General features: G+C 52.2%; 105 protein-coding genes and 1 tRNA gene (2 of these 106 only partly in view). 79 read left to right on the top strand and 27 right to left on the bottom strand.

Annotation, left to right across the window (positions count from 1 at the left end; translation table 11 throughout):
* The 11 genes from sdhA to NFU03_RS07070 all read left to right on the top strand — a co-directional run.
* On the top strand, positions 1 to 310 hold the 3' portion of the coding sequence (sdhA, locus tag NFU03_RS07120) for a succinate dehydrogenase flavoprotein subunit (RefSeq protein ID WP_251637379.1). 1,439 nt of this gene lie to the left of the window's left edge; only the last 310 of its 1,749 coding nucleotides appear in the window; its start codon lies beyond the left edge, outside the window; the stop codon is at positions 308 to 310.
* A gap of 42 nt (positions 311 to 352) precedes the next feature.
* Positions 353 to 1,162 carry a succinate dehydrogenase iron-sulfur subunit gene (gene sdhB / locus NFU03_RS07115; protein WP_251637474.1) on the top strand — a complete coding sequence of 270 codons (810 nt, stop codon included), beginning with the start codon at positions 353 to 355 and terminating at the stop codon, positions 1,160 to 1,162.
* Between the two features lie 458 nt (positions 1,163 to 1,620).
* Positions 1,621 to 2,076, top strand: coding sequence for an acyl-CoA thioesterase (locus NFU03_RS07110; RefSeq protein ID WP_251637377.1), 456 nt, complete (start codon positions 1,621 to 1,623; stop codon positions 2,074 to 2,076).
* Positions 2,077 to 2,140: 64 nt separating this feature from the next.
* Entirely contained in the window at positions 2,141 to 2,362 is a 222-nt protein-coding gene (locus NFU03_RS07105; protein WP_251637473.1) for a helix-turn-helix domain-containing protein, read from the top strand.
* Between the two features lie 146 nt (positions 2,363 to 2,508).
* Positions 2,509 to 2,964 carry a MarR family winged helix-turn-helix transcriptional regulator gene (locus NFU03_RS07100; RefSeq protein WP_251637375.1) on the top strand — a complete coding sequence of 152 codons (456 nt, stop codon included), beginning with the start codon at positions 2,509 to 2,511 and terminating at the stop codon, positions 2,962 to 2,964.
* A complete protein-coding gene (gene murI, locus NFU03_RS07095) occupies positions 2,961 to 3,782 on the top strand; it encodes a glutamate racemase (protein ID WP_251637372.1) in 822 nt (273 codons plus the stop codon). The genes NFU03_RS07100 and murI overlap by 4 nt, the downstream gene beginning before the upstream one ends.
* Positions 3,783 to 3,876: 94 nt before the next feature.
* The gene (rph, locus tag NFU03_RS07090; protein WP_251637370.1) at positions 3,877 to 4,635 is read left to right on the top strand and encodes a ribonuclease PH; all 759 of its coding nucleotides are present in this window, start codon (positions 3,877 to 3,879) and stop codon (positions 4,633 to 4,635) included.
* Positions 4,632 to 5,246 carry an XTP/dITP diphosphatase gene (locus NFU03_RS07085; RefSeq protein ID WP_251637368.1) on the top strand — a complete coding sequence of 205 codons (615 nt, stop codon included), beginning with the start codon at positions 4,632 to 4,634 and terminating at the stop codon, positions 5,244 to 5,246. The genes rph and NFU03_RS07085 overlap by 4 nt, the downstream gene beginning before the upstream one ends.
* The gene (locus NFU03_RS07080) at positions 5,243 to 5,749 is read left to right on the top strand and encodes a metallophosphoesterase (RefSeq protein WP_251637367.1); all 507 of its coding nucleotides are present in this window, start codon (positions 5,243 to 5,245) and stop codon (positions 5,747 to 5,749) included. Before NFU03_RS07085 ends, NFU03_RS07080 begins: the two co-directional genes overlap by 4 nt.
* A 75-nt stretch (positions 5,750 to 5,824) precedes the next feature.
* Positions 5,825 to 5,898, top strand: a tRNA-Arg gene (locus NFU03_RS07075).
* A 351-nt stretch (positions 5,899 to 6,249) separates the two neighbouring features.
* Positions 6,250 to 6,852 carry a PBECR4 domain-containing protein gene (locus tag NFU03_RS07070; protein ID WP_251637365.1) on the top strand — a complete coding sequence of 201 codons (603 nt, stop codon included), beginning with the start codon at positions 6,250 to 6,252 and terminating at the stop codon, positions 6,850 to 6,852.
* Positions 6,853 to 7,014: 162 nt separating this feature from the next.
* On the opposite strand, the gene NFU03_RS07065 is transcribed toward NFU03_RS07070, so the two are convergent.
* The 3 genes from NFU03_RS07065 to NFU03_RS07055 all read right to left on the bottom strand — a co-directional run bounded on the left by NFU03_RS07065 (position 7,015) and on the right by NFU03_RS07055 (position 11,489).
* Complete coding sequence (locus tag NFU03_RS07065; protein WP_251637363.1) at positions 7,015 to 7,947, bottom strand: glycine betaine ABC transporter substrate-binding protein; 933 nt, start codon at positions 7,945 to 7,947, stop codon at positions 7,015 to 7,017.
* An 87-nt stretch (positions 7,948 to 8,034) separates the two neighbouring features.
* A complete protein-coding gene (locus tag NFU03_RS07060) occupies positions 8,035 to 10,542 on the bottom strand; it encodes an MMPL family transporter (protein WP_285835429.1) in 2,508 nt (835 codons plus the stop codon).
* A 62-nt stretch (positions 10,543 to 10,604) separates the two neighbouring features.
* Entirely contained in the window at positions 10,605 to 11,489 is an 885-nt protein-coding gene (locus NFU03_RS07055; RefSeq protein WP_251637361.1) for a TetR/AcrR family transcriptional regulator, read from the bottom strand.
* A 250-nt stretch (positions 11,490 to 11,739) separates the two neighbouring features.
* Between NFU03_RS07055 and NFU03_RS07050 the strand changes: the two genes are divergently transcribed.
* Complete coding sequence (locus tag NFU03_RS07050) at positions 11,740 to 12,078, top strand: four-helix bundle copper-binding protein (RefSeq protein WP_251637358.1); 339 nt, start codon at positions 11,740 to 11,742, stop codon at positions 12,076 to 12,078.
* A gap of 173 nt (positions 12,079 to 12,251) precedes the next feature.
* On the opposite strand, the gene NFU03_RS07045 is transcribed toward NFU03_RS07050, so the two are convergent.
* Positions 12,252 to 12,680, bottom strand: a complete 429-nt coding sequence (locus NFU03_RS07045; RefSeq protein WP_251637356.1) for a hypothetical protein — start codon at positions 12,678 to 12,680, stop codon at positions 12,252 to 12,254.
* 259 nt (positions 12,681 to 12,939) lie between these two features.
* Between NFU03_RS07045 and NFU03_RS07040 the strand changes: the two genes are divergently transcribed.
* The 5 genes from NFU03_RS07040 to NFU03_RS07020 all read left to right on the top strand — a co-directional run bounded on the left by NFU03_RS07040 (position 12,940) and on the right by NFU03_RS07020 (position 18,830).
* Positions 12,940 to 14,865, top strand: a complete 1,926-nt coding sequence (locus NFU03_RS07040) for a DUF2075 domain-containing protein (protein ID WP_251637354.1) — start codon at positions 12,940 to 12,942, stop codon at positions 14,863 to 14,865.
* 815 nt (positions 14,866 to 15,680) lie between these two features.
* The gene (locus tag NFU03_RS07035) at positions 15,681 to 16,907 is read left to right on the top strand and encodes a GIY-YIG nuclease family protein (protein WP_251637352.1); all 1,227 of its coding nucleotides are present in this window, start codon (positions 15,681 to 15,683) and stop codon (positions 16,905 to 16,907) included.
* A 428-nt stretch (positions 16,908 to 17,335) separates the two neighbouring features.
* A complete protein-coding gene (locus tag NFU03_RS07030) occupies positions 17,336 to 18,046 on the top strand; it encodes a hypothetical protein (RefSeq protein ID WP_251637350.1) in 711 nt (236 codons plus the stop codon).
* A 57-nt stretch (positions 18,047 to 18,103) separates the two neighbouring features.
* Complete coding sequence (locus tag NFU03_RS07025; protein WP_251637349.1) at positions 18,104 to 18,319, top strand: hypothetical protein; 216 nt, start codon at positions 18,104 to 18,106, stop codon at positions 18,317 to 18,319.
* Between the two features lie 40 nt (positions 18,320 to 18,359).
* On the top strand, positions 18,360 to 18,830 hold the full coding sequence (locus NFU03_RS07020; protein WP_251637347.1) for an AIM24 family protein: 471 nt from the start codon (positions 18,360 to 18,362) through the stop codon (positions 18,828 to 18,830).
* 263 nt (positions 18,831 to 19,093) lie between these two features.
* Here the strand turns inward: NFU03_RS07020 and NFU03_RS07015 are convergent, their stop codons facing one another.
* Together NFU03_RS07015 and NFU03_RS07010 are read right to left on the bottom strand one after the other, a co-directional pair.
* Positions 19,094 to 19,726, bottom strand: coding sequence for a BA5345 family protein (locus tag NFU03_RS07015; protein WP_251637345.1), 633 nt, complete (start codon positions 19,724 to 19,726; stop codon positions 19,094 to 19,096).
* Between the two features lie 407 nt (positions 19,727 to 20,133).
* Positions 20,134 to 20,985 (bottom strand): DegV family protein, encoded by an 852-nt coding sequence (locus tag NFU03_RS07010; protein WP_251637343.1) that lies wholly within the window; start codon positions 20,983 to 20,985, stop codon positions 20,134 to 20,136.
* Positions 20,986 to 21,315: 330 nt separating this feature from the next.
* Between NFU03_RS07010 and NFU03_RS07005 the strand changes: the two genes are divergently transcribed.
* Both NFU03_RS07005 and NFU03_RS07000 read left to right on the top strand, forming a co-directional pair.
* Positions 21,316 to 21,939, top strand: a complete 624-nt coding sequence (locus NFU03_RS07005) for an AIM24 family protein (protein ID WP_285835428.1) — start codon at positions 21,316 to 21,318, stop codon at positions 21,937 to 21,939.
* Between the two features lie 299 nt (positions 21,940 to 22,238).
* Complete coding sequence (locus NFU03_RS07000; RefSeq protein WP_251637339.1) at positions 22,239 to 24,293, top strand: transglycosylase domain-containing protein; 2,055 nt, start codon at positions 22,239 to 22,241, stop codon at positions 24,291 to 24,293.
* A 104-nt stretch (positions 24,294 to 24,397) separates the two neighbouring features.
* Here the strand turns inward: NFU03_RS07000 and NFU03_RS06995 are convergent, their stop codons facing one another.
* Positions 24,398 to 25,246 (bottom strand): aldo/keto reductase, encoded by an 849-nt coding sequence (locus NFU03_RS06995; RefSeq protein ID WP_251637338.1) that lies wholly within the window; start codon positions 25,244 to 25,246, stop codon positions 24,398 to 24,400.
* A 198-nt stretch (positions 25,247 to 25,444) separates the two neighbouring features.
* Here NFU03_RS06995 and NFU03_RS06990 point away from each other — a divergent pair, with 198 nt between their 5' ends.
* Positions 25,445 to 26,251, top strand: coding sequence for an aldo/keto reductase family protein (locus NFU03_RS06990; protein ID WP_251637337.1), 807 nt, complete (start codon positions 25,445 to 25,447; stop codon positions 26,249 to 26,251).
* 106 nt (positions 26,252 to 26,357) lie between these two features.
* Here the strand turns inward: NFU03_RS06990 and NFU03_RS06985 are convergent, their stop codons facing one another.
* Together NFU03_RS06985 and NFU03_RS06980 are read right to left on the bottom strand one after the other, a co-directional pair.
* The gene (locus tag NFU03_RS06985; RefSeq protein ID WP_251637336.1) at positions 26,358 to 26,786 is read right to left on the bottom strand and encodes a HEAT repeat domain-containing protein; all 429 of its coding nucleotides are present in this window, start codon (positions 26,784 to 26,786) and stop codon (positions 26,358 to 26,360) included.
* A gap of 134 nt (positions 26,787 to 26,920) precedes the next feature.
* Positions 26,921 to 27,703, bottom strand: coding sequence for an arylamine N-acetyltransferase family protein (locus tag NFU03_RS06980; RefSeq protein ID WP_251637335.1), 783 nt, complete (start codon positions 27,701 to 27,703; stop codon positions 26,921 to 26,923).
* Between the two features lie 324 nt (positions 27,704 to 28,027).
* Here NFU03_RS06980 and NFU03_RS06975 point away from each other — a divergent pair, with 324 nt between their 5' ends.
* Both NFU03_RS06975 and NFU03_RS06970 read left to right on the top strand, forming a co-directional pair.
* Positions 28,028 to 29,605 carry an S-layer homology domain-containing protein gene (locus NFU03_RS06975; protein ID WP_251637334.1) on the top strand — a complete coding sequence of 526 codons (1,578 nt, stop codon included), beginning with the start codon at positions 28,028 to 28,030 and terminating at the stop codon, positions 29,603 to 29,605.
* A 254-nt stretch (positions 29,606 to 29,859) separates the two neighbouring features.
* Positions 29,860 to 30,792 carry an NADP-dependent oxidoreductase gene (locus tag NFU03_RS06970; protein ID WP_251637333.1) on the top strand — a complete coding sequence of 311 codons (933 nt, stop codon included), beginning with the start codon at positions 29,860 to 29,862 and terminating at the stop codon, positions 30,790 to 30,792.
* 57 nt (positions 30,793 to 30,849) lie between these two features.
* Here the strand turns inward: NFU03_RS06970 and NFU03_RS06965 are convergent, their stop codons facing one another.
* Positions 30,850 to 31,401 (bottom strand): ECF transporter S component, encoded by a 552-nt coding sequence (locus NFU03_RS06965; protein ID WP_251637332.1) that lies wholly within the window; start codon positions 31,399 to 31,401, stop codon positions 30,850 to 30,852.
* Between the two features lie 203 nt (positions 31,402 to 31,604).
* On the opposite strand from NFU03_RS06965, the gene NFU03_RS06960 reads away from it, so the two are divergent.
* The 6 genes from NFU03_RS06960 to NFU03_RS06935 all read left to right on the top strand — a co-directional run bounded on the left by NFU03_RS06960 (position 31,605) and on the right by NFU03_RS06935 (position 36,332).
* The gene (locus NFU03_RS06960; RefSeq protein WP_251637330.1) at positions 31,605 to 32,450 is read left to right on the top strand and encodes a pyridoxamine kinase; all 846 of its coding nucleotides are present in this window, start codon (positions 31,605 to 31,607) and stop codon (positions 32,448 to 32,450) included.
* Between the two features lie 168 nt (positions 32,451 to 32,618).
* Positions 32,619 to 33,665 carry a hypothetical protein gene (locus NFU03_RS06955; RefSeq protein ID WP_251637329.1) on the top strand — a complete coding sequence of 349 codons (1,047 nt, stop codon included), beginning with the start codon at positions 32,619 to 32,621 and terminating at the stop codon, positions 33,663 to 33,665.
* A gap of 266 nt (positions 33,666 to 33,931) precedes the next feature.
* Positions 33,932 to 34,462, top strand: a complete 531-nt coding sequence (locus NFU03_RS06950) for a DUF6933 domain-containing protein (RefSeq protein ID WP_251637327.1) — start codon at positions 33,932 to 33,934, stop codon at positions 34,460 to 34,462.
* Positions 34,463 to 34,570: 108 nt separating this feature from the next.
* Entirely contained in the window at positions 34,571 to 35,179 is a 609-nt protein-coding gene (locus tag NFU03_RS06945) for a CPBP family intramembrane glutamic endopeptidase (protein WP_251637325.1), read from the top strand.
* Between the two features lie 42 nt (positions 35,180 to 35,221).
* Positions 35,222 to 35,731 carry a DUF2628 domain-containing protein gene (locus tag NFU03_RS06940; protein WP_251637323.1) on the top strand — a complete coding sequence of 170 codons (510 nt, stop codon included), beginning with the start codon at positions 35,222 to 35,224 and terminating at the stop codon, positions 35,729 to 35,731.
* 109 nt (positions 35,732 to 35,840) lie between these two features.
* Positions 35,841 to 36,332 carry a DinB family protein gene (locus NFU03_RS06935; RefSeq protein WP_251637321.1) on the top strand — a complete coding sequence of 164 codons (492 nt, stop codon included), beginning with the start codon at positions 35,841 to 35,843 and terminating at the stop codon, positions 36,330 to 36,332.
* Positions 36,333 to 36,479: 147 nt separating this feature from the next.
* Here NFU03_RS06935 and NFU03_RS06930 read toward each other — a convergent pair whose 3' ends face one another.
* From NFU03_RS06930 to NFU03_RS06920, 3 genes are all read right to left on the bottom strand, one after another.
* Positions 36,480 to 37,115, bottom strand: a complete 636-nt coding sequence (locus tag NFU03_RS06930) for a 2OG-Fe(II) oxygenase (RefSeq protein ID WP_251637318.1) — start codon at positions 37,113 to 37,115, stop codon at positions 36,480 to 36,482.
* A gap of 276 nt (positions 37,116 to 37,391) precedes the next feature.
* Positions 37,392 to 39,326, bottom strand: coding sequence for an alkaline phosphatase family protein (locus tag NFU03_RS06925; RefSeq protein WP_251637316.1), 1,935 nt, complete (start codon positions 39,324 to 39,326; stop codon positions 37,392 to 37,394).
* A gap of 164 nt (positions 39,327 to 39,490) precedes the next feature.
* The gene (locus NFU03_RS06920; RefSeq protein WP_251637314.1) at positions 39,491 to 40,441 is read right to left on the bottom strand and encodes a hypothetical protein; all 951 of its coding nucleotides are present in this window, start codon (positions 40,439 to 40,441) and stop codon (positions 39,491 to 39,493) included.
* Between the two features lie 169 nt (positions 40,442 to 40,610).
* On the opposite strand from NFU03_RS06920, the gene NFU03_RS06915 reads away from it, so the two are divergent.
* The 5 genes from NFU03_RS06915 (at position 40,611) to abc-f (ending at position 45,669) form a co-directional block, all read left to right on the top strand.
* A complete protein-coding gene (locus NFU03_RS06915) occupies positions 40,611 to 41,789 on the top strand; it encodes a DUF3221 domain-containing protein (RefSeq protein WP_251637312.1) in 1,179 nt (392 codons plus the stop codon).
* Positions 41,790 to 41,998: 209 nt separating this feature from the next.
* Positions 41,999 to 43,240, top strand: coding sequence for a serine/threonine transporter SstT (gene sstT, locus NFU03_RS06910; protein ID WP_251637310.1), 1,242 nt, complete (start codon positions 41,999 to 42,001; stop codon positions 43,238 to 43,240).
* 175 nt (positions 43,241 to 43,415) lie between these two features.
* Complete coding sequence (locus NFU03_RS06905; protein WP_251637308.1) at positions 43,416 to 43,718, top strand: hypothetical protein; 303 nt, start codon at positions 43,416 to 43,418, stop codon at positions 43,716 to 43,718.
* 112 nt (positions 43,719 to 43,830) lie between these two features.
* Positions 43,831 to 43,971, top strand: coding sequence for an RAxF-45 family protein (locus NFU03_RS06900; protein ID WP_251637306.1), 141 nt, complete (start codon positions 43,831 to 43,833; stop codon positions 43,969 to 43,971).
* Between the two features lie 87 nt (positions 43,972 to 44,058).
* On the top strand, positions 44,059 to 45,669 hold the full coding sequence (gene abc-f, locus NFU03_RS06895) for a ribosomal protection-like ABC-F family protein (protein WP_251637305.1): 1,611 nt from the start codon (positions 44,059 to 44,061) through the stop codon (positions 45,667 to 45,669).
* An 86-nt stretch (positions 45,670 to 45,755) separates the two neighbouring features.
* Here the strand turns inward: abc-f and NFU03_RS06890 are convergent, their stop codons facing one another.
* Both NFU03_RS06890 and NFU03_RS06885 read right to left on the bottom strand, forming a co-directional pair.
* Positions 45,756 to 46,505 carry a DUF4309 domain-containing protein gene (locus tag NFU03_RS06890; protein ID WP_251637303.1) on the bottom strand — a complete coding sequence of 250 codons (750 nt, stop codon included), beginning with the start codon at positions 46,503 to 46,505 and terminating at the stop codon, positions 45,756 to 45,758.
* 173 nt (positions 46,506 to 46,678) lie between these two features.
* Entirely contained in the window at positions 46,679 to 46,975 is a 297-nt protein-coding gene (locus NFU03_RS06885; RefSeq protein ID WP_251637301.1) for a hypothetical protein, read from the bottom strand.
* A gap of 150 nt (positions 46,976 to 47,125) precedes the next feature.
* On the opposite strand from NFU03_RS06885, the gene NFU03_RS06880 reads away from it, so the two are divergent.
* The 3 genes from NFU03_RS06880 (at position 47,126) to NFU03_RS06870 (ending at position 50,260) form a co-directional block, all read left to right on the top strand.
* The gene (locus tag NFU03_RS06880) at positions 47,126 to 48,517 is read left to right on the top strand and encodes a TldD/PmbA family protein (protein WP_251637299.1); all 1,392 of its coding nucleotides are present in this window, start codon (positions 47,126 to 47,128) and stop codon (positions 48,515 to 48,517) included.
* A complete protein-coding gene (locus NFU03_RS06875) occupies positions 48,517 to 49,860 on the top strand; it encodes a TldD/PmbA family protein (protein WP_251637297.1) in 1,344 nt (447 codons plus the stop codon). Before NFU03_RS06880 ends, NFU03_RS06875 begins: the two co-directional genes overlap by 1 nt.
* A gap of 115 nt (positions 49,861 to 49,975) precedes the next feature.
* The gene (locus tag NFU03_RS06870; RefSeq protein ID WP_398289970.1) at positions 49,976 to 50,260 is read left to right on the top strand and encodes a YqhV family protein; all 285 of its coding nucleotides are present in this window, start codon (positions 49,976 to 49,978) and stop codon (positions 50,258 to 50,260) included.
* A gap of 94 nt (positions 50,261 to 50,354) precedes the next feature.
* On the opposite strand, the gene NFU03_RS06865 is transcribed toward NFU03_RS06870, so the two are convergent.
* A complete protein-coding gene (locus tag NFU03_RS06865; protein WP_251637292.1) occupies positions 50,355 to 51,710 on the bottom strand; it encodes an MFS transporter in 1,356 nt (451 codons plus the stop codon).
* The gene (locus NFU03_RS06860) at positions 51,707 to 52,336 is read right to left on the bottom strand and encodes a LysE family translocator (RefSeq protein ID WP_251637290.1); all 630 of its coding nucleotides are present in this window, start codon (positions 52,334 to 52,336) and stop codon (positions 51,707 to 51,709) included. The genes NFU03_RS06865 and NFU03_RS06860 overlap by 4 nt, the downstream gene beginning before the upstream one ends.
* Positions 52,337 to 52,565: 229 nt before the next feature.
* Between NFU03_RS06860 and NFU03_RS06855 the strand changes: the two genes are divergently transcribed.
* The gene (locus NFU03_RS06855; protein ID WP_251637288.1) at positions 52,566 to 54,005 is read left to right on the top strand and encodes a SulP family inorganic anion transporter; all 1,440 of its coding nucleotides are present in this window, start codon (positions 52,566 to 52,568) and stop codon (positions 54,003 to 54,005) included.
* Between the two features lie 55 nt (positions 54,006 to 54,060).
* The gene (locus NFU03_RS06850; protein ID WP_285835427.1) at positions 54,061 to 55,341 is read left to right on the top strand and encodes an arsenic transporter; all 1,281 of its coding nucleotides are present in this window, start codon (positions 54,061 to 54,063) and stop codon (positions 55,339 to 55,341) included.
* Between the two features lie 57 nt (positions 55,342 to 55,398).
* On the opposite strand, the gene NFU03_RS06845 is transcribed toward NFU03_RS06850, so the two are convergent.
* The 3 genes from NFU03_RS06845 to NFU03_RS06835 all read right to left on the bottom strand — a co-directional run bounded on the left by NFU03_RS06845 (position 55,399) and on the right by NFU03_RS06835 (position 58,188).
* Positions 55,399 to 56,454 (bottom strand): M42 family metallopeptidase, encoded by a 1,056-nt coding sequence (locus NFU03_RS06845; RefSeq protein ID WP_251637286.1) that lies wholly within the window; start codon positions 56,452 to 56,454, stop codon positions 55,399 to 55,401.
* Positions 56,455 to 57,124: 670 nt separating this feature from the next.
* Positions 57,125 to 57,814: an LrgB family protein gene (locus NFU03_RS06840; RefSeq protein WP_251637284.1), complete on the bottom strand. Its 690-nt coding sequence runs from the start codon at positions 57,812 to 57,814 to the stop codon at positions 57,125 to 57,127.
* On the bottom strand, positions 57,805 to 58,188 hold the full coding sequence (locus NFU03_RS06835; RefSeq protein WP_251637282.1) for a CidA/LrgA family protein: 384 nt from the start codon (positions 58,186 to 58,188) through the stop codon (positions 57,805 to 57,807). Before NFU03_RS06835 ends, NFU03_RS06840 begins: the two co-directional genes overlap by 10 nt.
* Before the next feature lie 305 nt (positions 58,189 to 58,493).
* Between NFU03_RS06835 and NFU03_RS06830 the strand changes: the two genes are divergently transcribed.
* The gene (locus tag NFU03_RS06830) at positions 58,494 to 60,617 is read left to right on the top strand and encodes an ATP-dependent Clp protease ATP-binding subunit (RefSeq protein ID WP_251637280.1); all 2,124 of its coding nucleotides are present in this window, start codon (positions 58,494 to 58,496) and stop codon (positions 60,615 to 60,617) included.
* Between the two features lie 60 nt (positions 60,618 to 60,677).
* On the opposite strand, the gene NFU03_RS06825 is transcribed toward NFU03_RS06830, so the two are convergent.
* Positions 60,678 to 62,048 carry an MDR family MFS transporter gene (locus tag NFU03_RS06825; protein ID WP_251637278.1) on the bottom strand — a complete coding sequence of 457 codons (1,371 nt, stop codon included), beginning with the start codon at positions 62,046 to 62,048 and terminating at the stop codon, positions 60,678 to 60,680.
* Positions 62,049 to 62,238: 190 nt separating this feature from the next.
* On the opposite strand from NFU03_RS06825, the gene NFU03_RS06820 reads away from it, so the two are divergent.
* The 6 genes from NFU03_RS06820 to thrS all read left to right on the top strand — a co-directional run bounded on the left by NFU03_RS06820 (position 62,239) and on the right by thrS (position 71,693).
* Complete coding sequence (locus tag NFU03_RS06820; RefSeq protein WP_251637276.1) at positions 62,239 to 63,156, top strand: DMT family transporter; 918 nt, start codon at positions 62,239 to 62,241, stop codon at positions 63,154 to 63,156.
* Positions 63,157 to 63,355: 199 nt separating this feature from the next.
* Complete coding sequence (locus NFU03_RS06815) at positions 63,356 to 64,234, top strand: response regulator transcription factor (RefSeq protein WP_251637274.1); 879 nt, start codon at positions 63,356 to 63,358, stop codon at positions 64,232 to 64,234.
* A complete protein-coding gene (locus tag NFU03_RS06810; protein WP_251637272.1) occupies positions 64,231 to 65,277 on the top strand; it encodes a HEAT repeat domain-containing protein in 1,047 nt (348 codons plus the stop codon). Before NFU03_RS06815 ends, NFU03_RS06810 begins: the two co-directional genes overlap by 4 nt.
* Positions 65,274 to 66,698, top strand: a complete 1,425-nt coding sequence (locus tag NFU03_RS06805) for a glycosyltransferase family 2 protein (RefSeq protein ID WP_251637270.1) — start codon at positions 65,274 to 65,276, stop codon at positions 66,696 to 66,698. Before NFU03_RS06810 ends, NFU03_RS06805 begins: the two co-directional genes overlap by 4 nt.
* Positions 66,695 to 69,880, top strand: a complete 3,186-nt coding sequence (locus tag NFU03_RS06800; protein WP_251637268.1) for a hypothetical protein — start codon at positions 66,695 to 66,697, stop codon at positions 69,878 to 69,880. Before NFU03_RS06805 ends, NFU03_RS06800 begins: the two co-directional genes overlap by 4 nt.
* A gap of 613 nt (positions 69,881 to 70,493) precedes the next feature.
* Positions 70,494 to 71,693, top strand: a complete 1,200-nt coding sequence (thrS, locus tag NFU03_RS06795; protein ID WP_251637267.1) for a threonine--tRNA ligase — start codon at positions 70,494 to 70,496, stop codon at positions 71,691 to 71,693.
* 59 nt (positions 71,694 to 71,752) lie between these two features.
* Here the strand turns inward: thrS and NFU03_RS06790 are convergent, their stop codons facing one another.
* A complete protein-coding gene (locus tag NFU03_RS06790) occupies positions 71,753 to 73,813 on the bottom strand; it encodes a S9 family peptidase (protein ID WP_251637266.1) in 2,061 nt (686 codons plus the stop codon).
* Positions 73,814 to 74,004: 191 nt separating this feature from the next.
* On the opposite strand from NFU03_RS06790, the gene NFU03_RS06785 reads away from it, so the two are divergent.
* The 3 genes from NFU03_RS06785 to NFU03_RS06775 all read left to right on the top strand — a co-directional run bounded on the left by NFU03_RS06785 (position 74,005) and on the right by NFU03_RS06775 (position 76,391).
* Complete coding sequence (locus NFU03_RS06785) at positions 74,005 to 74,502, top strand: RNA polymerase sigma factor SigV (RefSeq protein ID WP_251637265.1); 498 nt, start codon at positions 74,005 to 74,007, stop codon at positions 74,500 to 74,502.
* Positions 74,499 to 75,371 carry an anti-sigma-V factor RsiV gene (gene rsiV / locus NFU03_RS06780; protein ID WP_251637264.1) on the top strand — a complete coding sequence of 291 codons (873 nt, stop codon included), beginning with the start codon at positions 74,499 to 74,501 and terminating at the stop codon, positions 75,369 to 75,371. Before NFU03_RS06785 ends, rsiV begins: the two co-directional genes overlap by 4 nt.
* Positions 75,372 to 75,449: 78 nt before the next feature.
* Positions 75,450 to 76,391, top strand: a complete 942-nt coding sequence (locus tag NFU03_RS06775) for a polysaccharide deacetylase family protein (protein WP_251637263.1) — start codon at positions 75,450 to 75,452, stop codon at positions 76,389 to 76,391.
* A 143-nt stretch (positions 76,392 to 76,534) separates the two neighbouring features.
* Here NFU03_RS06775 and NFU03_RS06770 read toward each other — a convergent pair whose 3' ends face one another.
* The gene (locus tag NFU03_RS06770) at positions 76,535 to 77,848 is read right to left on the bottom strand and encodes a short-chain fatty acid transporter (protein ID WP_251637262.1); all 1,314 of its coding nucleotides are present in this window, start codon (positions 77,846 to 77,848) and stop codon (positions 76,535 to 76,537) included.
* A gap of 250 nt (positions 77,849 to 78,098) precedes the next feature.
* Here NFU03_RS06770 and NFU03_RS06765 point away from each other — a divergent pair, with 250 nt between their 5' ends.
* The 22 genes from NFU03_RS06765 (at position 78,099) to NFU03_RS06660 (ending at position 99,975) form a co-directional block, all read left to right on the top strand.
* Entirely contained in the window at positions 78,099 to 79,589 is a 1,491-nt protein-coding gene (locus NFU03_RS06765; RefSeq protein ID WP_251637261.1) for a peptide MFS transporter, read from the top strand.
* 166 nt (positions 79,590 to 79,755) lie between these two features.
* Complete coding sequence (locus tag NFU03_RS06760; protein ID WP_251637258.1) at positions 79,756 to 80,205, top strand: DUF1284 domain-containing protein; 450 nt, start codon at positions 79,756 to 79,758, stop codon at positions 80,203 to 80,205.
* Between the two features lie 172 nt (positions 80,206 to 80,377).
* Positions 80,378 to 81,595 carry an LL-diaminopimelate aminotransferase gene (locus NFU03_RS06755; RefSeq protein ID WP_251637256.1) on the top strand — a complete coding sequence of 406 codons (1,218 nt, stop codon included), beginning with the start codon at positions 80,378 to 80,380 and terminating at the stop codon, positions 81,593 to 81,595.
* A gap of 93 nt (positions 81,596 to 81,688) precedes the next feature.
* Positions 81,689 to 82,666: an ornithine cyclodeaminase family protein gene (locus NFU03_RS06750; RefSeq protein ID WP_251637470.1), complete on the top strand. Its 978-nt coding sequence runs from the start codon at positions 81,689 to 81,691 to the stop codon at positions 82,664 to 82,666.
* Positions 82,667 to 82,709: 43 nt separating this feature from the next.
* Positions 82,710 to 83,870, top strand: coding sequence for an NAD(P)/FAD-dependent oxidoreductase (locus tag NFU03_RS06745; RefSeq protein WP_285835426.1), 1,161 nt, complete (start codon positions 82,710 to 82,712; stop codon positions 83,868 to 83,870).
* Positions 83,871 to 83,918: 48 nt separating this feature from the next.
* Positions 83,919 to 85,403: a sodium/proline symporter gene (locus NFU03_RS06740; RefSeq protein WP_251637254.1), complete on the top strand. Its 1,485-nt coding sequence runs from the start codon at positions 83,919 to 83,921 to the stop codon at positions 85,401 to 85,403.
* A 15-nt stretch (positions 85,404 to 85,418) separates the two neighbouring features.
* Positions 85,419 to 86,243 (top strand): transporter substrate-binding domain-containing protein, encoded by an 825-nt coding sequence (locus NFU03_RS06735; protein ID WP_251637252.1) that lies wholly within the window; start codon positions 85,419 to 85,421, stop codon positions 86,241 to 86,243.
* 65 nt (positions 86,244 to 86,308) lie between these two features.
* Positions 86,309 to 87,484, top strand: a complete 1,176-nt coding sequence (locus tag NFU03_RS06730; RefSeq protein ID WP_309296260.1) for a saccharopine dehydrogenase family protein — start codon at positions 86,309 to 86,311, stop codon at positions 87,482 to 87,484.
* Between the two features lie 59 nt (positions 87,485 to 87,543).
* Positions 87,544 to 88,200 (top strand): amino acid ABC transporter permease, encoded by a 657-nt coding sequence (locus tag NFU03_RS06725; RefSeq protein ID WP_251637248.1) that lies wholly within the window; start codon positions 87,544 to 87,546, stop codon positions 88,198 to 88,200.
* A 36-nt stretch (positions 88,201 to 88,236) separates the two neighbouring features.
* A complete protein-coding gene (locus tag NFU03_RS06720) occupies positions 88,237 to 88,986 on the top strand; it encodes an amino acid ABC transporter ATP-binding protein (protein ID WP_285835425.1) in 750 nt (249 codons plus the stop codon).
* Positions 88,987 to 89,030: 44 nt separating this feature from the next.
* Complete coding sequence (locus NFU03_RS06715) at positions 89,031 to 89,717, top strand: CoA transferase subunit A (RefSeq protein WP_251637246.1); 687 nt, start codon at positions 89,031 to 89,033, stop codon at positions 89,715 to 89,717.
* The gene (locus NFU03_RS06710; RefSeq protein ID WP_251637245.1) at positions 89,704 to 90,372 is read left to right on the top strand and encodes a 3-oxoacid CoA-transferase subunit B; all 669 of its coding nucleotides are present in this window, start codon (positions 89,704 to 89,706) and stop codon (positions 90,370 to 90,372) included. Before NFU03_RS06715 ends, NFU03_RS06710 begins: the two co-directional genes overlap by 14 nt.
* The gene (locus NFU03_RS06705; RefSeq protein WP_251637243.1) at positions 90,369 to 91,214 is read left to right on the top strand and encodes a 3-hydroxyacyl-CoA dehydrogenase; all 846 of its coding nucleotides are present in this window, start codon (positions 90,369 to 90,371) and stop codon (positions 91,212 to 91,214) included. Before NFU03_RS06710 ends, NFU03_RS06705 begins: the two co-directional genes overlap by 4 nt.
* Complete coding sequence (locus NFU03_RS06700; RefSeq protein WP_309296258.1) at positions 91,201 to 92,007, top strand: enoyl-CoA hydratase/isomerase family protein; 807 nt, start codon at positions 91,201 to 91,203, stop codon at positions 92,005 to 92,007. The genes NFU03_RS06705 and NFU03_RS06700 overlap by 14 nt, the downstream gene beginning before the upstream one ends.
* 14 nt (positions 92,008 to 92,021) lie before the next feature.
* Entirely contained in the window at positions 92,022 to 93,182 is a 1,161-nt protein-coding gene (locus NFU03_RS06695; RefSeq protein ID WP_251637241.1) for an acyl-CoA dehydrogenase family protein, read from the top strand.
* A 3-nt stretch (positions 93,183 to 93,185) separates the two neighbouring features.
* Entirely contained in the window at positions 93,186 to 94,373 is a 1,188-nt protein-coding gene (locus NFU03_RS06690; protein ID WP_251637239.1) for a thiolase family protein, read from the top strand.
* Positions 94,374 to 94,408: 35 nt separating this feature from the next.
* Complete coding sequence (locus NFU03_RS06685; protein WP_251637237.1) at positions 94,409 to 95,413, top strand: NAD(P)-dependent oxidoreductase; 1,005 nt, start codon at positions 94,409 to 94,411, stop codon at positions 95,411 to 95,413.
* On the top strand, positions 95,413 to 96,501 hold the full coding sequence (locus tag NFU03_RS06680; RefSeq protein ID WP_251637235.1) for a tartrate dehydrogenase: 1,089 nt from the start codon (positions 95,413 to 95,415) through the stop codon (positions 96,499 to 96,501). Before NFU03_RS06685 ends, NFU03_RS06680 begins: the two co-directional genes overlap by 1 nt.
* Before the next feature lie 514 nt (positions 96,502 to 97,015).
* Positions 97,016 to 98,029, top strand: a complete 1,014-nt coding sequence (locus tag NFU03_RS06675) for an LLM class flavin-dependent oxidoreductase (protein ID WP_251637233.1) — start codon at positions 97,016 to 97,018, stop codon at positions 98,027 to 98,029.
* Positions 98,030 to 98,201: 172 nt separating this feature from the next.
* On the top strand, positions 98,202 to 98,702 hold the full coding sequence (locus NFU03_RS06670) for a DUF2243 domain-containing protein (RefSeq protein ID WP_251637231.1): 501 nt from the start codon (positions 98,202 to 98,204) through the stop codon (positions 98,700 to 98,702).
* Positions 98,689 to 99,495 (top strand): cytochrome c oxidase assembly protein, encoded by an 807-nt coding sequence (locus NFU03_RS06665; RefSeq protein ID WP_251637229.1) that lies wholly within the window; start codon positions 98,689 to 98,691, stop codon positions 99,493 to 99,495. The genes NFU03_RS06670 and NFU03_RS06665 overlap by 14 nt, the downstream gene beginning before the upstream one ends.
* Before the next feature lie 102 nt (positions 99,496 to 99,597).
* Positions 99,598 to 99,975, top strand: coding sequence for a DUF5412 family protein (locus NFU03_RS06660; protein WP_251637227.1), 378 nt, complete (start codon positions 99,598 to 99,600; stop codon positions 99,973 to 99,975).
* 54 nt (positions 99,976 to 100,029) lie between these two features.
* On the opposite strand, the gene NFU03_RS06655 is transcribed toward NFU03_RS06660, so the two are convergent.
* Complete coding sequence (locus tag NFU03_RS06655; protein WP_251637225.1) at positions 100,030 to 102,051, bottom strand: penicillin-binding transpeptidase domain-containing protein; 2,022 nt, start codon at positions 102,049 to 102,051, stop codon at positions 100,030 to 100,032.
* Between the two features lie 192 nt (positions 102,052 to 102,243).
* On the opposite strand from NFU03_RS06655, the gene NFU03_RS06650 reads away from it, so the two are divergent.
* On the top strand, positions 102,244 to 103,416 hold the full coding sequence (locus NFU03_RS06650; protein ID WP_251637223.1) for a MalY/PatB family protein: 1,173 nt from the start codon (positions 102,244 to 102,246) through the stop codon (positions 103,414 to 103,416).
* Between the two features lie 77 nt (positions 103,417 to 103,493).
* On the opposite strand, the gene NFU03_RS06645 is transcribed toward NFU03_RS06650, so the two are convergent.
* From NFU03_RS06645 to NFU03_RS06635, 3 genes are read right to left on the bottom strand one after another with little or no spacing between them, the layout of a single operon-like run.
* The gene (locus NFU03_RS06645; protein ID WP_251637221.1) at positions 103,494 to 104,615 is read right to left on the bottom strand and encodes a glycosyltransferase family 2 protein; all 1,122 of its coding nucleotides are present in this window, start codon (positions 104,613 to 104,615) and stop codon (positions 103,494 to 103,496) included.
* A gap of 18 nt (positions 104,616 to 104,633) precedes the next feature.
* Entirely contained in the window at positions 104,634 to 106,178 is a 1,545-nt protein-coding gene (locus tag NFU03_RS06640) for a phytoene desaturase family protein (RefSeq protein WP_285835424.1), read from the bottom strand.
* Positions 106,175 to 107,668: a phytoene desaturase family protein gene (locus NFU03_RS06635; RefSeq protein ID WP_251637219.1), complete on the bottom strand. Its 1,494-nt coding sequence runs from the start codon at positions 107,666 to 107,668 to the stop codon at positions 106,175 to 106,177. The genes NFU03_RS06640 and NFU03_RS06635 overlap by 4 nt, the downstream gene beginning before the upstream one ends.
* Positions 107,669 to 107,901: 233 nt before the next feature.
* Here NFU03_RS06635 and NFU03_RS06630 point away from each other — a divergent pair, with 233 nt between their 5' ends.
* From NFU03_RS06630 to clpX, 8 genes are all read left to right on the top strand, one after another.
* The gene (locus NFU03_RS06630; RefSeq protein ID WP_251637217.1) at positions 107,902 to 108,417 is read left to right on the top strand and encodes a hypothetical protein; all 516 of its coding nucleotides are present in this window, start codon (positions 107,902 to 107,904) and stop codon (positions 108,415 to 108,417) included.
* Between the two features lie 138 nt (positions 108,418 to 108,555).
* Complete coding sequence (locus NFU03_RS06625) at positions 108,556 to 109,230, top strand: copper homeostasis protein CutC (protein WP_251637215.1); 675 nt, start codon at positions 108,556 to 108,558, stop codon at positions 109,228 to 109,230.
* A 226-nt stretch (positions 109,231 to 109,456) separates the two neighbouring features.
* Positions 109,457 to 110,773: a globin-coupled sensor protein gene (locus NFU03_RS06620; RefSeq protein WP_251637214.1), complete on the top strand. Its 1,317-nt coding sequence runs from the start codon at positions 109,457 to 109,459 to the stop codon at positions 110,771 to 110,773.
* A 34-nt stretch (positions 110,774 to 110,807) separates the two neighbouring features.
* A complete protein-coding gene (locus NFU03_RS06615; RefSeq protein ID WP_251637212.1) occupies positions 110,808 to 111,263 on the top strand; it encodes a GNAT family N-acetyltransferase in 456 nt (151 codons plus the stop codon).
* Between the two features lie 54 nt (positions 111,264 to 111,317).
* Entirely contained in the window at positions 111,318 to 111,854 is a 537-nt protein-coding gene (locus NFU03_RS06610; protein ID WP_251637210.1) for a hypothetical protein, read from the top strand.
* A gap of 72 nt (positions 111,855 to 111,926) precedes the next feature.
* Complete coding sequence (locus NFU03_RS06605; RefSeq protein ID WP_251637208.1) at positions 111,927 to 112,904, top strand: tetratricopeptide repeat protein; 978 nt, start codon at positions 111,927 to 111,929, stop codon at positions 112,902 to 112,904.
* A 103-nt stretch (positions 112,905 to 113,007) separates the two neighbouring features.
* A complete protein-coding gene (gene tig / locus NFU03_RS06600) occupies positions 113,008 to 114,300 on the top strand; it encodes a trigger factor (protein WP_251637206.1) in 1,293 nt (430 codons plus the stop codon).
* A 201-nt stretch (positions 114,301 to 114,501) separates the two neighbouring features.
* Positions 114,502 to 115,343, top strand: the 5' portion of a protein-coding gene (gene clpX, locus NFU03_RS06595) for an ATP-dependent protease ATP-binding subunit ClpX (RefSeq protein ID WP_251637204.1). The gene runs 424 nt beyond the window's last position; 842 of the gene's 1,266 nt are visible here — the first part of the coding sequence; the start codon lies at positions 114,502 to 114,504; its stop codon lies off the right edge, out of view.

Below are 115,343 nucleotides of genomic sequence, written 5' to 3'. Positions count from 1 at the left end.
GGAGCTTCTCGAGCGCTGGGAAAATATCGATATGACCGATACGCAGCAATGGTCGAATCAAGGCGCAACATTCACGCGCCAGCTGAAGAACATGCTATACTTGGCACGTGTCATCACACTTGGCGCACTGCAGCGGAATGAAAGCCGCGGCGCGCACTACAAGCCGGACTTCCCGGAACGTGACGACGAAAACTTCCTCAAAACAACGATCGCTGAGTTTGACGGCAAGTCCGCTCCGATCCTGTCCTATGAAGAAGTCGATGTATCGCTGATCCCGCCTCGTAAGCGCGATTACACTTCCGCGCACTAAGCCGGAAGTGCAGCAACACGAATATTCCGCATCGAAAGGAGACTGACGGAAGTGAGTGAACAACAAACTGCTGTTGCAGAACCGACAGCACCCGGTAAAACGATCCTTTTCGAAATCCAGCGGCAGGATACACCTGAATCCGCGCCGTACATGGAGTCTTTCGAAATTCCCTATAAGGCTAACATGAACGTCATTTCCGCCCTGATGGAAATCCGGCGGAACCCGGTCAATGCAAAAGGCGAAAAAACAACACCGGTCAACTGGGACATGAACTGTCTCGAGGAAGTATGCGGCGCCTGCTCGATGGTCATCAACGGCCGTCCGCGCCAGTCATGTACTGCCCTCGTCGATCAGCTTACCCAGCCGATCAAACTCGAGCCGATGCGCACATTCCCGGTCGTCCGCGACTTGCTCGTCGACCGTGAAGGCATGTTCGACTCCCTGAAGAAGATCAAAGCCTGGATTCCGATCGATGGAACGTATGACCTCGGCGAGGGTCCGCGCATGCCGGAACGCAAACGCCAATGGGCTTACGAACTGTCGAAATGTATGACGTGCGGTGTCTGCCTCGAAGCCTGCCCGAACGTCAACGACTCCACTAACTTCATGGGACCATTCGCGATCTCGCAAGTCCGCCTGTTCAACACGCACCCAACCGGAGCGAAGAACAAAGACGAGCGTCTCGCAGCCCTCATGACAGACGGAGGCCTCGCCGAGTGCGGGAACTCCCAGAACTGTGTCGTCGCCTGCCCGAAAGGCATCCCGTTGACAACGTCCATTGCGGCCATGAACCGCGCGACCACTGTCCAGATGTTCAAAAACTTCTTCGGAAGCGACCATATGGTAGACTAATTTCAACTCCGCCCCCGGAACCCAGCCTGCGCTGGCTTCCCGGGGTTTTTTGTTTGGGTTCTCAGCGTGAAGGGCGGGGGAGTGCTCATAAAATGGTGGGAAGCGCTCATAAACGTGGAGAATCGCTCATAAATCGGGAAAAGCGCTCATAAATTGCTAAAAACGCTCATAAAACTGGAAAAGCGCTCATAAATCGCGTAAACCGCTCATAAATCTCAAAAACCGCTCATAAAACGTGTAAACCGCTCATAAATCTCAAAAAACGCTCATAACACTCGTCCACATCCTCTCCCAATCCGCGCCACAACCCATAATCCACCAACTCCCCATGCCGCGCAGTATGAACTTCACCATCCCGAACGCACTAAAGCCCAACACTTCCCCTTCTTATTTTCAGATAACTTTGATACAATAGGAGAATGAACGTTCATTCACTAATTGGACTGGGGGAGAATAGCATGAAACAGACGTATATTGAGAACTTCGAAGAGTGGGAGAAAGGGTTCCGGTTTTCCGTGCCGGTGCGCGTCCGGTTTTCTGAGACGGATATGTATGGGCACCTGAACAACACGGTGACGTTCACCTACTTCGAGCAGGCGCGCATCGATTACTTGAAAGAGATTGGGCTGATGAACGACTGGCTCGACCCGGACGGCGAATGCATCCCGGTCGTCGCTGATTTGCAGTGCGACTACGTCAAGCAGGTCTTCTTCAACGAAACCGTCAATATATATGTTAAGGCCAACTCGATCGGCACGAGTTCGGTCGACATCCACTACATGGCGAAGAACGAAAAAGGCGACCTTGTTTTTACCGGCCGCGGAGCGATGGTTCAGATATCGAAGAAGACAGGCTCCGGCGTCGCTTGGACCGATCACGAAAAAGAGCTGTTCTGCGCGAAAACCCGGAGCTGAGCCGGCACAGCTTCCTCCGAGTCGGAATACTGTAAAGGGAAACCGATAGGAGGGGCGCGTCTTGATGGAGGAATTTAGCAGCCGTTCTGTGCTGACAGGCAGGGAACGCGAGATTTTTACATTGCTCATTGCCGATAATACAACGAAAGAGATAGCCGGCGAATTAGGCATAAGTGAAAAAACCGTACGCAACCATATCTCGAACACAATCCAGAAGCTCGGGGTTTCCGGCCGGGCTCAGGCAATGATCGAGCTCATACGGCTCGGCGAACTGAGCATCGACTGAGCAGGAGTTGTAAGGGCCATCCGACTGCAGACTTGTCTGCAGTCCTTTTTAAAGACAGCAAACACCGCACGTGCATATAACTATTGCTTTTTCACGCAGTTAAGAGGAAAATAATAAATAAATTCATTGATATGGAGCTGGTACCGATGACCGAAAAAGTCACAGGAAAGCTTGAAGAAATCCATCACATGGAGAAGGACTTGCGCTACGTCGCCGCCATCATCAAGCAGCAGGGGCGCAAAATCCTCAGCAACTATACAATCACACCGCCGCAGTTCATCGCCCTGCAGTGGCTCTTCGAGCATGGCGATATGACGATCGGCGACCTGTCGAACAAGATGTACCTGGCTTTCAGCACGACGACCGATCTCGTCGACCGGATGGAAAAGAACGAACTCGTCAAGCGGGTCCGTGACGAAAAGGACCGCCGTGTCGTGCGCATCCACTTGCTGAAAGAAGGCGAGCGGGTCATCCAGGAAGTGATCGACAAACGCCGCAATTACCTGGAAGACGTCGTCCGCGACTTCAGCGAGGACGAGCTCTCGACATTCACCAAGCTGCTGGCCAAACTCCACATAGAAATGAGCACAGAGACCAAATGACCGACAAAGCCGACTTACCCATCGGCATCATCGATTCAGGAGTGGGCGGGCTGACCGTCATGAAAGAACTCCTGGACCGGATGCCGGACGAACCATTCACCTACATAGGGGACGACGCGCGCTGCCCGTACGGCAGCCGCCCGCCCGAAGAAGTCATCACCTTCACAACAGAAATGCTCGAGGCGCTCGATTCGTTCGGCGTCAAGCTCGCAGTCATCGCCTGCAACACGGCAACTGCGTTCGCCCTCGAGCATGTCCGTCCGCTTTTCGATTTCCCGGTCATCGGCGTCATCGAACCCGGGGCGCGGACAGCCATCGCCAAATCCGAAATGAAACAGATCGTCGTTCTCGGCACGAGCGGCACCGTCAAGAGCGGGGCGTACAGTCGGGCAATCGCCGATCTCGCTGCGGAAGCGGACGTCACAGCGCTCGCCTGCCCGACATTTGTACCGATCGTCGAACGCGGCGTCTATAAGACACCGGAGGCGGATGAAACCGTCAGACAGGCGCTCCTGCCTCTCGCCGGCGCGTCCTTCGACGCCGTCATCCTCGGCTGCACACACTTCCCGCTGCTTGCGCCGTTCATTTCAAAGCATCTGCCGCCGGGCACGGAGCTGATCACCTCGGGATCGGCGACCGCCGACACCGTCACCGGACTGCTCGCGAGCAAAGGTGCACTGCGGCCTGCCGGATTAACGCCAGATATCCGCTTCTACACGACAGGCGACCCGCAACACTTCCGGCATATCACCGAAGACTGGCTCGAACTGCCGTTTGCGCACGTCGAGCAGCTCAACCTGCCTTATACAGCTGAATGAACGCAAAAGACCCGGCGCACCATCTGCCGGGTTTTTGCGTGCGTCCGATTGGTTATGATAAGATGGGTGGATGAAAAGAAAGAGGGAATGCACTTTGAGACATGATGGAAGAGAACAAAATACACTGCGCCAGGTGCGCATTGAAACCGACTACTTACTGCATCCGGAAGGCTCGGTGCTCATCACGGTCGGCAATACGAAAGTGATCTGTACTGCGTCCGTGGAGGAGCGTGTGCCGCCATTCTTGCGGGGATCCGGCAAAGGCTGGGTGACCGCTGAGTACTCCATGCTGCCGCGCGCAACCGGCCAGCGGACACAGCGGGAAGCGTCCCGGGGCAAGATCGGCGGCCGCACGATGGAAATCCAGCGGCTCATCGGACGGGCACTGCGCTCCGTCATCGACTTGGAAGCTCTCGGTGAGCGTACGATCTGGATCGACTGCGACGTCATCCAGGCGGACGGCGGCACACGCACCGCATCGATTACGGGCGCATTCGTCGCGATGGCGCTTGCAGCTGACGGCATCGCGGAAAGCAAGAAGCTCGCGAAATTCCCGATCCGCCAGTACCTCGCCGCGACAAGCGTCGGCAAATCGGAAGAGGGCGAGCTGATCCTCGATCTCGATTACGTTGAAGACTCTGCCGCTGCAGTCGACATGAACGTCGTCATGACGAGCGCAGGGGAATTCGTGGAATTACAGGGGACTGGTGAGGAATCGACTTTCACGCGGGCGGAGATGAACGGCCTGCTCGACCTCGCAGAAGCCGGCATCCACGATCTGATCAGCCTGCAGAAAGACGCACTCGGCGCAATCTGCAGCAAAATCGACTCAAACGAGGAGGCAGCCAAATGAAAGAAGTACTGATTGCGACCAATAATAAAGGGAAAGTACGGGACTTCGAAGAACTGTTCAAGCCGCACGGCATCCGCGTCCGTTCACTGCAGGACCTGGACGAGCCGATCGACGTCGAGGAGACAGGCATGACGTTCGAAGAGAATGCGATCCTGAAAGCGGAAGAAACCGCAAAGCTTTTGAACACGTGGGTGATCTCCGATGACAGCGGCCTTGAGATCGATGCACTGAACGGCGAACCAGGCGTCTATTCAGCCCGCTATGCAGGCGAACAGAAGGACGACGAGGCAAACATCGACAAAGTGTTCGAAGGTCTTACAGGCGTCCCGGAAGTCTCACGTCAGGCACGCTTCCGCTGTGTCCTCGCGATCGCCGGACCGAACATGGAAACGAAGACGTTCTCCGGCAGCTGCGAAGGCACCATCCTGTTCGAACGCCGCGGCAGTAACGGCTTTGGATACGACCCGATCTTCTACGTGCCTGCCGCCCGCAAATCGATGGGCGAACTGACACCGGCCCAAAAAGCCGAGTACTCCCACCGCGGGGAAGCGATGCGCAAATTCGAAGAGGATCTTCCGAATCTGGTCGGGGAAGCGGGCGGTCGCCAGTGAAACTGATCGTCCTGAGCGACTCGCACGGCGACACGGACACAATTGACGCAATCCGCCGCCGGGAGACCGGGGCAGACGCCATCTTCCACTGCGGCGACAGTGAGCTGTCAGTCAGTGATGAACACTTGGCAGGCATCCGGATTGTCCAGGGCAATTGCGACTGGGGTGCCGCATTCGACGAGCGCGTCCTCACCGACGTCAATGAGACGCGTATCCTCATGGTCCACGGCCACCAGCACGGCGTCAAGCAGTCCCTTATGCAGCTGAAATATGCAGCAGAAGAGACCGGCGCAAACATAGTTTTGTTCGGCCATTCCCACCTGTACGGCGCCGAACTCCAGGATAGCGTAATGTACGTCAATCCGGGCAGCACGAAACTGCCGAGGGGCGGCCACCGCGCAGCAACGTACGCGGTCATCGAAACCGGCGAGTCGATCACTGTCACATTCCTGGACCCGCTCACCGGCAGCCACATTGAGGACGCCAACTTCACAATCCGCTAATTCGCTATTGACTTAGCGAAGCGCATTGCCTATAATAAAACCTGTCGTTCCAATCAGTCATGACTGGACGCAGTTGTCTCAGTAGCTCAGCTGGATAGAGCAACGCCCTTCTAAGGCGTCGGTCGGGGGTTCGAATCCCTCCTGGGACGTAACGGAATACTGCGACTAACCGGATCAGCGCGCCAAAGGCCGATCCGGTTAGTTTTTCTCGTAATTTTGTTGTATATATGATGCCCGAATGGAATAGTCTAATGGACATCAGGATGCTCTTATGATATCCTGATGGTAGTAATAAGGTGATGATTAGGCACCGAAAACTTGATACGCATTCCGGACTTCGGGCGCCGGACGTTGGCAGGCAACAGAAAAACCTGATACACATTCCAGACTTCGGGCGCTGGACGTTGGCAAGCAACAGAAAAGCCTAATCATGTTTCGGATGAGAAGAGAGGTATACATTGCCTCTCTTCTTTTTTATGATAGAAGGTGAACCGTCTGTGATGAGCAATAACAACCTATTAAAGAAATTGCAAAACGGTTTGCGGGAATACGACAAAATTGTTGATAAACACATAGTTTATGTTTACCTAGTGGATGGAAAGTATAGAGAATTACATTTCAAGCCCGCGAAGTCCAATTTCATGCATCTTTGTGGTATTGAATATAGAGACAAGAAAAATGGCGAAAAGATGAATGCCATCCAGTTTTATAAGGCCTTGCAAAAGAACAAAATCTCTCCTAACGGAATTACTAAGAAATCATTTACAGATCAGAAGTTGCAAATAATAAATTGTATTTCAGATTTGACAAATTGCACTGTACGTATTTTAGATGGACAAGTAACATTCTTACATCTTTCCTTTGACAAAGCTATTAGAAGTAAAAAGCAGATATTTTGTTTGTCTTTAATTAGAAAACAGGGAACCTCATACGTACCCAATTCATTACTGAACTTACGATCCGATAAGTCACATGCAATAGGAAAAGGTCATCCTGTACATAGAATATTTCTACTGGATCATTCAACTAATAACGCTAAAACAATTTGTCAAACATCGGAGTTTGATGTGCTGAAGTACAATAATTACCCACAAACTGATTGAAATGCAAAACTAATTTATAGTCTTCCTAAAATCAACTTAGTGTTCGAATCCCTCCTGCGACGTTACAGCAGCATAACAACAGCAAAAACCGGATCCGCCCACTCGGCAGATCCGGTTTTTGCTGTCTATATGACGGGAAAAGGGGAGCGCCCCCAAACCCGTTTACTCCTTCGCCACGCCTTCCTGCCACTTGTCGACTTTGTTGGAATGGCTTTTCATATACGCATCGAGGACGGTCTGTTTGTCTTTGCCTTCGACAAATATCTGTTTCGACAGCGAGGCTTCCTCCGAGGCGCTCCAGTCATCGCCGATCGCGGTCACGATCTTGTAGGCCGCCGGGTGTTCGTCTTTGAACTTCTTATTGAACACGAGGTTGATATGCTCCTCGCCGCTGCTGAACACCTCTTCCGGATCCTTCAGCAGTTTCAGTTTCATCTCACTGACTGCCCAGTGCGGGGTCCAGCCGATGATGACGATCGGCGTCTGGCTCTTGAGGGCCTCCTGCAGGGCGGCGAGCATGTCGCGCTCCGACCCGTCCTTCAGTGTCCACGTCCCGAGTTTGTACGTATTGTCTTCAATCGCCGTATCGGTCTTCTCCATGATGCCGCATCGCGGATCGATGCCGGTGATCGTCCGGTTCAGCGATTTCGCCAGCTCCGGGTCCTTTTCAAGGTCGGCGATCGAATTGACGTCTGTCATGTATTCCGGAACGGCGAGGGAGACGGACGCCTGATCGATCAGGTTCGTTTTCGTGTAGACGTCTAGATTCCCGCCGTATTCACTCAAGTACTCCTTATCCGTCTCGGGATACCAGCCGGACGCATGGAACGTATCCGTATCCTCCGAAGCATTCGCATAGACAGTCCCGGCCGCTTCGAGCGGCGTCAGTGTCACGTCATAGCCTGCATCCTTCAGCACTTCCGCCATGACGAACGAACGGATGGCGGAGCCGGAGTCATTGTACGGGATGTTCAGTTCCTTCCCGCCGAGCTGCAGCTCCTCATCGCCTGCAATGCCGCTGCTGCATGCTGTCAGCGTCAGACCGGCTGCAAGAGCCGCCGCGATGCCGGCACGCTTTCCAATACTCTTTCCCATATCTGTTTGTGCCTCCTTGCCTCTATTGGACTGCAGGCCGCCCGGTGTTTATCCGGCACGGCTGCAGTGAAAGTCTGTTTCGGGCGATCAGTGCCTGTCTGTGTCCCTGTCCGCCATCTCCGCAAGTACATCGCGGATATCCTGCAGCAGGCCGGTCTGTTCACCGAGCAGGGCTGCGAGCAGCTGGTCCCTTTCCGGAACGGTGGAATCCATACGGACAGCTTCGTCCTCCTCCGTCACATACGGACTGTACGCACGGTAGATCTCAGGGGCATGCGTCTTCGCGTAGAGCAGCAGCGCTTCGAACAGTACCGGACGTTCCGGTTCCGTCCGCAGCAGTTCTTCATAGAGCTGCTGGGTTCCGCCATCGAATGCACCTTCCGCCGTGACTGCAAAGGCCGGGGCGGCAGGGGCTTCGGAAAGCGGGGCATCCATAGGCTGCGGCGTCCGTTCGTCTTGCAGGGCGTGCCCTTCGATGTCCACTTTAGGCAGCAGGCGGTCGAGCCATTTCGGCATGTACCACGACATAGGACCGAAAAGTTTCGTCAATGCCGGTATCAGTGTAAGCCGGACGATGAACGCATCGAACAGGACACCGAACGCAAGCGCGATGCCGAGGGACTTGATCATCACGTCGTCCTGGAACACGAATGCCATGAAGACGCTGAACATGATCAGTGCCGCCGCAATGATGACGGAGCCGCTCTCCTTCAGTCCGATCTGGATGGACCGGACATTGTCCTTCGTCCGGCTGTACTCCTCGTACACCCGGGACATGAGGAAGATCTCATAGTCGATCGCAAGCCCGAACAGCAGGCCGATGACGATGACCGGCAGGAACGCGAGCAGCGGTCCGGTCGTTCCGACACCGAACAGGCTGCCGAGGAACCCTTCCTGCATGACGAGTGTCGTGAAGCCGAGTGTCGCGGTCAGCGACAGCACGAAGCCGAGCACCGCCTTCAGCGGGATCAGGATCGAACGGAATACGATCATCAGCAGCACGAACGCGAGCACGATGATAATGCCTGCGAATACAGGGATCGCATCGTTGAGTTTCTTCGACATGTCGATGTTGATGACGCTCTGGCCGGAGATTTCCGTCTCGAAATCGTATTTGTCTTTCGCCTTCGCATCATAGTCCCGCAGGTCATGCACGAGCGTTTGGGTCGACTGCGCATTCGGCCCTTCCTTCGGCAGGATGCTCAGCAGCGCATAAGTCTGTGATTCGTTCAGCTGCGCAGGAGTGACGATGTCGACATTGCTGATATCCATCAGGTCATCGGTCATCCGCTTCAGATCACGCTGGACGGCGTCAGTGTCCGATTTGCCCTTCACGTTGACGAGCATCGGGATCTGGCCGTTGAACCCTTCGCCGAATTCATCGGAAATCAGGTCGTACGCTTTCTTCTGCGTCGAATCGTCCGGCTTCATGCCATCATCGGGAATCCCGAGGCGCATATTGGCCATCGGAATGCTCGTCGCGGCCAGGATCACGATGCCGAGGATGACTGCAAGCCACGGTTTGCCGATGACGAACTTCGACCATGGAGTATCGAGCCTACGGGTCGTTCCCAACTTATCCGGCTTCGGACGGACCCGCAGATGGAACAGGCTGATCAGCGCCGGCAGCAAGGTGAGGGCACTGACGACCGCCAGCAGTACGCTGATCGCGGACATGAAGCCCATCACGGCGAGGAAGTCGATGCCGATGAGCGCAAGCCCGCAGACGGCGATGATCACCGTCACACCGGCAAAGATGATCGCGCTGCCGGCGGTTCCGACCGCGAGCCCGATCGCTTTCACATGATCCGGTTCCGTCCGGATGATCTCCCGATAGCGCGACAGGATGAACAGTGCATAGTCGATGCCGACCGCAAGTCCGATCATGACGGCAAGCGTCAACGTCACGTTCGGCACGGTGAACACGTGGGTGAGCAGGGCGATGATGCCGATGCTCGTGCCTAGTCCGAGAATCGCGCTGACGATCGGAAGACCGGCTGCGACGAGTGAACCGAACGTGATCACGAGGATGACAAACGCGATCAGGACACCGATCGCCTCCGACGCGCCGCCGAATTCAATATCGGTCAGGGCGTTGCCTGTCAGTTCGGTCTGGACGTTATGCTGGTCCTTCAAATCCGACAGTTCCTTCTTCACATTCGTCAGCGACGCATCCTTCAGGGAAGTCTGCGAGACGACATAGGTGATATCCGCGAATGCCGTATTCTGATCGGCATTGATCTGCCGGTTTTCATACGGATCCGTAATGCTTGCGACATAGTCGTCGTTCTTCTTGATATCCGCAAGTGTCTGCTGGATGTCCTGCATGAGCGACGGGTCGGTGATCCCTTCGTTCGCGTTCGTATGGAATACGATCCGGATCGACGCCCGTTCGCTGTCAAAATGGAATTCTTCACGGATCTTATCGTTCGTATCGATCGACTTCAGTCCGTTCATCTTGATGTCACTGCTGAATTCAGGCGCGTTCGAGATGAGCGGCGTGACGATCGCAGCAAGCAGCGCGATCCAAATCACGATGACCCACCATTTGTTCCGCGCGATGAACGAGCCGAGTCGGTATAGAAGCTTTGCCAAAATAGTTCCTCCTTCAGTATCGTGAAAACTTCATGGATGGTCCACTGCAGCTCCCGGGCCGGTTATGTATACAAAACCTCGGCCAGCTGGCGGATCTGTCCTGTGAGCGGTTCGCATTTCTTGAATTGCTCCAGGTAGAGCAGCAGCGCCTTCACCATGTACGGGCGCGGCTTGCCTTCACGGAATTCGTCCCGCAGCGCGTGCACGGCGAACAGAGCTTCATCCTGTTCAGCCGCCGGCATCGCCAAGCGTACCAGCGCCTTTTCGAGGTCCGCCAGCAACAGCCGCACCTGATCGGCAGGACGCAGCGGAGCGGGCTCCTCGTCGAAGATCGTAAACGAGGCGAGATCGCCGGTTGTCAGCAGCGGCTGCACCTCATCCGGATTCATCATCAGCACTCGGATACGCGAGACGATGAAGCGCGCCACCGTTTCGGCATCCCCGATCGGGACACCGCGGATCGCAAGCACGAGGAACTCTTTGATCATCCCCAGCATGATGAACGTGCAGTCCCAGATGGACGCCTCCGCACCTGGACCGAACACGTCCAACAGCGATTTCCTGAACCAGTTGAGCATGGAAATATAGATAGTATTCGCAAGCTCCGCGACCTCCTGGTTACTGCCGTAATCGAGCTTGCGGATGAGCAGCAGCACGAACGTCTTGTTACTGACGATCAAGTCGAACTGGATGACGATCTTCCGGATCAGCCGTTCCTCCGCGGAGAGCGAACTATCCAAATCCACCTGGTCGATTTCCGCCATCGTCTGCTCATAGCTGTAAGCCGTCGCCCGGACGAGCAACTCATCCTTCGAGCGAAAGAAATTATACAGCGTAGCTTTCGACATGGAGCATCTCTCTGCCACTTCCTGCATAGACGTCGCTGCAAACCCCTTTTCCACAAACAGATCGATCGCCGTCTGGATGATTTCCTCTTCTCTTTTCATGGAATCCCCTTTTTCCCGAGACAGGCAGCTGTTGGCCTGCTCAATATTGACCCATCGGTTCTCTATAAAACCCATGAGTACTCTCACTAGAATATAGCGATTTAGTATAGGATGTCAACTATTTATGCTGATGGATGACTACTAGGTGGGGGACCTTGGAATAAACGCTCGGCGTCAACGGCAGCGTTTTATTTCCGGTCGGACGGGAAGAGATAACTGATAAACAATATCCAAAACAGGAGGAGATCCCATGAACCCCAACTACAAAGAAGCCCTGACCGCCCTCACCGAATGCATTTCTGCATGCAACAACTGCTTTGATGCCTGCCTTAACGAAGAAGACGTCAAGATGATGGCCGGATGCATCCGTCTCGACCGCGAATGCGCCGACATCTGCGCCTACGCCGTCCAGGCGATCACCCGCAACAGCCCGTTCACCAAGCAGATCCTTCAGCTGTGTGCGGATGTCTGCGAGCAGTGCGGCAGCGAATGCGGCCAGCACGACCACGACCATTGCAAGCGCTGTGCCGAAGCGTGCAAGAAGTGTGCGGAAACCTGCCGGAAAGCCGTGGCGTATGCGATCACTTGAAATGAACAAAAAACCGGATCCACTGCCGTGCTGGCGGCGGATCCGGTTTTTAGTTGTGGTTACCCCTGCTGACCTCGATAGTCTGTCTGCATTTCATGGAAAAGTAAATCGTGATCCGTCACCTTATGGACCAAATAATTGATATCCAATGTCATACGCTTCGTCACGTTCCGCTACTCGTTGAACCGCTGCGTAACTTCCTTCCGCATTCCCCGCTGTCCGTCCAGCAGGATCTTGATGGACGTCTTCACGTCCGTCATGTCAGTCTGCAGACTGGCGATATCTTCCTTCACACTGGACATATCGGTCTGCAGGCTGGCGATATCTTCCTTCACGCTGGACATGTCGGTCTGCAGAACAGCGATATCTTTCTTAACACTGGACATGTCAGTTTGCAGCTTGGAGATATCTCCCTTCATAAGAGAAATATCCTCTTTAACAGCAGTCATATCTGTCTTCAGTCCAGCAACATCTTTCTTAACCTCAGCAAGATCCTTCTCGATGACGTCGAACCGCCCATCCATCCGATCCAGCCGCTCATGGATCGGCTGCAGCGAACTGTCCAGCACCGTCTTCAGCATGACCGCCAATTCCTCACTCATGCGAGCCCCTCCTCTCCAGAATGATGCAGCCCCTCAAGACGGCTGCTTACCCTGGGTACCTGACCGAGTGTTTCCGATAATAGTTAAGCCCAGTATAGCATATGACCGGTCTGCAAGTGGCAGGCCGAAAATGTTAGAAGGAAGGGAACAACGCAATTACCGACAATAGACGCAAAAAATCGAATAGTCCATTGTGACTTCCTCAAATCATTGGTAAGATGTGGATAGCTAGTGAAAACTGTACGAAGCGGGTGAGTCCATGATTATCTATGAATCGACAAAAGAGCAGTTTGTCGGAGACGTGGTGAATGAGCTGCTGATCGATCGGCTCTATAATTCCTATCAGCAGAAGATCGGCAGGACGAGCAAGGCGGAAATCCGTTCTTGGGAAAACTCCCTGCAGAAGATGTCTAACGTCATGCAGGATGATGGAATTCCGGAAGATGCAGCGGTCGCCATTGAGTTCAACATACCGAACACTTCAAAACGGGTAGATTTCCTCGTAGCCGGCAATGACGGCAATCAGGACCACGTCGTCATCGTGGAGCTGAAACAATGGGAGGAAGTCGAGAAAGTTCCCACCCGGGATGCAGTGGTTCGCACGTATGTCGGCGGCGGCAAACGTGAGCTTGTCCATCCATCCTACCAAGCATGGTCCTATGCGGCTTTGATCGAAGACTTCAATGAAAACGTGCAGAAACAGCAGATCAGCCTGAAACCATGCGCGTACTTGCACAATTACAGAAAAACAGAAAATGACCCGCTGACAGACTCTCATTATGAATTCCATATGGAGCGTGCGCCGATCTTTGCTAAGGGAGAAATCCAAAAGCTGCGGGCTTTCATCAAAAACTATATACGCAAAGGTGACCAGAACCGTCTGATCTATCAGATTGAAAACGGCAAAATCAGGCCGTCCAAATCGCTGCAGGATACGCTGAATGCTATGCTGAAGGGCAATGAAGAGTTTGTCATGATCGATGACCAGAAAGTGTTCTACGAAGAAGCACTCCAGCTGGCGCTTGAAAGTGTTCGCACAAGGACAAAGCAGGTAATGGTAGTTGAAGGCGGTCCGGGCACCGGAAAATCCGTACTGGCCATCAATCTGCTGGTGAATCTGATTGCAAATGATAAGACAACGATGTACGTCACGAAAAATGCGGCTCCGCGCAACATCTACTCGACAAAGCTAAAGAAGGATTTCAAGAAGTCCCATATCGATAACCTGTTCAAGGGATCCGGAAGTTTCACGGAGTCGGACCTCAATGAGTTCGATGTCCTGATTATCGATGAAGCCCACCGTCTTAACGAGAAATCCGGGATGTTCCAGAACAAAGGCGAAAATCAGGTGAAGGAGCTTATCAAGGCTTCCCAATTCACGATCTTCTTTATCGATGAAAATCAGAAAGTGACGCTCAGTGATATCGGCAGTACGGAAACAATTGAGAAGTTTGCTGAGGAATATGGCGCCCAAGTCATTAAACGGCAGCTCGTCTCCCAGTTCCGGTGCGATGGCTCCGACGGCTACATCGCCTGGCTCGATGATGTGCTGGGCATCCGCGATACAGCGAATGTCAACGACATGGGGATGGATTATAATTTCAAGGTCTACGATGACCCGAATGTCATGCTGGCGGATATTGAAAAGCTCAATGAACGGAACAACAAATCGCGCATGATGGCGGGATACTGCTGGGAGTGGCCGAAGAATAACCGGCTGGACGTCGAACATCTCGACATCACTTTACCGGAGCACGATTTCGGCATCAGCTGGAATATCGAGAATACCTGGGCCATTGAAAACACTTCCGTCCGTGAAGCAGGCTGCATCCACACTGCGCAAGGGCTGGAATTTGACTATGTCGGTGTCATCATCGGCGACGACTTGCGGATGGAAAACGGGCACATTAATACTGACCATACCAAGCGCGCTAAAACAGACCAATCGCTCAAGGGGATTAAGAAAATCGCCAAAGAAGATCCTGACAAAGCAAGGCAACTCGCCGATCCGCTCATCCGGAACACGTACCGTACACTCATGACTCGCGGACAGAAAGGCTGCTTAGTCTATTGCACGGATCCTGAGCTGCAAAGTTATTTGAAGGAACGGCTTGCGAGGGTGACGATGTATCGGAGGAAGCGGGAAAAGGATTTGTATTTGGTGGATGAGAAGAGAGGATACTAAGCGCGGTATTCAAGGGTCATAAAACGGTTGGAGAAAGGCTTTTTAAGTATATGAAAAAAACGAACTATACATTTCCTCATTCGGAGAGCACGGAGTTGGACAGTTAGTTACCGTGCATCAAAAAATGCAACTAGCTGTGTGTAATTAAGTTAAATCTGAAGATAAATTCTCCGCTCGAACGGCGTGTAACGTTCGTCAATGTGTTAAGGGACTGAAATATGCTTTAGATACAAAGCTATTAAGTATGTTAATCACATTGCTAAAATGGAAGTATTAGTTATTCTTCAGAAACAAGTGAAGACTCTCGAAGACTACACAGATGTCTAATTCAAACTAAAATCTTCACTTAAAGAGGAATCAAGAGAGGGAAGAGGGGCTATAAGTTATTAAATATAATTACAAAACGACTAACTATTTAATTGTTTGATTTCATTTCCATTTATGTTTAAAGGTGTTTATTATGCCTACAATCAAAGCAAGGACAAAGCTACAAATATCTCCGAATACTTGTGAGATGAAGAATCCTACATCGGTGAAGCGACTAATACCACTATCTTGAATGTCATATTCATGCACCTCGTCAATTGAATCAAAAGATTTTTACGTAAAAAGTCTTTGCTAGAATAGTGTGTTAAAAAAGACAATCGAATATTTTCTAGTGAATGATTCCTATAAAACAATGAGTTACGCGTGTATATAATGTAAAACGTAGCTATCTTTAAAACCATGCTAAACCTGTCAAAAGAAATCCTGAACAGATGTATTTATTGGTAATATAACAGATCGGAGTGATAAAAATGAAGGGATATATATACGTGCTAGAAAACCCGGCAATGCCTGGAATCCATAAAATCGGTAAAACAACACGGGACCCATTTATACGTCTTAGTGAACTTTCGGCATCAACGGGTATTCCTACTCCATTTACATTGATTTTTCAGCAGCCTTTCAAAGATTGCCATAAAGCCGAACAGCAAATACATTCAATCTTAACTGCTAAAAATAATCGTCTATCTAATAACAGAGAGTTTTTCACAACTCCATTAAATGATATTATTCAACTAATTTTAGAACTAAAAAAAGAAGAACTAGAAACAGAAGAACTAGAAACAGTAACTAATCCAGAACTGATTGATGATATAGATGATACTCGAGAAGAGAATGGTGCAAAACTATTACAACAAGCAATTTCAAGTTATTTAGGACTTGGCGATTGTATCGAGGATCATTTTGAGGCGAAAGAAATTTTTAGTAAAGCGTGTAATTTAGGAGTGGTTAAATCCAACCGTTGGCTTGCTATGATGAATTACTATGGACATGGCGGAAACAAAAGCGAAAAGAATGCTTTCGATTATTTGAAGAAAGGAGCAAAAGCAGGAGACAATAGTTGCTTAGTTCTTCTTGCAGGATTGTCAGCTATAAACGGAAGGTATCAAAACCTATCGAACAGTAAAAAGTATTGGGACCATTTTGAAAAAAATATAAAAAAGATGGAGGTTAATGAAGAAAACTTTATTTATCTATATGGATTGATTTGTCATAGACTAAATGAAGCTAGTGACAATTCAATTCCCAGTATAAATTATGCTAATTGGGAATACCCAGTGCTTTTAGACTTTTTAAGTAATAAAATAGCTAGACAGGAAAATACAAAACGATCTATGGACGAAGAAATATTATTTCATTTGGAAGACTTCTTTTCAAACTTTAATGCCATGTTTACTGTATTCGAAAAGAAATGGAATCCAGTCGAACGTCAACTATACTACTTTCCTAAAAGTGATGAAGATTTGAAACTCCTTGTATATGTAGGAAAAACAAAAATGAGTATTAACAATGTTGTAGATAATTATTTATATTTTGGGAATCCTCGATTCTCCGAGAAAGGTCTTTACATGAAAAGTGAACAATTCGTAGAAAATGTAGAAGAAAACCGTTGTTTCCCTGTATATACTCATAATAGAAAAGAATATATAGAGCATGTGATTTTTTGCATTAATATACGTACCAACGAATTGTTAAGTAAAATGTCTGTAGAGTAAATTTATAGTTCTGATGTTTAAAGCCGACTCCACATTTAGTGTGTATCAATAAGGGACATTTTTGTTTAATTACCTATATTCAAAAGAATATTAAAAATAGCATAACAGAAGACGGGCGATCATTATATTTACAAATAGGAATTTTGAAGACGATTCGTATGTAAAAGTCAAAGAGGAGCTCGGACCGTTTAAAGTAGTCGAATTTTAAAGAGAATTAGGCACCGATTGCGCAAGTGCCCAATCTGCAAATTTTGCGTCTGTAATGAATGGGAGAAGACGACAGCTGGTTTGCGATTTTCGACAATCCAACATTGCGATTCAGGCAAGGGCGAAATGGATAGCAGGAGATGTAAAAGCGACGACAGGGCTTAAAAATGGTAGTCGACTTTGTGTGGTGACCTGTGTGTCAAACAGTGCGAGGTGAATAAGTGAGCTACATACCAGCTATAATAACTGCATCAGTAGCTTTGATAGCGGCTATTTGTTCTCAAATATTTAGTAATCACTTAACAATCAGAAGAGAAGAAATTAATGAGTTGAAAAGTGTACAAAGACTTTTAATAACAAATTATTTAAATGATATATTGTTAGTTTTATATAGCTCTAATAAAGGTAATTTGGAAAGTTGGGAACAGGATATACATTTACAAAATATAATAAATAAAATGCAAGGTGATATAGGTATACTAAGTCCGGTAATTCAAGCCGAGATATCTACGTACTCAGTTCGTGAATATTTGGATCATTTTGATTCTGATCAAGAGAAAGTATTGGAATTTAGGATTATATTTTATTTATTATGTTATATTAAAGAAGTTAGTATGAAGGCAAATGTAAATGTCAGTCCAAGCTTTGAAAATATTATTCACTCAGCTGCTGTCGAATATGCATATTTAGCTATTAGTACAGAAGTAGAAGGTTATGATATTGCATTAAATAATTTAAGAAATATTAGACACTTTAATAGTGGATTGTTAAATGTTTTCACATTGGAAGAAATGAAAAGCATGATTGAATATAGCGATGTTCAAATGCGAGAAGTACTCATTGATCTAGTTATTAACACGAATATTGATATGCTAAATAGTTGTTTGGTGACCTGTGCGTCGAGCAATAGTGTGTCGCCGAAAACAAAGTAGATCAGAAAGCGGGCGGTTATTATATTTACAATCCGAAATTTTGAAGACAACCCGAATGTGAAAGTCAAAGAAGAGCTCGGCCCATTTAAAGTAGTTGAATTTCAAAGAGAACTGAGCACTGATCGCGCAAGTGCTCAATCCGCATATTTTGCGTCTGAAATGAATGTGAGAAGACGACAGCTGGTTTGCGATGTCGGTCAGTCCAACATTACGATTCAGGCAGGGGCGATGCAATGGATGGCAGGGGATGTAAAAGCGACGACGGGGCTTTAAAGGGGTAGGCGACTTTATCGGGAAAACGATTCGGGGCAAAATGACCAAAGAATCGGCCATCAAACCTGAATATACGGGAACCGGCACACTTGTGTTGGAACAGACGTTTAAGCATATTTTGTTATTGGATGTTGGTGACTGGAATGAGTCACTTGTCATAGAAGACGGACTCTTTTTAGCTTGTGATTCAGGACTCAAACATAAGGCTGGGGTGCGTTCTACTCTTTCATCTGCCACATTAGGCGGTGAAGGTCTTTTCAATCTAGGAGTGACCGGAGGAGGAACGATTGCCCTGGAATCCACCATTTTGAGAGAGGAACTTATCGAAATCGAGTTGGACAATGATGAGTTGAAAATCGATGGGAATATGGCGATTGCTTGGTCGGGCAGTTTAGATTTCACTGTCGAGCGCTCGGGCAAAACACTTTTAGGTTCTGCAGCTTCCGGCGAGGGATTGGTGAATGTCTATCGCGGAACAGGCAAAGTCTTAATGGCACCGTTTCTTGTATAGTCAGGTTAGGATTTCCCTCTAACCGAACGGGTTTAGTGGTGGGTTTCTATGTTAAAAACATTCAAGTGATGGGTGCCTGTGGGAGAAACATTTTGCTGTACTCATCTTGATTGAACCGCCGTATACCGAACGCTACGTACGATGGTGTGAGAGGTCGGGGGGGGGGTAATCACCCCCTCCTACTCGATTATATAGATGAATATTTATTATTGCCTCGTACTAAACCTAATTAAAATAAAATATTAAAATATCTTGATGGATACTCATTTAAAATATTCTTTCAACATTTTGGTTTGAAATGCTCTTAGATTGTGGGAGAAATAATTGTAATTTACAACTGCTGATAAAAATATCGCTAATTGAAACGTCAATCCAATCCAAAAGAAGGGATTGGTGATTAAATCAATGGAAGTACCAATAGATATTATGGTAAACCCAATTGCTGATAAGGCTGAACACACAAGCAATGTGCCAAGACCATGAATTGTTCCAAGCATGTGCCTATATCTTCCTTCAATATACTCTCTAGACTCTTTCACTTTGCTCAGCAGAAATGAATGCCATACATATTCTAATTGAAAATAATTTTTAATATTGTCTTCTCCCCAATTACTTCCTTTGGGAAAATTTTCTCCAATCTCACTAATCATATCTTCGTATTTTCTTTTTTTATTAAGCGACCAAAGTATACCAAAATAAATTTGATGCATTAAATATCCAATAGGAACACCGATTGCAGCGAGAGATATTAGCAACGTGGCTCCTTTTGTAATATCAATTAGTCCTGAATCTAACGGGTTGATACCTTTAATGAACACCACTCCATAAAGCAACCAAAATATTAACACCCATCCTGGGATGCCCCAGCGAATAACGTATTTGGCTTCAAAGTTCACGTTCATCAATTCCGATCATTGTTATTTTCTTTCTATTAATCATACCATTTCTACAATTGTATGGCGACCTGTGCGCCAAACAATTACGTCTAAAACCTTACGGTACTATTCTTTCGTATGGAGAAGACAACTCATACGGACATCCAAACAGTGAAGCGATAGCTCGTCTGGGCAACCTAGTGACAAATCTGTATTCGACAGCGAAGTCTGGTGATATAACTATTGTAAGTGCCTGTGTGAGAAACAAGTTCATACCGCACTTTGAAGGCAAATTGGTAAAACGACGAATGAGGGAAGGCTTGCTGGGCGCGTTGGTATGCTTTTGCCTCGGCGCCCATCTGCTGCACACATATGGCCTTAATTGTTTGGTAACCTGCGCGTCAAACAATTCACGCTGAAGCAGTTCCTCACACTTCCAGCCCCGCAATACCAAATCCGCTAGGGCCGGAATGCGTCGAGATCATCGCGCCCGCTTCAATCCACAAACTATTTTTGAATCCTTGTTGCAGTGCAATCTCGTCAATCCGTTGTTTGATCGTCTCACTCAGCCCGATTGAATAGATGAAATAGATCTGCTGTCTGTCAATGTTGTATTGCTGTAGATAATCATCAAACAAGCTTTCAGCGACCTTTTCCATTTTCCCGCGGTATTTTCTGGTCGACATAAGCTTACCGTCCACCAATTCAATACAGGGCTTGATCTTCAGCAACGCACCGCCAAGATACGCCATATTACTGACCCGTCCGCCGGCCCGCAGAAAGTCCAGGCTGCCGGGAAGGAATGCCAGTCGTGACTTTTGAACCTTTGCCTCGACCCTCTCCACCAGACGTACAGGATCGATGTCAGGCTCTTCCTCGAGCAGGGCAGCCGCATACATAACAACCGCAGCCAATCCGCCCGTGACATTCAACGCATCAAGTAAATATATATCCTCCACATCTTCTGCAGCCGTCAGTGCGTTTTGATAGGAAACAGACGCTTTGGATGTGTAGCCTACATGAACGATGACACTATCAGGAAACTTCATCCGGATCGTTTTGAAAAACTCCTGGTACTCGTGCGTATTCGTCGCAGCGGTGGAAGGAATCTTTTTCGTGCGCTCATAGAAATTAAAGATGTCCTCAACAGGCAACTGACCGTCTAGATAGTCCGTTCCATTCATAATGACGTGCATCGGTACTACGTGAATGTTGTGTTTCTTCGCCAGAAGTTCGGGCAGATCGGCACCGCTTTCGGTTGTTAGGATGATTTTTTTCACTGTGTGTCGCCTCCGGTTTGTATTTTATGAGGTATTGGATGTAATTTCACTATACAGGATATGCGGGTAGGAGTAGGGGATTATTAAATTTGCCATGAAAACAAAGTGTAAAAGTCCAAACAACCGCATATTGTTTTAAAGCTTTTAAATGGTATGATTCTAGTAAGATAAATCTGAAAGCGGGCGATCATTATTATTACAATCAGGAATTTTGAAGACAATGCGAATGTAAAAGTCAAAGAAGAGCTCGGCCCATTTAAAGTAGTAGAATTTCAAAGAGAACTAAGCACCGATCGCGCAAGTGCCCAATCCGCCTATTTTGCGTCTGAGATGAATGTGAGACGAAGACAGCTGGTTTGCAATGTCGGTCAGTCCAATATTACGATTCAGGCAGGGGCGATGCAATGGATGGCAGGGGATGTAAAAGCGACGACAGGGCTTAAAGGGGTAGGGGACTTTATCGGAAAAACGATTCGAGGCAAAATGACTAAAGAATCGGCCATCAAACCTGAATATACGGGAACCGGCACACTTGTTTTGGAACCTACGTTTAAGCATATTTTGCTATTGGATGTTGCGGACTGGAATGAGTCACTTGTCATTGAAGACGGACTCTTTTTAGCTTGTGATTCAGGACTCAAACATAAGGCTGTAGTGCGCTCCACTCTTTCATCTGCCACATTAGGCGGTGAAGGTCTTTTCAATCTTGGCTTGACCGGACGAGGGACGATTGCGCTGGAATCCTTGATTTCAAGAGAGGAACTGATCGAAATCGAGTTGGACAATGATGAGTTGAAAATTGATGGAAATATGGCGATTGCCTGGTCCGGCAGTTTGGAATTCACTGTCGAGCGCTCTGGCAAAACACTTTTGGGTTCCGCAGCTTCCGGCGAGGGATTGGTGAATGTCTACCGCGGAACAGGAAAAGTATTAATGGCGCCATTTCTCCAATAAGCACTTTACGAATTCCCTCCAAAAGCGTTAGTTTGTTTGTTCCGTTTACAAGTGTGAAAGTGTGCAGCGATCGTGATGTTGCCCTGTGTGTCAAAAACGTTAAACACTATTCGAACAATGATTGGTGCCTGTGCGAGTAACAAACATTCACGTTTGTTTCCCGCACAGGTATTTTTATTTGGTCGCTCGTGCGAAAATGCCGTGAAATTTGAACCTCGCAACCTCCAAACACCCATCCTCGTCAATACTATGCTCCACAGTATGACAAAACTCCACAGTAAAAAAGCAGGTAACCTACTATGAGAAGATCCGAATACAAACAATATAAGAAACAGATGAAAGCAGATAAACAGAAAAGCAGCCTGAAGAAACGGGTGATCCGTTCCACAATTATCGGTGCGGTGCTCGCTGCCCTTTGTGCCGTGCTTGTCCTGAATCTGTTCATTGCCTTCAGCGATGTCAGCGAACTCGACAAGCCGGCACCGCGGTCGACGGTCATTTACGATCCGGACGGCAATGTGATTCGTAAGGTGTCGAACTCGAAAATCGAAGGGGTCTCGATTGATCAGATTCCGAAGTCGCTCCTTAACGCAGTCGTTGCCGTGGAAGATCAGCGGTTCTACAAACATGGCGGTATCAATTATTTGAGGATGGGGCGTGCGTTGGCCGAGAATGCGCTCAAAGGGAAGATCCTATCAGGCGGCAGTACGATTACGCAGCAGCTTGCGAAAAATGTGTTTTTGACGCAGGACCGTACGTACTCCCGGAAACTCAAGGAGCTGATCCTCGCCAAGAAGATTGAGCGGACGTTTTCGAAAGAGGAGATCCTGGAACGGTACTTGAACTACATCTACTTCGGCGACGGGGCGTGGGGTGTCCAGCGTGCGGCCCAGACGTATTTCGGCAAAGATGTGAGCGAGCTGACGCTGAGCGAATCGGCGACGCTGGCCGGGCTCCTCAAAGCGCCGTCTAATTTATCGCCCAGAAAGAACTTGGACAAGTCGGTGGCGCGGCGTAATCTCGTGCTGTCGCTGATGCTGAAGGAACAGTTCATCAATCAGGCGGAGTATGACGAAGCGATCGCACAGAAGCTGGTACTGTCTGAATCGACCGTGCCGCATGGGGAAATGAACTATCCCTATTATATCGATCGTGTCGTGGACGAGGCGGTGACTAGGTATGGGCTGGAGAAAGATGAAGTACTGTCGGGCGGTCTGCATATTACGACGGCCATCAATCCGGTCGTCCAGGATGCGCTCGAAGACGTGTATGCGGATGATGAAAACTTCCCACAGAGCCCCAAAGATCAGCTGTTGCAGAGTGCTTCAGTTTTCGTAGATCCGAAAACAGGCGGGATCCTCGGATTGATCGGCGGGAGAGGGGAGTATACGCAGGGACGCTTCAATAATGCGACCGATCTCCTCCGACAGCCCGGTTCTGCGCTGAAGCCGCTTGCCGTCTATACGCCGGCGCTGGAGGACGGCTATCACATGTCGGATCTGCTTACGGATGAACCGATCGATATAGGCGGGTATGCCCCGACCAACATCGATCAGCAATATCGAGGGCACGTGACCCTGTACAATGCGCTTGTGAATTCGTATAACGTTCCGCCCGTCTGGCTGCTGGATCAGATCGGCATCCAGGCCGGCGTGGATGCGGTGGAGCGGTTCGGGATCCCGCTGACGAAAAATGACCGGGTGCTTGGCCTGGCGCTTGGCGGGCTGGACAAAGGGACGTCCCCGTTGCGGATGGCGCAGGCGTTTTCCGCGTTTGCAAATGGCGGCGTCATGCAGGAAGCCCACGCGATCACCGAAATCAAAGATGCGGATGGCAACGTGCTCGGGACGTGGCACGGAGAGTCCGTGAAGGTGACGGAGCCGGAAGTTGCCGAGCAGATGACGTATATGCTGCGGGGGGCTGTCGAGGAAGGGACCGGACACAACGCCCGCATTTCCGGAATGGACGTCGCGGGGAAGACGGGCACGACACAGCTGCCGATTGACGGCGTGACAGGGTCCAAAGATCACTGGTTCGTCGGCTATACACCTGATATCGCCGGTGCGGTATGGCTCGGATATGATAAGACAGACGCTGACCATTATTTGACCTCGACCAGCAGCGCGACCGCACCGCCCATCTTCGCGAAGGTTGTGTCCCGATCCGCGAGCGAATTGTCTGCGAAGGAATTTGAGTTGTCATTGATTGACGATGACATCAAAGACTTGAAGAAGCAGGAGAAGAAGACAAAGAAGGAAAAGAAAAAGGAAGAGAAGAAAAAAGAGAAGGACGAGAAGGGAAAAGGGTTCTGGGAGAGCATCGAGGAGTGGGGGCAGAAGTGGTTTAGCGAGTGATACGGCACGGTTGGTGCGTCGGTAAAATAAAGGTGATGATGCATGAAAAGACGTCTTCTGTTCGCCGCATATATTGGCGGAAGGAAGACGTCTTTTCCATTTCATTACTCAAATTCTTCATACTCGTTCGGGTGCTGCCCCTCGACCCGTCCCGCTTCGCCTTTATCCAAGGAATCGATTGTCTGGATATCTTCGTCACTCAGACCAAAATCGAAGGTCTCAAGATTTGCTTTTTGATGGTTGTAGGACGATGATTTTACGATCGGTAAGACACCATTTTGCTGGTTCCACCGGATGATGATCTGCGCGGGTTCTTTGTCATATTTCTCAGCGATTGAGACAATGGTATCGTTTGTCAGCACATCATTGATTTCGCGGCCTAAAGGACTCCAGGCTTCGGTTAGAATGCCCTGGCTTTTATTGTACGCCACCAATTCATTGTTATTGAAATACGGATGGCGCTCGATTTGGTTCGTTGCCGGTGTCACGCCTGTTATTTCAATAATCCGCTCGAGGTGTTCCGGTAAGAAATTCGAGACGCCGATCGTCTTGATCAGTCCGAATTTCTGTGCATCGACGAGCGCCTGCCATGCCTCTTCATATTTACCTCGCTTCGGAAGAGGCCAATGGATCAAATACTTGTCAAAGTAGTCAAGTCCGAGACGGTACAGTGATTCTTGGATCATGAGGATCGCTTTGTCGTACTCATGGGAATGGCCGGGGAGTTTGGAGCTGATCATCAGTTCTTCTCTCGGGACAGATGACCGCCGGATCGCTTCTCCGACCATCCCTTCGTTGTAGTAGTTCGTCGACGTGTCAATGAGTCGATATCCCGCTTCAATGGCGGATAAAACAGAAGTGACTCCTTTTGCTCCGTTGATATTCACCGTTCCGAAGCCGATGGACGGAAGGCTCGTACCGTCGTTTAATCGGTGTAAGTGCATCGTATTCATTTTTATCATGCTCCTTTACAAATTAATTCATCTGATACTCCTTTCTCTCATTTTCCCTTTATGGGAACTGCCAAACGTCCTGGAGAGCTTCGGTTGTACAAGGCCTCGAACGGATTTTAATTCGAATTATCGGACAAATAAATTGCAGCAGTACTTCGGAATGCGTAAGATTAAAACTACAGTAGAGGAGGGGTTCCCTTGGAGACGATTACATTGAATAATGGCATCGAAATTCCGATTATCGGCAGCGGCACCAATACGTACGGAAAAGAAGGAAACGAGTATCGTGGTGCGTTACGGGGAGATACGCAGGAAGTCGACTGGGCGATTGAAAACGGGTACCGTCATTTTGATACGGCTCAAGTGTATAACAATGAAGAAGTGCTTGGACAGGGGATTGCAAAGTCGTCAATACCACGTGAGGAATTCTTCATTACGACGAAGCTGAATACATTCGAAGGGTATGCGGGTGCGGATTGGGCGCATATTGAAATTGAAAAGAGTCTGGAGAAACTGCAAACCGATACGATCGATCTGTTCCTTCTGCATAATCCGTGGGATAATCCAGCTGAAATGCTGGAGGCGTGGCGGATTTTAGAAGACTATTATAATCGCGGTGTCTTTAAGGAGATTGGCGTTTCAAACTTCAAGGAAGAACACCTCGATGCACTTCTTGACGGTGCCGCTGTGCGACCGGCAGTGAATCAAATAAAATCACAGGTCGGCACTTGGAATGAAGCGTTGATTGAATACAATACGAAAAATGATATTGCTACTGTCGCATGGTCGCCACTCGGCGGAATCGATGAACAGGCGAAGCAGACATTAGAGGAAATCGGAAAACAGTACGGGAAAACGTTCGCACAAGTGGTTTTGCGGTACAACATTGAGCGCAATGTGATCGTCATTCCGAAGTCACATAATAAAGAGCGCCAAGCACAAAGTTTAGCTATTTTCGACTTTGCCCTCACTGAAAACGATCGTGAACGGATTAGCAGGTTGTAAAAGGCGTATTCAAAGTACAGCTGACAGTTCTATACGAATAGAAAAAGCCATTCACTCCATGAAAGCGGAGCGGATGGCTTTTCCTGATGAATCGCACAACTATTCGTTACAGTTTTGCCCAGCGTTCTTCTAACCAGGCCATGAATTGTTCGCCTTTGTCGCCTTCATACGCATCATAGACGTCCAACCGCATACGCTTTAGCTTATCTGCAAAGTCTGCCACTGTATGGTCCTTCGGTAAGCTTTTTTTCACTCGCAGAAAAATCTTGTCCGTGTTTTTGATAATGTCAAAACGGGCAGGCGACGGTTTCTCGACGTCCTCACCAAACGCTGCCAGTGCTTCGTAGGCGGCTGACTGCACGGTGTACAGCGTATCATGCTGCATGCGGTTTTTCAGCAGATCTATGACTTTTTCATGTTGATACGCAGATAATTCTTCGACTGCCTGTAAGCGTTCGCGCCAGCTGGACGTATAATTGGCCTGTTTTTTCAATGTCTCGTACTGCTCGGGTAATGTTGTTTCAAATATTTTCAAGTGATTGCACCTCTTTTGTAATGGTTGGAAATAGCTTCGTCTTCTGCCTTACTCATTGTACGTTGTCCGGGGAATAATGGCGAGGGTTTATTGTGTGATGATGAGTTCATCAAACGATGCTGACACGGTTCAGGTCACTTCGTATCCATATAGCGTTCAACCGTCTCGTAAACAGCAGGCGCTGCATGCTGCCTGACCTGCTTCAACAGCTCCCTTTTATCATTGAACCGCAATGTCTCTTCTCCATTCTTGCCCTTCCGATGATACCGTTCATCATTGATCGAATACGTGCCATCCTCCGTCACTTTCGCAATGAGCAGCGCTTTGTTGAACGACGACTCCGGACTGTGGTGGATCTGCTGTTTGACGGTGTCGAGATGCGACCACTCGATCTCATCAGGATACAGGCCATACCGGCGTTCCCAGCCATCTTTCGTCTGTTGTTCGAACACCATCGTCCCTTTCTCGGTCGTTTCGCTGAGGAAGCGGAAGGTGCCGGCAGGTGAAGTGACGGGTTCACCGTCCAATGCGACCGGCTGCATGACGAGATTGCTGCCGAAGCCGCTGTCGATGAGGTAAAGGGTGCCGTTGTGGTCGAGCAGGTTGATGACATGTGTGCGGTCGAGGGCGTAGCTTTCGCGTGGCTGTACCCAGATGGTGGCTGCGGCGAGCTGGACGGGAATTCCTAGATCTCGGAGTACGAGATACAGCAGGCCGTTCAGTTCATAGCACAGGCCGCCGCGTCCTTGTTTCAGCATTTTGTCCCGCAAGTACTGCTCGGTGATCGGTTCTTCGCTGCCGAGCAGGACGTCGAGGTTCTCGAATTCGAATTGCCGGGCGAACCATTGCTGGACTTGGCTGATCTGTTCTAAGACGGACCCTGTCAGGTTCAGCTGGTCGATGGTTTGGTTTGGCATGAGGTGATTCATCCTTCCGTTTAATAAGTCATCATTTAGAGAGATTCTACATATATAAATAGTTGATTCGTCGATTTATCATATTAATGTATTGAACTTCTTACTTTATTATACACAAAATCACCTATTTTACGTTTGGAGAGGTGTTGTGCGGCGTCAATATGTGAGAGGGTATGATTAAGTAGGTCTTACTTGTCGGCAATCTTAAAAGAACATCGTGCAGAAATCAGTTATATATACATATAAAAGATAGGTGAATGGATACAAGCGGCAGGCTGTCCTTCTCAATATAATTAATTTAGTTGGAGAGAGAGGAAGAATGAATTGAATAAAATTGTACATACCCTGATCGCTTTTGCAATCAGTTTCACTGTGGTGATGGTTTCTGCCGGATCCGCCGAAGCTGCAGGCTTTAAAGATGTTTCAAGCTTCAAGAAAGAAATTGAGTATCTGACGGAGGCGGGGGTCATCAGCGGCTATCCGGATGGCACGTTCCGGCCATCTGCTAATCTTACACGGGCGCAGGCAGTCGTCATGATCATGCGTGCAATCGGCATGTCTGAATGGGCGGGACTCACGAAAGATCCGGGGTTTCACGATGTCAGTCCAAAATCATTTGGGTATCTGGAAATCGCCGTGGCCACAGAGGCGGGGATCATTAACGGAAAAACCAGCACACGCTTCGACCCGAGCGGCGCGATCACACGTGCTGAAATGGCGAAAGTTATCGCAAGTGCATTTAAATTGAAAGGTGAGTATGCACCGGGATTCAGAGATGTCTCTGCAAAATCGTGGGCAGCTCCTTCGATCTCCGCGTTAGCGTCGAACAACATTACGGTCGGCTACAATGACGGCACTTTTAAACCTACACAGTCCATTGACCGTGCTCAGTTTTCCGCATTCCTCGCACGCATCATGAAGCCGGTGTTCCGTCCGTCGACTGGCGCCTCTTCGCATGCTGTGATGGACGTGGCCATGGAGTCCTCCATCGTGGATGCCGTGCAAGCACCAGGCGAGCCGGTCGTCTACTACTTGGTCGGTAATCCGAAATCACTTGTTCTTCTGAACCTTGTGACGGGCGACAAGAAAGTGGTCGGCTTGAAGCATCCGGCTGCAACGATTGTCGAGAAAAATGGCAATCTGTTCGTTACCCAGCTGACTCAGGAAAGAAGTCCATACAACTTCATGAAGACGCAAAAAGGGATCGTCAATGTATATAAGGCAGAGGACTTGTCGCTCCTGAAAGAGGTGAACGTCTCGATTGATCCATATGACATTGCGGTCGCAGACGGGGACACGCTCATCATTTCATCAGGCTCAGACCAGGGAAGTGATGCGGAGATCCAGACATACAACTGGCGGACGGGTGAAAAACTGTCGTTCGTCAATGTGCCTACGCAGCAGCTGATCGAACTGACCCCTGCACAAGATCGATTGTATGCTGTGACAACCTCCCATTACACCGGCACCATCCGTCCATTCACGCTCATCGACGGCAAACTCGAATCAGCGCCGGTGGACAAGAGATTCTTTGATACGATGAAACTGAGAGGCTATACTCAAATGACGCCTGACGGGCAAGTGATGTATAACGGGGATGGCACGGTCTATGCGTTGAGCACAGACCCATCCGAGGATTTAGCCCCGCTCGGCAAACTGGCTAATCCATTCACAACGATGGCGTTCAGTGCTGTTGGAAACGAATTTTATCTTGCAGATGATACCGAGAAGATCTCTGTTTATGCCAACCGTGCGCTGGATGCCCATGCGTCCGTGCAGGCGTACGGCAAAGTGGACCGGCTGTTCTTTTTAGAAGATACACGGGAATTGTACGCAATTACCAAATTCAAATACGAAGGTGCGAAACAGGAAACGGTTCTTCTGGAATCCTTCCAGCAATGAACCGGATGGTAAGGTGAATTGAATCGTCATCATGGAAAGCAGCAGAGAACAGCCAACCGGCTTTTCTTTGCTGCTTCTTCTAAAATAAACGTTTTGGGAAGTTCCAATTGTTACTGACAAGGGAAATCGACCGGAAATAGACGGCGCCCGTTGTCCTGGGACTGTGTGTCAAACCACCCATTCCGGGTATAGATGATTGGAAATCGATTCAACATGAATATGTGCGAGCCATCATCTAAAGGAGAGTGTCTGACATGAAAGCAATCGTGATCGAGCAATATGGCGGATCGGATCAGCTGGTGGAGAAGGACCTGCCGATACCGGAGATCAAAGACGATCAAGTGCTGATTGAAATGCATGCGACGTCCATCAATCCGATCGACTGGAAAGTGCGGGAGGGCTACATGAAAGACGCGATGCCTTTTGACTTTCCATTAATACTGGGCTGGGATGCCGCGGGTGTCGTCAGTGAGGTGGGAAGCCAGGTCACCCGGTTCAAAAAGGGGGATGCTGTCTTTGCGCGTCCTGCTATGGAAAACGGCACGTACAGTGAGTATGTGGCGGTTGACGAAGACTTGGTGGCGCTGAAGCCGGAGCATCTCAGCTTTGAAGAGGCTGCCTCCGTACCGCTGGCCGGTTTGACGGCCTGGCAGTGCGTGGTCGACTTCGGACACGTGAAGAAAGGGGACAAGGTGCTTATCCATGCCGGGTCTGGCGGCGTCGGCAGTTATGCCATCCAGATTGCCAAAAGCTTTGGTGCTTACGTGTATTCCACGGCAAGCAGCAAGAATGAGGCATTTCTGAAAGAGCTCGGTGTGGATGAATTCATCGATTACAAGACGACTGATTTTGCAGATGTTGTGAAGGACGTTGACTTGGTCGTGGACACCATGGGCGGCGACATCCTGGAGAAGAGCTTGGACGTCGTGAAAAAAGGCGGACGCCTCGTTTCCATTGCAGGTGAGCCGAATGCAGAGAAAGCGAAAGCGAAGGGGATTACCGCGGAATCATTGTGGCTGAATCCGAATGGAAAACAACTCGCAGAACTCGGACAACTCATGGAAGACGGGAAAGTGAAACCGCACATCGGCCATACATTCCCGTTGACAGAAAACGGTTTACGTGAAGCGCACGATCTGAGTGCAACACACCATGCGAAAGGCAAAATTGTAATTACGATCCGTTAAGACACGATTAAAAAGCAGCAAAGATTAGCCGAGTGGCTGTCTTCGCTGCTTTTTTCATCAGGATTTATTCCGGAAGAATGGTGTCTTCTTCAATGTCAGGCAAAGCGGAATCGCAATCAGCATACCGACAACGCTCTGGATCAGATCCCCTGGGATGGAGGCGAGCGGCGCCACCCAGTTGTTGTACATGATCGCTTGCCCGATATAATACACGGCGAGCATGACGGGGGTGGAGGCGACGGCTGCCAGGATGTTCAGTTTCACACTGTCACCCCTGCGGCCGTTCGACCAGGCGATTTTTCCGACGATGTAGCCTTGCAGGAAGCGGGCGATGATCGTTGTCGGTGCCCAGATGATCCAGCCGCCGAATATATCGAACAGGCCCATGCCGATCGCGCCGGCGAGTGCGCCCTTTTTTGGACCGAACAGAATGGCGGCGATGAAGAGCGCACCTGTCCCGAGGTGGATGAGGCCGCCTTGTCCGATCGGAAGTTTGATGTTAATGAAGACGGTGGACACTAAAACAATTGCTGACAAAATGGCTGTGAGCACCAGATCCATCGTTTTTGTTCGCGTTTGAGCCGGTGTTTGGTGGTGTATCGTTTGCATATGTAGTTTCATCCCCTGACGTTATCGAATGTTGGTAGTTTTTAGTTTACTCAATGGCTGACCATTATGGAAGTGCCAGTTAGGTTAAAATGTTAGGGGTCAGTTGAAGGAGGAAGAAATTGAGATTTTCACTATTCTTGCTTTCGCTTTGTTATGGTACGATGGGGATATCGAAAGTACCGATATGTTAGGTGGGAGTTCCATTGAAAAAAGTTGCGGTCATCCAGGATATGTCGTCCTTCGGGAAGTGTTCGCTCGCGGCGGCCATTCCGGTTCTATCTGTCATGGGGGTGCAGGCCGTCCCGCTGCCGACGGCCATTTTGACGTCGCAGACGGAATACCCGAGCTATTACTGCGAAGATCTGACGTCGAAGATGAATCATTTTACAGATGAATGGAGCAAGCTGGGGGCATCCTTCGATGGAATTCACACAGGCTTCGTGACAGGGAAAGAGCAAATTGAAAATATTTTTACGTTTTTACATACGTTTTATGAGGAAGAGACGATGCTTCTAGTGGACCCGGTCATGGGCGACAGGGGAGAAATGTATGACGTGTTCACGAGTGGATTGATCAGCTATATGAAGGAGCTGGTGTCGCGCGCAGACGTCGTGACACCGAACGTGACCGAATGCTGTTTGCTGACAGGTCTGCCGTATGACAAGCTGCAGACGTATCGGACGAAAGAGGATTACTTGGCCGCCGTTGAAGAGGCGGGCCGGAAGCTGCAGGCAGCGAATCACGCCAAGGTCATCATTACCGGATTGAATCCGCCGGCCCTTGAGGGTACTAGGCTCGTCGGCAATCTGTACATCGAAGGCGCCCACTCGGTCCACAGCCTTCAGGAATACAATGGCAAGAGTTATTCCGGTACGGGCGACCTGTTCGCCTCTGTTATGATGGGCGGAATGATGCGCGGTCAGGAGATGTCGGAGACCAGGGAACTTGCGGAAGCGTTTTTGTCGGCAGCCATCCAGGCGACGTCAGAAGAAAGGATTCCGACAGTCGCCGGGGTGAACTTTGAATCTTATTTGAAGATGCTATTGTGACTATTAATTTTTGTTAGGAAAAGTGTAATATTAATATATTATCATTGAATATATTTTGTCGAACAAAATGGTATTACTAACTTGAATGAAAAATCTCTTGCTATTTCAAATTAGATATATATCGATTTAATAATGAACTAACAACTTACAAAAAACGAGGTTGGTACCATGAATGCAAAAGATCTACTAACTAAGTTAGACTTTGCTGTAATTATTAGTTTGTTGGTAGGTATGAGTTATTGTTTAACATTTATATACTTTAAAGGAAAGTTTTCTTTTTATGATATTCCTTCAGAGTTTGTAGAAGTTAATATTAAGGACATCTTTTACACAATGGTTCTGGTGATTCCTAGTATTTTTAATTTGGTTTTTGGACTAGTTGCAGAACTAAAATCGCATTTTAAATTTAAAAATGAAAGTTTAAATTATATCAGTTATAAGAAGATCAACACTGAAATAAAGTCTAGTAGTAAGAATCTAAATATGATTGAAAAAGAGTTAAGGGACAATGATGACAACTCACTTAAGTTGGAGATAGAACTACAAGAACAACTAGAAGAATTATTAGTGATTGAAAAAGATATACAAGAATTTGATCCTAGAAATGGAGTAGAAAGCCAGAATTTAAAAGAGCGAGTTAATGATATGAAACGAAGGATTGAGAATAACATATCGGAATTAGCGAACGCAACTAAAGAGAGAGAGATTAGTAAAAGCTTTATACAAGAGAACAAGCGAAGAATTAAGAGGGTTAAGAAAAAAGTGTTGAAAGATATAATTTATATTATTATTTTTTTCGCATTGTTACTTGTGGTTATTTCTATTGTTGGTTCAATATTATTTTCACGAGGACAAACTATATACATTTATTTGTTCGTAATACCTATTATATTAATAGTGATAAATAAATGGCTGATAAAACGTGAGAAATTCATATTAGTTAGTATAGGAATGATCTTAGCATCAATATTAGTTGCTTACGTTATTGGATATAATACTTCTAAAATACAAGAGAAATATATAATTATTGAAAAAGAAAAAAACTTATTTGTAGCGGTTGGAGTCTATAATGACACATTTTTGTGCAAGAAAATTAATGAGGAGGAAATGACTTTTGGAAATGATACAACGTTAATTAGCATTAGTGAAGTTGAAAATTTTGTTGTTCAAGACATTGGAGTACTCAAAAAGAATACAAAATATATTGTGCAGTAAACTGAATTAGGAACAAAATTAATTCAAGCCCTACTCACTGGACAGGAACAAACCTTTTTTATTAGTGAAGCGTTAAATGCCGCTGCCATCCAGGCGACGTCAGAAGAGCAGATACCTACGGTTGCCGGGGTGAACTTTGAATCGTATTTGAGGATGCTGCTTTGATTTAGAGGACGGTGCCTGTGCATCACACAAATCCGGAACAATTCGGAATAGTGTCTGAATTGTGTGACGCACAGGTACCCGGAAAAGGAGGGGAAGACTCGATGAATATACATGCAACCAAAAAATTGTTTGATTCTATCCCATTTGGTGCGGAAACTATTGTCACACCGGAAGATTCCCTTTATTCCTGGCATGCGAATCTGCTCGTTATTGACCGGCGGAAAGCGCTTGTGCTGATGAATGAGGCCACCCGGTACGCGGTTGTCCTGTATGGCGTGAAAGCTAAGGATTTGAAACGGATTGATCAATTGGTTGGCGAATCGATTCGCACAATGTTGTTGGCCGATCATGTGGATGAAAGCGTGATCGATCAGTATTTCGAAAAGGCGGGCGGGGTGACGTTCCATAAGTCGAAAAACCGGTCGCTGACATCTCGGCTGAACAAGGCTTGCGAGACGGTCTGGTTCCTTGGAGATGAGCTGACTTTGGCCGAGCCTGTTAGCGTGCTGGCCAGCAAGCGGTTGAACCACTTACTCGTTGGCGGGGCGGGGCTTGAGATGACCCGTCCTGATGAGGAGATGATGGCAGCTCTTGCGGCAATGTCCGGCAGCGATTCAGATTATGAGGGATAGCTTACTGTGCTCCCTGTCTCACAAGTGAAGGAGACGCCCAGCCTGTAGACTGTCCTTTACGGGATACTATGAGGGTAAGCTGATTACCTTTGAAGGCGGTGACTGTTTATGAATGAACCAATCTATGAACCGAAGCGTACAAAACGGATACCTACTCAACAAGAGATGGCGCACGTCTTCTTGTTCTATTCATTTCTAAGCGCTGCTTTTTTGTTTGCGCTCGTTCTTTTGAAATTCTTAATGTTTGACCAGCTGTTGTCGTTCGCCAGACCGATGCATTTGTTCTTATGGACAGCTGCGGGTTCTCTGCTGATGATAGGTTATGGAGTACTGCTTACAGTCATGTTGTCTTCTAATCATATCGATGATGCCAATAAAGCGTATCAAGATGGCAGCGTTGCGAGTATAGCAGTCTTCATGTTGGCGGCCTCCCTGTTTGAAGAGCTTTTATTCAGGGGCCTGCTGCAGAATCTACTATCACTTTGGACAGGAAACGCATGGTCAGCAATCTTGCTGACGACCGTTGTTTTTGTCTGTTTTCATGTTCAGTATTTCAGGAAACCCGTTATGCTGGTGACCATCAGCCTGCCAAGCGTTGTGTTCGGCTGGCTTTACGTTAAGACGGGTAACTTGTTAGTGCCGACCGTCGTTCATTTCACGATGAATTTTGTAATGACGATGCTGTTTAAATTCAACAAGGTAGCGTTGAGAGATTGACTTTTAGTGACAGGTATCTCTAATTTATAAAGGACGTGACCTATGACTGCGAATCGAAATGAAATTAAACCAGACACATCCTCAGAGGCTCTGCGCCTGCTCGTCGGCCCGAATGATCAATACTATTTGACCCGCTGGAGCCGGCGTGACAAATTCACCTTCAACTGGCCTGCCTTTCTGTTCATCTTTTTGTGGAGGGGGTACCGCAAAATGTATGGGCTGGTGGCGGGAGTTTTGGCGGTCTGCCTGCTGATCGATTTTTTTGGCGCGGTGTTTCACTATGATGTCGATCTGGTTGTGAATGTCTTAGTTATCGTGTTCGCCATCTTCCTCGGGTTTAACGGGACGGCGTTGTACCGGTGGTCTGTCACGCGCCGGCTGCGGAAGCTGGAAGCCCGGACGGCGCCGGAGGATCTGCTGGAAGCTGCAGATCGGCGGCGGGCCAACTGGATCGGTGTGGTGCTCGTCTGGATTGCGCTGTTGGTGTATATGGGTCTGTCCATGCAGATAGGCCGGCTGTTGGAGCATGAGAATTGGCTGTTCAGGCATTAAGGGTTATTCGATGTTTTGAAGCCTTCCGGTAATTTGCATCTTCATCGGCATTGGCTGGGCATACAGGCAGAGGGAAAGATAGGGAGATGATTTTTTGCGGGATCTCAGTTTGATAGAAACGTTCAAAAAATTTCTCGAAGATTATTCGCCGGAACAGCTTACGCTTATACTGGAGCCGGATGTCTGGTCTGTCGGTCAGATGTACGATCATCTGCTTGTCGTCGCGAACGAGTATTTGGATAATGCGGAAGCTTGTGCTGCAGCGTGTCCTTGGCCAAGTCAGGGAAAGACAGATTTTGGAGAGTACTTGTTTGCTATTGGAGGGTTCCCTCCCGTGAAGATTCAATTACCGCCTGAGCTTAACGCTCCGCCGGATAATGGGAAAACGAAGGAAGAACTCACGCTGGCGCTCAATCATTTGCTGAGCCGTATGAAAAAAACGGGATGCGCAGCTGAGCATATTTCACCGGATGCCAAGATGGAACACGGTGGTTTCGGATGGCTGAACGCCCAGGAATGGGTCGAACTTGTGGGAATGCATTTCCATCATCATTTGCGGCAAAAGTACGAGCTCGATCAAAGACTGGGGGTTAAACCGTAGGCAGTTACGATTGCTATGGTTGTGCCTAAACGGTGAAGGCCTTTTCAGGATGGTTGCCATACTAGGTGTTTATAGGAACGATGACAAAAAGCATCTTCGCCGCAAGAGAGGGCAGAAGATGCGTTTTTTGTTTCATTAGTTATTCTATCACCGCACCCGCTGTTTCCTCATCCACTGCGTCGCAACCCATTTCTCGCCGAGTTCGACAGGGGCGCCGCCGTGCAGTGTCATGTCGTTCAGGGCAGGATCGTTGTAGAAGTACTCGAAGTAGACGGCCATCCCTTTTTGCGGGGTGACGGACAGTTTCAAGTGGGGGAAGAACGTTTCGCCGCCCTGTTCGACATCATTCAAATACATGACGAGCGTGCTGATCCGGTTGTTCGTTACGTTGCTGTTTGCAGAGAAGAAATCATGGTGTGCTTTATATTGCTGGCCCGGTTCGTACTTGAGGATCTGCAGGCCTTCGCCGTGCTCGATCGGGATGTTCATGACGGCTTCAATCCGTTTTTCGATCCGCGTGACGGTCAGGTTGTCGGTTTCATCGATGAACATGCTGCTGCTTGTCCGGATGTCGTTTTCTGCTCGGGTCATACCGATTTTCGAGCGTTTGACTTTATCCGCCGACAGCCAGATCAGTTCTTCGCATTCTTCATCGCTCAGCATATTGCCGAGGACGACGACGAGAGGTTCTTCGTATTTCGCAATGATTTCGACGTGCCGGTCGGTCTTGATCACTTTTCCTATATGGTTGAATATCGTTTGTTCTCTATTTTCCGCTATCAACTTCGACACCTCGATTGTGGTTTGATTTTTTTCTTAAATCACCTACAGTGTTGCGTATGAGTGTACAGCTAATATCGGACTCCTTTTGAGTGTCGCACTTCCTCTTTGGTTATAAGGTCAATTCAGTGTAGCACGCTGGTGCGTCAGCCGACAATCGTGTATGTAGTCTGAAAGGTAGTTATATATTCCTGTTTTTAGGTCGAGAAAGGTGCCTGTGCAGCAAACAATCATGTTTGTTTGAACAAACGTGAATGTTTGGCGCACAGGCACCTTTTTTCACCAGATTGGCCGGCCTTCGATAAAATCGGGAGCTTGTAGACTTAGCAGTTTGTAGAGGCTTGGGGCAATGTCCGTCATGGTGATTGGCTCGTCCAAGTCGCCTGGCTGGATATCCGGTCCTGCAGCGTAGAGCATCGGGTGCAGGGAGGGGCGCATCGGGCTGCCGCCGTGGCTTCCGAGTTCCAAAGTCGGTTCCATCGCAATTTCTGCGTCTTTCCCCATGAGGAAACCGGAAGCGGCGGATAGGAAGACGTCACCGCTGTTGTTGTTGAAGATGGAGGCATATGCTCTGTCATCTGCCGTCCAGACTTTTTCGTATGGTGTTTCCTGCTCGAGTTCATCTGAATCAAAAGGAACTGTGGGGTACTGGTACGCAGGGTAGGCTATGTCCGAGTTTCCGGTGAGCCAGCGGCCGATAGGATGGCTGACTTTCCGCGGGTCCCTAAAGCGGGGAGAGAAGCGGGCACCGTTTTTGAAGACGGAGACGATTTCCTGTTTCACCTGTTCATACTCCGCCGGGTCGACGATCCCTTTTTTCTCACGGCCTTTCAAGTTGACGTATACGTGTGCGATCGTCCCGCTCGCTTCAGCGTATGCTTTTGTTTTGGATGAATCGATTTTGCCGTTTTCATCTTTCACTAAAAGTCCTGCTTTTTCGAGCTCGCGGTTTGGCGACAGCCGTGTATGGATCGGCTCGAGACCATGGTCGGAGATGAGCAGAAGGTGGTCGTTTTCCTTCAGATCGTCCGTGATGCGGCCGATGGCGTTGTCTGCCTGGCCGAACGCCCAGCTGACGTATTTCTCGTAATTCTGTACGTTGTCCGAATAGCCGGGCTGCGCTGGGTCCCTCAGCAGGAATTCATGCAATTCCGTATCGACGACAGGGTAGTAATAGAACAGCAGGTCCGGGTGATAGGTGTCTTTGACGTGCAGGCTGACGTCGGTTATCCAATCCGTGAACCGTTTGCCGGCCTGCTCGTATTCCTCCCGGGTGATCTCGCCGGCTTTGAACGCCCGCATTTCGTCTGGAGCGGGGTAGAAGCCGAACTTGGCGTGCATGTCATCAGCGAAGCTGCCGGGACCCTGGTAGATGCTGCCCATGATCGTTCCCTGGAACAGCCGGAGATCCCCTTTTTTATCGGCATCCCCTTTTAGCTTGACGTAGAAACCAACGCTGTCTTCAGAGGGCAGGTCGAGCGTGACGGCCGTCCAGCCGTCCGTTGTCAGTTCCTTGCCGATCGTTGAACGGTTCTGGGATAAGTAGAAGAGGGGGCCTTCGTTTTCCGCTTTGAGGATGAACAGCTGCTGGGAAGGGGCGTCTTTGACGTCCAGCGTCAGCACAGCTTCCTCCGCGTTTTCCGAGCCGTCCGGCAGCTGGTCGAGCCGCTCGTCGCTGACAGCGCTGAATTTCAAGTCGTGCAGCTTCGAATCAGCTAACGTGCCGCCTGAATAGACGGCGTATGTCGCAGCCGATGCATTTTCAGGATTTGAGTCCGGAAATGCGACGGTGGCCGTGATTTTTCCTTGGTTCTCTGCTTCTTTCCAGATCGGGGTGACGCCGACTGTTTGCGAGAATCCGCTCGTGTCCGTCTTGACTTTATCGCCAGTCGTATGGAACTGGTTGCTGACGATGCCGGTTTGGGCAGGCGACGCACCGGTAGCCATCGCTGCATGGGACGGTGCGGTCAGCGATGGCGTGACAGTCGTGAAGTTCGTGGCGGCTGCCGCTTGATCCTGAAACCGTTTCAAGCTCGGCATGAGGCCTTTTTTTATGTAGCGCTGTGAATCCTGGTATCCTAAGCCGTCGAAGGAGACGACGCTGATCGTGCCGTTTGTCTCGGCTGCCGCACGCTGGCAGGGCAGGAGTCCGGTCATCCCGCACAATAGGAGGGCGGCGATAAGTGCTGTATGTTTTTTCTTAGTTGGTTTCATAGGAGATCCCTCGCTTTGCTAGTCTATTCCCGGTGCGGGAAGCAAGCAAACAAGAGAGAAAAGAATGAAAAATACGGTACCTGTGCAGGAAACAATCGTGTTTGTTTGAATAAACTTGATTGTTGGAACTAACGCGTTTGTTTGACGCGCAGGCACCTTACAAGTTATTTTCTCTTCTGGCGGCTGTCGAAGAATGCCCAGCCGACAAACGCACTGACCGCCAGAAGTGCCGCGTACAGGAAGAATTCCGCAGTGATAGTCGCTTGCAAAAGGTCCTGTACGGTGGTGCCCCGGACGAATATATCGTATGGATTCGCGTCACGGTAGGATATCGGAAGTTTGTCGCCGAGTCCGTACTGCTGATAAGTATGCCTTGTGACATTTTTGACGGCCTTCACTGTCTGGCCGGCGCTGTCTTGGAAGGCGACGGTGAATTCATAAGCGGAATCTTCATGTTTTCGGTACGTGACGTGAGAATACGTGTCGTAGATAAGCGCCTCTGTTTCCGTCTTGCCGAACGGCAGAAGTTTACGGGACAGGTTGACGAGGAACCGGCTGGTGATGGCGAGGAACACGAAGACGAAGATACCGGCGATTCCCCAGCCGCTTTGCACTTTTCTCACTTTCCGCTGTTCTCTTCCCATCTTCCGCTTTTTTTTCAAAGTCCGTTTGCGGCCGGACGTTTGTTCCATCCGTTCAAGCCCCGGGATTGATAGAAAGGTAGCGATCAAGCAGCAGAGAGCGAGGAAGCCGAGCACACAGATACCGATCAGGTAAAATACACTGTCAATAATGATGTCCCGGATGGTTGAGAAGTCGGAAGGACCGGATGAGTACCCTTTTACCGGATCACCTGGTTTGAGTTCGCTGACCTGCTTTTTGGATATGCGATTCATGTAGGGGGCTTCTTTTCCATTCGGCAGTGTCACGCGTACGTAGTAGGAAGGCGGGGTGAACAGCCCCTTCTCCCCGGTCTTTTCAACGCTCATCACAGTAGCAGACTCATATGAAAGCAAAGGGTATTCTTCTAAATAGGATGAAATGAGGGCCCAGGTGAAGAGACTGAACAATACCGTGACGGCCGCCATTCCGGCAAATTCCTTCATTTTTTCCATCATGTACACTCCAGATCTATCTGGGTGCCTGTGCAGCAAACAAACATGTTTGTTTGAACAAACTCGATTGTTCGAACAGACTCGTTTGTTTGGCGCACAGGCACCGTTTTTTTCATTGTAACGTTTTTCGGTCTATTCCGTCTAACTTGTCAGAGGGGGGCGGTTGGTCGTGAAGAAACTAGTGGGTGCAGCGCTTGTAATTCTTGCATTTGCAGTCGGCGGCTGCGGGACGGCGGCCCCCGGCAAAGATGGGGCAGCTGATGGAGGAACTGCGGCGGAACAGGAGGGCTGGAAAACGATAGAGACGGTTGGCGGGCGGGAGATCATCGCTGCGCTGAAGCAGTCGGTTGCCGATTCTCCTAAGCGGAACGAAGCTGTGAAGGATATTCTGGCGAGGACGGACTATGTGGAAGGGTATCTCGGTGAACCGTCCGAGGAGCTGGCTGCGGATAGTGCCGTTCAGGCGATCGAAGGGCCGGCTGCCATTGAAGCGGTCGAGGCTGTGTACGGCGGATATGATGGTTTCGAGAAAGAAGGGGTCTTGTTTTTTGAAAACCAGGCGTCCGGGGCAGCTCAGTCCGGCATCTGGATCGGTGTGAAAAAGCCCGATGACCGTGTGCAGCAAGTGCTCGACCGTCTCCAGCCGAAAGTCGATGCCGGTGAGCTGCTGGCCCGCCCGATCTATATTTTCCGCAGTGCGCACACGCAGCGCGAATTATATGCGCAGCAGGATGAAGTAGCGAAAGCGGTAAATGCGCTTAGGCAAGAACGCGGGTCGTCTGCCGTATCGGCCAATACGATTTCCGGGGAGATCACCGTCTCACATGATTTCTTGAAAGACAGTCAGGTGGGGGAACTGAAGAAGCAGTTTCCGCAATACAGTCTGAAGTTTGAACAGAATGGCCGCATGGTCGCGGAACCCGGACAGTCGGCTGTCATGAAACCGGACAATGCTGTTACGGAGACACCCGTCGAAGAAGGTGGATTCGTCATGAGTGTCTCTGCAGATGAATTCTTCGTTTCGGGCGGTACGGAAGGTGCGGTCTACTATTCATTTCCAGAAGCGGAACTACTGTCTGTCGGGAGCCGGGTGAAAGTGGAAAATACCGGCAGCATAGCTGAGTCCTATCCGGCACAGGGGGAAGCGAAGTTCGTCGGAATTCTGCCCGATTACAAGCCGCTCGGCGCAGTTCTTTCCGAGTCACAAGCTGTTAAAAAAGCTATTGACAGCAAAGTATCCGGCCCCTCAGGGTTTCTGGAGATCCGCAATACACGCTATGATGCAGGGCGGGGAATCTGGGTGTTGACGCTGTATGATGAGACAGAAATGGAGATCGAAGACCGCTGAATCGGGAGCATGTACGGTGAATAGTCGTGATTGTTGAAACAAACACGATTGTTTGGCGCACAGGCACCTGTTTTCAATGGAATAAACTGAAAGAAAAAAACTATTGTCCAATTCGAAAAACGTTGGTACACTATATCAAACCTGTACACGACAGACCGTGGCATGGTGGACAAGTTTTCATTCATATAGTTATCAAGGGGGGAACTCGGATGGCACAAGTGTTCAGGAAGTGGAACAGCATCAGTTTGGTGAAACGCATTATTCTCGGTATCGTGGCAGGTGTGGTGCTGGCATTGGCACTGCCGAAAGCGGCAGCCTGGGTCACGATTTTCGGTTCGCTGTTCGTCGGTGCGCTGAAGGCGGTTGCACCGGTTCTGGTCTTATTCTTAGTTATGTATGCGCTTGCTTCCCATAAGCGCGGCACGAAAACGAATATGAAGACGGTCCTTTCACTGTATGGGATCGGCACACTGCTCGCAGGAGTGGTGGCAGTCGCAGTGAGCTTCGTCTTCCCGATCACACTGAAACTGACGGCAGGGGCGGAAGGTCTCGAGCCGCCTGAAGGGATCGTCGAGGTGCTGCAGAAGCTTCTGTTCAACCTGGTCTCGAACCCGGTGGAAGCGTTGCTCAGTGCGAACTACCTTGGCATTCTCTTGTGGGCGGTCGTGCTCGGTCTCGCATTGAAAAGTGCCAGCCAGACGACGAAGGACGTTCTCGGCAATGTGTCGGACGCCATTACGAAAGTCGTTCAATGGGTCATCAGCCTGGCACCGATCGGCATCATGGGCCTCGTCTTCGATGCGGTCGCGACAACAGGGATTTCGGCGCTTCTCGACTACGGTAAATTGCTGCTCGTACTGGTCGGCTGTATGCTGTTCATCGCACTCGTGGTGAACCCGCTGATCGTCTACGTATACATCCGCCGCAATCCGTACCCGCTCGTCTTCCGCGTGCTGCGGGACAGCGGTCTGACAGCATTCTTCACGCGGAGTTCGGCTGCAAACATCCCGGTCAACATGAAACTCTGTGAAGAACTCGGTCTCGATGAAGACACGTACGCAGTTTCAATCCCGCTCGGCGCGACCATCAACATGGCGGGCGCAGCTGTTACAATCGCTGTCCTGACACTGTCTGCAGTGCATACGCTCGGCATCCAGGTCGACTTCCTGACAGCACTCCTGCTCTCAGTCGTCGCAGCCGTATCGGCAGCAGGCGCGTCAGGCGTCGCTGGCGGATCGCTCCTGCTGATTCCGCTTGCGTGCAGTCTGTTCGGTGTCCCGAACGACATCGCCATGCAGGTTGTCGCAGTCGGTTTCATCATCGGCGTCGTCCAGGATTCTTGCGAAACAGCACTCAACTCTTCGACAGACGTCCTGTTCACAGCGGCAGCTGAGTATTCTAAAGAATACAAGGAAAGCAAAGTCGGTAAAGCCGCTGCAGTGAAATCGTAACGGTTTAAACAGCAAAAGGACTGCCCAACGGCACATCGCCGGGGTGGTCCTTTTTTGGTGGAATGCAATCTGTGGTACGAGTATAGTATTGTACTCAATTCAGATAAGGTATACTGTTCTGCAGAGGTGAAGGAAACATGCAAACTGGAAAAAACCGATTGGAAGTCACTGACTGATGGCGTTCGGGATTGATCGGAAAGAATTGAAGGCTTGGAAACAGCGAGTGGCAGCGGGAGAGATCGCTTTTCTCACGCATTATTGGCTGGACGACCGGTTCCCCGGTTGCAAAACCGTAACAAAAGCTGGCTGCAGCGATGTGGACAAGCTGAAGGCGTGGGGCAGGAACTATGGGCTGAAGCCCGAGTGGATCGACTACAAGGAAGACTTCCCGCATTTCGACTTGTTCGGCAAAGTTGAACTGCAGGCTTTGCTGGATGCCGATCTTGAAGAGCAGGCGCAGCGATTCCGTCTTGTTTGACGAAGCTTGTACGAAGATAATCGTGAATGTTTACACAAATGAAATTGTTTGGTGCACAGTCAACGTCGATATGATATACTATCGGTAACTTAGTTGAACGGAGGTGGGAAGGATGGAAAAAGCAGCAGCGCAGACAGGTGTACAACTGGATACGTCCATGTATTATGCACGTGTCATTACTTACGATTTTTTGGCCGACGGGATACGTCTGTCCATTTTTAGAAAACCAAAAAATCGTTGCGCAGCTGATTAACGCCATTCTTTCCACGGAGGGACTGTCTGTTTTCAGGCGGTCTTTTTTGTTTGCCGTTTTTCAGTGCGCTCACCAGGAGGCACTACTATGCAGATCAAAGCGGAAACCATCGCCAAAACACTTGGCGGAACAATACTATTCGAAAACTTGACAATGGAAGTCAAAGCGGGCGAGCATGCAGCGTTAGTCGGACGGAACGGCTGCGGCAAGACGACATTGCTGCGGCTTCTTGCGGAAGAGGAAACACCCGACAGCGGCCGCATCATCCGCACGAAAGACAGCACGGTCGGATTGCTGCATCAGATTCCATCGTATCCGGAATCGAGCGTGAAAGAAGTGCTGCTCGAGGCGTTCAGCGATCTGTTAGTGACAGAACGTCTGATGAAAGAACTGGAGATCAGGATGTCGGCGGAAGTCACAGAGCGGATTCTCATGCAATACGGGGAGCTTCAGGAAATGTTCATGGAGCGCGGCGGGTACGAAATCGAGTCCCGTCTTGCAAGCATCGCGAACGGACTCGGGATTACACGCTTCCTCTCGCAGCCATTTGACTCCTTGAGCGGCGGGGAAAAGACGAAAGTGATACTCGGCCGTATTTTGCTGCAGCAGCCGGACATCCTGCTGCTGGACGAACCGACGAACCACTTGGACATTACAGCGATTGAATGGCTGGAACAGCATTTACAGCAATTTTCAGGTACCGTCATTCTCATCTCTCATGACCGGGAATTCATGAACCGGACGGTTGGTAAAGTAATCGAACTCGAGGACGGTGAGTGCTGGGTGAGCCATGGAAATTACGATGCATTCCTAGAGAACCGGGAAGCCCGGATTGCCCAGCAGTTTTCGGAATACAAGGAACAGCAGAAGAAGGTCAAGAAGATCAAGGAAGCGATCCGCCGTCTCCGGCAATGGGCAAATGAGGCGTCACCGCCGAATCCCGACCTGTACCGAAAGGCGAAGTCGATGGAGAAGATGCTTGCCCGAATGGAACTCGTGAAAAAACCGAAATCCGACGGTGCGATGCGACTTAGGCTCGAGGCGGCAGACAGGAGCGGGAAGGAAGTCGTCCGTTTCGAACATGCCGCCCATCGGTTTTCATCCGCAGCCGCGCCGACTTTGGAGAACTGTACGTTTTCAGTCCATTGGCAGGATCGGCTTGCGATTGTCGGGGCGAACGGCACCGGTAAATCGACGTTGCTGAAACTGATCCTTGGGCAGCTGATGCCTTCGAACGGACGGGTACATGTTGGGTCAAATGTGAAAATTGGTTATCTTGCCCAACAGTTCGACACGCTTGACGGGGAGCAGCGGCTGATCGATGCTTTCCGGGAAGATGTGTCTATGACGGAATTCGACGCGCGTCACGTCCTCGCCCAGTTTTTGTTTTACGGATATGATGTGTTTAAGAAAGTGAAGGATTTGAGTGGCGGGGAGAAGATGCGGCTCCGGCTCGCCCAGCTCATGCAGCAGGACTTGAACCTGCTCGTCCTGGATGAACCGACGAACCACCTCGACATCGAAAGCAGGGAGGTATTGGAGGAGACACTCGAACGCTTCGGAGGGACGATCATCGCGGTGAGCCATGATCGCTATTTCCTCCAGAAGCTGTTTACGAGGACCGCCTGGATGGAAAAGGGATCCCTGACTGTGCATGAAGGGGATTACGCATTTGCCGAACGCAAACAGCGGAAATAGGAAGACTGCATGAATAGGGTGCCTGTGCGTGAAACAATCATGAATGTTTAAACATTCATGATTGTTTGCTGCACAGGCACCTTTTTTTAACGCAATAACAGATTCACGTGATCGGTCGTGTCTTTATCGTTCAGGACAAACTGGAGTTGGAAATTGCCGATGTCGTAGATGAAGCTCACCTGCTTCATCTCAGGCAGGGGGCGCTTCGTTCCGGGCTGTCCGAGCTGTTTGACGATGTCTTCGCTTGTGATCCCGCCGAGGTTCGTCTGGCGCTCGACGTTCGTACCGAGGTAGCGTGCTTCCGTGAGCAATCCGTTTTTATCGTAACGCAAATCGTAGGAAGCCTGCCCCATCGAGCCGGTATAACGGTCGAACGTATCCTGGCGTTCCGGCTGTCCGATTTCGTTGTAGACATCGGTCTGCGTCGTCTTGCCGACATAGAATTTGTCGGACAGGCGGTAGACTTTCCCTTTTTTTGCATCAGCGACAAGTCCGTTCAGCGCGTCGATGGCCATTTGTTTTTGCTCCTGATCGACATCTGTGCTGTCTGTATTGGCATCTGTTGACTCCCCGTTACCGGAGGATCCGTCCGACTCCTCGTTTCCCTGTGATCCGGAGGCGGATGAATCGCCCGGCTGCTGTCCTTCGGTGCCGGTCCCGGAAGAACCGCTGTCCGCTGAACCAGCCGTGTTGCTGTTCTCTTCACTGCCGGGTGCGTTCTCAATCGCCGGTTTTCCGTTAGCGCTGCCCTGATCCGGATTGCCTTCCGTTGCAGAAGAGCATGCGGACAGACTTCCTGCGAGGAGGACAGCAGCCAATGCTGCATGTCGTTTCATGAGATTCAGCCTCCTGTCGTTGAGATATCTATAACGTATTTTCCCCTTCGTCCTTCCGATTACACACTTTTTTTGACGGGTGCCTGTGCGTGAAACAATCATGAATGTTTAAACATTCACGATTGTTCACTTAGTCATGATTGTTTGTTGCACAGGTACCGGTATTCCGGATTTCACTTGCGCAGACGGGCGATTTCGTCTGCGACTGCGAATGCTAAGTCATCGTTGCCGAACAGCTGCAGGACGTCGAGCATCGTTTCGTTATCGATGAACAATTCGTCCATGCCCTCATCTTCTTCGAGCACATTCTGGAGGGCGGCGTTCGCCGGCTGGCCGGGATAGGCGCGCTGGTAAAGGGCCTGCGCATCCAGCTCATGATTGGAACACCACTGGGCGAACAGCCGGATCATCAGCGTTTCGTCGTCTTTAAATTTTTGGATGATCTGTTCGTCGAGATTTTTAAATTCCATAGTAAGACCTCCGGTGTGTACGTAGTTTTCCTCAGTATATCGGAAAGACGGAAGCTGTGCAGAACAGGGAGTTTCCTGAGCGGGTGAGCGAGGCAAGTCTTTCCAGTAACATGAATTTTCGGTATAATCCAACTGAAGGGGGATGGTGACATGTTGAAGCAATCGACGATCGAGAAAGTGCTGGAAGCCGCGCTGTCGACAGGCGGAGATTTTTCAGAAGTGTTTGTGGAAGACAAATTTGTCAATTCGATAGAGCTGCAGAGCAGCAAGATCGAAAAGAGCATGTCCGGACGTGATTTCGGGATCGGCATCCGGATTTTCTCCGGCTTGCAGTGCGTCTATACGTATACGTCAGATTTCAGTGAGGCGTCGCTGATCGCAGCGGCGAAACGGGCAGCGCTTGCGATCAAGGGGGGCGGCAGCGGAATCCTCCAGCCGCTCAAGCGGGAATTGCTCACACCGATCCATACGATTACCCAGCTGCCGAATTCAGTTGAGCATGCACGCAAGGCGGCGGTGATGAAGAAAGCGAACGAGATTGTCCGGTCCTATGACACACGTATCCAGCAGGCGGGGATCCGTTATTTGGACGAAGTTCAGAATGTGCTAATCGCCAATTCGGAAGGGACACTTGCGGAAGACCAGCGCGTGCATTCGCGTTTGGTGATCCAGGCTACGGCTGCAGAAGGAAACGAGATGCAGAGCGGTTTCTATGGTCCCGGAGCGCATGCCGGTTTTGAATTCATCGAGAATCTGGACTTGAATCATTATGCAGGCGAGGCTGCGCGTATCGCGGTGACGAAGCTTGGCGCTGCACCTTGCCCGAGCGGCAAGTTTCCGGTCATTATCGACAACGAGTTTGGCGGCGTGATCTTCCACGAAGCATGCGGTCATGGGCTAGAAGCGACCTCGGTGGCGAAGAACAACTCCGTGTTCGCCAATCGCATCGGTGAGAAAGTAGCACCTGACATCGTTACGTATATCGATGATGGGACATTACCGAACGAATGGGGTTCGCTCACTATCGACGACGAAGGCGAAAAGACACGAAAGAATGTGCTGATCGAGAATGGAATTTTGAAAGGCTATCTGATCGATAAATTCAATGCCCGGCGGATGAATGTCGAGGCGACAGGATCGTCTCGTCGGGAATCGTACCGTTTCAATCCGACGTCCCGGATGACAAATACGTACATTGCACCCGGCCGCTCGACGCCCGAGGAGATCATCGCAGCGACGGAGAACGGCATCTATGCGAAGTATATGGGCGGCGGGCAAGTGAACCCGGCAACTGGCGACTATAATTTCGCGGTGGAGGAAGCATACGTCGTGAAGGATGGCAAGATCGCCCATCCAGTGCGCGGGGCGACGCTTATCGGGAACGGTGCGAAGACATTGCAGAAAGTCGACATGGTCGGCAATAATCTGGCCCATGGAGCGGGAATGTGCGGATCGGTCAGCGGAAGCCTGCATGTCAACGTCGGTCAGCCGATGCTGCGTGTCAGTGAAATTACCGTCGGCGGGACAAAGGGGGAGTCATGATGGAGATCCAGCAGTTTCAGGAAAAGTTGCTGCACAGCGCACGGAATGCAGGATTTGACGAAGCCGAAGTGTATTTTGAGAAGTCCTCTTCGTTCCAAGTGATGGTGTTCGAAGGTGAAATAGACAGTTACGAGACGTCCGAAGAAGGCGGCGTCGGCCTGCGCGGACTGTATGATGGCAAGATGGGTTATGCGTACACCGAAAAGATCGAGGATGACTCAATCCCGTTTTTGATCGACAGCGCGAAAGCCAACGCGGAAGTGCTCGACGAAGATGATGGAGCGGACATTTTCGCAGGCAGCGATCGTTATATCGAGCATTCTTCCTATAATGAGGCGCTGGATTCGGTTCCGATCCCTGACAAGATTGATTTCCTGAAAGAGGTCGAACAGAAAACGAGGGACTATGATCCGAGAATCTTGGCGCTGAATTATTGTGTCCTCCAAGACTTTTCGAGCGAAAAGGCGCTGACCAATTCGAAGGGCCTTTCACTGCATGATCGGTCAAACGGGCTGATCGTCTTCGTCTCCGCAGTCGCAAAAGACGGGGAGGAGATGAAAACAGGTGCCTCTGTCCGCCTGACGCGTGATTTCCAATCTCTCGATGCCGATGCGATTGCGAAAGAGGCGGCGGAAGAAGCCTTGGCACAGCTCGGTGAGACGACCGTGCCGTCCAAACAGTATCCGGTCATCCTGCGGCACGATGCCGCCGCTTCCCTGCTCGCGGCATTCACCCCGATCTTCTCCGCCGAAGAAGCGCAAAAAGGGCAGTCGCTGCTGAACGGGAAAGTAGGCGACGTGATCGGCGCTGAGCACGTCACGCTGATCGACGACCCGTTCCACAAGGATTCCCTGTTCGGCGGCACGTTCGACGGCGAAGGGGTGGCCACCCGTGAGACCGTCCTCATCGCAGGCGGCGTGCTGGAAACGCTGCTGCACAACCGGAAAACGGCGAAGAAAGAAGGTATGAATTCGACGGGACACGGGAGCAAGGCATCGTACAAAGGGACATTGACCGTCTCCCCTCACAGTTTGTACGTCGCGCCAGGCGTAAAGACCGAAATGGAGATGATCGCCGGGGTGCCGGAAGGGATCCTGGTGACAGGACTGTCTGGCCTTCACTCTGGCACAAATCCGATTTCAGGTGAATTCTCGCTGGCCGCTTCCGGGTTTTTCATTCAGGACGGCAAAATTTCCGTACCGGTGAAGCAGATGACGATCGCCGGGAACTTCTTCGACTTTTTGAAGTCGATTGACACAGTCGGTTCCGATTTGAAATTCGTACCGGGTGGCTGCGGTTCCCCCTCCCTGAAAGTGAGCAGTCTGTCCGTTACCGTAGAGTGAATAAGGTGCCTGTGTGCGAAACAATCGCGAATGTTTAAACATTCACGATTGTTTGCTGCACAGGCACCGTTTTAAATATTTCCCCAGCGTCTCGCATATAGTGGCTGTGAAGACGATGAGGGATGTGGTGATTGTGATCGAACGGGCACTGCTGCTGATCATTATGCTGCGTGTTTTGTCGGGGAGCATTGAAATTTCGGCGGCTGCATTGATGTACAAGTTCAATGATTTGGAAAAAGCATTTTATATTAACAGCATGCTTGCGCTGGTAGGTCCTGTGATACTCGTGGTGACGACCGGACTTGCGCTGAGTGGACTGACGGAAAAAATCTCATTGACACGGATCATCTGCTTGTTTGCCGGTATCGTGCTGATCATTTTCAGTTTGAAGTCGAAGTGACCATCATGCTTACGGACATGTACATACGGATAGACCCGGCAGATGGATGCTTGGTCTTCTTTGTGTTTGCAAGCAGAACGCCGTCAATCGGATGTTAAGTGCTTTCTTCAGGTCTTTTGATATCCTCTGTCTTGATGAATTTCCAGACGACGAACAGGAGGATGAGCCCGAGAACGCCGGCAGTAATATAACTGACATTCAGCATGTTCTTCATGACGAGTGACATGACCGGCGGACCTGCAGCGACCCCGATAAACCGGGCGGAACTGTAGAAGGAAGACACCGTGCCGCGGAGCGATTTCTCGATATTGTCCGTGATGATCGCGTCAAGCGCAGGAAGCATAGCGCCGATCGCGATACTGACGAGACTGGTGACTGCCAGCAGCAGGAAAAGCTTCTTGCTTGTGAACCCGACGAAGACAACGCTGGCGGACATCATGATGAGGGACGCGACCATGAGCGTCTTGATGGTCTTGATATTTCCTTTAATGGATCTGCCGGATATGAACGAAGCAATGCAGAGCAGCAGCAGCGGAATCGCCAGGACGAATCCTTTTTTGATGCCTTTGATGTGATGCACTTTCTCGAGATTCTCCGACAGGAAAAAGAGCATGCTGAACAGGATCAGCATAACGAGGACTCCGTTCAGGAAGACAGTGTACAGCCATTTGCCTTCGCTTTTGAACACTTCTTTCGTACTGCTGAGGAATTCCTTGAATGTGATCGGCTCGTCCTTCTCTTTCGGCACCTTTACACAGAAGAAGATGAGCATGATGGAAATGAGACTAAGCGCTGATATGGAAAAGAAGGGGAGGAACCAAAGTGCCGCAGCGAAAAGCGATCCGAGTATCGGGCTCAGCACTTTGCCGAATGTGTTCGACGTTTCGATAATCCCAAGAGTCGAACTCGTCTTTTCCTCGTCATCATGAGAGAGATCACCGACAAGCGGCAGCACAATCGGCATCGCGCCGGCAGCACCGATCCCCTGTAGGATTCGGCCGATAATGATGACGGTGTACGGGTCATCCATTTTCCAGGAAGCGAATCCCGCGACGAGCCCGCCGATCAGTGCGAGAACCAAACTTGGCAGTATCACCATTTTGCGGCCGAACCGATCGGACAAATACCCGGCGATTGGGATGAGGATAATTGCCGCGACCGAGTAGCTGGTGATGATCATACTGGACTGGAACGACGTGATCCCGACTTTGTCCTCCAAAATTGGCAGTACCGGGATGAGCATGGAGTTCCCGAGTGTCATGACAAGCGGGATGGAAGCCAAGCTGACGATGCACCAGACACTTACTTGATTTGTATTATTCTTCATGCCACACCTCAACTGTTTATATACGTAGTGAGGGTAGGATCCCCAAAGTCGGGCGGAGTATGTATCGCTTTCGTTCAAACTATCCAAGACGCCCGAAAACGGGGAGAAAACGCAGTGGTTCATGAGAATAACGCTTGGTATGCCTGGAGGCCGAAATAGAGGCCGAAACCGATCATTGAAAAGGAGGAAAGGAGGGACACGAACGTCAGGAGCGGCGCAGACAATAACCGGCGGGCGCCGTTCGACAGGAATGACAGGATGAAATCCACCACCATGATGCCCGCAAGAATGGCGAAGCTGTTCAGCAGGATTTGCGTGCCTGATGCCATTCCGGCCGTCCTTGCGAGCATGGATCCATAAATCCCGAGCCAGAACAGAATCGTGATCGGGTTGAACATGGACATGAAGAAGCCGGAAATGATCGACTTCCGCAGCCGATCCCGTTTTACCGCTTTCGGGTCAAGACCGGCACGGTTCAATTTCAGCAGGTTTTCAATGCCGGTATACAGCAGGACAAAACAGCCGAAAGACCATAGAATAATCTGAAGGAGCGGGGAGTGGATGAATTTCCCGATTCCGAAATACACCGCACCCATGTACAGCACATCGGTGGCAATCGACCCGAGGCTGAAAAACCAAGCATGGAAAAAGCCGTTTTTAATGCCGGTGTTCAGTAAAACGGTCTTCACAGGACCGACGGGCGCCGCTAACGAAACGCCCAAGACGAAATAGAGAAGCAATGTATTCATGGCCACAATCCTCAGTTCACATACTCACATATGATTTTATTCACACGGTGGGGAGGATATGAGAACCGAAGAACGGTGCCTGTGCAGCAAACAAACGTGAATGTTTAAACATTCACGTTTGTGTTGCGCACAGGCACCCATAAAATGATAAGATAATTCTATTCTGGCATGAGCCGGTTTTCAGGATGAAGAGATTTCTGAAATTTGAAAGGCAGAGGAGTAATTTCACTTGAAAAATGAATTGAAACAAGAGTGGTTTTCCAATATACGGGGAGACCTTTTGGCAGGAATAGTAGTGGCGCTCGCCCTTATCCCGGAAGCGATCGCATTTTCGATCATTGCGGGTGTCGATCCTATGGTGGGTCTGTACGCATCGTTCTGTATAGCGGTAACTATCGCTATTGTTGGCGGCAGGCCGGGAATGATATCTGCCGCTACCGGAGCGATGGCTCTGCTGATGGTGCCGCTAGTGCGCGAATACGGTCACGATTACTTATTGGCAGCGACGCTGTTGACCGGCGTTATCCAAATCGTGTTCGGTGTGTGCAAAATAGCAAGAGTAATGAAATTCGTCCCGAGGGCTGTTATGATGGGATTTGTCAACGCTTTGGCGATCCTCATATTCATGGCACAGATGCCGCACTTTTTAGGGGCTTCCGCTGAAACATACATATTCGCCGCAGTCACACTGCTTATTGTTTTCATTGTGCCGCGGTACGTGAAGACGATACCTGCACCGCTGATTGCAATTGTCGCGCTGACAGCAATCGCTCTTTTCGCAAACTTCGATTTGCGCACGGTCGGAGATATGGGGAAGATAACACGTTCATTCCCCGAATTTTTCATTCCCCGTGTGCCTTTTACGTTTGAAACGCTCGTTATCGTCTTTCCTTATTCACTCGCCATGGCGGTAGTCGGTCTGCTCGAAACGCTGCTGACTTCATCTATTGTAGATGATATGACGGATACCGGGAGCGATAAAAATAGAGAGGCGAGAGGACAGGGGATTGCCAATATCGTCACTGGATTCTTCGGGGGTATGGCTGGCTGTGCGATGATCGGCCAGTCCGTTATCAACGTCAGATCCGGCGGACGCGGCAGATTGTCGACGCTGACAGCTGGATTGTTCCTCATGTTTCTGATCATTGTTCTCGGCGACGTGGTTGTCCGGATTCCAATGGCGGTGCTGGCAGGCATCATGATCATGGTATGCATCGGTACCTTCGATTGGGCGTCGTTCTCTTACCTAAGGAAAGCACCAAGATCGGATGCCGCAGTCATGCTGATTACAGTCATTATTGTCGTATGGACACATGATCTGTCGAAAGGCGTGATTGCCGGGGTAATTCTGAGTGCAATCTTTTTCGCCGCCAAAATATCAAAAATCGACGTTAGGCAGGGGATGGAAGGCAACGCGCATTTGTTTGAAGTGGACGGGCAGCTGTTTTTTGCTTCTGCGGATCGTTTCTTGTCAGTTCTGGACTTTACAATCAGCGGCAAAGAGGTGATCCTCGATTTTTCCAGTTCCCGCATTTGGGACGATTCGGCGGTAGGAGCAGTTGATAAAGCTGTCCTGAACTTTAAATCGCACAGCAATAACGTGACGGTCAGAGGACTCGATTTACCGAGCGAACAACTGATGAAGAGTCTGACGGTCACCGCAGAGTGAGTGAAAAAGCGACCGTAGAACTGTACACGCTGAAACAAGGGAAGGAGGCGACTGCATGCTGGTCATCGCTAGTTGTATTTTTATTGTTACGCTGCTTTTCGTCATATGGCAGCCGAAAGGGCTGAATATAGGGTGGTCGGCCTGTATCGGAGCGCTGATTGCGCTGCTGGCAGGGGTGGTCGATTGGGGAGATGTCACTGCCGTGATCGGCATCACCTGGAATGCTACGATCACTTTCGTTGCCATCATCCTCATTTCCCTCGTTCTGGATGAAATCGGCTTATTCGAATGGGCTGCACTTCATATGGCGCGGCTGGCAAAAGGGAGCGGCCGCAGGATGTTCGTCTATGTCAGCCTGCTCGGTGCCGTCGTGGCGGCATTGTTTGCAAACGACGGGGCTGCGCTGATTCTTACGCCGATTGTCCTCGCGATGGTGCGGAATTTAAAGTTCTCGGAAGTGATGATTTTCCCGTTCATCATGGCAAGCGGATTCATCGCGGATACGACAAGTCTGCCGTTTGTCATCAGCAACTTAGTCAATATCGTTTCCGCCGATTTCTTCGGTATCGGATTTGTTGAATATGCTGTACATATGATCATACCGAATCTATTCTCGCTGGCCGCTACCGTGTCGGTGCTGCTGCTCTATTTTCGGAAATCCATCCCGCAAACATATGATGTTGACAAGCTGGTTGAGCCAGAGACGGCTATTAAGGATCGAAAGCTGTTCAAGCTGTCCTGGGGTGTACTGATCGTATTGGTGCTCGGTTATTTCACGAGTGAATGGACTGCTGTTCCGGTTTCGTTTATTGCCGGTGCCATCGCTCTGTTGTTTTTAGCGATAGCGCGGAGAAGCCCTTCAGTCGGGACGGCAGAGATTGTTAAGAGCGCCCCGTGGAGTATTGTGTTTTTCTCTGTCGGGATGTATGTTGTCGTCTACGGGCTGGGGAACGCCGGCCTAACGGAAGGCCTGGCAGCTGTTATTGAATGGACGGCTGGCCAGGGATTGTTTTTGGCTACGGTCTCCATGGGGTTCCTTGCCGCTCTGCTGTCGTCGGTTATGAATAACTTGCCAACAGTCATGGTGAATGCTCTTGCAATTGCCGAGACGGGGACGACCGGAACGATGCGCGACGCCCTCATTTACGCCAACGTCATCGGCTCCGATCTCGGTCCGAAGATTACGCCGATCGGCTCCCTTGCTACACTCGTCTGGCTGCATGTACTGAATCAGAAAGGGATCCGGATCTCATGGGGCACGTATTTCAAGACCGGAATAGTCTTGACTCTCCCGATCCTCTTCGTTACCCTTGTCGGCCTATATTTGGTGTTATAAAAGAAGGTGCCTGTGCAGCAAACAATCGTAAATGTTTGCTGCACAGGCACTGTTTTTTTAAATCTCTACCATATTTGATTGTACGTAATGATACAGCAGCTGAAGCGTGCATTTCAAGGAATCCTCGTGTGTCCGCTCAAATGCATGCGACGAGTCGATTCCCGGGCCGATCAGGCCGTGGACGATATCATGTCCGGCTTTTATCGCCGCAGAAGCGTCCGATCCGTAATACGGATAAATATCGAGCTGGTACGGGATGCTGTGCTCTTTCGAAAGCTGGACCAAAGCATTCCGCAAACCGAGGTGATACGGGCCGCTCGCGTCCTTCACACAGATAGAGACCGTGAATTCATCAGTGGACTGACCGTCGCCCATCGCCCCCATATCGACTGCCAAGTATTCGACCGTCTCCGGTGGGATGTTCGAGTTGCCGCCATAGCCGATCTCCTCGTTGTTCGAGATGAGGAAATGGGTCGTGTACGGCAAGGTTATCTTTTCTGCCTGGATCTCTCCGATAAGCTGCAGCAAAATCGCTACGCTCGCTTTGTCATCGAGGTGGCGGGATTTGATGAATCCGTTGTCGCACAGCTCCACACGCGGGTCGAGCGATACGAAATCGCCGACTTCGATACCGAGCGCCCGTACGTCATCTGCATTTTTAGCTTTCGCGTCAATCCGCACTTCCATGTTGACCTGGTTGCGGTCAGCCGTCCCGGCATTGCGGTAGACGTGGACGGAGGTCTGGTGCATAAGGATCGTGCCGGTGAACGTTTCGCCGGACGCCGTATGGATCGTACAATATTCGCCTTCAATCGAATTGAAATGATAGCCGCCGATGAGGTCGAGACGCAGCCGGCCGTTCGATTTCACTTCCTTCACCATCGCGCCGAGCGTGTCGACATGAGCTGTCAGCATCCGGTGCTTGTCTGGATTTTCGCCGGGCAGCGTCACGATCAGGCCGCCTTTCCGGTTACGTCTCATCTCTGCATTGCTTGGTTTCAGATAGTCTTCTACGAACGAGATCACGTCATCTGTGAATCCGGACGGGCTCGGAATCGAGACGAGCTGCCGGATGAGTTCTTTCGTTTTTGCTGTGTCGGGCTGATAGGTCATGAGTGTTCGCCTCCTATGATTACTCCTCTTCCAGTCTAGCGCGTTCTCTGTTGTCGCACAACTTCGAATGCCGAAATTATTTTCTTTTCGACTGGATTACATGCGCTTAACTGCCCGTGCGGCATGGAAATCGTGTTTAGCTGTCAAATAAAGGTGTCTTAACTGCCCGAGCAGCCAGAAAATCGTGCGTAAGGGTCAAGAAAAGGTGTCTTAACTGCCCGAACAGCCGGTAAATCGTGCGCAACGGTCAAATAAAGGTGACTTAACTGCCCATGCGGCCGGGAGATCATGCGCAACGGTCAGATAAAGGTGACTTAACTGCCCGTCCAGCAGGGAAACCGCATCTATCGGTCAGATAAAGGTGCCTTAACTGCCCGTCCAGCCGCGAAATCGTGTCTAGCGGTCAAATAAAGGTGCCTTAACTGCCCGTACAGCCAGGAAATCGTGCGTAAGGGTCAAATAAAGGTGTCTTAACTGCCCGAACAGCCGGTAAATCGTGCGCAACGGTCAAATAAAGGTGTCTTAACTGCCCGTCCAGCCAGGAAATCGTGCGCAACGGTCATATAAGCATCGCTTAACTGCCCGCGCAGCCGTAAAACCGCTTGCTGCAGTCAAATTAGCCTGGCACAACCGCCTTAATCCGCTTCCTGCTCCACATCGGCACGCCTTATCAGTAAAAAAGCCACGCGACGACCGGGCCGAGCAGCGAACCGACAATCGCAGACAGCGTCATCGCCACTGAACTGAGTAAGGCTTCCTGTTCGCCGTGCTCGATCGCTTTCGATGTCCCGATCGCGTGTGTCGCAGCGCCGAGGCCGATGCCGCGGCCGAGAGGGCTGTCGAGGCGGAGTGCCCGGAGCAGGAAGTTGCTGATCAGGACGCCGGATATGCCGGCGATGATGACGAAGACGGCGGCGAGCGCCGGGACGCCGCCGACTTGGCCGGCAATCTGCATGGCGATCGGCGTGGTGATCGATTTCGGCAGCAGCGAGAGCACCAGTTCCTTCGGGAAACCGGCAAGTCTCGCGAACAGCACACCGCTCACCATGCCGGTCACTCCGCCGGCGAGCACACCAGCGGCGATCGGAAATGCATGACGACGCAGCAGCCCGCGCTGTTTGTACAGCGGGATAGCGAGCGACACCACCGCCGGCCCGAGCAGTTTGTCGATCCACTGCCCACCGATCATATACGTTTCGTAAGGGATATTAAACGTAACCAGAAGAACGATCAGGAGCACCGTCGTCGTAATGATCGGCACGAAAAAGGGGTAATGGAAACGCACGTACAGCACGTCCATCGCAAAGTACACAGCCACCGTCAGGACGATGAACAGCAGTGCCAATCCTATCAGCTGCATTCCGATTCCTCCTTCCGCCTGTCGTTGCGCTTCGCAGCAGCGACACTCGCGGCACTGGCTGCAGCCATCGTCAGCACGGTGCTCGCGATCGTGATGGGGATGAGCAGGCTCCCTTTACCGGCGAAAAAGTGGCCGTATTTCATGACGGCAACCGTCGCAGGTATGAAGAAGATCGGCAGAACGGACAGCATCGAATGTGCGCCGAGTTCGACCCACGACAGCTTCAGGACACCTGTCCACAAAGCCGTCAGCATGAGCAGCAGGCCGACAATGCTTCCGGACAATGGCAGATGGAGCGCCTCCTGCAGCCAGCCGCCGATCAGATAAAATAAATATAGAAGTGCTATTTGAAGAAGCCGAACGACATATATCATGATAAAAATCCTTTCCTTGTTGACATACTGCATAAACGGAACGCTTCCTTTATTATAAGAACAGTCGGGGAGCAGCGCAAAAGACATTGTTTTCAGTCTCCCGTCTTCAGAAAACGCAAGCATCTTTCTTGAAAGTCAAAGTAGGTCAGTATATAATAAGTATAGGTGAGGGAAGGTCAGACATCCCCGCCATACGAGCAGACTTCTTGAAAGTCAAAGAAGATCAGCGTATACTGAAGTTAAAGGTCAAAGATAGTTAAAGTCAATAATAAAACCGATGAACTATATAAAGGAGGAACCAACTTATGAAATGTCAACATTGCGGACAGAACGAAGCAACGATGAGCCTGCGCCTGCAAGTGAACAATCAGGCTGCTCAGATGAATTTGTGCCAGTCGTGTTTCCGGGAACTGAGAGGGCAGATGACTGCGGGAAGCATGCCGTCATTTGCGAATAATGCAGGCGGCTTTTTCCAGGCGAACGGCGGAAAACAGGCGCATACGCAAGTGCGGGAGCCGGAACAGCAGCAGCCCGGTCTGCTGGATGAACTTGGACGTAACTTATCCGATGAAGCGAAAAACGGAGAGATCGATCCGGTCATCGGACGTGATCAGGAACTGAAACGTGTCATCGAAACATTGAACCGCCGCAACAAAAACAATCCTGTCCTCATCGGGGAGCCGGGGGTCGGGAAAACGGCGATCGCTGAAGGGCTTGCGCGCAAGATCCACGAAGGGGACGTACCGGCAAAACTGCTGAACAAACAAGTGTATGTACTTGACGTCGCATCCCTCGTCAGCAACACAGGGATCCGCGGCCAGTTCGAAGAGCGGATGAAAGAACTGATCGGCGAGCTGGAATCGCGCGAAGATGTCCTGCTGTTTGTCGATGAAATACACCTGCTCGTCGGCGCAGGTACTTCGGAAGGTTCGAAGATGGACGCCGGAAATATTCTAAAACCGGCACTTGCCCGCGGAGCGATGCAGCTTATCGGTGCGACTACCTTGAAGGAATACCGCCAAATCGAGAAGGATGCCGCACTTGAACGGCGATTCCAGCCGATTCTAGTCAAGGAGCCGTCTTCCGAAGACGCTGTCAAAATCCTTAACGGCATCAAAGACCGTTATGAACAGTTCCATGAAGTGAGCTATCCAAGTGAAGCAATCCAAGCTTTCGTCACGTTGTCCGAGCGGTACATCCAAGACCGCTATCTGCCGGATAAAGCGATTGACCTGATGGACGAAGTCGGCGCCCGGCTGAATCTTGAGCATGAGCCGGCCGATACGGCGGCGCTCACTGCCCGGCTGGAGGAAGTGGTTTTCCTGAAAGGACAGGCTGCTGAGCAGGAAGATTATGAAACTGCCGCTGCCCTGCGCACGGAAGAAATGAGCCTGCAGGAGAAACTCGCCGCTGCGTCAAACGCAGGCAGCAAGCCGGAAATCGTCGTGACGGTAGCTGACATCGAGCGGATTGTCGAAGAGAAGACGGGGATTCCTGTCACGAAACTTCAGGCAGCTGAACAGGCGAAGATGAAAGGCCTTGCCGGCAGTCTCGGCAGCAAAGTGGTCGGGCAGACGGAAGCGGTCGACAAGATCGCTAAAGCGATCCGCCGCAGCCGTGCCGGACTGAAATCGAAAGAACGGCCGATCGGTTCGTTCCTGTTCGTCGGACCGACAGGCGTCGGGAAGACGGAATTGACGAAAGTGCTGGCTGAAGAACTGTTCGGTACGCGTGATGCCTTCATCCGTCTCGACATGAGCGAGTACATGGAGAAACATGCGGTGTCCAAACTGATCGGTTCGCCTCCTGGATATGTCGGCCACGAAGAAGCGGGGCAGCTGACCGAACAGATCCGCCGCAATCCGTATTCGATCGTGCTGCTGGACGAAATCGAGAAGGCTCACCCTGACGTGCAGAACATGTTCCTCCAGATCATGGAAGACGGACGGCTCACCGACTCGCATGGACGGACTGTCAGCTTCAAAGACACCGTCATCATCATGACGAGCAATGCGGGAACAGGCATGGCGAAGAAATCAGGTGTCGGTTTCAACAAGACAGAGCATGAGTCCGTTGTGACGCTTGACATGCTCGGCGACTATTTCAAGCCTGAATTCCTGAACCGGTTCGACGCTATCGTGCCATTCAACGAACTGAGCGAAGAGAATCTGCTCGAAATCGTCGACCTGATGCTGGCCGATCTGCAAGAAGCAATCGAGGAACACCACATCGAGATCGAAATCACAGATGAGGCTAAACAGGCACTCGTTTCACTCGGATACGACAAACGGTTCGGGGCACGTCCGCTCCGCCGCGTCATCCAGGATAAAATCGAAGATCAATTGACCGATCTTCTTCTGGAAGAAGACGAAGTGGAAGCCGTCCGTGTCGGCATGGACGCTGACGGTATAACAGTCACCCGTGTGTGATGAACGGAAACGGCAAAAGGCCGGGGATACCAGTCCCCGGCCTTTTTGTGTGCCATTAATTCATTCCTTCGAAAAGGTTTCATTCTGCTTCAGCAGGAACGCCGTCACGCCGAATGCACAAACTGCGAGAACGGAGACAAGGATATAGACGCCGTGCAGGCTGTGCTGCAGCGCGGGACCCTGGAGCTGTTCTGACAGCAGCAGGCCGGAAACGGAGATGCCGATGACTTGTCCGAGACTTTTCAGCAGATTGTGGGAGCCCATTGCGGCACCTCGGACATTCCATCCGACGGACGACTGGACGGCGACCGTGAAAGCGGTGAACGTCAGCCCGAATCCGAGTCCGGCGACCGCTGTGTTGACCATGATCCGCGGAATGGTCGTCTGTTCATCGAAAAACGTAAAACTGAGAGTCGCGGCGATGATGATGCCGACCCCGAGCATCGTGATTTGGGAAATCGGCCGCCTGCTCATCCAGCGCCCGGACAGCATCGAGGCGATCGGCCATGTGACGGACATCGGCAGCATGGCGATCCCTGAAGACGTCGCGTTCAGCCCGGTCACCCCCTGGACCCAGAGCGGTATGTAGAAGGTCACCGTCACGAGGATGAACCCGAGCAGGAACCCGGCCCCGTTCGAAATCGCGATGAACGGATTTTTGAACAGCGACAGCGGAAGCATCGGCTCCTTGCTTTTCGCTTCGATCCAGAAAAACAGTGCGAGCCCGGCCGCAGCGGCTGTGAACCGGCCGATCAGACCGGGGGACAGATTCCCCGTCTCCTTCACTTGGTTCAAGGCGAACAAGAAGGCCGTCATTGTGAGGGCAAACGTCAAAATACCCGCATAGTCTATCGTATGCTTCTTCTTTTCGACCGTCTCATGTAGCGACGTCCATAACAGGACGAGTGCTGCGATGCCGAACGGCAGGTTCAGGTAGAAGATCCAGTGCCAGGTGATCTGGTCGACGATGACGCCTCCCGCGAGCGGGCCGACGATGCCGGCGATGCCCCACACGCTGCTGATCAGCCCCTGCATCTTCGCCCGCATCTTGAATTCGAAGACGTCGCCGATGATCGTGAACGGAATCGTCGCAAGCGCACCGGCACCGAGTCCCTGGATGGCTCGGCAGATGATCAGATGCTGCATCGTCATGGAAGTACCCGACAGGACGGAGCCGACCAAGAAAATAATCGCGCCAATCGTAAACATCGGCTTGCGGCCGTACAGATCCGCCAGCTTCCCGAAAATAGGCGTCGAGATGACGAGCGCCAGCAAGTAGATGGAGATGACCCATGTATATAGATGGCTGCCGCCGAGATCCTCCACGATCTTCGGCATCGCTGTACTGACGATCGTCCCTTCGATGGCCGTCAGGAATGTCGCTATGAGCAGCGCAGCCACAACCGGCTTCTGCTTTGTCACTTTCTCCACAATAGTGCTCCTTCCTGTTACTCTGATGAAATACCTGTCCAGCAAAATACGTACTATTCAGTGTACACCAGCAGCGGCCAATCTGCATCAAACAGAATTGTGTGGAAATCATATGCCGCCCCTTCCCGGTATGTCGTATACTTATAGGAGCATTCATCTATTATATCAGTCGGAAGTTGGGGGAGAGGACATGAAAACACAATCGGGTATGCGCATCTATGCAGTGACGATCGGAGGGGCCGTCTGCTGGGGGCTGATCGGCCTGTTCATCGCCCCGCTGTATGACCGCGGGTTTTCCGCGTGGGATGTAGTCGCCATCCGGGCGATCATCAGTTTTGGATTGCTTGCGCTGTTCATGGTCGTGTTTTTCAGAGACCAGCTGCGCACACGGTGGAAGGACCAGATTTTCTTTGCATGCGCCGGAGTCTTCAGCCTTGCACTGTTCAATTACTTTTATTTCGAAGTGTTTGCGCGCTCAAGCCTTTCACTTGCCGTAACACTTCTCTATACAGGACCGCTGTTCGTGACACTGCTGTCCCGGGTGTTCTTCAAGGAACCGCTTACCGCCAGGAAAGGACTGGCGTTGCTCTGTGCGATAGCAGGCTGCGGACTCGTCGTCGGCCTGCTGCCGTCCGGCGCGGGGAGCGTCAGCGGCGTGACGCTTGCGCTCGGCATCTTGTCGGGGTTCTGTTACGCGCTGTACACGATGTTCACGAAACCGGTCACGCAGCGCTATTCCGCACTGACGATCACAACGTATACGTTTTTCTACATGTGCCTGTTCACGGTGCCGACGAGCGGACTGTTCGCAGATGTCGGGCGATTCCAGCATCGGGACGTGTGGGTGGCCGCACTGCTGCTGTCGCTCGTATCGACAGTTGCTGCCTATAATTTGTATACCTCAGGCCTCGCACATCTGGAAGCGGGGAAGGCGTCGATCCTCTCAACAATCGAGCCGATTGTCGCAGTGCTTGCAGGCGTTCTGCTACTCGGCGACCGGCTGGACATCTGGCAGTCGGCGGGCATCGCTCTTGTGCTGTTTTCCGCTGTGCTTGTCGCCTGGCAGAGGCGGAAACTTTTGCCTCATGAACAAGTTATACAGTCATAACGTCACGAAGCTGCTCATCTGCTAATCGGATGGGCGGCTTTTTTGCGTACTATTTCCGACTCGGAATGGACACAACCGGGACGGAAATCAGGATAGAAAGGAAATGAATATACTGATATTCTATAGTTTCCGAGAAATAGGGTATAGGGTGATAACATTTGAAATCGTTCATCGGAATATTGACCAGGGGGTTATAGGAATGGCTGACACCGAGTTTTCTGAAGTGCTGGAAGGCGGGTTTTTCGACTATGTGTTCAACTTACTGAGAGCGAATGTGCTGCGCGACCGCAGGACGATGTCGCTCGTTTTGCTGCGGGAAGAGACCGGCCGGAGTGACGTGGCACTGCAGGTGAACGAGAAACTGAGAGAGATCGTCCGGGAGAAGGATGTTCTGTTCAAGACGGATTTCTCCGAAGAGATAGGCCTCCTGCTGCCTCACAGCGGCCAGGAAGAAGCGGCCGGGTTCTTGAAGCGGGTGCAGAACAGCTGTCCGTGTTTCGCACCGGACACAGCGGAAGGTTCCTTCCAGGCAGCTGTCCTCGAAGTTTACCACCCTGACCTTACTGCGGACCGGGCACTTGCCATCTGCAGATCGGTGATGGACAAAGAAGGGAATCCGGATGGCGGACGATATGGCATCCAGGTGGCGATGGCTGAATCACCGCTCGAGCGCCCTGTCGTGGAAGTGAAAGTCAGCATCCTGGACGGGGACCGCCTGTTCCGTGACCTGTTGGAAATGTCCATATCACGGATCACCGTCCCGGGTGTCGACCTGCAGATCCGTACGTTCGAAGACGGCCTGGCACTCATGCGGTCTGGATGGACGGATTCCTATCATCCTCATCTGGTCGTCATGAGTGATGTGCTGCCGAAGAAGAACGGGCTTGACGTCCTGCATGAGCTGAGGGAGATGCCGAATGAAGAGAAATTCACGGTACTCATGATGACACGGCGTAATTCCGAAGAGGATATGATCTATGCCTATGAAAGCGGAACGGACGGTTATTTGGTGAAACCGTTCAACCTGAGGCTTTTTGAAGCGCAGATCCAGCGGCTTTTGGCGGGGTTATGGTCATGACCGCCGTGCCGATTGAGTCGATTGCCATCCTGATCGCCGGTCTCATTGCCGCTCTGTTCGTATTCAGTGTCTATATGGTGATCGCCCGGCATCGTGAAAACCGGCGCGCATTACAGGCCTCCGCATATTTGGAGACAAACCGGACATCTTGGTATGAGTATCTGCGCAAGGGGACTACCAGCGAAGAAACGCTCATCCCGAAGAATGAAGCTGAACTAGCAGCCGTAGAAGAGCTGTTACGCACGCTCGTCCATAACGTCAAGGGAGACGGCATCGAGGAGAGGATCAGCGGTTTCTCAAACCGCCACCTTGCCGGATTCTACCGGCGTAAGCTGAGAGGGCGCAACTGGGGCAAGCGCATGAATGCGCTGTACCGCATCCATGATTTCGGCGTAGACAGTCTTCTTCCGGAATGCCGCAAAATGGCAAAGCGGCGTGTCAGCGAAGAGGAGTCTTTCTTGCTGCTGCTCATTGCCATGAAATTCAGGCCGGAGACGTTCCTTCAGGAGCATCTGGCGGATCTGGCCTCGCTTTCTTCCAACAATGCGAAGGAACTCCTCTTCACCATGCCCGATAAGCTTTTTGAAGAGACGATCCGCCTTGCAGATGAATTGGAACCTTCCGTCCGGTACGCGCTCATCGATGTGATCGGGATGAAGGCGGACGTCACGAGAAAAGACTTGCTGGAGCGGCTGATCAGCAGTCCGGACAGCGAGCTGCGGATCCGCGTGTTGCGTGCGTTCAACTCACTTGCCATCGTGCCGCCACCCGAACTATACGAAGCGGCTGCCAGGTCGGATGTCTGGCAGGAACGCTACCAGGCTGTCAGGATGCTGAAATGGATGCCGCACGATACAGTGCTCCGGTTCCTACCGTATTTTACGGAGGACAGCATGTTCCTCGTGCGGGAAGAGGCTAGGCAGTATAGCGGAATACCAGCCGAATCGATAGAAACAGTGCAGGCCCAGTCCGCGGCAGCCGCTGAATCCAAAACCGCGCCGCAGACAGAAGAGGCAGAGCGGGAAAGGGGGGATCACCGATGAAAATTATCCATATAGCCATGCAGGCATTCACGGTCGTCATCTTCGTGTATATTGCGGCGGTCATTTTGTCGTACTCGATCATGTTCGTCCTTGCATTCTGGACACTCCGCAAGGAAAGGAGCCTGGACCGCAGGGAACTCGATGAGCGGTTTGTAGACGCATTCCTGTCAAAACCTGTCTCGATCCTCGTGCCGGCTTACAATGAAGAGACCGGCGTCATCGCAACCGTCCACTCCCTGCTCAATCTCGACTATCCGCAGACGGAACTGCTCGTCATCGACGACGGATCCAAAGACGGCACGGCCGATGTTGTCATCAGCCAGTTCGATATGGAGAAGGCTGATAAACCTGCTGATCTGCAGCTTGCAACAAAAGCAGTGAAAGAGATCTACCGGTCGAGGATCCACCCGAATCTCTGGCTCATCCGGAAGGAGAACGGCGGGAAAGGCGATGCCCTCAATGTCGGCATCAACTTCGCGAAGTACTCGTATTTCTGCACGATCGACGGGGATTCGATTTTGGATGAAAAATCGCTGCTGCGGGTCATGAAACCGATTATCATGTCGGACGGCAAAGTGATAGCTGCAGGCGGGAACGTCCGTATCGTCAATGGTATGGATGTCGAGTATGGGGCCGTCTCGTCCGTCAAACTGTCCGGCCGGCCATTCGTCGTCATGCAGATCGTCGAGTATTTGCGCGCATTCCTCATGGGCCGGATTGCCCTGAGCAGATATAACCTCGTCCTTATCATCTCCGGCGCATTCAGCGTATTCTCGAAAAAACCGGTCATCCGGGCAGGTGGTTACAACACGACGACAATCGGCGAAGATATGGAAATGGTCGTCAAACTCCAGCGGCTGCTGAAGGAGGAGAAGCTCGGCGGACGTATCGAGTTTGTAGCGGACCCCGTCTGCTGGACAGAAGCTCCGCAGACGATGTCGGTGCTCCGCAAACAGCGCCGCCGCTGGCATCAGGGGCTCCTTGAGAGTCTGTGGGCGCACCGGAAGATGGCGTTCAACCCGAAATACGGCGCGGTCGGCATGATCTCCGTCCCTTACTTCTGGCTGATCGAATGTCTCGGACCCATTATTGAACTGGCCGGTTATGTCTATGTCATCGCTGCTTTCTTCATGGGCGGTATCTATTATGAATACTCGGTTGCGCTCATGCTGCTGCTCGTCCTGTATGGCACCGTGTTTTCAATGGGAGCCGTATTGCTCGAGTCCTGGAGTCTCGGCACATTTCCGAAAATCCGCGATGTCTTCCGGATGATGGCGCTGACGCTGACTGAAGTTGTCTGGTACCGTCCGCTGACCCTCATCTGGCGTGTAGAAGGCCTGATCCGCTCACTATTCCGCATTTCCTCGTGGGGCGATATGGAGCGGGTCGGCGCTACCGGAACGAAAGGAGCGGGCAAATGAAAAAATTGTATATTATCGCAGCAGTACTGCTGCTCCTTCTTCTGCTGCCATTTGTCATTTGGACGGTGAAACCGGAAAAGGAACTGTCCATTGCAGTCATCGACAAGACGGTGTCGGACGACACATACCGGGAGCATCTCGGCATGACGTGGCTGCTCAATTATTTGAAAGTGAAGACGGCTGACGGTAAACCGTATCGCGAAAAACACGACTATTACGGCGTTATCCCGCCGGAAAAAGGGAAGGGCAAGCCGGACGTGCGCCCGCTGCCTGAAAGCTATGAAGGAACCGATGTCATCTACATCGCCGACACATATGGCGTGTTCGAAGATGACGTGTCAAAAGATGATAGCGATCGGAGCGGTGCAAGATCCGCGGCAATCTATGGCGGGCTGAGCGAAGCGGAATGGAATGCCATTGAAAAACGCACTTCAGCGAAAGAACCATCCCTGCTCATTGCCGAGTATAATACGTTCGCTTCGCCAACAACCGATGAGGTCCGGAAACAGGTGACGAAGCATCTCGGCGTTGAATGGCAGGGCTGGACGGCACGCTATTTCGAAGAACTTGACGTTAATAAAAACAAGGAAATCCCGCAGTGGATCGTGGATGAGCACAGCAAGGAATGGATGTATTCAGGAGGCGGGTTCCTCCTTGTCAATGATCTCGACGGTTCGTACCTCGTCCTCGAAGACGGCAAGCACGTCAAGGAAGGCAGTGTTCAGATGACGCTCACGAAACAAGGGGAAAGACGTCTGAAAACGCAAGGATCCCACGATTATTCGTATTGGTTCGATATCATCACGCCGCGGCCCGGTGCAGAAGTGCTGGCCGACTATGACTGGTCGCTCACTGAGGACGGCAGACGGCTGCTTGCCGAGGAAGGGATCCCTTCCGAGTTTGCCGCCGTCGTTCAGAAAATCGAAGGTGCAGCGGAGAGCCTTTATTTCGCAGGCGATTATAACGACGTGCCGTCCGTGCCGAAAGTGTACCAGATGGAAGGGCTGCCGCAACTGTACAAAGGGCTGTACGCTTTCTCGGACCAGTCGTTCTACTGGTCGGCATATGTCCCGATGATGGCCGGTGCGCTTGGCGGTTTCGGCAAGCAGGAAGAGAAACAGGAAGCCGCCGCCCCGGCAGGCGACCTTGATCTGCAGGCACGCATCTCGGGCGATAAGATGGAAGTGCTCGACAACGGCAACTGGAAGCCGATCACCGTGAAAGGTGTCAATATCGGTATGGGGAAACCCGGCGTCTTCCCGGGTGAAGCGGCCATCACCGAAGGCGAATATTACCGCTGGTTCGAAGCGATCGGGGATATGAACGCCAACACGATCCGTGTCTATACGCTCCATCCGCCAGCATTCTACCGGGCACTGAAGTCGTACAACGAATCACATGACCAGCCGATCCATGTCATGCATGGTGTGTGGATCAACGAAGAGAAATTAGTGGAATCACTGGACGCTTTCGAGAAGGGCAATCTTCAGGACTTCCGTGACGAAATGACCCGTCTCGTCGACGTTGTCCACGGCAACGCGGATGTGGAGGAGCGTCCCGGGCATGCGTCCGGTGTGTACGACGCGGATATTTCGAGGTGGGTGAGCGCCTGGATGATCGGCGTCGAATGGTATCCGTTAATGGTGGAAGGGACGAACGAAAAGCATACCGGCATCGGAGAATATGACGGCACCTATTTCAAGACGGAACAGGCGGAGCCGTTCGAATATTGGCTCGCTGAACAGATGGATTACCTCGTAAAGCACGAAGTCGAGAACTACCGTGCCATCCGTCCGATGAGCTTCACTAACTGGGTGACGACGGACCTTCTGGATCACCCGGCAGACTCTTCGGATTCCAAAGACCTCGTGTCGGTCGATCCGAACAAGATCTATGTCAAAGGGGAGATGGAGAAAGCGGGCCAGTTCGCGTCGTATCACGTGTATCCGTACTATCCCGATTTCCTGAACTATGAAAAGAGATACCGGGAATTCATTGATTTCCGCGGCGATAAGAACAACTACGCCGCTTATCTGAAGGACCTGCACGCCGCTCACCGGCTCCCGGTGCTGATCGCGGAGTTCGGCATCCCGGCCTCCCGAGGCAAGACGCACGAGAATCCGTTCGGCTGGAACCAGGGCTTCATGTCCGAGAAACAGCAGGGTGACGTCCTGACCCGTCTGTACGAAGATATCCTGCACGAAGGGATGATGGGCGGACTCGTGTTCACGTGGCAGGATGAATGGTTCAAGCGGACGTGGAACACGATGGATTACGATGATCCGAACCGCCGACCGTTCTGGTCCAACGCCCAGACAAATGAGCAGCAGTTCGGTCTGCTCAGCTTCGACCGTCTTAAAATTAAAGTCGATGGCGAGACGGATGACTGGGAAGCTAAACCGCTCTATGAAAAGGACAGTGGCAACATGAACAAACTGTGTGTCGACCACGACGAACGCTATCTGTACGTCCGGCTCGACATGGACGGCTTGAAGGACGGCGCTTATCCGGTCATCACGCTCGACACGGTGCCGGGACAGGGCAATTCAACGATCGACGGCATAACAGGTGCTGAATTCAGTGACGGACTCGAGTTTACCGCCAAGCTGGACGGCAAAGATGCCCGGCTGCTGATCGATCCGTATTATGACTACTACCATTACTTGTACGGGAAGGAACTGGGGCTCATTGAAGACGTGGAGCGCAAAAACGACTCCGGGAAATTCATCCCGATCGAGTATGCGCTGAACAAACCATACCTGATCCCGAATGAAAACCGGACGATTCCATATTCATCTTATGAGACAGGCAAGCTGAAGGAAGGGAACGGCAACCCGGAAGCAGATGATTATGATTCCCTGACCGATTTCGCCATCCGTGACGGCCGGCTGGAACTCAGAATCCCGTGGCTCCTCATCCAGTCGAGGGATCCGAGTCAGAAGGAATTCATCGGCAATCTTGCCAAGGACGGTGACCGGGCCAGCGTGAAAATCGATGACATCGGTATCGGCGCGTTGATCGTCGGCCGTGATGGCAGTGTTCTCGACAGCTTCCCGGAACGCAATGGCACGAAAGTCGGCAGCCAGAAACGGTACACATGGGACAACTGGGACCAGCCGCAGTACGAAGAGCGTTTGAAGCAGTCGTATTATATATTGCAGAAGACGTTCGAAGATGAATGAGTAGTATTTCTAACTTGTCCTTGACTTTGCGGAATATTATCACTATAATCCATAAACAAAGCTAGACACTTATAAAACTGCCAGGATAAGGACATGAATCATTTAGAATTTCCGCTGACAGAGAGCAGGGCCGCCGGCTGAAAACCCTGCACGGAACCGGATGATTTACCACCTTTGAGCAAACGTGAGGAACTGCAGCCATGCACGAAATCACGTTCGGGAGACCGTTATCAGTCTAAGCGCATGCCGGAATCCCGGCGTGCGGAACTTGGGTGGCACCACGACCGCATTCGTCCCTTTACAGGGAGGAGTGCGGTTTTTTTAATTGCATAGGAAAACAGCTTGGAACAGGACATGATTTATTTCAAATGATCTGGACAGAGAACGGGGCCATTGGCTGAGAGCCCCGCAGATCTATGAATTTTATTACCGCCTGGAAGCTGGCAGGGGGAACCATGCAGCCGCATGAAACCCTGTCCGGGAGACCGTTATCGTTATGAAGTGCAGATGCCTGGTTTTGGCGTCTGTAAAACTAGGGTGGTACCACGACCGCATTCGTCCCTTTCCGGGGAGGAGTGCGGTTTTTTTATATAAAAAATGGAGGCGACTACTTATGTCCAGTCAAGTAAATGAAGAAGTGAAGAATCACCGTCAGCTCAGTCAGGAACTCGAATTGGTGATGGCATCCGACGAAGCACCGGGTATGCCATTCTATTTGCCGAACGGCATGATCGTCCGGAATGCGCTCGAACACTATTGGCGGGATGCCCACCGGAAAGCAGGATATCAGGAAATCAAGACACCCGTCATGATGAAGCAGGAACTTTGGGAGACATCGGGGCACTGGGATCATTACCACGAAAATATGTATTTCTCACAAGTCGACAATCAGGAATACGCGCTGAAACCGATGAACTGCCCGGGGGCGATGCTGATCTTTAATCACAAACGGCGCAGTTACCGGGAACTGCCGATCCGATACGCAGAGTTGGGCCTGGTACATCGCCATGAGTTATCGGGATCACTGAACGGATTGCTGAGAGTCCGGGCATTCACACAAGACGATGCCCACTTATTCGTCCGGGAAGACCAGATCGCTTCGGAAATCGGTCATGTGCTCGATCTGATCCATGACATGTACAGCCATTTCGGTTTCGAGTATGAAGTCGAATTATCGACACGTCCGGAGCAGTTCATGGGCCAGATTGAAAAGTGGGACCGAGCGGAAGAGTCGCTCGAACAAGTACTTCAGCAACGGGGGATGGCGTATACAGTGAACGAAGGCGACGGTGCATTCTACGGGCCGAAGATCGATTTCCATATCCTCGATTCGCTCGGCAGGAGCTGGCAGTGCGGAACGGTCCAGCTCGATTTCCAGATGCCGGAAAAATTCAATTGCCAATACATCGCGGAAGACAACGCACTGCATCACCCAATCATTATCCATCGTGCGATCTTCGGATCGATCGAGCGGTTCTTGGCCATCCTGATTGAGCATTACGAAGGGGCCTTGCCGCTTTGGCTCGCTCCGGAGCAGATCCGCATCCTGCCGATTGCAAGTGTTCATAACGACTTCGCCTATGAATTGAAAAGCCTGCTGATGGAGAAGGGGTACCGCGCGGAAGTGGATGACCGTGCAGAGAAATTCGGTTACCGAGTGAGGGATTCCGCTAAACGGAAAGTCCCGTTTGCGTGGGTGATCGGTGATCAGGAAGTGAAGGACCGCACGTTATCTGTACGGAAACGGCAAGACGGCGACCTAGGCCAGATGACGATAGAGGACGCGGTCAGGCTGCTCGCTGCAGATGAATGAAAACAGGCAGAGTTCCGGTTGGGACTCTGCCTGTTGGATGTGTGGCCGCGCTCGGAATCTTACGCTTTCACACCCGAATTCGCGTTGATTTTATCCAGTACGAACGAGTAGAGGGTAGCGACTTCCTTGAGCTGGTTCAGCCGTCCGGATTCACCAAAGTGGCCGGCACCCATGTTGGTTTTCATGACGAGCGTGTTAGTGTCGGTTTTCAGCTCGCGCAGCCGGGCGACCCACTTGGCCGGTTCGAAATAGCCGACGCGCGGATCGTTCAAGCCGGTCGTGATGTACAGATGCGGGTAGTCTTTCGCTTCCACATTGTCATACGGGCTGTAGGACTTCATGTAGAAATAGCTTTCTGCCTGACGCGGGTCACCCCATTCATCCCACTCGAGCGTCGTCAGCGGGATCGACGTATCGAGCATCGTGGTCAGGACATCTACGAACGGCACTTCCGGAACAATAACTTTGAACCGGTCGCCGGCCATGTTCGCAACAGCGCCCATCAGCAGGCCGCCCGCACTGCCGCCGCGTGCAGCGAGCTGACCAGTCGTCGTATAGCCTTCAGCGATCAGATAATCTGCCGCAGCGATGAAATCGGTGAACGTATTACGTTTGTGCTCCATTTTTCCATTGTCATACCAGTGTCGGCCCATTTCCGAACCGCCGCGCACTTGCGCCACAGCGTATACGACCCCGCGTTCCAGCACAGGCAGGCGGTACGGACTGAAATACGGGTCACTGTTCGCGCCGTATGATCCGTACGCATTCAACAGCAGCGGGGCCGGCCCGTCATCGAGCGCACCGTTTTTGAATACGAGGAGGACCGGAATCTTCGTTCCGTCTTCCGCCGTCGCGAACACATGCTTCTGGCTGAAGTGGGAGCGATCATAGTCGCCGCTGACAGGTGAGACTTGCAGGAGCGTTCGATCGAGTGACTTCGGTTCGAAGCTGAACGTCGTCTCCGGCGTGATGCACGACTCGAAACTGACCAGGATTTCGTTTGCGTCCTGGCTCTGACCGGACAGGACGCCCACCGTGTAGATCGGTTCATCCCAGGTCAGCCGTTCCAGCGCCCCGCCTTCAATCGTCCAGATTTGCGTCAGCCCGTCTTCCCGGCCGGCTACGAGCAGGCGGTCGCGGAACGGATAGATGCCCTGCAAGTACTTTGTTTCATCATACGGGACGACTTCTTCCTTCGCATCCAAGTTATCGAGCGGCGCCCGCAGCAGCTGGAAGTTTTGCGCATTTTCGTTCGTCAGGATGAGAAGGTCTTCTCCCGAATGCTCGACGTCATACTCGATCCCTTCCCGGCGCGCGTCGATGAGCCACAGCTCGGAAAGCGGCTCGTCCGCATCGATAAGCCGGATCTCGCTCGTCGTTTTCGAAGAGACATAGACGCTGATGAACCGCTCGCTCAGCGTTTTGCTGATGTAGAGGCTGAATGTCTCTTCTTTCTCCTCGTAGAGAAGCTGGTCTGATTCCGTGCTGCCGAGTTTGTGGCGCCACAGTTTGGACGGCCGCTGCTGCTCATCGACCGTCGTATAGAACAGGTACTCGCCGGACCGGCTCCATTCAAGACTGCCGTAGATGAACACGTCGTTGATTCTGTCCGGAAGCAGCTCGCCGGTTTCCAGATCTTTTACAAAGACCGTGTACCGATCCGTGCCATCCCGGTTTTCCAAATAGGCGAGCAGCTGCTGGTTATCACTCAGTTTCTGGGCCGTCACACTCAAATAGTCGCTGCCTTCAGCGAGCTCATTCAAGTCGAGTGTGATCTCTTCAGGAGCACTGTCAAGACCGCTGCGATCTGCGGCTTTCTTGCGCGCATAGATCGGATACTGCTTGTCCTTTTCCTGACGGGAATAATAGAAGTAGGGACCGTGCTGAACCGGCACATCGACTTCCGTCTCCGGCACACGGGCGACCATTGCTTCATAGAGTTCATCCGTCTGCTCCTGCAGCGGTTCCATCACTTCCTTGAAGTACGCATTCTCCGCTTCCAAGTACGCAATGACCTCGGGATTTTCTTTCTCATTCAGCCAATAGTAGTCATCCTGCCGCACGTCGCCATGCAGTTCGTGAGCGTGCGGGATTTTTTTTGCGATTGGTGGTTTCATCATTTCTAGATTTCCTCCCTTTCTCTTCTCCTTTAGTTTCTACGCTTTTCAGATAACTCCTTTTAAAAACATCCAGGAAAATCAGGCATCCGGATATTTATTTTAGGATGCCTTAACTTTTTTCTGCCGTCAGCCGTCTAATAAGTAAGACAGATTCGCGAACTGCTTAAACTATAGAAGGTGGAACAGTTGTCATGACCAAACAAACCGTATATCAGCAAGTGGAAACTTATATTATCGAAAATAGGGAAGCCCATTACCGGCTCGCCTACAGTTACGTGAAAAACAAAGAAGACGCGCTGGATGTATTACAGGAGGCGATCGTAAAAGCGCTGCAATCTGCAGGACGGCTGCAGGATGACCGTTACTTGAAAACCTGGTACTACCGGATCCTCATCAATACGTCGATCGACTTTCTGCGCAAGAACGGACGAATGATTGCAGCGGGGGAGGAGGTCATCCAGCATCATTTGCCGGAAACGGTGCAGCATGGCAGGGACCTCGACTTAGCGGCAGCGGTCGAACAGCTGCCTGCCGAAGAACGGATCCTCATTATTCTGCGGTATTTCGAAGATATGAAAATAAGCGAAATCGCTCAAGTTCTGGAGGAGAAATTAAGCACGACCAAAGCCCGGCTCTATCGGGTTCTGAAAAAACTGCGTCTGGAAATCGGAGAGGAGAGCAATCAATGAAAAGTCTAGAAGAATTAAAAAATAAATATAAGGAAATAGAAATTCCTGCAGAGTTGGAAGAAAGGGTGAAACAATCCGTCGGCCGCGCGAAAAAACGGCCGGGCAGACGCCAGCCGTTGAAAAGATGGACAATCAGCGCTGCGGCAGCCGCTGCATTGTTTGTCGGAAGTGTCAATGTCAGTCCTGGATTTGCCCGCACATTCGACAACATACCGGTTCTTGGGTCAATTGTTCAAGTGCTGACAGGTGAACGCTTCACACTCGAGGAAACTACGTACCATGCAGATTTGAAGACACCTGAAATTCAAGGGCTCACCAATACGGACCTTCAAAACTCGCTGAATGAGCAGTACTTGGCCGAAAACAAAGCCCTCTATGAAAAATTCAAAGAGGAAACAGGCTTGTTGGAGAAAGCGGGGGGAGGCCATGCAGGTATCGACACCGGCTATGAAGTCCTGACTGACACGGATCAGCTGCTGTCCATCGGGCGGTACGAAGAGGTTACGGCCGCTTCAGCAGCAACGATGATGCATTATGACACCATCGACAAGGAGAACGGTATTCTGCTGACGCTTCCGAGTCTGTTCAAAGATGCCGGCTACGTCGCTGTCATCAGTGATTATCTGAAAGCTGAAATGATGCGGCAAATGGCACATGATGACAGTCTGGTCTACTTCATAGATGGAGACGACACAGCGGACTTCCGCCAGATTGACCGTGATCAGGAATTCTATATTACAGCCGATCATAAGCTCGTCCTGTCATTTGATGAATACGAAGTGGCGCCCGGATATATGGGAGTGGTGACATTCGAAATTCCGAGCGAAATTCTGAAAGACCAGCTGGTTGGCGACTCCTATATCCGCTGACCGGTCCAACCGGCAGTCAGAGAATCACAGATGCTGACTGCCGGGCATTTTGATAGATGAAAGGAAGTAAAGTGGATCATGCAGCTTTCCACAGAGAAAAAAAGGAGAAGGAAACTGAAAAAGCCATATGCGGCCCTCCTCATCCTCCTGCTTATCGCGGGCACGTTCTTCGCTGCGAATGTGAATTCCGCCAAGCCCTCCCCAGCAGGGGTCGCTGTTGAAAAGACAGGCGGTCAGCAGGAAAGTGCAATTCAAGAACAGCCAGACACAAAAAAGCCGTCATCTGCTGACGCTCCAATAGAAGTTGAAGATAGAGATGAAGGAGCACCGGAAGAAACCGGAGAGCGGGAAGGGAATCAAAAAGACGGAACGAATGAGGCCACGGTTGATACCACAGGTCAGACGCCCCGAAAAACGGTATACCTGACGTTCGACGACGGGCCGAGCCGCTGGACCGATGAAATCGTCGAGGTCCTCCATACATATGACGTGAAAGCGACTTTTTTCATGCAGGGGGTCAATCTGCAGAAACCGCAGCTGCAGGACAGTGTCCGCCGGGCAGCTGAAGCAGGCCATTATATCGGTGCGCACAGTATGACGCATAATTACAGGAAACTCTACACCGATCAGAAGTTCGTACCGGAAATGATGGCGACGCTGCAGCTGATCCGTCAGCTGACAGGTACCGAACCGCATCTGGTGCGCCCGCCATACGGCTCTGCGCCCGGCCTGAAAGATTCGGCGATCCGCAGTCAGATTGCAGATGAGGGTCTGAAAGTGTGGGATTGGACGATCGATTCGCATGACTGGGAACTTCGTGACAATCCGGCGCAGATCAAACGCAATATTGTCAATCAGCTTAAAAACGACACGGAAGTTATCCTGATGCATGAAAAACAGCAGACACTCGATGAATTGCCGGAGATCATCCAATACCTCAAACAGCAGGGCTACTCGTTCGCTGTCTATGAGGACAGCCATCACTTCAGTGTGAATTTCATGAATGACCCTGATCTGTAACAGATTTTGAAGACGGCATGAGAGTGAAGAGTGGAGTGCCCGAAGGCAGAAGAACAATGTCATGGCCTTCCTTGAACAACCTTCCCAAAACCTATATCAGCAAATAACAAAAGCCGGCTGCAGTGGGAAACAGCCGGCTTTTGTTATAAGAAATACAGTCCCAGGCTTACAACGATTCCGCTCAACACTAGAACAAAGACACAGTATCCCATAATATCCTTTGCATGTAATCCGGCAATTGCGAGAGCCGGCAGTGCCCAGAACGGCTGGATCATATTCGTCCAGGCGTCGCCCCACGCGATGGCCATGGCGGTCTTCGAGTAGCTGACGCCGAGGGACTGGGCGGCGTCGAGCATGATCGGTGCCTGAACAGCCCACTGACCGCCTCCGGAAGGAATAAAGAAATTTACGATTCCAGCAGCATAGAACGTGAAAAGGGGAAAGGTTGCTGCAGTTGAAATATTGACAAACCCTTCCGAGATGACGCCCGCAAGCCCAGATGTCACCATCATCCCCATAATTCCTGCGTAAAACGGAAATTGAATGATAATGCCACCTGCAGTTTTCACGGCATTAGCAACCGCAGCAAGAAACCGCTTCGGCGTCCCGTGGAAAATAATGCCAAGAATGAAGAAGATCAGATTAACGATATTTAAATTCAAATCGAAACCGTTCACCCCAAAATGGTGGACGAGATAGACAACACCGAGCAATCCGATCAGCATGGAGAGGATCCAGCTGTTTTCAAGCCGGGCAGCAGGTGTCTGCTCGGAAACTTCCTCTGCTGCAATTTCATCCTCAAGCAATGCAGGATCTACAGTGACGGTATCCTCTGCTTTCGGCATCATGAACCTGTTTAAAATCGGCAGACTGACAAAGATGACACCGACAATCACAAGGTTGTACAGGGAGAAGATCGTTTCAGATGTCGGTACGACACCCATCATATCAGCATATGGATGATCCTTCGTCGCGATTGACAGCGGAATCGATCCTCCGAGACCGCCATGCCACACGATGAACCCTGAATACGCACTCGCAATCAGAAGACGGTAATCGACCGTCGTCACTTTCTTTGCAATTTCCTTTGCGAATAATGCTCCGATCACCAATCCGAAACCCCAGTTGATCCAGCAAGCGATCAATGAAATAACCGTTACCAGAATAATTGCTGAGCCTGGTGTTTTAGCAAGCCCGGCGAGTTGACTCAGCCCTTTTTTAAACAGTGGGCTGCTAGCCAGCACATGTCCGGCTACTAAAACAATGACCATCTGCATTGTGAAAGCTAATAAGCCCCAAAAGCCGTCGCCCCAGTAGACGGCCATGTCGAGTGCACTGGATTCAGTGAGTCCTAAGCCAAGTGCAAAGACGACGAGCGTTAAGAGTGCCACAAATATGTACGGATCCGGCAAATACCGCTCCATGATGGTGTTCGACCATCTCGTTAAAACGCGCAAGATACATTCCCCCTTGTTGATTCTAGAACCTATCTCACCCTACCATATTAGTATTCTGAAGAAAATATGTTTTTCAGATAATGAGATAAGTCTTCTGTAAGTCAAAAGTATAATCTCTGTTGAGAGATAGAACTAAATATCTTATGATTGGTAATAATCACTATTGTAAAACATTATTCATTACTAAATATTACTATAGCAATATAAAGCGCTTACATATATAATTCAAGTATTGTAAGGGGGAAACATTATGACAAATCCAACAAAACGCGAAATTGCGGAGACGGTTCCGCAGACAGGGTTCTTTGGTCACCCGAAAGGATTATTCACTTTGTTCTTCACGGAATTCTGGGAGCGCTTCAGTTATTATGGCATGCGCGCGATCCTCGTTTTCTATATGTATTACGAAGTGTCAAAAGGCGGGCTGGGGCTTGATAAGACCGTCGCGCTGTCGATCATGTCGATCTACGGATCACTCGTCTATATGTCAGGAATTATCGGCGGATGGCTTGCGGACCGTGTGCTCGGGACGTCAAAAGCCGTGTTTTACGGCGGCGTGCTCATCATGTTCGGTCATATTGCGCTTGCGATTCCAGGCAATATTGCAATGTTCTTCGTGTCGATGGTGCTTATCGTTCTCGGGACAGGCTTGCTGAAACCGAACGCATCTAGTGTTGTCGGCGAACTTTATCCTGCCAATGATAACCGTCGTGATGCCGGGTTCAGTATCTTCTATATGGGCATCAACCTCGGGGCATTCATCTCCCCGCTGATTGCAGGAGAGCTGATGAAGTCGAGTTTCCACCTCGGATTCGGTGTAGCGGCTGTCGGGATGTTCTTAGGTCTCGTCGTCTTCATGGCTACGAAAAAGAAAAATCTGGGCGAGGCTGGTACGTTCGTTGCCAACCCGCTGAAAGCAGAAGAAAAGAAACGTGTCACTGTTATCTTTACTTTGTCAGCTATTGTGATTGCTGCTCTTGTGGCGATCGGCATCCCACTCGGCTGGTTGACATTCGATTCGTTCGTCAATCTTATCGGGATTCTGGCATTCCTGATTCCGACGATATACTTCATCGTGATGTATCGCAGTCCAAAAACGAATATGGTGGAGCAGTCCAGGCTGCTTGCGTACATCCCGCTGTTCGTCGCTTCTGTCCTGTTCTGGGTCATTGCGGAACAAGGGTCTACGATTTTGGCTTTGTATGCGGACACTCGGACAGATCTGAATTTCATGGGGATTGAACTGTCGCCTGCATGGTTCCAGTCGTTCTGGCCGATGTTCGTCATCATTCTGGCTCCGCTGTTTGCGATGCTGTGGGTGAAACTCGGCGATCGCCAGCCGAATATTCCACAGAAGTTTTCGTTCGGCCTGCTGTTTGCAGGAGCATCGTTCATTGTCATCCTGCTGCCGGGCATCTTTGGAGACGCGGACGCACTGGTCAATCCGCTATGGCTCGTACTCAGCATCTTCTTCGTGGCTGTCGGCGAATTGTGCCTGTCACCGGTCGGGTTGTCCGCTACGACGAAACTCGCACCTGCTGCATTTTCGGCACAGACGATGAGTTTGTGGTTTTTGTCCAACGCAGCAGCTCAAGCGCTAAATGCACAGTTAGTCAAATTGTATTCCGCTGACACGGAAGTCATTTACTTTGGGTCAATCGGCGGTGCTGCCATCGCTCTCGGCGTCGTGCTGTTCATCATTTCACCGATTATCCAGCGTTCCATGAAAGGGATTAAATAAACCGGTTGCACTTCAAGAGCAACGGTAACAAAAGAGAGAGGGAGCCCAAGTGCTTGCCTCTCTTTTTTCTATGGAATACAAACAGATGAATACTTCAGAAAACTTTGGTACAATACGAAACGGTATCTTGCTGACTGTGTCTAATAAAAGAAAAGGCGGAATCCACATGATCAAATTGCGGGGGCATCATCTCTTTTGCCTGCTCGGCTACCGAGGCGTCGGGTATTCGGAAGAGTACGCGGCTACGATGACAGCTGTCCATGAAGCATTGCGGAATAAGCCGGATACCCTCATCCAAGTTGTCAAAGGACCGGATCATCTCTGTGCCAAATTTCCCGATGACCAGCCATATCATTGTGAAGAGACTGGGATCTATGTGAGGGATAAAGAAATCTTGAAACGGCTCGGCCTGACATATAGTGACGTCTTGCCCTGGCGTGAAGTCGAGCGGCGCATAAGGCTGCAGGTCAAGCCGGACGATATTGCGGTCATTTGTGAAACGTGCTCGTGGCGGGAATATGGAGTTTGTGAAGAAGGTGTCCAAAGAACCATCGAAGCGAAAGGTCTTTTACCGCTAGGTGCGGACCCCTCTGTGAATGCACGCTTATTGAAATGAATAGGAAGACAGGTGCAGGCGGACGCAGCATGGTTTGCCCAATCTGTCAGAAGCGTCAACCCCTTTGTCTCGGCTACGCGGGACAAAGGGGTTTTTTGTGTTTTCTGGAGACGGACTGTCATCTGCCCGAAGTTTTCAAAATGACTACTTTTCAGGACGAGCCGCACATAGAATGGCTAGTGAACTGGCCAGGGACAAGAAATTCAAGAAGGCAGGTGGTCGCTTGAAAGTCGCGTCTGAACGGGTGGGACAAATCCCTCCGTATTTGTTTGCACAAATCCAGAAAAAGAAGGCGGCAATGGTTGCAGCGGGTATCGACGTTATCGACCTCGGCATTGGGGACCCCGATTTGCCTACACCTGAGCATATCGTCCGCAGACTGACAGAGGAGCTGGCTGATCCGAAAAATTTCAATTATCCCGAATTCGCCGGGTGTGCAGAGTTCCGGGAAGCGGTCGCACGATTCTACGGTCAGCAGTACGGGGTCGAACTGGATCCTGAGACCGAGGTGCTCGCACTAATCGGCTCAAAAGAGGGGATCGCCCATCTCGTCCCTGCGCTCATTGACCCCGGGGATACAGTACTCATCCCGGACCCGAGCTACCCGGTATACCGGATGGCGGTCCTTCTAGCGAACGGTGAATATGCGGGCATGCCGCTGCGCGAGGAGAATAATTTTGAACCGGATTTCGGAGCGATTCCGGAAAAGGTGCTTCGCCGGGCGAAGCTCATGTTCTTAAATTATCCGGGCAATCCAACAGCCGCTACCGTCGATCCTGCATTCTTTGAGCGGGCGGTGGCATTCGCGAAACTGCACGGTATTCCCGTCGCCCATGACTCCGCTTATAACCGGGTTACGTTCGACGGCTATTCAGCACCGAGCATCCTGCAGGCGGAAGGGGCCAAGTCCATTGCCGTCGAATTCGGTTCGTTCTCGAAAACGTACAGCATGACGGGGATGCGGATCGGCTACGCAGTCGGCAACCGCGACATGCTGAAGGCGCTCGCCGTCCTGAAGAGTAATACGGATACCGGTCAATTCACACCGGTCCAAAAAGCGGCGGCTTATGCGCTGGAAGCGGATCAGCACTGTGTCTCGGCAAATAACCGGATCTACGGTGAACGGCTGAAGGCAGTGGCGGACGGGCTCGCATCTGTCGGCATCCGGACGGAACCGCCGCGCGGCAGCTTCTTCATCTGGGCACGCGTGCCGGAGCCGTTCACGTCCGCTGCATTCACCGAGGAAGTGCTCAGCAAGGCAGGCGTCATTGTGACGCCGGGAAGTGCGTTCGGCCCCGCCGGTGAAGGGTATTTCCGCATTTCGGTCTCTGTGCCGACAGAGCGGCTGCTGGAAGCTGTGCAGCGTATTCGCGACACGATCCGGTTTTGAGATGAAATCGGGCGGACAGCACGTTGATCATGCGTCAGGCTGGGCTGACATGGTCTTTCATCACCCAAAAGACAATCAGAGGAGGTACCGCCAATCATTTTCCTATCCGCTGCTGATCAGGAAGAACTCGTCGACATGAAAGAGATCCTCATCTGCATCGAGGAAGCGCTGGAGCAATATTCCGCGCGTCAGACGGACACGCCTATCCGGACCGTGCTGCCGTTCGGTGAAGGGAATTCAAGCATCGTCATGCCGTCTGCCGCGCCACTCCTCGGTGCGATGGGACTGAAATACGTCACCGTTGTGCCGTCGAATGCAGGCCGCGGAAAGAAAGTCATCCAGGGTGTCGTCTGTCTGGCCGATATGGAGACCGGGGAACCGCTCGCTTTGCTGGAAGGTTCCTATTTGACAAAACTGAGGACCGGTGCGCTGTCGGGTGTTGCGACGGATCACCTGGCCAGACGTGACGCGAAGACACTTGGCATCATCGGGACGGGTGAGCAGGCGGACGGACTGTGCGCCGCGGTGTTCGCCGTCCGTGACATCGAAACCGTCTATTTGTTCAACCGGACCGCTGGAAAAGCTGCCCGTTTCGCGGAGAAGATCGCAGCGGAAACCGGCAAGCGCGTCGTCATCTGTACGAATCCCGGCACGGTCGTCAAGGCGTCGGACATCCTTGTGACGGCGACGTCTTCCCTGGAACCGGTGTTCACCGCTCTTCTGAAGCACGGGACGCACGTGAATGCGGTCGGTTCGTTCAGGCCGGACATGCAGGAGCTCCCGTCTTCCGCCATCCGCTCAGCTTCGAAAGTCGTTGTCGAATGTGCCGAAGCGGCGCTTGCGGAGGCAGGGGATCTCTGCATTCCGATACGCGACGGCCATTTTTCGCCAGATGACCTGCACGGCGAACTGGGGTTAATCATCAGCGGACGGCTGTCAGGGCGTGAGTCGGAAGAGGAAATCACCGTCTTCAAGTCGGTCGGCCTGGCCATCGCGGACGTCGTCGTCGCCAAGCATTTATATGACAAAGCGCTGGCTGCCGGCATAGGGACTGCCATCGATCTCACGTAAAATTATTGAACCGCAGCCGTCAACTCGGAAAGGAGAACCGCCTGTGAATAAATCAGACATTATCATCGTCGGCGGAGGGGTCATGGGATCGAGCACAGCCTACTCGCTGCGCAAGCTCGGCTTCAACGGCTCGATCACCGTGTTCGAAAAAGACCCGACGTACGAGTATTCATCGACTGCCAGGAGTGCCGGCGGATTCCGCCAGCTGTACTCGACGGCAGTCAATATCACCTTGAGCCGCTATAGTCTCGGCATCTATAAAACTTTCGCAGAAGATATGGCGCTTGATGGAGAGAAAGCGGAGATCGACTTCAAACAGCCCGGCTATCTGTTCCTTGCGACGGAACGGATGATGCCGGCGTACGAAAAACAGCTCGCTCTGCAGCAATCGCTCGGTGTGCCGTCGGAACTCCTTTCGCAAAGCGAGTTGAAGGGACTCATACCGGAACTCGAAACAGGGGATCTCGCGGGCGGCCTGTTCTGCAAGGAGGACGGCTACCTCGATCCGTATTCGGTCATGCAGGGATACCGCAGGCAGGCGCAGAGGCTCGGTGTCGTGTACGAGACCGCCGAAGTGGTGCAGCTGCTGTCGGAAAGCGGCCGGATGACGGGGGTTCAGCTCGCGGACGGCTCAGTTCACGCAGCACCTGTCGTCGTGAACTGCGCAGGGGCTTGGGGAGCTGCGTTAAGCGAACAGCTCGGTGTTCCGCTGCCGGTCGTCCCGCTGAAACGGCAGATGTATGTCTTCGATACGGCAAAGAAACTTGAGAAGATGTTACCGCTTACAATCGATCCGACCGGCGTGTACTTCCGCCATGAAATGGAGAAAGTGGTCGCCGGTTTCTCGGATGATGTGAAGCCGGGCATCGATTTCAGCTGGAAGCGGTCAGCGTTCGAGGACCTCTGGCCGACCCTCGCACACCGCGTGCCGAACTTCGAACAGCTGAAACTGGAGACCGGCTGGGCAGGTCTGTACGACCACAATACCGCGGACCAGAACGCCATCATCGGCGAACATCCGCTCCGCGGCGGTTACTATGTCGCCATCGGTTTCAGCGGACACGGGATGCAGCAGGCACCGGGCGTCGGGCTCGGACTTGCGGAGCTGATCTATAAAGGGAAATACGAAACGCTCGACTTGTCGCCGCTGCGTGTCAGCCGGTTTGCAGACAATGATTTAGTCCTGGAAGACGCTATCGTGTAACGGAAGTAAGAGCATCACCAAATCAGATCACTGAAGGAGATGAGTGAAATGCATACGGTTATCATGGTGGAATTCGTCCTGTATCTCGTGATCATGCTCGTTGTCGGCTATCTTGTCAGCCGCCGTTCCAAAAGCCACGCCGATTTCCTGCTCGGCGGCAAGCAGCTTCCGGGCTGGGCGCTCGCGTTTTCCGAACGGGCGACCGGGGAATCTGCCTGGCTCCTGCTCGGTTACACCGGCTTTGTCTTTGCGACCGGTCTGTCCGGCGTATGGGTGGCAGTCGGTATCGCATCCGGTATCGTCTTTTCCTGGCTGTTCCTCGCGAAGAAGTTCATGAGTGAGGCCGAAGCTACAGGCGCCCTCACACTTCCCGGTTACTTGGCAGCACGTTTCGGCCGCCACGGCAAACCGATCCTCTGGCTTTCTACCATTCTCATTTTCAGCTTCATGATGTTCTACTTCGGCGCCCAGATTGCAGGAGCCGGGAAGACGCTGTTCGCAGTCTTCAACATTCCGACGCATATCGGTGCGGTGATGAGCGTGCTCGTCGTTGTCATCCTTGCCTACGTCGGCGGGTTCGTGACAGTCGTCTGGACGGATATGATCCAGGCGATCATGATGCTCATCACACTAGTTGTCCTTCCGATTGTGGCACTCGTGCACATTTCAGCGGCCGATCTGTCTATCAGTGCGGCACTGACTGCGGCCGGTCCTTCCATGGATTCATGGACGGGCGGCGCCATCGGATTTGCACTCGGACTGCTGCTGTTCAACAACTTCGCCTGGTTCTTCGGGTTCCTCGGAGGTCAGCCGCAGCTCAGTGCCCGCTTCATGGCACTGCGCAGTAAAAAGGAAGCGAAACAAGGAAGCTTCGTCGCGATCGGCTGGACAGTGCTCGCCTACAGCGGCGCTTTCATGATCGGGATCACAGCACTCACACTCTATCAGGGGCAGGTGTTTGCTGATGTCGAAATGATCCTGCCGTTCATGATCCTCGACCTCATGCCGCCTTGGATTGCCGGCATCCTGCTTGCAGGGATACTGGCTGCGATCATTTCGACGGCGGATTCGCAGCTCCTCGTCATCACGAGTTCGGTCAGTGAAGACATCATCCGGAGAGCGATGGGCCTTAATCTGACAGAAAAGAAACTCGTCATGATCTCCCGTCTCGCGATCGTCGGCGCAGGGATTGTCGGACTCGTGATCGCGCTGACGTCCAAGTCGCTCGTCTTCCTCGTTGTGAGCTGGGCGTGGGCGGGCGTCGGCTGTACGCTGTCGCCGGCTGTGATCCTGACGTTCATCTGGAAGCGGTACTCCGGAATCGGCGTGATCGCGACAATCGTCTCCGGCTTCGTCAGCACGGTCATCTGGATTTCCACACCGCTCGATGCCATCGCAACATCGCGGTTCACGACATTCTTCATCGCCGCGGCATTCGGTATCGTCTTCAGTCTGCTGTTCCCGGATAAACCCGAGAAAGACGCAGATGCGAGTACAGCGACAACCGAAGATCCGCTGCCGAAAACAGACTGACAGGGAGGGATTCCATTGAAAAGATTGCTGAGGTTTTCATTGATAGCCGCCGCTGCTGCTGTCCTATTGGTCGGATGCGGCGGGAAGAGCAAAGACGGAACATCATCAGCTGGCGGCGGGGAGTCCGCCAAAGCCGGTGTTGCAGAACGTGTACAGAAATCGAAAAAGCTGCGCGTCGCCTTCGAAGGCACGTATCCGCCGTTCAACTTCCTGGATGAGAAGGACCAATTCCACGGATTCGACGTCGATATCTCAAATGAGATCGCGAAAAGGCTCGGCGTAGAAGCGGAATTCATCGCAACGAAATGGGATGGCCTGATCGGCGGTCTGAAGGCGGATAAGTTCGACATCATCATCGGCCAGATGACCGTCACCGAAGAGCGCAAGAAAAGCGTTGACTTCACGGATCCCTATGTCGTGACAGGTTCGGTTCTCATCACACGGAAAGAGACCGATGACATCCGCGAGCTCGCAGACATCAAAGGGAAGAAAGTCGGCGTGGGCGGCGGTACGACCTTCGAAGAAGTGGCCAACACCGTCGAAGGGGCGGACGTCAAACTTTACAAGGCCGTGAGCGACTACATCCAGGACCTGACGAACAAACGGCTCGACGTGATCATCAACGACCAGCTGCTGATGAATTACAACATCAAGGAAAATGATCTGCCCATCAAGATCGCCAGCGACATTCTGAACAAAGACAATATTGGCATGGCGGTCAACAAAGGCAATGAAGACTTCGTGAAACAAGTGAATGACGCGCTGGCAGATATGAAGGAAGACGGTACGTACAAGGAAATCTATAAAAAATGGTTCGGTGCGGATCCGCTTGAATTTTAACAAGGGACCTGGGCATCCCGTTCAGAAAGCACTGGGTGCTCCGGGTCACTCACTCTATACCCCGGATGGGAGAGAACGGTATGCGGGCTGTCGTTTTAGGTGCTGGCATGATTGGCACAGCGGTTGTTAAAGAATTGGCTGATTTCGAATGCATCACGTCTGTGACAGCGGTAGATATTAGTCAGGAGATGATAGAACGCTGCCTGGATAAGGCGGGAAATTCAAAAGTGAGCGGAAGAACTGCAGTGTTTTCTACGGCAGAGGACATAAGATCGGTTCTCGAGGGGGCGGATGTGGCAGTAGGATGCCTGCCTCACTCACTCACCGCAACAGCCATGGAAGCTGCCATCGCAGCGCGGTGTCATCTAGTGGATTTGGTCGGGTCGGATTTCAAGGGGAAAGCGGAACTCCACTCCGATGCCGAAGCGGCAGGCGTGACGCTTATTCCCGGCTGCGGGGTCGCTCCTGGACTTACCAACTTCCTGGCCGCCCGGGGGATCGAGCTGCTCGATGAAGCGGAACATGCCGTCATGATCTGCGGCGGACTGCCGGAAAAGCCGCTTCCGCCGCTCTGGTATCAGGTCGTGTTCCGTCTGGAGAGCGTTTTAGGCCTTTATACCAAACCGGCTGTCGCTGTAAGGGACCATGAAATCGTTGAGTTTCCGGCACTCTCGGAACTTGAGACGATAACATTTCCTTCCCCTGTCGGCGCTTGTGAGGCCGTTTTGACGGACTCACACAGCACTGCGTATACATTGAAGGACAAAGTGAAGAACTTGACCGAAAAAACTGTCCGCTATCCGGGACACTGGGCCAAGATGAAGGTCTTAAGTGAGCTCGGCTTCCTGGATGATCTGCCTGTCAGTGTCAACGGGGATACCGTTATACCGCGCCAGCTGGCCGGGGCGATCCTCGAGCCGCAGCTGAAAGGCGGAACAGCCGAGGATATTACCGTCGTCAGAGTCGAAGTGACCGGAATGAAGGACGGACTCAGGCAGACGCATACATGGGAAATGGTCGACCTGTACGACCATCGCCGGAACATCACTTCGATGGCGAAAACGACTGCATTGCCTGCGGCGCTCGCCGCAAAATGGCTTGCGGAGAGAAAGATCGATACAGCCGGCGTCGTGCCGATCGAGACGCTCATCACCGGCGAACGGTTCGATCCGTTTCTCGAAGAGCTGCGAGAGCTCGGCATTGCCATCAATTACACAGCAACTACCGAATGCGACAGCTGAATATAATCCGAATTTCGTTGTGTACAATTTGCTGATCCTGATGGAAAGGGAGTGAGCTCGTGGAATTCACAATGATCATCGACTCTGTTCCTGCACTGCTGAAAGCTTCAGCCATGACGCTCTTTTTAAGCTGCATCTCCGTCATCATCGCGCTTGTGATCGGGTTTTTCACAGCGCTGATACGCATCGGCAGGCTGCCGGTGCTGCATCAGATTGCAAGCGTCTATATTTCCGTCATACGGGGGACACCGCTGCTCGTGCAAATATTCGTCATCTACTACGGACTGCCGCAGATCGGCATCTCCCTCGATCCGATTTCTTCAGGGATCATGGCGCTGAGTCTGAATGCAGGTGCCTACTTGTCCGAATCGTTCCGGGCATCCATCCTCGCGGTCGACAAAGGGCAGACGGAAGCAGCGATCTCGATGGGGATGACGTACGGGCAGGCGATGCGCCGGATCATCCTGCCGCAAAGCTTGCGGATCGCAATCCCGACACTGTCCAACTCATTCATCGTATTGATAAAAGACACTTCACTCGTCTCGGTGATCACCGTCACGGAATTGCTGCAGATGTCCAGCCTGATCATCGCTAAGACGTTCGAGCCGCTGACCATCTATCTGATTGCCGCAGCCATCTATTGGATCCTTATCACTTGTTTCACCCAGCTGCTGGACCGTTTCGAGCGGCATTCGTCCAAACACCTGGCCCAGTAGCACCTACTTCAAAACTTAGGAAGGCGGTGTTTCCCAATGAAAATCGTTGAAGTCAAAAATGTAAGGAAGCAGTTCGGCAGCAGCCCGGTATTGTGCGGCATCGATCTCGACGTGGAAAAAAGCGAAGTGGTCGTCATCATGGGGCCGAGCGGTTCTGGGAAATCGACATTCCTCCGCTGCCTGACGAACCTCGAGACCCCTGACGAAGGGGACATCCGGATCGGGCCGCACGTCATCCGCATAAATGGCAGGGTGACGCGTGAGCAGAAAAAGGAAATACGGGAAATGCGGAAGAAAACCGGTTTCGTCTTTCAATCATTCAACCTCTTTCCGCATAAGACGGCGCTGGAGAACGTGATGGAAGGTCCGCTGACGATCAGGAACCTTCCGGCTGCCGAGGCACGGGAAGCAGCCGGATCCCTGCTGGAGAAAGTCGGGCTCGGTGATCGCAAAGACCATTATCCTGCGCAGTTGTCGGGCGGACAGCAGCAGCGCGTGGCGATCGCGAGAGCATTATCGCTGGATCCTACTGTCATGCTTTACGACGAACCGACCTCTGCCCTTGACCCTGAACTTGTCCGCGAAGTCCTCCAGGTGATCAAAGAGCTTGCACTCGAAGGGATGACGATGATTATCGTCACCCATGAAATGGGCTTCGCGAAGGATGTGGCAGACCGGGTGATCTTCATGGATGGCGGAGTGATCGTCGAGCAGGGGAAACCTGAACAGGTCTTCGATCATCCCCAGCATGAGAGAACGAAGCGGTTCCTGTCATCCACGAAGTGAGTTACTGAGTGTCTGGAACTGGAAGTATGGAAGGAGGGGGCCATTTGCAGAAACTGCTGGACGCCTATGAGTTTGTGAAATTCATCAAAAACGGCGATACGGTGCTCGTCGGAGGATTCGGTATGTCCGGAACGCCGCTGACACTGATCGATGGGCTGGCGGCTTCGTCCCTGACCGGGTTGACGGTCGTCAGCAATAACTTAGGAGAGCCCGGGAAAGGTCTCGGCATCCTGCTGGAAGGCAAGAAACTGAAAAAAGCGGTCGGTTCGTATTTCACGACGAACCGCGACGCCGTCAAGGCATGGGCCGACGGGGAACTGGAGATCGAGCTGGTGCCTCAGGGGACGCTCGCGGAAGCTGTCCGCTGCGGCGGTGCGGGCATCGGTGGATTTTATACGAAGACTGCGGCCGGCACGAAACTCGCTGATGGGAAAGAGGAACGGGAGATCGACGGGGAGCGGTACTTGTTCGAAAAAGCGATCAAAGCCGACGTCTCGCTTATCAAAGCCCACAAAGCGGACCGGCTCGGCAATCTCGTCTACGATCATACCGGGCGCAACTTCAATCCTGTCATGGCAACCGCCGGCAAAGTCGTCATCGCCGAGGTGGATGAAATCGTCGGGACAGGGGAGCTTGCTCCGGCACACATCGTCACGCCGCACGTCTACGTCGATTATGTCGTCCTGAGCCGCTACGTGAAAAAGGCAGGTGTGTTCGTTGAACGAGAATAGACGCATCACGATCGCAAAACGGATCGTCCAGGAGCTCGAAAGCGGACAGACCGTCAATCTCGGCGTAGGGATCCCGACCCTCATCCCGGATTACCTGGATGATAAACAACTCGTGCTGCAGTCGGAAAACGGGCTGCTCGGCATGGGTCCGACCCCGCCGCCCGGACAGGTGAACATGGACCTGATCAGCGCAAGCAAGGATCCGATCACGATGGAGACCGGCGCTTCGCTGTTCGACAGCTCGGCTTCGTTCGCGATGATCCGCGGCGGTCACATCGATGTGGCGGTGCTCGGTGCGCTGCAGGTCGACCGGACAGGCGAGATTGCGAACTGGGCAGTGCCTGGTGCGACGATCCTCGGTGTCGGAGGCGCGATGGATCTCGTCGCCGGAGCCAACAAAATCATCGTCGCGACGCTGCATTCATCGAAACACGGAGAACCGAAACTGGTGGAGGAACTGACCTATCCGACGAGCGGCATCCGGAAAGCGGATCTAGTCGTGACGGAGCATGCAGTATTCCGGTTTGAAGAAGGCTCGATGTACCTCGTCGAACAATTATCCGATCTTCCTCTCGATGAATTGCAGGAGATCACCGGAGCGCCGTTCCAGGTCGGATTGAGAGAACCGGACAAACAAGAGGAGGCTGCGGAGTGAAACAGATCACTGTCGTCGGCTCAGGTGTCATGGGGAAGGGGATTGCGTATGCATGCGCCGTGGCCGGATACCGGGTCGTCTTGAATGATGTGCATGAAGCGGTGTTGCAGAATGCACGCGGAGCTATAGAGCTGCTGCTTGACAAAAGCGTCCAGGGCGGGTTCCTGGATGCCGATTCCTATGAAACTGCAAAACGTAATTTGACGCATGAAGCTGATTTGAGCGATGCGGCTTCCGGAGCCGACCTCGTCATCGAAGCGGTGCTCGAGGATATCGAGCTGAAAATCGGCGTCTTCCGCCAGCTCGACCGTATTTGCAGACCGGAGACAATCCTCGCGACGAATACGTCCACGATGAGTCCGACAGAAATCGGCGCACAGACGTCCCGGCCGGATAAAATTTTGGCCATGCACTTTTTCAACCCTGTCCATAAGATGAAGCTGGTCGAGATTGTCCGTGGATTGGAAACATCAGACGAAACAGTAGCCGCCGTGAAGGATATTGCCAAGTCACTCGGGAAACAGCCGATCGAGGTGAATGAATTCCCGGGCTTTGTGACGTCACGCATGAACTGCCTCATCGGCAACGAGGCGATGAACCTGCTGATGGAAGGGGTCGCGTCTGCCGAAGACATCGACCGGGCGATGAAGCTCGGACTCAACCATCCGATGGGTCCCTTGGAGCTCGCGGATTTGGTCGGTCTCGACACAAGGCTTCGCAATATGGAGTATTTGCACAAGACGCTCGGCGAGAAATACCGGCCGTGTCCGCTGCTCATGAAGTACGTAAAAGCAGGACGGCTCGGCAGGAAGAGCGGAAGAGGGTTCTATGATTACTCGTAAGGGAGGGACCGTCATTTCGGATTTCAAAAATATTACCGCCGTGAACGGACAGGGCGTGATGCGGATCACATTGAACCGGCCGGAAAAACGGAACGCGCTCGATGCTGATATGCTCCGGGAAATCGGCGAAGCGGTACAACTGGCTGAACAGGACGGCGAAGTGCGTGTCATCATCTTCCGTGGAGCGGGCGGCCGTTCATTCGCTTCCGGCGCCGACATCCGGCAGCTGCACGACCGGGAGGCGCTTGCGGCGCTTGCGCCCGGCATGCAGGGGCTGTATTCCCTGATTGAAAACTCCTCAAAAGTGACGGTGGCCGCGGTGGAAGGCTATGCGCTCGGCGGCGGCTGCGAATTGGCACTCGCCTGCGACATCCGCGCGGCGACGGAACAGGCGGTGTTCGGCCTGCCTGAACTGAATTTAGGGATCATCCCGGGGGCAGGCGGCACGCAGCGTCTTTCGAGGATCATCGGAAAAGGGCAGGCGCTTGATATGATTTTGACGGGCAGGCTCATCAATGGCAAAGAAGCGGAGCGGATCGGCCTCGTCACATATTTGACGGATGAAGATGGACTCGATGAAACACTTGGTCAGATTTCCTCCGCCGTCCTGAAAAAGGGCCCGGTCGCCGTGCAGCTGGCGAAAGCCGCCGTGCACAAAGGATTCGACATCGACAGCGGGACCGCCCAATGGATCGAAAAACTGTCCCAGGCAGTCGCTTTCGGGACGGACGATAAAAAAGAAGGCACGCTTGCTTTCATCGAAAAGCGGGCAGCGGAATTCAACAATCGGTAAAAGGAGACGTGGTCATGGACTTCAATTTTACAGATGATATCCAATTCCTTCGGGAGAGTGTACGGAAATTCGTGCGGGAACAAGTCGAACCTTCTGCTATGGACATCGAGGAGGACGACCGGATCCCCGACAGGATCGTCAGCCTGTCGAAAGATATGGGGCTGTTCGGGCTCGGCATCCCCGAGCAATATGGCGGTCTCGGTCTCGACATGGTCGGCAAATGTGCGATCTACGAAGAACTCGGAAAGACCCATAACGGCTATACGACGCTGATCGGTGCCCATACAGGCATCGGCTCGGTCGGCATCGTCGACCTCGGCACCGAGGAACAGAAGGAGAAATATTTGCCGAAGATGGCGACAGGAGAATGGATCGGGGCGTTTGCGCTGACCGAGCCGAGTGCGGGCTCGAATGCTGCGAATTTGAAGACGACAGCGGTCAGGCACGGCGACCGCTACGTGCTGAACGGTTCGAAGCATTATATAACGAACGCGGTCGATGCCCATGTATTCACCGTCATGGCGGTGACGGACCGGGAAAAAGGCGCGCGCGGCATTACGTCATTCATCGTCGAAAAGGATACGCCGGGCTTCACGGTCGGGGCCGTCGAACGGAAGATGGGCTTGAGAGGATCGCATTCCGCTGAACTTTTCTTCGACAATATGGAAGTCCCGACGGAAAACGTCCTCGGCGAAGAGGGGAATGGTTACGTCAATGCCCTGAAGATCCTCGCGAACGGACGGGCGGGGCTCGCGGCACGCAATCTAGGGTCATGTGTACGGCTGCTCGAGCACTCGCTCGACTACGCGCACGAACGAGAGCAGTTCGGCCAGAAAATCGTCGACATGCAGGCGGTCCAGCATATGCTCGCGGACATCAGCATGCAGATCGAAGTGCTGCGCTCGCTGACCTACCGTGTCGCCTGGATGTCCGATCAGAAGATGCGTGTCGTGAAGGAAGCGGCGATCGCGAAACTGTACGCATCAGAAGTGTATAACAGCGTCGCCGATCTCGCCCTCCAGATTCACGGCGGCATCGGCTACATGAAGGACTATCCGATCGAACGCTACTACCGCGACGCCCGGATCACCAAGATTTACGAAGGCACATCCGAAATCCAGCGTAATATCATTGCTGGCGAACTGAAACGCGACTATGCGCAGAAGGGGCTGTAAGGAGTGCGGAACAGTTATATCGTTGGGGCTGTACGGACTGCGGTCGGCCGGATGGGCGGTTCGCTGAAAAATGTCCCCGTCGACCATCTGGCGGAAAAAGTGATCCGGGAAGTGATGGTGCGTACTAATCCGGAAATCTCTGTGGATGAAGTCATTCTCGGACAGGCGAAACAGAGCGCGGATACATCGAACCTCGCCCGGCTCGCGTCATTGCGTGCCGGTCTGCCGGTGACCGTGCCCGGTTACACGGTCCACCGCCAATGCGGCTCCGGACTGCAGGCCGTCAACAACGCAGACCAGCAGATCCGGCTCGGGCTGTCGGATGTCATCATCGCGGGAGGCGCCGAAAGCATGAGCACGGCACCGTATTACATCCGCGATGCGCGGTACGGCTTCGGTGCAGGGAACGGCCTGCTGCTCGACCCGAACACGGAAAGCCAGCCTCGCTCACAGCCGTCAGAAGTATACGGAGAGCTGACGATGGGAATGACAGCGGAAAACTTGGCGGAGAAGTATGGTATTACACGAGGCGAACAGGACGAGTTCGCGCTCAGGAGCCAGCGTCTCGCGGAGCAGGCGATCCGGGAAGGGAAATTCGCGGACGAAATCGTGCCGTACGAAGTGAAGGGCCGTAAATCGAGCTCGGTCTTCGATTCGGATGAACACCCGCGGACGACGACACTCGAACAGCTCGCGGGACTCAGGACTGTTTTCAAAACTGACGGGACCGTCACAGCAGGAAACGCGAGCGGCCGGAACGACGGGGCCGCTGCGGTCCTCATGATGTCGGGAGACAAACTGCACGAATACGGCATCCTTCCGAAAGCACGGATCGTTTCGCAGGCGGTGAGCGGCGTCTCCCCGGAAGTGATGGGCATCGGACCAGTCACATCTACCGAGAAAGCACTGAAATTAGCCGGACTGACCATGAAAGATATCGGGCTCATCGAACTGAACGAAGCATTCGCCGCCCAGGCGCTCGCCGTCATCTGGGGGACCGGGATGGATATCGACCGAGTGAACGTCAACGGCGGAGCGATCGCTCTCGGTCATCCGATCGGTGCGACGGGGGCGGTCCTCATGACGAAACTGCTGGCGGAGCTGAAACGGCGCAATGAGCAGTTCGGACTCGTCACGCTGTGCATCGGCGGCGGCCAGGGAATCACGACGATCGTCGAGAATCTGCAATGACAGGTTCATTTAATAAACCTGAAAGGGGCTGCTCTGTGAAGCCGCATATCATACAGATCCTGCCGATGTACCACCCCGACGGCGAACGGACGCTGGCTGAACTTGCCACTGTGAAGCGCTTTGACCAATTCGATGAACCGGCGATCGTCGACTACTTGAAACAGTACCACGTCGACGGAATCATCCTGCGGGCACCGGCGCGGATCACGCGTCAGTTGCTGGATCACTGCCGGACGGTGTCAGCCATATCGGGCGCAGGCATCGGGCTCGACAATATCGATGTCGGGTATGCTACGGAAAAAGGGATCAAAGTGCTCCATGCCCCGAAGCTGAACAGTACTGCGACCGCCGAGCATGCTGCAGCGCTCCTGCTTGCCGCCATGAAAAACATTGCCGCGTTCGACATGGAGATGAAGCGGGGGAACTTTTTATCCCGCGACGGGAATTTTACGCGGGAACTGCAGTACAAGACGCTCGGCCTCATCGGCTTCGGATCGATCGCGCAGAAACTGGCGACTATGGCATCCGCCGGTTTCGGGATGAACGTCCTCGCATACGTCCGGTCGATTTCGGACGAACGGCAGGCGCGCGCAGACTCGCTCGGCGTCGAGCTGACGTTGTCGATGGAGGAAGTGTTCCGCAGGAGTGATGCCGTAAGTCTTCATATCCCGCTCACAGAAGCGACCGAGGGAATTATCGGGAAGGAATTGTTTACACTCATGAAACCGGAAGCCGTGCTCGTGAACACGTCGCGCGGCGGCGTCATCCGGGAAAGCGAACTGACGGACGCGCTGAACCTCGGTAAGCTGAGACATGCTGCGGTGGACGTGTATGCGGATGAACCGCCAGCAGCCGATCACCCGTTTTTCTCAGCTGCGAATATGACGCTGACCCCTCACGTCGGCGGAATCAGCCTGGAAGCGGCGAGGGAGACGTCCGTGACGATCGCCGAAAACCTCGTGAAAGCGATACGCGGAGAACTGCTGGACGTCATCGCGAATGCCCGGCAGCTCGCGGCCGGTAAAACAAGGGGGATTTGATGAAAACATTCAATATTGCAGTCATCCCAGGCGACGGCATCGGCCCCGAAGTCGTAGCGGAAGGGGTGAAAGTGCTGAAGGCAATCGAACGGATGGATCCGGGACTGTCGTTTTCATTCACTGAATTTCCGTGGGGCTGTGAATACTATTTGGAGCATGGCAGGATGATGGCGGAAGACGGTATTGAGCAGTTAAAGGCATTCGACGCCATCTACCTCGGCGCGGTCGGCTACCCAGGAGTGCCGGATCACATTTCGCTCTGGGACTTGCTGCTGACGATCCGCAAAGAGTTCGACCAATACGTGAATCTGCGGCCTGTCACTCTGCTCGATCCTGAACTGACACCGCTGAAGTGGAAGAGCCGGGAGGACATCGACTTCCTCGTCATCCGCGAAAATAGCGAAGGGGAGTACGCTGGGGCGGGCGACCGGCTGTTCAAAGGTAAGCCAGAAGAAGTCGTTCTCCAGACCGGCGTGTTCTCCCGCAAAGGGACGGAGCGGATCATCCGGTACGCGTACGAGGAAGCACGCCGGTCGAAGCGGACGCTGACGAGCGTAAGCAAAGCAAACGCGCTGAATTACTCGATGGTGTTCTGGGATGAAGTCTTCGAAGAAGTCGGCAAGGAATACCCCGATGTCCGGACGTATTCCTATTTGGTCGATGCCGCGAGCCTGTACTTCGTCACGGAGCCGGAGCGGTTTGAGATCGTCGTCACGTCCAATCTGTTCGGGGACATCCTGACCGATATCGGGGCCGCCATCGCAGGCGGCATGGGACTCGCAGCAGGTGCCAACATCAATCCGGAGCGCGAGTATCCGTCAATGTTCGAACCGGTTCACGGCTCTGCGCCGGACATCGCCGGAAAAGGGATCGCCAATCCGCTCGCAGCCATCTGGTCCGTCAGCCAGATGCTAGACTTTTTCGATGAACCCGAATGGGGTGGAACCGTGCTGCGGACGATCGAGACGATCTTGCAGGAGCGGGGCAGCGTGACAGCAGATCTCGGCGGCACCGCGACGACCGGTGAAACAGGAGATCGCTTCGTCGAGCTGCTGCAGTCGAATGCGGTGCAGGCAGACGGCGGCTAACCGATCAATTACGGCGTCTAACCGATCAATTCATGCAGATAACCGCTCGATACCAGGGTTTAACCGCTCAATTCGGCTGGCTAACCGTTCGATTGTTGTGTGTAACCGCTCATTTCCTGCAGCTATGCGCTCCATTCCAGTAGGGAAAGGTCTCCGGCGCTCAAGCAGCCACGCGTAACGCTCAAGCCCGCGCCCAAACTCTCAAGCAGCCACACGAAACGCTCAAGCCTACGCCCAAACGCTCAAGCAGCCACACAAAATGCTCAAGCCCGCGCCCAAACGCTCAAGCAGCCACACGAAATGCTCAAGCCCGCGCCCAAACGCTCAAGCAGCCACGCGTAACGCTCAAGCCCGCGCCCAAACGCTCAAGCAGCCACACAAAACGCTCAAGCCCATGCCAACGAGCCAGATCTTCTCATTTGATTCCCACCCAAAACTATAGTAAATTGACGTTAGGTTACCAAAAGTAAGTTCGTTTCAACTTTACCGAAACGGGCGATGAGGAGTGGTTTCATTGACGTCAACATCCAAAACATTCAACGGCATCCCGCTGTCCGTGCTCGACCTCGCACCGATCAACGAAGGTGGCAGCCCGACAGAAACATTTCAAAATAGCGTGGAGCTCGCCCAGCATACCGAAAAGCTCGGGTACAACCGCTACTGGCTCGCGGAGCACCACAACATGCCGGGCGTCGGCAGTTCCGCGACATCCGTGCTGATCGGCCATATCGCTGGCAAGACGGAACGCATGAGGATCGGCTCCGGCGGCGTCATGCTGCCGAACCACGCGCCGCTCGTCATTGCAGAGCAATTCGGCACGCTCGACGCCCTCTATCCGGGCCGGATCGATCTCGGCCTCGGCCGGGCGCCGGGCAGCGATCAGGCGACAGCATACGCGCTGCGCCGTACGCTGCAGAGCACCGGCGAAGATTTCCCGCAGCAAGTGGAGGAACTCCGCTCGTATTTTGATCCGCAGCCGAATGCGCGTGTCCGGGCATTCCCGGGGGAGGGACAGGACATTCCGATCTGGCTGCTCGGTTCGTCAGGCTTCAGTGCCCAGCTCGCAGCTCAGCTCGGACTGCCGTTTTCATTTGCGAGCCATTTCGCGCCGGCATACGTCATGCAGGCGATGCAGCTGTACCATCAGAACTTCAAGCCGTCGAAACACTTGCAGGCTCCGTACGCTATGCTCGGTGTCAGCATCATCGCCGCCGAAACGGACGAAAAAGCGCTGTACTTGGCGACGTCGCTCCAGCAGCAGTTCCTGAGCCTAGGTATCGGCAGACCTACGCAGTTCAAACCGCCATTGAAAGACCCGAAATCGTTCTGGACCCCGTCCGAACAGGCGTCTGCAGCGGCCATGCTCGAGTCGCCGGCAACAATCGTCGGCAGTAAGGAAACCGTCAAACGGGACCTGGAAGCCTTCCTGAACCAAACCAAAGCGAACGAGTTCATCCTCAGCTCGCCGGTATTCTTCCAGGAAGACCGCCTGCGCTCGTTTGAAATCATCGCAGAATTGATGGACTAAAACATCTGTAACCATAAAGCGAACCCGCTGTTTCTCCCGTAAGAAGGGGAACAGCGGGTTTTTAATTTAATGGATACATTTATCACCCGGCCTTAAATAACTGCTGTTTAAGTGAGTTGATAGAAGGATATACTAAACTTATTCACTTCTGCAGTTTAAAAGGAGAAGAAAAATGGTTAGAGACGGTCGTGAAAATACAGGTCAATCTATTCACTCAAGCCGAAATCTATGGTCAGGCTTCTTGTTCGGCCTTGGCATTGCTGCATTTGTAGATGAGACTGTGTTCCATCAATTACTTCGCTGGCATCATTTTTACGACAAATCGACGACCGAGGTCGGACTTATCTCAGATGGTCTTTTTCACGCTTTCAGTTGGTTTGCTACAATTGGAGGACTGTTCATGTTCGCCGATCTTCGGCGACGTAATGCATTGCGGATCACGAGATGGTGGGGAGGGGTGTTGGTCGGTACCGGAGGATTTCAATTATATGATGGTACAATCCAGCATAAACTGATGCGGATCCACCAGATTCGGTATGTAGAGAATGTCATCATCTATGACCTGATCTGGAACATACTAGCTGTTTTACTGATAATCATCGGCCTCAGCCTTATTTTTAAGACAAGAAACAGACAACAACCGGATAAGGATGACTCACATGAACGGCAATAACCATGTTCTGCATACCGATGGGACTCACCTAGTTGGAACAATGCCCCAGCTGCTCTTGGCCCTTCCGTTTGTGTTGGCCTTATTTGTGTATCTCATTGCGGCAGTGGTTTCCAGCAGACGACACAAAGCATGGCCGTTGTATCGTACTGTCTGCTGGATTTTCGGAATTCTTTTCGCAATTATCGCAGTTGCAGGTCCGGTGGCTGAGCGTGCACATGCAGACTTCGCAGCTCACATGCTCGGTCATTTATTTCTGGGGATGCTTGCGCCATTGCTTATGGCACTGGCTGCGCCGATGACTCTTTTATTGAGAACTTTGAGTGTTCCTCGTGCGAGAGGGGTCTCAAAGCTTCTAAGGAGCCGGCCATCACAATTGCTGACCAATCCGGCAGTTGCGTCCTTTCTTAACATAGGAGGGCTTTGGTTATTATACACTACCGATCTATACGCGCTTATGAACAAGAGTGTCCTTGTGCATCTGCTCGTGCATTTTCATGTCTTTTTAGCTGGCTATTTATTTACAGTGTCAATGATCTATATTGATCCGAATCCTCACCGAACCCCTTTTCTATACCGAGCCATCGTGTTTGTTATCGCCTTAGCCGGACATGGAATTCTGTCAAAATACATTTACGCGAACCCGCCTGATGGAGTGCCTGCAGAACAAGGCCGACTTGGAGGCATGCTCATGTATTATGGCGGAGATGTCATCGACATTGTTATTATCTTCATACTTTGTTTACAATGGTTTAGAGCAACCCGGCCTCGAACAAGGCCAGTTATAAGTCAGTAGTGAGATGATTAAAGCAGAACATGATCATTCATCCGGCGGAGGGGAACTTGGAAGGCCGTCTGTCGTCATACTAGTCAGTAAAAAAAAGCGAGGAAGGAGATCATGGTTTCATTTCCAAAAAAACATCCAGTCTGGACAGCTGTCATCTGCTATTTGCTCGTTTGTGCGGGGCTGGCAGCTTTCGCGGTCTATTGGCTGTTCTTCGATCTGCAGCGCGTGCCGACGGAGGAGAGGATTCTTGAAAGCAAGTCGCCGGATGATCGATATACACTGACGGTCTACAGAAATAACGGCGGGGCCACTGTACCGTTCATGCTGTCGGGCGAGTTGACGGACTCCGAAAAGCCGAATAGGAGCAAGATCATCTACTGGGCAAAAGGGGAGTCTGCCGAAACGGAATGGCTAGCACCGGATACTGTCCGCATAAATGCCGTAGAATTGCGCGTCCCTAAGGAGACATACGACTATCGCAATCCGTAAACAGAATTAAAAACGGAAGCGCCTGTCCCTCTAAATGAGGCACAGGCGCTTCTTTCATTTCTTATAATAGGCGTTGTACACAGCTGACGAAAGCTCGGCCACATAGCCGCTGCCGTTGTTGTCCTCGACGTGTTCGATCATCATCGCGAGGAGGAAGTCCGGATGATCGGTCCTGTAACTGACGAAGTAGCCGTTTTCCTGGCCGCTTTCCTCCCCGGATTTTTTGAGTTCCGCCGTGCCGGTCTTGCCGGCGATCGGGATATCCGGCAAATTCGCTTTCTGGGCGAATCCATCCAATACGACATTGCGCAAGTCCGTCTTCAAAATGTCCACGTGTTCCTTGCTGAGCAGATCCTGTTTCCACACCTGCTGCGTCTTCTCCTCTTCGAACAGTGTCGGCTTGTACATGATCCCGTTCGTCACGATCGGTTCATACATTGCTGCGAGATGCAGAATGTTCGTGAGCATCTGCCCCTGGCCGAACGACGTATCTGCGAGCTGGCCTGCGGAAGCAAGTTTGCCGTCGTTCGAAATCTGTGAAGGGGACAGATTCAGCGCAAACGGAATCTCTTCACCGAATCCGAAGCTTTCCAAGCCGGTGATGAACTTCTCCTTCCCAAGTGCGAGCGCCTGCTGAGCGAAATAGATGTTATCCGAATAGATGAGCGCTTTGTTCAGATCGATCGGATTCGGGGCTTCCGGGTGGACACGGGTCACACGGTAGGCGCCCCAAGAACTGTCTTTCTGCCAGGTCTTTCCGTTGATCGGCAGCCCTTTGGCCGGATCGAGCGTGCCCGCTTCCAGACCGATCGCTGCGGTGATCGGCTTGATGGATGAACCTGGTGCATACGAAGCCGCGAACCGGTTGAACAGCGGCTGCTTCGGATCCTCCGACAGCTGTTTGTAGCGGTCCCCGCTTATGCCGAGCATGAATTCCGCCGGGTCGAAGCTCGGCGAACTGACGAGGGCGAGTGTTTCTCCGGTCATCGGATCGACTGCAGCCGCCGCTCCCGGTTCGCCGCGCATCGCGTCGAATGCCTGCTTCTGCAGTTCGGCATCGATCGTCAGCGTGATGTTCTCACCGTCGACTGCGTCCCTGACGACCACTTTCTGCAGGGTGGCGCCCGCTTCCGGACCTTTCAGATAGATGCCTGCGCCATTTTCACCGCGCAGCCGTTCCTCGAGCATCTTTTCGAGCCCCTGCCGGCCGATCAGATCGGATTCCGTATAGCCGGCGTCCTTATGCTTTTCCAGGAGCTCCGCCGTTATCGGCCCGATATAGCCTGCGAGATGGGCGAGAGCGGCGCCATACGGGTATTCCCTCATGCTCGTCTCCTGATAGGTCAGTCCCGGTATCTCGATGAGCTTGGTGAGCAGGGTTTCATTCGTCTTCGCCACGTTCGCGATCGGCACGAAATAATCGGGCTGCACCCACGCCTGGTTCAATTGTTTGTCGATGTATTCGGTGCTGACGTTCAGCAACTTTGCGACATCTGCTTTCCGCGCGGCATCCGTGAACTTACCAGGTACGATCCCGGCTTCGAAGCCCGTCCCGTTCATTGCGATCGGGTGGCCGTGACGGTCGAAGATCTTTCCGCGCACCGCTTTCGTCGTCTGCACCTGAACCGTATCTGTCGCGGTCATTCCCGGTAGGATGAACGAAGGATCCCAGTCGGCGAACCAATGCTTCTCCTCCTGCTGTTCCTCGTACACCATCGTCAGTTCCTTATCGAACTTGACAGGGCCGGCTGTAGTCTCCATCGCTACATGGATGGTGAAGACGGCGGGTTTATCTTCATCCCACTCCGTGTCTTCCTTCGGTTTGTCGGCAGTCACCTTCAGATCACTGATCGCCAGGTCCTTGATCAGTTTTTCCTGGCGCTCAGCGAATTCATCTTCGGCGAACACGTTTTTCGTTTCGCTGCTTATATAGTCCTTATACATAGCCGAGAACTTCTGGTCATTCCACAGGCCTACATACGCCTGCAGCCGCTCATCCGGCGTCTCTTTCTTCGAGCATCCTGACAGCAGCAAAAGAACCGCGGCTGCCATCAGCAGTAATTTGAATTTATTCATGAAAATCCCTCCAGTCCGAAATCCTGATTCCCCTGCATACACCAATTGTACTAGACGGGAGCCGAGAAAGGAATCGTCAGAGGCAATCTACTGGAAACCGGTAGGCATCTTTTTTGTACTCTAAACGGCCGAACCGGTACGATGGAGGTGAAATGGATTACGACTACAAGCGAAGCGGAAGGGGAATGGATGATGAAGCATGATTTCGATACGGTCATTGACCGCATGAAGAGCTCGAGTGTGAAATGGGACGGCGCCGAGGGGCTGTTCGGCGCGAAAGACCTGCTGCCGCTCTGGGTGGCGGACATGGATTTCAAAGTGCCAGAGGCTGTTGCGGAAGCGGTCGCGAAAAAAGCGGGACATGGGATTTTCGGCTATACGACGCGCGATGACAGCTACTACGAATCCATCATTCGGTGGATGAAGACCCGCCACAACTGGACGGTCGAGCGCGAATGGATCTGCCACAGTCCTGGCGTTGTAACGGCGTTGAGCCTAGCTGTCCAGGCATATACGGAACCGGGGGACAAAGTGATCGTCCAGCCGCCGGTCTACTATCCGTTCATGTCGACGACGGAGAACAACGGCAGGGAAGTCGTGTTCAACCCGCTGAAAGAATCAGACGGGCGCTACTCGATGGACTTCGACGACCTGAAGTCGAAACTCGATAAATCCGTGAAACTGCTCATGCTGTGCAACCCGCAAAACCCGGGCGGCACGGTCTGGAAGAAACAAGAGCTCGAGACGCTCGGCGATATCTGCCTGGAGCACGGCATCGTTGTCATTTCAGATGAAATTCATTCTGATCTCGTTTTCGAACAGGGCAGCCACGTGCCATTCGCTTCGATTTCCGACCGGTTCGCAGCGAACAGCATCACGTGCACTGCGCCAAGCAAGACATTCAACTTGGCGGGACTGCAGACTTCGAACATCATCATCCCGGACGCGGGTCTGCGGGAGAAGTTCGAAGCGGAAACGAACCGCAATGCGATCGGAATGCCGAACTCGTTCGGCCCTGTGGCGACCGAAGCCGCCTATACGGAAGGGGAGGAATGGCTCGCGGACGTGCTCGACTACGTCCAGGGCAACCTGCAGTTCATCACGAAGTACTTTGCCGAGCATGTGCCAGCTTTAAAGGTACTGCCGCTCGATGCGACGTACCTCGCCTGGATCGACTGCCGCGAGCTTGCCATGACACCCGAAGAACTCGAAACATTCTTCCTGTCGGAGGCGCACGTCGCCCTCAACCAGGGGAAAGTGTTCGGTCCGGGCGGCGAAGGGTTCGTCCGCATGAACCTCGCCTGCTCGCGTTCCATCGTCGAAAAAGCAGCGGAACAAATCCGCAGCGCCGTCAATTCCCGATAAAAGAAGGTGCCTGTGCAGCAAACATTCGTGAATGTTTAAACATTCATGATTGTTTCACGCACAGGCACCTTTTAATTTCATTTCACGTCGATTTTCCGTCCCCGCCATTCGACTGTTTTCAGTACGCGTACGCGGAACAGCGAATAGAGGAAGACGGCTGCGAAAAAGATATACAGGACGGGATAGAACAGGATGAAAAACCAATGGAAGCTGCCGACACGGCGCGCGAACAGGCCGGTCTGCAAGGCGTAGGCCGCGTACAACACTGCACTGACGGCGATCTGGACGGGTTCTCCTGCGATGAGCGAGGAAACGAGCCCGGCACCGCTGATGAACGCGCCGGCAATCCAGGCGATGACCAGTGCCATGACTGCCGGATGCGTCGACTGTGAGCCGAGTGCAAAACTTTTGCACCAGCCGTCGACCATGCTTTTGAACCCTTCCGGATACATGCGGAACGAGATGGTGCCCTTACCGCCGATGCAGCGGACGGGAAGGCCGCCTTCGAGGAACGCTTCGCCGAGTGCGAGATCGTCCATGATCGCTCCGTCGATGGCTTCGTGGCCGCCGATCCGAAAATAGTCCTCCCGGCTGCAGAGGATGCACGGACCGAACGAACCAGCCGTACGGAACCGGTCTTTCCAGATGGTGAACAGGTTCATGCCGGCGACGACGATGATATTGAAGACGGCTGACAGGTTCTCATACGGCCGATAAACCGTATGGAACGGCTGGACGGAAAGGATTCCGGAAGCACCGAAATCCTTATATTGCAGCAGCAGATCTTCGAGACCCGTCTCCCGTTCGAACAGGGTATCGGCGTCGAGGAACAGCAGCCAGTCACCTTCCGCCGCCTGCGCACCGCGCCAGCAGGCCGCAGATTTCCCGGCACCTGAGTGATCCGCCTGGTTGCGGATCACTTTGGCGCCAAAACCAGAAACAACTTCTGCTGTCCTGTCCGTTGAATCATCATCAATGACAAGCAGGTCGAACGATCGGTGCGTCTGCTGCTGCAGGGATTCGAGCAGCGGGCGGATCCGCTGTTCTTCGTTGCGGGCAGGGACGATGAGCGTCACTTTTGGCAGAACGGCGCCGCTTGCGGCTCTCGTCTGCGGAACCGGCAGCCGCCAGAACATGAGGAATCCCGCGCCGAGTGCAATCACGGTAAGTATCCAGTTCACAATGTCGATGACAGCCATCCCGCCGCCTCCTTCCTATCAGTCATATCCGAACAGGATCCCCTGATCATCCGAGATCAATTCCTGGGCGCAGATCTTCGCCGACAGCAGGACGATAGGAACACCGGCGCCGGGATGGGTGCTGCTGCCGTTGAAATACAAGTTCTCACACGTCGGCGATTTGCTCTGCGGCCGCATATGGCTGCTTTGGAACAGCGTCGGCAGCAGGCCGAACGCCGCACCATTGTAGGCATTGAAAGACGACTCGAAGTCGAGAGGCGTGAAATGCTTCTCCACGACGATCTCCTGCTCGATGTTCTCGAATCCGCGCATCGTCTTCAATGTGTTCAGCAGATACGAACGGTATCCGGCGATCGTCTCGTCATTCCATTCATACTGTGCGGCAGCACTATTCGAGACGGGCATCATGATGTACAGTCCGTCCTTGCCATCCGGTGCAAGCGAGGGATCGAGTTTCGAGGCGATGTAGACATAGAAGGAAGCTCTCTCGAGTTCATTCCCCTCGAATATGTCCGTCATGTTCGTCTCAAGATCGGCATCGAATATGAAGTTATGGATATGATCGATTTCGTCGTACTTCCGGTCCATGCCGAGGTACATGACGAAACACGAGCACGAATACTCCATCTGCTCGATCTTGGCGTCCGTGTACTTTCCTTTCGCCTGAGGATCGGTCACGAGCTGTTTCATGGCATACGGGAAGTCAGCGTTGCAGACGACAAAGTCAGCAGATACGGTCTCCGGGCCGACACGCACGCCGGCTGCCCGACCATCTTCGATCACGATTTCATCGATCGGCGTCCCCGTATGCAGAGTGCCGCCAAGTTCCTTGAACAGCCGTTCCATCGCGAGCGTCATCGAGTACATGCCGCCTTTCAGGAACCAGACACCGTACAGGAACTGGATCGCCGGGATCATCGTATAGAACGACGGGCTCTGCAGCGGCGAGATGCCGATGTAGAGCGTCTGGAAGCTGATGATCTGCTGGATGCGCTCGTCGGAAATATATTTGCCGATGAACTGATGGGCGCTCCCGCCGGCTTTCATTGACAGCCCTTTTTTCAGCATCGCCAGGTTGTAGAAGTCCCGGCTCCTCCGGAAAGGCCGCTGGATGATGCTGTCCCAGGCGACCTGGAAGCCTTTGTACATATCACTGAGGTAGCGCAGGAACCCGGCGGCGTCTTCCGGACTGAGCGATTCGAGCGTGCGTGTCCAGCTGACGAGGTCGCCTGACACCGGGATCGGTTCATCGGACTGCCGCGGAAAGTACACCTGGTACATCGGATCGAGCTTCTCCATCGGGATGTACGCTTCGGGATCCCTTCCGCACGAACGGAAGACGTCGCGGTACACATCGGGCAGCATGACGAGCGAAGGCCCGAGATCGAAGCGGTAGCCGTCAAGTTCAATCCTGTTCATCTTCCCGCCGGGAGTCGCTTCTTTCTCGAAGATCCCTACCTCATAACCAGCGTGCTGCAGCCGGATGGCGGAAGCGAGCCCTGCTGCACCTGCGCCGATGACCGCAACTTTTTTCTTTACAGATGGGGAAGTGTACTGTGTCATCTCCCGCTGTCCCGTGCGACGATCTTGTCGCGCACCTGCTGCCCGGACAGCGTCACCATCGGCATCCCGCCGCCCGGATTGACCGTGCCGCCGGCGAAGTACAGATTATCGTACAGTTCGCTCTGTTTCGGGTGCTTGAACCCTTTGTTCATCTTCTTATCGGACACTGTCCCGTAGATCGCGCCACGGTCCGTCCAGTACGTCTGGCGGATATCTTCCGGCGTCCAGATGTCCGACGTGACGATGTTCTTCCGGAGATCAGTCAGACCCATCCTTTCGAGTTTCGTGAAGACGCGCTCTGAGAACTGTTCGTAGTCGCTGCGCGTGAACGGCTCGTCCTGGATGAACGGGATATGCGGGAGCACTTTGATGTTTTCATGGCCTTCCGGCGCCTGTGACGGGTCGGTCTTATTCGTGTTGACGAGATAGATGACCGGATCGTCAGGCAGTTTGCGTTCGTGGAAGATCTTCTTCATCTGCTTCTTCTGGTCTTTTGCAAAGAAGAAATTGTGGTGGGCCAGCTGCGGGTACAGCTTCTTGACGCCGAGGTGCATGATCATCCCTGAGCTCGCCGGTTCGTATTTTTTCTTCAGCTTGTCCACGTATTTTTCGTCTTCCTGCAGCAGATGTTCATAGAGCGGGATCACTTCCATGTTGGCGACATAGTAATCCGCCGTCAGTTTTGTCCGGTCTTCAAGGATGGCTCCCGTAATCTTGCCGTCCTGCCTGTCGAGCCGGATGACCGCCTGGCCGGTATGGATCTTGACACCGATTTCCTTGGCGAGCCGGACGAGACCTTCTGCGAGCCGGTTCATGCCGCCAGGGACGTACCAGGCGCCTTCGTGCTGCTGCATGTAGATCATCATATTGAGCAGGGCAGGCGCATCGTACGGTGAAGAACCGACATACTTGCTGTAATACGACAGCATGTCTGCGAATTGCGGATTGCTGATCCGTTTCTCGACCGCTTCGTGCACCGTAGAGAACAGATCGAAGTTCTTGAACGTACTGAGCACTCCGTGGAATTCTCCGACTTCGCGTGTCGTGTCGAGGCCTTCTTTGAAATAACCTTTGTCGATCGTTTCGTAGAGATTCTTCGAGTAGTCGAGCAGTTTCCTGTACTGGCGGATATCTTTCTTTGACAGATAGGGGTTCCGCGTCTCCATGTCGCGCAGGTTTTCATACAGATCGATGACCGTGCCGCTCGGGAAGAACGACCGCCACTGGTGATTCAGCCGCATGGTCGGGACATAATCGCTCATCCGTCTGCCGCTCCCTGAAAACAGCCGTTCAAAGACGCGCGGCATCGTGAGGATGGATGGTCCGAGATCGAACCCGAAACCATTCTGTTCGAGACGGTTCAGCTTCCCGCCGATATGGCTGTTCTTTTCGTAGAGGGAGACATCATAGCCGCTCTGGGCTAACGAAATGGCTGCCGACAGCCCCCCGAGCCCGCCGCCGATCACCAAGACACGTTTCTGTTTTTCCATAAGGCACATCACCTTTCCATTCGAGCAAGTTACACCCGAGTATATCAGAACGTCGGAAAAATGGAAAAAATTAAATTGATTTGGTGGAGGGGATTGGATACGATTGAGTCAAATGCTGAAAAGGCGGTACCTGTGCGCGAAACAATCGTGAATGTTTAAATAAACGTGTTATTCAGAATAACTTGGAATATTCACCGTGCATTAGGCTGTTCTGACAGTTAGGAGAAACTATAATGGATGCCTTCAGTTTAATCACATTCCTATTGGTTACCGGGTATAGTTTCTATACCTTGTTTTTCAAACAGAAAGAAGACTTTTTAGTTCTTTATCTGATCTTTTGCCTCATCGTATCTTTCAGTCTGGCTGTCTTCCTGCATATTTCGGCTGCCATGTGGTTCTTTGCTGTTTGTGCGGCCGGATTACTCTTATCTTCAGTTGTTTCATTATGGAATAAAGTTCTTTGGACCGGCATTGCGCTGTTTTTCGCTTCGCTTTACCAAGTGCCGATAAACCCTGTCCAGTTCGATACTTATTTGACAGAGGAATATGGTATCTATTGTGCAGGGATCGAATGTCTTAAAGTGGAAGGGGAAAATGATTATACATTGCGAGGGGAAATATCTGCTATCCAGCAGCGTGAGTTTAAGTGGCTGCTAGTCAAAACTGAAGCGGCACTAGAAACTGATAAGTACCGAGTTGAGGCTACGAACATATTGGGCTGGTGGACTTCAAAACTACAGTTGAAATAACGAACAGGTTCGAAGAGTGAATGGTGCCTGTGCATGAAACAATCATGAAAGTTTGAACAAACGTGTTAATTGGAACAAACATGATTGTTTGCTGCACAGGCACCGGAAAAAAAGATACCGAAAAAGGAGACTGACGCCATGTTACTTGAAGTGATTGCGACCAGTGTGGAGGATGCGCTGACGGCTGAACAGGCCGGCGCGGACCGGCTGGAGCTTTGTGCTGCACTGACCGAAGGAGGACTTACCCCGAGCCTTGGTCTGATAGAGGAAGTCGTCGGGGCGGTTGACATTCCGGTGCATGTCATTGTCCGGCCGCACAGCCGCTCCTTTGTCTACAGCGAAGCGGATATGCAAGTGATGCTGTCGGACATCGGACACATACGGCGGGCAGGCGCAGCCGGAATTGTCATCGGTGTATTAGATGATGAAAACCATATCGACACGGTAAAGTTGGAGCGCCTGATCCAGGCAGCCGAGGGCCTAAACATCACCTTCCACCGAGCATTCGACGAAATCGCTGACCAGCTCGGCGCTGTCGGCGTCCTCGCCTCCTACCCGGAGATCCAGCGTGTGCTGACGTCCGGCGGTAAGGCGCCGGCTCCGCAATCTGTTCAACAGCTGAAACGACTAGCTGTCAAAGCAGCAGGCACGTCACTGACCATCCTTGCCGGCCACGGGATGACTGCCGAAGGGCTGGATCGATTCCTGGAAAACACCGGCATTACTGAAGTCCACTTCGGATCAGGGATCCGGTTCGGCAACAGTTTCAACCAGCCGATCGACCCCCAAGTGATCCGGCAAATCGTGGGTTAGGTACCTGTGAGTTAGGTACCTGTACGCGAAACAATCATGAAAGTTTGAACAAATGGGATAGTTGAAACAAACACGATTGTTTGCTGCACAGGTACCTAAAATAATTTTCTGAAAAAAGAGGTATTTGACAGTCTTGTATCGAATCTACTAGAGGCTGTGAGATTTTTACATATTACTTGACCCATTGGTGCCTGAAAAAGACAATCTGATAAAAGAGAACCTATTGATGGAGGAGAATCGTTTGCTGTTATTCCGTTCCGCCAAACCGCGCAAAATGCCGGACTTCACTGAAAGAGCTGCAGCCTTGCAGACAGACATCCGGATCGATGATGAAGAGACCAAGCGGAAACTGCACATCATCAGCATGACCGAAAATGATCTGCAGGCGCTGCAGCTGATCCAGCCGCTGATCCGGCAGTATGGGGATGAGCTTGTCGACAATTTCTACGGCACGATCCTTCAAGTGCCGGCATTGCAAAAGATGATCGAAGACAATACGACACAGGACTACTTGCGAAACGCACTTAAGACGCATATCACCGAGATGTTCGACGGGGTGATCGACGAAGATTTCATCCGCCGGCAGCTTGTTGTCGCGAAGACCCATTACCGGCTCGGCCTGCCGCCGTCTGCATATATGGGCGCCTTCCAGAACCTGCAGGACACGATGCTGGCCGTCGTATTCAGGGAGATGGACAATCCGCCGGACATGCAGCGTGTCCTGTCGGCTGTCAATAAGATGATCAGCTTCGAGCAACAGCTCGTTCTGGAAGCCTACGACGATGAGATCCAGAAAGAGCTCCATTCGCAGTTCGAGAGCGGCAAGCAAGGATTGCAAAATACGATGCTCGATGTGAGTGAAGGGCTCGTGGCATTGGCCGAAGAGACGCAGGCAGCTGCGGAAATGCTCAGCGCGACGATACGCAATGTCAGTGATACCGCGGGGGACAGCAATGAACAGGCAGTCCGTGCCAAGACAGCCGTGGACGCAGGTCAGCAGCGGCTGCAGGAGCTGTCGGGCAAGATTGCGATCATTGAGCAGTTCACGGCAAGCATGACCGCGAGCATCGGCGAGCTTGGCGAATCGTTCAGCGAAATCACGGATGTCATCGGCATCGTTCAGGAAATTGCCGATCAGACGAACCTCCTGTCGCTTAACTCTGCGATAGAGGCAGCACGCGCCGGTGAACACGGAAAAGGGTTCGCCGTAGTCTCCCAGGAGGTCCGGAAGCTGTCCGAGCAAACAAAAAGTTCTGTCGCTGATATCCGCCAGCTCATCCAGACGTCGAACCGCTTCCAGGAACAGGTGCTTGAAAACCTGGAATCTGTCAGCAGGGCGGTCCGTGAAGGGGCAGCCGCTTCCAGCCAGACGACTGAGGCTTTCCATGATGTCGTGGAGTCGATCGACAAGAGCAGCGCAGTCGTCGTGCACGTGCAGCGCCAGATGAACGAAGTGACCGGCACCGTAGCGGACATACGGAAATCGACCAGTGAAGTCGCAGCTTCGGCTGAATCGCTCAACCGTGCCGCAGCCAATGCCTGAATCACCTAATCAAACCAACGGAGGAGAGGACATCATGACGTATACAGTGGAACACGTGGACGACTTGAACACACTCGATATCGAACGACTCATTACCGAAAGTGAAACGGAAGGCTATCGCTTTGTAACACGCCTTGCAGAAGATTATAAGGACGGGGTCAACACCTTCTCCAAGCCCGGGGAAGCCCTGTATGCTGTCCGAAATGATGCGGGGGACGTCATCGCGATCGGCGGGGTCAACCGGTTCCCGGTGCCAGGCGGCGATCCGGAGACCGGCCGCCTCCAGCGTTTCTATGTGCTCGAAGAAGAGCGTCGGAACGGTGCGGGCTCACTGCTCCTGCAGGAGATTGTCCGGCATGCGAAAGATAACTTCCGTGAGCTGACCGTCAAAACGGAGTCTTCGAAAGCGGATGCCTTCTACCGGCATAACGGCTTCGAATTCGACGACTCGGAAGCTGAGACGACGCATAAGATGGAATTTGCCGGATAACAAAGAGATAAAGGGAAGTGGATTATCATTCATACCGAACGTAAGCATATTTTCATGGTGATCGGGGTGGCGCTGCTCATCCTGTCGCCTGTCCTTGTTTTCCTGCTGCCGAACTTCATCGCCAATTCGCTCTATTTCAGGGCGGGTGCGTGGTTCGTGTTTGTCTCGAAAGGCGTCTATGCTGTCTATGCGGTCGCCTTCGTGCTGCTCATCGCCGCCTGTTTCGTACTGTTCGCCATGAGCCTGCAGAAGAAGTCCTTGCTCATTGGAGCGGGGCTTGTGATCGCTTCAGCGTTCTGCTTCTATTTGGGAGGGCTGCACTACACGAAACTGACGGATCAGGGCATCGACTACCGCCCGGTCCTGTCATTCACTACCCATCACTATGAATGGAGCAATACCGATGAGGCAATCTACAGGTCAGTTCCAAGCAAGGACGGCGATTCGACCTTCACGTTCACCTTCCGAGACAAGACGGAACTGACGATGATTGTCAACCAGCTGTTCTTCAAATTCATGCAGCCGATCGAAAACCGGCTGAGTTACGAAGGGGTGGAAGTCGAGAAAGTGCTCGTGCCGCCGAAAGACTGATAAGGAAGGCGCCGCATGAGTGTATCCCGTCCCGCTGCTGTGGTATAGTATCCATGAAAGCAGGTGACGGACGTGAAACGAAAGCGGAAGAATCTCCATATGAAAGGCAATATGATCGTTTTCCCGGGCACTGTGGAACGGCTGCTGGAACGGGCTGAAGACGCACTGCAGGAGGAAGACTTCGGGGAAGCTGTCCGCGTTTGCGAACAGCTTCTTGAGCTTGCGCCGGAACTCCCGGAACTGCCCGGCCTGCTGGCAGTCGCACTCTATGAAACGAAAGATTTCGACAAGGCGAAACCGTACGCGGCTGCCTGGGTCCAGAGCGATCCGGCAGATTATTTCGAAGCGATGGAACTGTATCTCGCCGTCAGCATACAGCTGCAGGACTATGAAGAAGTCGAGGAGATCATCAGTGCGCTGCTTGAGGAAAATATCATCCCGCCTGATCTGCGCCAGAAGTTCATCTATCTGAAAGAACTGAACGGCCGCCTCACCAGCCGGTTCGCCGAGGACGCAGAACCACCGGTGCGCGAAAAAGTCACGATGCAGTCATTTCTCGACATGGATCCAAACAGACGCCAGCAGCTGCTCGCTCAGCTGGAAAAGCAGGCTTCCGAGGAGGACTGGCCATTGCTGATCAAGGTCGCTCAATCCGACGAACTGCCTGCGATACTTAGGACAGCGGCGCTTGTGATACTCAGGAACACAGGCTGCACCGAGCAGATCGCAATCGTGAAATTCGGCCGCGGACTCTGCATCATCCCGGCTGAACTGCCGGCGCCGGGGGAGGATGAGCTGACAGAGGCCGTCTGCCGTCTGCTCCGGCAGAACCTCGACAAAGACCCGACCCGGCTGCAGCTGATGGAGGAGTCGGTGAGGAAATTCGCCCTCATAAGTTATCCAGTCGGATGGGGGGCAACTGCTGAAGCGGTAGCGGAAGCATATACGAACTATTCTTCCTATCTGTTTGAAGGAAACCCGCTTCCCCCGACAGCTCTCCAGCAGCTCATACTGAGCGTCGATCAGGACACCGGCCAAGCGGCTGAATGAAATTTGTTGAAAGATGAAGAGACTGTGATATACTGAGATGGTTGTCAATGGCGTATAAAACAGTACAAAATATAGTCGTCACTATGATTCGGAGGTATGACAAATGGCAGTTAAATGGGAAAAACAAGAAGGTAACAAAGGCAAGTTGACATTTGAAGTAACAGCGGAGCGCTTCACAGAAGCGATGGACCAGGCATTCAAGAAAGTGGTCAAGCAGGTGAACGCACCAGGTTTCCGTAAAGGGAAAATGCCGCGTAAAATGTTCACTAAAATGTACGGAGAAGAAGCGCTTTACAACGATGCAATCGACATCGTGCTTCCTGAAGCATACGATGCAGCAGTCCGTGAAGAAGGCCTCGAGCCGATCGCTTCACCGCAGATCGACATCGAAACTCTTGAAAAAGGCGAGCCGGTTGTCTTCACAGCAATCGTTCCTTTGAAGCCTGAAGTGAAACTCGGAGACTACAAAGGTCTCGAAGCGACACGCCAGGAAACAAAAGTAACGGACGAAGAAATCGACACAGAGCTCGAAACACGCCGCGAATCAATGGCTGAAATGGTCGTCAAAGAAGATGGCGCCATCGAAGAAGGCGACACAGCGAACATCAACTTCGACGGCTACTCGGAAGGCGAAGCGTTCGAAGGCGGGAAAGCGGAGAACTATGACCTCGTCATCGGATCCGGTTCGTTCATCCCAGGGTTCGAAGAGCAGCTCATCGGACTGAAAACAGGCGACGAGAAAGATGTCGAATTGACATTCCCTGAAGAATACCACGCTGCTGAACTCGCAGGAAAACCTGCAGTGTTCAAAGTGAAAGTGAACGAAATCAAAGCAAAAGAAGTTCCTGAACTTGACGACGAACTTGCGAAAGAAATGGACGAAGACGTGGAAACAGTGGACGAGCTCCGCAAGAAAATCCGCGAAAACGTTGAATTCGAAAAGCAGTCCGCAGCTGAAACAGCACTTCGCGACGATCTCGTCGAAGCGGCAGCACGCAACGCGGAATTTGAAGTTCCTGAAGAAATGGTGGATGCTGAAACGAACCGTATGCTCGAGGAATTCGGCCAGCGTCTCCAGATGCAGGGCATGAACCTTGACCTGTACTACCAGTTCTCGGGTCAGGATGAAGCAGCTTTGCGCCAGCAGATGCATGACGATGCAGTCAACCGTGTACGCGTTTCGCTCACGTTGGAAGCGATCGGTAAAGAAGAAGGCGTCGAAGTTACTGAAGAAGAGATCAACGAAGAACTCACAAAAATGTCCGAGCAGTTCAACATGGACATCGAGCAGATCAAAACCGCTCTTGGCGGCACGGAAATGCTTGAAAACGACCTTCGTTTCAACAAAACAGTCCAGCTTCTCGTCGACAATGCGAAAATCTCGGACGCTGAATAATAACCTGAACCACAGGCAAGGTACGCTAGCAGCCGTACCTTGCTTTTCTATATATCGGCATGGCGGATAAAACCAGCCGCTGGACTGAATTTCAATAGGCACCACACGCGGCCGGAACGCCGTGTACATATTGCAACAGGACAAATAAGTTGATAATGCAGATGGAATCTTGTAAGATTTCACTGAATAGGGGTGAGCAATTTGTTCAAATTTAACGATGAAAAAGACAATTTGAGCTGTTCGTTCTGTGGCAAGACGCAGGACCAAGTCCGCAAGCTTGTCGCAGGGCAAGGGGTTTATATATGTGACGAATGTGTTGAACTGTGTGCTGAAATCGTGGAAGAGGAAGTCGGCCTCGAAGAAGGTTTCGAATTCAAGGATGTCCCGAAACCGAAAGAGATCCAGTCCATCCTCGATGAGTACATCATCGGTCAGGACCGCGCGAAGAAATCGCTGTCCGTTGCGGTCTATAACCATTACAAGCGTGTCAACTCCGGCAGCAAAGTGGATGATGTCGAACTTGCGAAATCGAACATCGTCCTGATCGGGCCGACCGGAAGCGGGAAAACGCTTCTCGCGCAGACACTTGCGCGCATCCTGGACGTCCCGTTCGCCATTGCGGATGCGACATCACTGACGGAAGCCGGCTATGTCGGCGAAGACGTCGAAAATATCTTGCTGAAACTGATCCAGTCCGCTGATTTCGATATCGAACGTGCGGAAAAAGGGATCATCTATATCGATGAAATCGACAAAGTCGCCCGCAAAGGGGAGAACGCGTCGATCACACGCGATGTTTCCGGTGAAGGTGTCCAGCAGGCCCTTCTCAAGATTCTTGAAGGGACGGTTGCGAGCGTACCGCCACAAGGCGGACGGAAGCATCCTCATCAAGAATTCATCCAGATCGACACGACCAATATCCTGTTCATCGTCGGCGGTGCCTTCGACGGCATCGAAGAGATCATCAAACGTCGTATCGGCCAGAAAGTCATCGGGTTCGGATCGGATCCGAATGCTTCCGACGAAGAAAAATCATTGCTTTC

Origin of the sequence: Sporosarcina sp. NCCP-2716 (genome assembly GCF_023707985.1) — a bacterium.
Classification (GTDB): Bacteria; Bacillota; Bacilli; order Bacillales_A; family Planococcaceae; genus Sporosarcina.
This window is presented reverse-complemented; position numbering and strand designations above follow the sequence as displayed.

Coding starts and splice junctions, on each gene's coding strand:
- NFU03_RS07110 (WP_251637377.1), top strand. CDS start 1,621: ATGAAACAGACGTATATTGAGAACTTCGAAGAGTGGGAGAAAGGGTTC.
- NFU03_RS07105 (WP_251637473.1), top strand. CDS start 2,141: ATGGAGGAATTTAGCAGCCGTTCTGTGCTGACAGGCAGGGAACGCGAG.
- NFU03_RS07100 (WP_251637375.1), top strand. CDS start 2,509: ATGACCGAAAAAGTCACAGGAAAGCTTGAAGAAATCCATCACATGGAG.
- murI (WP_251637372.1), top strand. CDS start 2,961: ATGACCGACAAAGCCGACTTACCCATCGGCATCATCGATTCAGGAGTG.
- NFU03_RS07085 (WP_251637368.1), top strand. CDS start 4,632: ATGAAAGAAGTACTGATTGCGACCAATAATAAAGGGAAAGTACGGGAC.
- NFU03_RS07070 (WP_251637365.1), top strand. CDS start 6,250: ATGAGCAATAACAACCTATTAAAGAAATTGCAAAACGGTTTGCGGGAA.
- NFU03_RS07065 (WP_251637363.1), bottom strand. CDS start 7,947: ATGGGAAAGAGTATTGGAAAGCGTGCCGGCATCGCGGCGGCTCTTGCA.
- NFU03_RS07055 (WP_251637361.1), bottom strand. CDS start 11,489: ATGAAAAGAGAAGAGGAAATCATCCAGACGGCGATCGATCTGTTTGTG.
- NFU03_RS07050 (WP_251637358.1), top strand. CDS start 11,740: ATGAACCCCAACTACAAAGAAGCCCTGACCGCCCTCACCGAATGCATT.
- NFU03_RS07045 (WP_251637356.1), bottom strand. CDS start 12,680: ATGAGTGAGGAATTGGCGGTCATGCTGAAGACGGTGCTGGACAGTTCG.
- NFU03_RS07040 (WP_251637354.1), top strand. CDS start 12,940: ATGATTATCTATGAATCGACAAAAGAGCAGTTTGTCGGAGACGTGGTG.
- NFU03_RS07020 (WP_251637347.1), top strand. CDS start 18,360: ATGACCAAAGAATCGGCCATCAAACCTGAATATACGGGAACCGGCACA.
- NFU03_RS07005 (WP_285835428.1), top strand. CDS start 21,316: ATGAATGTGAGACGAAGACAGCTGGTTTGCAATGTCGGTCAGTCCAAT.
- NFU03_RS07000 (WP_251637339.1), top strand. CDS start 22,239: ATGAGAAGATCCGAATACAAACAATATAAGAAACAGATGAAAGCAGAT.
- NFU03_RS06995 (WP_251637338.1), bottom strand. CDS start 25,246: ATGAATACGATGCACTTACACCGATTAAACGACGGTACGAGCCTTCCG.
- NFU03_RS06980 (WP_251637335.1), bottom strand. CDS start 27,703: ATGCCAAACCAAACCATCGACCAGCTGAACCTGACAGGGTCCGTCTTA.
- NFU03_RS06970 (WP_251637333.1), top strand. CDS start 29,860: ATGAAAGCAATCGTGATCGAGCAATATGGCGGATCGGATCAGCTGGTG.
- NFU03_RS06965 (WP_251637332.1), bottom strand. CDS start 31,401: ATGCAAACGATACACCACCAAACACCGGCTCAAACGCGAACAAAAACG.
- NFU03_RS06955 (WP_251637329.1), top strand. CDS start 32,619: ATGAATGCAAAAGATCTACTAACTAAGTTAGACTTTGCTGTAATTATT.
- NFU03_RS06950 (WP_251637327.1), top strand. CDS start 33,932: ATGAATATACATGCAACCAAAAAATTGTTTGATTCTATCCCATTTGGT.
- NFU03_RS06945 (WP_251637325.1), top strand. CDS start 34,571: ATGAATGAACCAATCTATGAACCGAAGCGTACAAAACGGATACCTACT.
- NFU03_RS06940 (WP_251637323.1), top strand. CDS start 35,222: ATGACTGCGAATCGAAATGAAATTAAACCAGACACATCCTCAGAGGCT.
- NFU03_RS06925 (WP_251637316.1), bottom strand. CDS start 39,326: ATGAAACCAACTAAGAAAAAACATACAGCACTTATCGCCGCCCTCCTA.
- NFU03_RS06920 (WP_251637314.1), bottom strand. CDS start 40,441: ATGGAAAAAATGAAGGAATTTGCCGGAATGGCGGCCGTCACGGTATTG.
- sstT (WP_251637310.1), top strand. CDS start 41,999: ATGGCACAAGTGTTCAGGAAGTGGAACAGCATCAGTTTGGTGAAACGC.
- NFU03_RS06905 (WP_251637308.1), top strand. CDS start 43,416: ATGGCGTTCGGGATTGATCGGAAAGAATTGAAGGCTTGGAAACAGCGA.
- NFU03_RS06900 (WP_251637306.1), top strand. CDS start 43,831: ATGGAAAAAGCAGCAGCGCAGACAGGTGTACAACTGGATACGTCCATG.
- abc-f (WP_251637305.1), top strand. CDS start 44,059: ATGCAGATCAAAGCGGAAACCATCGCCAAAACACTTGGCGGAACAATA.
- NFU03_RS06890 (WP_251637303.1), bottom strand. CDS start 46,505: ATGAAACGACATGCAGCATTGGCTGCTGTCCTCCTCGCAGGAAGTCTG.
- NFU03_RS06885 (WP_251637301.1), bottom strand. CDS start 46,975: ATGGAATTTAAAAATCTCGACGAACAGATCATCCAAAAATTTAAAGAC.
- NFU03_RS06880 (WP_251637299.1), top strand. CDS start 47,126: ATGTTGAAGCAATCGACGATCGAGAAAGTGCTGGAAGCCGCGCTGTCG.
- NFU03_RS06875 (WP_251637297.1), top strand. CDS start 48,517: ATGGAGATCCAGCAGTTTCAGGAAAAGTTGCTGCACAGCGCACGGAAT.
- NFU03_RS06870 (WP_398289970.1), top strand. CDS start 49,976: ATGAGGGATGTGGTGATTGTGATCGAACGGGCACTGCTGCTGATCATT.
- NFU03_RS06865 (WP_251637292.1), bottom strand. CDS start 51,710: ATGAACCACTGCGTTTTCTCCCCGTTTTCGGGCGTCTTGGATAGTTTG.
- NFU03_RS06860 (WP_251637290.1), bottom strand. CDS start 52,336: ATGAATACATTGCTTCTCTATTTCGTCTTGGGCGTTTCGTTAGCGGCG.
- NFU03_RS06850 (WP_285835427.1), top strand. CDS start 54,061: ATGCTGGTCATCGCTAGTTGTATTTTTATTGTTACGCTGCTTTTCGTC.
- NFU03_RS06845 (WP_251637286.1), bottom strand. CDS start 56,454: ATGACCTATCAGCCCGACACAGCAAAAACGAAAGAACTCATCCGGCAG.
- NFU03_RS06840 (WP_251637284.1), bottom strand. CDS start 57,814: ATGCAGCTGATAGGATTGGCACTGCTGTTCATCGTCCTGACGGTGGCT.
- NFU03_RS06835 (WP_251637282.1), bottom strand. CDS start 58,188: ATGATATATGTCGTTCGGCTTCTTCAAATAGCACTTCTATATTTATTT.
- NFU03_RS06830 (WP_251637280.1), top strand. CDS start 58,494: ATGAAATGTCAACATTGCGGACAGAACGAAGCAACGATGAGCCTGCGC.
- NFU03_RS06820 (WP_251637276.1), top strand. CDS start 62,239: ATGAAAACACAATCGGGTATGCGCATCTATGCAGTGACGATCGGAGGG.
- NFU03_RS06815 (WP_251637274.1), top strand. CDS start 63,356: ATGGCTGACACCGAGTTTTCTGAAGTGCTGGAAGGCGGGTTTTTCGAC.
- NFU03_RS06810 (WP_251637272.1), top strand. CDS start 64,231: ATGACCGCCGTGCCGATTGAGTCGATTGCCATCCTGATCGCCGGTCTC.
- NFU03_RS06805 (WP_251637270.1), top strand. CDS start 65,274: ATGAAAATTATCCATATAGCCATGCAGGCATTCACGGTCGTCATCTTC.
- NFU03_RS06800 (WP_251637268.1), top strand. CDS start 66,695: ATGAAAAAATTGTATATTATCGCAGCAGTACTGCTGCTCCTTCTTCTG.
- thrS (WP_251637267.1), top strand. CDS start 70,494: ATGTCCAGTCAAGTAAATGAAGAAGTGAAGAATCACCGTCAGCTCAGT.
- NFU03_RS06790 (WP_251637266.1), bottom strand. CDS start 73,813: ATGATGAAACCACCAATCGCAAAAAAAATCCCGCACGCTCACGAACTG.
- NFU03_RS06785 (WP_251637265.1), top strand. CDS start 74,005: ATGACCAAACAAACCGTATATCAGCAAGTGGAAACTTATATTATCGAA.
- rsiV (WP_251637264.1), top strand. CDS start 74,499: ATGAAAAGTCTAGAAGAATTAAAAAATAAATATAAGGAAATAGAAATT.
- NFU03_RS06775 (WP_251637263.1), top strand. CDS start 75,450: ATGCAGCTTTCCACAGAGAAAAAAAGGAGAAGGAAACTGAAAAAGCCA.
- NFU03_RS06765 (WP_251637261.1), top strand. CDS start 78,099: ATGACAAATCCAACAAAACGCGAAATTGCGGAGACGGTTCCGCAGACA.
- NFU03_RS06760 (WP_251637258.1), top strand. CDS start 79,756: ATGATCAAATTGCGGGGGCATCATCTCTTTTGCCTGCTCGGCTACCGA.
- NFU03_RS06755 (WP_251637256.1), top strand. CDS start 80,378: ATGGCTAGTGAACTGGCCAGGGACAAGAAATTCAAGAAGGCAGGTGGT.
- NFU03_RS06740 (WP_251637254.1), top strand. CDS start 83,919: ATGCATACGGTTATCATGGTGGAATTCGTCCTGTATCTCGTGATCATG.
- NFU03_RS06730 (WP_309296260.1), top strand. CDS start 86,309: ATGGGAGAGAACGGTATGCGGGCTGTCGTTTTAGGTGCTGGCATGATT.
- NFU03_RS06720 (WP_285835425.1), top strand. CDS start 88,237: ATGAAAATCGTTGAAGTCAAAAATGTAAGGAAGCAGTTCGGCAGCAGC.
- NFU03_RS06700 (WP_309296258.1), top strand. CDS start 91,201: ATGATTACTCGTAAGGGAGGGACCGTCATTTCGGATTTCAAAAATATT.
- NFU03_RS06695 (WP_251637241.1), top strand. CDS start 92,022: ATGGACTTCAATTTTACAGATGATATCCAATTCCTTCGGGAGAGTGTA.
- NFU03_RS06680 (WP_251637235.1), top strand. CDS start 95,413: ATGAAAACATTCAATATTGCAGTCATCCCAGGCGACGGCATCGGCCCC.
- NFU03_RS06670 (WP_251637231.1), top strand. CDS start 98,202: ATGGTTAGAGACGGTCGTGAAAATACAGGTCAATCTATTCACTCAAGC.
- NFU03_RS06665 (WP_251637229.1), top strand. CDS start 98,689: ATGAACGGCAATAACCATGTTCTGCATACCGATGGGACTCACCTAGTT.
- NFU03_RS06660 (WP_251637227.1), top strand. CDS start 99,598: ATGGTTTCATTTCCAAAAAAACATCCAGTCTGGACAGCTGTCATCTGC.
- NFU03_RS06655 (WP_251637225.1), bottom strand. CDS start 102,051: ATGAATAAATTCAAATTACTGCTGATGGCAGCCGCGGTTCTTTTGCTG.
- NFU03_RS06650 (WP_251637223.1), top strand. CDS start 102,244: ATGAAGCATGATTTCGATACGGTCATTGACCGCATGAAGAGCTCGAGT.
- NFU03_RS06645 (WP_251637221.1), bottom strand. CDS start 104,615: ATGGCTGTCATCGACATTGTGAACTGGATACTTACCGTGATTGCACTC.
- NFU03_RS06640 (WP_285835424.1), bottom strand. CDS start 106,178: ATGACACAGTACACTTCCCCATCTGTAAAGAAAAAAGTTGCGGTCATC.
- NFU03_RS06635 (WP_251637219.1), bottom strand. CDS start 107,668: ATGGAAAAACAGAAACGTGTCTTGGTGATCGGCGGCGGGCTCGGGGGG.
- NFU03_RS06630 (WP_251637217.1), top strand. CDS start 107,902: ATGGATGCCTTCAGTTTAATCACATTCCTATTGGTTACCGGGTATAGT.
- NFU03_RS06625 (WP_251637215.1), top strand. CDS start 108,556: ATGTTACTTGAAGTGATTGCGACCAGTGTGGAGGATGCGCTGACGGCT.
- NFU03_RS06620 (WP_251637214.1), top strand. CDS start 109,457: ATGGAGGAGAATCGTTTGCTGTTATTCCGTTCCGCCAAACCGCGCAAA.
- NFU03_RS06615 (WP_251637212.1), top strand. CDS start 110,808: ATGACGTATACAGTGGAACACGTGGACGACTTGAACACACTCGATATC.
- NFU03_RS06610 (WP_251637210.1), top strand. CDS start 111,318: ATGGTGATCGGGGTGGCGCTGCTCATCCTGTCGCCTGTCCTTGTTTTC.
- tig (WP_251637206.1), top strand. CDS start 113,008: ATGGCAGTTAAATGGGAAAAACAAGAAGGTAACAAAGGCAAGTTGACA.